Source organism: Colwellia sp. PAMC 21821 (assembly GCF_002077175.1).
Classification (GTDB): Bacteria; Pseudomonadota; Gammaproteobacteria; order Enterobacterales; family Alteromonadaceae; genus Cognaticolwellia.
The window spans coordinates 230686-346028 of the sequence record NZ_CP014943.1; the positions used below are offsets into that span (position 1 = coordinate 230686).

General features: G+C 38.2%; 85 protein-coding genes, 3 tRNA genes and 2 pseudogenes (2 of these 90 only partly in view). 43 read left to right on the forward strand and 47 right to left on the reverse strand.

What is annotated here, in order from left to right; genetic code table 11:
* The 6 genes from A3Q33_RS00920 to A3Q33_RS00945 all read right to left on the reverse strand — a co-directional run.
* A protein-coding gene (locus tag A3Q33_RS00920; protein ID WP_081178052.1) for a PaaI family thioesterase crosses the window boundary here: on the reverse strand, nt 1-333 show its 5' portion. Its footprint begins 66 nt before the window's first position; 333 of the gene's 399 nt are visible here — the first part of the coding sequence; it begins with the start codon at nt 331-333; its stop codon lies off the left edge, out of view.
* Nucleotides 334-342: 9 nt separating this feature from the next.
* Nucleotides 343-1077, reverse strand: coding sequence for an enoyl-CoA hydratase-related protein (locus tag A3Q33_RS00925; RefSeq protein ID WP_081178054.1), 735 nt, complete (start codon nt 1075-1077; stop codon nt 343-345).
* 10 nt (nt 1078-1087) lie between these two features.
* Nucleotides 1088-2065, reverse strand: a complete 978-nt coding sequence (locus A3Q33_RS00930; protein ID WP_081178056.1) for an NAD(P)H-dependent flavin oxidoreductase — start codon at nt 2063-2065, stop codon at nt 1088-1090.
* A gap of 81 nt (nt 2066-2146) precedes the next feature.
* Nucleotides 2147-4246 carry a 3-hydroxyacyl-CoA dehydrogenase NAD-binding domain-containing protein gene (locus A3Q33_RS00935; protein ID WP_081178058.1) on the reverse strand — a complete coding sequence of 700 codons (2100 nt, stop codon included), beginning with the start codon at nt 4244-4246 and terminating at the stop codon, nt 2147-2149.
* Between the two features lie 26 nt (nt 4247-4272).
* Nucleotides 4273-5472: a 3-oxoadipyl-CoA thiolase gene (locus A3Q33_RS00940; protein ID WP_081178060.1), complete on the reverse strand. Its 1200-nt coding sequence runs from the start codon at nt 5470-5472 to the stop codon at nt 4273-4275.
* 60 nt (nt 5473-5532) lie between these two features.
* Complete coding sequence (locus A3Q33_RS00945) at nt 5533-7386, reverse strand: acyl-CoA synthetase (protein ID WP_081178062.1); 1854 nt, start codon at nt 7384-7386, stop codon at nt 5533-5535.
* Nucleotides 7387-8004: 618 nt separating this feature from the next.
* Here A3Q33_RS00945 and A3Q33_RS00950 point away from each other — a divergent pair.
* Both A3Q33_RS00950 and A3Q33_RS00955 read left to right on the forward strand, forming a co-directional pair.
* The gene (locus tag A3Q33_RS00950; protein ID WP_231295751.1) at nt 8005-9300 is read left to right on the forward strand and encodes a hypothetical protein; all 1296 of its coding nucleotides are present in this window, start codon (nt 8005-8007) and stop codon (nt 9298-9300) included.
* Nucleotides 9301-9649: 349 nt separating this feature from the next.
* On the forward strand, nt 9650-10645 hold the full coding sequence (locus A3Q33_RS00955) for a catalase family peroxidase (protein WP_081178066.1): 996 nt from the start codon (nt 9650-9652) through the stop codon (nt 10643-10645).
* 191 nt (nt 10646-10836) lie between these two features.
* Here A3Q33_RS00955 and A3Q33_RS00960 read toward each other — a convergent pair whose 3' ends face one another.
* From A3Q33_RS00960 to A3Q33_RS00970, 3 genes and pseudogenes are all read right to left on the reverse strand, one after another.
* Nucleotides 10837-11439, reverse strand: a complete 603-nt coding sequence (locus A3Q33_RS00960; protein ID WP_081178068.1) for a flavin reductase family protein — start codon at nt 11437-11439, stop codon at nt 10837-10839.
* Nucleotides 11440-11577: 138 nt separating this feature from the next.
* Nucleotides 11578-12140, reverse strand: a pseudogene (locus A3Q33_RS00965) (YbhB/YbcL family Raf kinase inhibitor-like protein).
* A gap of 218 nt (nt 12141-12358) precedes the next feature.
* Nucleotides 12359-15172 carry a TonB-dependent receptor domain-containing protein gene (locus A3Q33_RS00970; RefSeq protein ID WP_081178070.1) on the reverse strand — a complete coding sequence of 938 codons (2814 nt, stop codon included), beginning with the start codon at nt 15170-15172 and terminating at the stop codon, nt 12359-12361.
* 396 nt (nt 15173-15568) lie between these two features.
* Here A3Q33_RS00970 and A3Q33_RS00975 point away from each other — a divergent pair, with 396 nt between their 5' ends.
* From A3Q33_RS00975 to A3Q33_RS00985, 3 genes are read left to right on the forward strand one after another with little or no spacing between them, the layout of a single operon-like run.
* Nucleotides 15569-16720 carry an acyl-CoA dehydrogenase family protein gene (locus tag A3Q33_RS00975; RefSeq protein ID WP_081178072.1) on the forward strand — a complete coding sequence of 384 codons (1152 nt, stop codon included), beginning with the start codon at nt 15569-15571 and terminating at the stop codon, nt 16718-16720.
* A 26-nt stretch (nt 16721-16746) separates the two neighbouring features.
* Complete coding sequence (locus A3Q33_RS00980) at nt 16747-17946, forward strand: acyl-CoA dehydrogenase family protein (protein WP_081178074.1); 1200 nt, start codon at nt 16747-16749, stop codon at nt 17944-17946.
* Nucleotides 17947-17966: 20 nt separating this feature from the next.
* Entirely contained in the window at nt 17967-19088 is a 1122-nt protein-coding gene (locus A3Q33_RS00985; RefSeq protein ID WP_081178076.1) for an acyl-CoA dehydrogenase family protein, read from the forward strand.
* A 216-nt stretch (nt 19089-19304) separates the two neighbouring features.
* Here the strand turns inward: A3Q33_RS00985 and A3Q33_RS00990 are convergent, their stop codons facing one another.
* Nucleotides 19305-20903, reverse strand: a complete 1599-nt coding sequence (locus A3Q33_RS00990; protein WP_081178078.1) for a cation:proton antiporter domain-containing protein — start codon at nt 20901-20903, stop codon at nt 19305-19307.
* 745 nt (nt 20904-21648) lie between these two features.
* On the opposite strand from A3Q33_RS00990, the gene A3Q33_RS00995 reads away from it, so the two are divergent.
* The 3 genes from A3Q33_RS00995 (at nt 21649) to A3Q33_RS01005 (ending at nt 26721) form a co-directional block, all read left to right on the forward strand.
* The gene (locus tag A3Q33_RS00995) at nt 21649-23049 is read left to right on the forward strand and encodes a polysaccharide lyase family 7 protein (protein ID WP_081178080.1); all 1401 of its coding nucleotides are present in this window, start codon (nt 21649-21651) and stop codon (nt 23047-23049) included.
* Nucleotides 23050-23450: 401 nt separating this feature from the next.
* The gene (locus A3Q33_RS01000) at nt 23451-25613 is read left to right on the forward strand and encodes a hypothetical protein (RefSeq protein WP_081178082.1); all 2163 of its coding nucleotides are present in this window, start codon (nt 23451-23453) and stop codon (nt 25611-25613) included.
* 157 nt (nt 25614-25770) lie between these two features.
* Complete coding sequence (locus A3Q33_RS01005; protein ID WP_081178083.1) at nt 25771-26721, forward strand: polysaccharide lyase family 7 protein; 951 nt, start codon at nt 25771-25773, stop codon at nt 26719-26721.
* A 201-nt stretch (nt 26722-26922) separates the two neighbouring features.
* On the opposite strand, the gene A3Q33_RS01010 is transcribed toward A3Q33_RS01005, so the two are convergent.
* The 5 genes from A3Q33_RS01010 to A3Q33_RS01030 all read right to left on the reverse strand — a co-directional run bounded on the left by A3Q33_RS01010 (nt 26923) and on the right by A3Q33_RS01030 (nt 33771).
* Nucleotides 26923-27582: a response regulator transcription factor gene (locus tag A3Q33_RS01010; protein WP_081178085.1), complete on the reverse strand. Its 660-nt coding sequence runs from the start codon at nt 27580-27582 to the stop codon at nt 26923-26925.
* A gap of 197 nt (nt 27583-27779) precedes the next feature.
* Nucleotides 27780-28940 (reverse strand): porin, encoded by a 1161-nt coding sequence (locus A3Q33_RS01015; protein ID WP_081178087.1) that lies wholly within the window; start codon nt 28938-28940, stop codon nt 27780-27782.
* Between the two features lie 236 nt (nt 28941-29176).
* Nucleotides 29177-30514: a DUF3422 family protein gene (locus A3Q33_RS01020; protein ID WP_231295754.1), complete on the reverse strand. Its 1338-nt coding sequence runs from the start codon at nt 30512-30514 to the stop codon at nt 29177-29179.
* Nucleotides 30515-30883: 369 nt separating this feature from the next.
* A complete protein-coding gene (locus A3Q33_RS01025) occupies nt 30884-33223 on the reverse strand; it encodes a TonB-dependent receptor (RefSeq protein WP_081178091.1) in 2340 nt (779 codons plus the stop codon).
* A gap of 236 nt (nt 33224-33459) precedes the next feature.
* A complete protein-coding gene (locus tag A3Q33_RS01030; protein ID WP_081178093.1) occupies nt 33460-33771 on the reverse strand; it encodes an EthD family reductase in 312 nt (103 codons plus the stop codon).
* 589 nt (nt 33772-34360) lie between these two features.
* On the opposite strand from A3Q33_RS01030, the gene A3Q33_RS01035 reads away from it, so the two are divergent.
* The 3 genes from A3Q33_RS01035 to A3Q33_RS01045 all read left to right on the forward strand — a co-directional run bounded on the left by A3Q33_RS01035 (nt 34361) and on the right by A3Q33_RS01045 (nt 37011).
* Nucleotides 34361-34732 carry a hypothetical protein gene (locus tag A3Q33_RS01035; RefSeq protein WP_081178095.1) on the forward strand — a complete coding sequence of 124 codons (372 nt, stop codon included), beginning with the start codon at nt 34361-34363 and terminating at the stop codon, nt 34730-34732.
* A 208-nt stretch (nt 34733-34940) separates the two neighbouring features.
* Nucleotides 34941-36179, forward strand: a complete 1239-nt coding sequence (locus tag A3Q33_RS01040) for an IS4 family transposase (protein WP_231295619.1) — start codon at nt 34941-34943, stop codon at nt 36177-36179.
* Between the two features lie 502 nt (nt 36180-36681).
* Entirely contained in the window at nt 36682-37011 is a 330-nt protein-coding gene (locus A3Q33_RS01045) for a hypothetical protein (protein ID WP_081178099.1), read from the forward strand.
* A gap of 583 nt (nt 37012-37594) precedes the next feature.
* Here the strand turns inward: A3Q33_RS01045 and A3Q33_RS01050 are convergent.
* The 4 genes from A3Q33_RS01050 to A3Q33_RS01065 are packed head-to-tail and all read right to left on the reverse strand — an operon-like array spanning nt 37595 to nt 41348.
* Nucleotides 37595-38377: a lanthanide ABC transporter permease protein PedC gene (locus tag A3Q33_RS01050; protein ID WP_081178101.1), complete on the reverse strand. Its 783-nt coding sequence runs from the start codon at nt 38375-38377 to the stop codon at nt 37595-37597.
* Nucleotides 38377-39105, reverse strand: a complete 729-nt coding sequence (locus A3Q33_RS01055; protein ID WP_081178103.1) for a lanthanide ABC transporter ATP-binding protein PedB/LutE — start codon at nt 39103-39105, stop codon at nt 38377-38379. Before A3Q33_RS01055 ends, A3Q33_RS01050 begins: the two co-directional genes overlap by 1 nt.
* The gene (locus A3Q33_RS01060; protein WP_081178105.1) at nt 39102-40082 is read right to left on the reverse strand and encodes a YVTN family beta-propeller repeat protein; all 981 of its coding nucleotides are present in this window, start codon (nt 40080-40082) and stop codon (nt 39102-39104) included. The genes A3Q33_RS01055 and A3Q33_RS01060 overlap by 4 nt, the downstream gene beginning before the upstream one ends.
* 15 nt (nt 40083-40097) lie before the next feature.
* Nucleotides 40098-41348, reverse strand: coding sequence for a lanthanide ABC transporter ABC transporter substrate-binding protein PedA1 (locus tag A3Q33_RS01065; RefSeq protein ID WP_231295755.1), 1251 nt, complete (start codon nt 41346-41348; stop codon nt 40098-40100).
* Nucleotides 41349-41657: 309 nt separating this feature from the next.
* Between A3Q33_RS01065 and pedF the strand changes: the two genes are divergently transcribed.
* From pedF to A3Q33_RS01100, 7 genes are all read left to right on the forward strand, one after another.
* Nucleotides 41658-42098, forward strand: a complete 441-nt coding sequence (gene pedF, locus A3Q33_RS01070) for a cytochrome c-550 PedF (RefSeq protein WP_081178107.1) — start codon at nt 41658-41660, stop codon at nt 42096-42098.
* The gene (locus A3Q33_RS01075; RefSeq protein WP_081178109.1) at nt 42085-42975 is read left to right on the forward strand and encodes a substrate-binding periplasmic protein; all 891 of its coding nucleotides are present in this window, start codon (nt 42085-42087) and stop codon (nt 42973-42975) included. Before pedF ends, A3Q33_RS01075 begins: the two co-directional genes overlap by 14 nt.
* A 283-nt stretch (nt 42976-43258) precedes the next feature.
* A complete protein-coding gene (locus A3Q33_RS01080; RefSeq protein ID WP_081178111.1) occupies nt 43259-45022 on the forward strand; it encodes a PQQ-dependent methanol/ethanol family dehydrogenase in 1764 nt (587 codons plus the stop codon).
* Nucleotides 45023-45329: 307 nt separating this feature from the next.
* Nucleotides 45330-46850: an acetaldehyde dehydrogenase ExaC gene (gene exaC, locus A3Q33_RS01085; RefSeq protein WP_081178113.1), complete on the forward strand. Its 1521-nt coding sequence runs from the start codon at nt 45330-45332 to the stop codon at nt 46848-46850.
* 159 nt (nt 46851-47009) lie between these two features.
* Entirely contained in the window at nt 47010-49091 is a 2082-nt protein-coding gene (locus tag A3Q33_RS01090; protein WP_502687236.1) for a 4Fe-4S binding protein, read from the forward strand.
* Between the two features lie 39 nt (nt 49092-49130).
* Nucleotides 49131-50279, forward strand: coding sequence for a nitric oxide-sensing protein NosP (nosP, locus tag A3Q33_RS01095; protein WP_081178115.1), 1149 nt, complete (start codon nt 49131-49133; stop codon nt 50277-50279).
* Entirely contained in the window at nt 50272-52836 is a 2565-nt protein-coding gene (locus tag A3Q33_RS01100; RefSeq protein WP_081178117.1) for a hybrid sensor histidine kinase/response regulator, read from the forward strand. Before nosP ends, A3Q33_RS01100 begins: the two co-directional genes overlap by 8 nt.
* A gap of 349 nt (nt 52837-53185) precedes the next feature.
* Here A3Q33_RS01100 and A3Q33_RS01105 read toward each other — a convergent pair whose 3' ends face one another.
* The 9 genes and pseudogenes from A3Q33_RS01105 to A3Q33_RS01145 form a co-directional block, all read right to left on the reverse strand.
* Nucleotides 53186-53722: a CHRD domain-containing protein gene (locus A3Q33_RS01105; RefSeq protein WP_081178119.1), complete on the reverse strand. Its 537-nt coding sequence runs from the start codon at nt 53720-53722 to the stop codon at nt 53186-53188.
* Nucleotides 53723-54011: 289 nt separating this feature from the next.
* The gene (locus tag A3Q33_RS01110; protein ID WP_081178121.1) at nt 54012-55763 is read right to left on the reverse strand and encodes an insulinase family protein; all 1752 of its coding nucleotides are present in this window, start codon (nt 55761-55763) and stop codon (nt 54012-54014) included.
* Complete coding sequence (gene pqqE / locus A3Q33_RS01115; RefSeq protein WP_081182150.1) at nt 55760-56914, reverse strand: pyrroloquinoline quinone biosynthesis protein PqqE; 1155 nt, start codon at nt 56912-56914, stop codon at nt 55760-55762. Before pqqE ends, A3Q33_RS01110 begins: the two co-directional genes overlap by 4 nt.
* Before the next feature lie 91 nt (nt 56915-57005).
* Nucleotides 57006-57290, reverse strand: a complete 285-nt coding sequence (gene pqqD / locus A3Q33_RS01120; protein ID WP_081178123.1) for a pyrroloquinoline quinone biosynthesis peptide chaperone PqqD — start codon at nt 57288-57290, stop codon at nt 57006-57008.
* Nucleotides 57287-58053: pseudogene (pqqC, locus tag A3Q33_RS01125) on the reverse strand (pyrroloquinoline-quinone synthase PqqC). Before pqqC ends, pqqD begins: the two are co-directional and overlap by 4 nt.
* Nucleotides 58054-58077: 24 nt before the next feature.
* The gene (pqqB, locus tag A3Q33_RS01130; protein ID WP_081178125.1) at nt 58078-58995 is read right to left on the reverse strand and encodes a pyrroloquinoline quinone biosynthesis protein PqqB; all 918 of its coding nucleotides are present in this window, start codon (nt 58993-58995) and stop codon (nt 58078-58080) included.
* 113 nt (nt 58996-59108) lie between these two features.
* The gene (pqqA, locus tag A3Q33_RS21015) at nt 59109-59180 is read right to left on the reverse strand and encodes a pyrroloquinoline quinone precursor peptide PqqA (RefSeq protein ID WP_081182153.1); all 72 of its coding nucleotides are present in this window, start codon (nt 59178-59180) and stop codon (nt 59109-59111) included.
* Nucleotides 59181-59389: 209 nt separating this feature from the next.
* The gene (gene pip / locus A3Q33_RS01140; RefSeq protein WP_081178127.1) at nt 59390-60367 is read right to left on the reverse strand and encodes a prolyl aminopeptidase; all 978 of its coding nucleotides are present in this window, start codon (nt 60365-60367) and stop codon (nt 59390-59392) included.
* 137 nt (nt 60368-60504) lie between these two features.
* The gene (locus A3Q33_RS01145; protein ID WP_081178129.1) at nt 60505-61356 is read right to left on the reverse strand and encodes a phosphate/phosphite/phosphonate ABC transporter substrate-binding protein; all 852 of its coding nucleotides are present in this window, start codon (nt 61354-61356) and stop codon (nt 60505-60507) included.
* A 621-nt stretch (nt 61357-61977) separates the two neighbouring features.
* Here A3Q33_RS01145 and A3Q33_RS01150 point away from each other — a divergent pair.
* Both A3Q33_RS01150 and A3Q33_RS01155 read left to right on the forward strand, forming a co-directional pair.
* Entirely contained in the window at nt 61978-62802 is an 825-nt protein-coding gene (locus A3Q33_RS01150) for an SGNH/GDSL hydrolase family protein (RefSeq protein WP_155866669.1), read from the forward strand.
* A 216-nt stretch (nt 62803-63018) separates the two neighbouring features.
* On the forward strand, nt 63019-66216 hold the full coding sequence (locus A3Q33_RS01155) for a DUF3427 domain-containing protein (protein WP_081178133.1): 3198 nt from the start codon (nt 63019-63021) through the stop codon (nt 66214-66216).
* A 69-nt stretch (nt 66217-66285) separates the two neighbouring features.
* Here A3Q33_RS01155 and A3Q33_RS01160 read toward each other — a convergent pair whose 3' ends face one another.
* Nucleotides 66286-68172, reverse strand: a complete 1887-nt coding sequence (locus A3Q33_RS01160) for a class I SAM-dependent methyltransferase (protein ID WP_081178135.1) — start codon at nt 68170-68172, stop codon at nt 66286-66288.
* Between the two features lie 508 nt (nt 68173-68680).
* On the opposite strand from A3Q33_RS01160, the gene A3Q33_RS01165 reads away from it, so the two are divergent.
* Complete coding sequence (locus A3Q33_RS01165; protein ID WP_081178136.1) at nt 68681-72880, forward strand: hypothetical protein; 4200 nt, start codon at nt 68681-68683, stop codon at nt 72878-72880.
* A gap of 128 nt (nt 72881-73008) precedes the next feature.
* Here A3Q33_RS01165 and A3Q33_RS01170 read toward each other — a convergent pair whose 3' ends face one another.
* Nucleotides 73009-73353 (reverse strand): hypothetical protein, encoded by a 345-nt coding sequence (locus tag A3Q33_RS01170; protein WP_081178137.1) that lies wholly within the window; start codon nt 73351-73353, stop codon nt 73009-73011.
* 264 nt (nt 73354-73617) lie between these two features.
* Here A3Q33_RS01170 and sbcB point away from each other — a divergent pair, with 264 nt between their 5' ends.
* Nucleotides 73618-75093: an exodeoxyribonuclease I gene (gene sbcB / locus A3Q33_RS01175; RefSeq protein ID WP_081178138.1), complete on the forward strand. Its 1476-nt coding sequence runs from the start codon at nt 73618-73620 to the stop codon at nt 75091-75093.
* Nucleotides 75094-75219: 126 nt separating this feature from the next.
* Here sbcB and A3Q33_RS01180 read toward each other — a convergent pair whose 3' ends face one another.
* Both A3Q33_RS01180 and A3Q33_RS01185 read right to left on the reverse strand, forming a co-directional pair.
* Nucleotides 75220-76083, reverse strand: a complete 864-nt coding sequence (locus A3Q33_RS01180) for an NAD(P)-dependent oxidoreductase (protein ID WP_081178139.1) — start codon at nt 76081-76083, stop codon at nt 75220-75222.
* Between the two features lie 69 nt (nt 76084-76152).
* A complete protein-coding gene (locus A3Q33_RS01185) occupies nt 76153-76518 on the reverse strand; it encodes a HopJ type III effector protein (RefSeq protein ID WP_081178140.1) in 366 nt (121 codons plus the stop codon).
* Nucleotides 76519-77139: 621 nt separating this feature from the next.
* Here A3Q33_RS01185 and A3Q33_RS01190 point away from each other — a divergent pair.
* Entirely contained in the window at nt 77140-77622 is a 483-nt protein-coding gene (locus A3Q33_RS01190) for a glutathione peroxidase (protein ID WP_081178141.1), read from the forward strand.
* Between the two features lie 469 nt (nt 77623-78091).
* Here A3Q33_RS01190 and uvrB read toward each other — a convergent pair whose 3' ends face one another.
* Nucleotides 78092-80092: an excinuclease ABC subunit UvrB gene (gene uvrB, locus A3Q33_RS01195; RefSeq protein ID WP_081178142.1), complete on the reverse strand. Its 2001-nt coding sequence runs from the start codon at nt 80090-80092 to the stop codon at nt 78092-78094.
* Nucleotides 80092-81465: an MATE family efflux transporter gene (locus A3Q33_RS01200; protein WP_081178143.1), complete on the reverse strand. Its 1374-nt coding sequence runs from the start codon at nt 81463-81465 to the stop codon at nt 80092-80094. Before A3Q33_RS01200 ends, uvrB begins: the two co-directional genes overlap by 1 nt.
* A gap of 558 nt (nt 81466-82023) precedes the next feature.
* On the opposite strand from A3Q33_RS01200, the gene A3Q33_RS01205 reads away from it, so the two are divergent.
* From A3Q33_RS01205 to A3Q33_RS01215, 3 genes are all read left to right on the forward strand, one after another.
* Nucleotides 82024-82099: transfer RNA gene (locus tag A3Q33_RS01205), tRNA-Asn, on the forward strand.
* A gap of 58 nt (nt 82100-82157) precedes the next feature.
* A tRNA-Asn gene (locus A3Q33_RS01210) sits at nt 82158-82233 on the forward strand.
* Between the two features lie 48 nt (nt 82234-82281).
* Nucleotides 82282-82357: transfer RNA gene (locus A3Q33_RS01215), tRNA-Asn, on the forward strand.
* A 357-nt stretch (nt 82358-82714) separates the two neighbouring features.
* Here the strand turns inward: A3Q33_RS01215 and A3Q33_RS01220 are convergent.
* Together A3Q33_RS01220 and A3Q33_RS01225 are read right to left on the reverse strand one after the other, a co-directional pair.
* Nucleotides 82715-83419, reverse strand: coding sequence for a transposase (locus tag A3Q33_RS01220; protein ID WP_081178145.1), 705 nt, complete (start codon nt 83417-83419; stop codon nt 82715-82717).
* A gap of 476 nt (nt 83420-83895) precedes the next feature.
* Complete coding sequence (locus A3Q33_RS01225; RefSeq protein WP_081178147.1) at nt 83896-85533, reverse strand: M28 family metallopeptidase; 1638 nt, start codon at nt 85531-85533, stop codon at nt 83896-83898.
* Nucleotides 85534-85790: 257 nt separating this feature from the next.
* Between A3Q33_RS01225 and A3Q33_RS01230 the strand changes: the two genes are divergently transcribed.
* The gene (locus tag A3Q33_RS01230; RefSeq protein ID WP_231295756.1) at nt 85791-86939 is read left to right on the forward strand and encodes a DUF3083 family protein; all 1149 of its coding nucleotides are present in this window, start codon (nt 85791-85793) and stop codon (nt 86937-86939) included.
* Nucleotides 86940-87106: 167 nt separating this feature from the next.
* Here the strand turns inward: A3Q33_RS01230 and A3Q33_RS01235 are convergent, their stop codons facing one another.
* The 3 genes from A3Q33_RS01235 to A3Q33_RS01245 are packed head-to-tail and all read right to left on the reverse strand — an operon-like array spanning nt 87107 to nt 89680.
* Complete coding sequence (locus tag A3Q33_RS01235; protein WP_081178154.1) at nt 87107-88003, reverse strand: FAD:protein FMN transferase; 897 nt, start codon at nt 88001-88003, stop codon at nt 87107-87109.
* Nucleotides 88004-88061: 58 nt separating this feature from the next.
* Nucleotides 88062-89405 (reverse strand): DUF3570 domain-containing protein, encoded by a 1344-nt coding sequence (locus A3Q33_RS01240; protein WP_081178155.1) that lies wholly within the window; start codon nt 89403-89405, stop codon nt 88062-88064.
* Complete coding sequence (locus A3Q33_RS01245) at nt 89396-89680, reverse strand: DUF4266 domain-containing protein (RefSeq protein ID WP_502687207.1); 285 nt, start codon at nt 89678-89680, stop codon at nt 89396-89398. Before A3Q33_RS01245 ends, A3Q33_RS01240 begins: the two co-directional genes overlap by 10 nt.
* Before the next feature lie 264 nt (nt 89681-89944).
* On the opposite strand from A3Q33_RS01245, the gene A3Q33_RS01250 reads away from it, so the two are divergent.
* Complete coding sequence (locus tag A3Q33_RS01250) at nt 89945-90565, forward strand: LysE family translocator (protein WP_081178156.1); 621 nt, start codon at nt 89945-89947, stop codon at nt 90563-90565.
* Between the two features lie 461 nt (nt 90566-91026).
* Nucleotides 91027-92043: an IS110 family RNA-guided transposase gene (locus A3Q33_RS01255; protein WP_081178157.1), complete on the forward strand. Its 1017-nt coding sequence runs from the start codon at nt 91027-91029 to the stop codon at nt 92041-92043.
* 491 nt (nt 92044-92534) lie between these two features.
* Here A3Q33_RS01255 and A3Q33_RS01265 read toward each other — a convergent pair whose 3' ends face one another.
* The gene (locus A3Q33_RS01265; protein ID WP_081178158.1) at nt 92535-93161 is read right to left on the reverse strand and encodes a hypothetical protein; all 627 of its coding nucleotides are present in this window, start codon (nt 93159-93161) and stop codon (nt 92535-92537) included.
* Between the two features lie 559 nt (nt 93162-93720).
* Here A3Q33_RS01265 and ccoN point away from each other — a divergent pair.
* From ccoN to A3Q33_RS01320, 11 genes are all read left to right on the forward strand, one after another.
* The gene (gene ccoN / locus A3Q33_RS01270; protein WP_081178159.1) at nt 93721-95142 is read left to right on the forward strand and encodes a cytochrome-c oxidase, cbb3-type subunit I; all 1422 of its coding nucleotides are present in this window, start codon (nt 93721-93723) and stop codon (nt 95140-95142) included.
* 10 nt (nt 95143-95152) lie between these two features.
* On the forward strand, nt 95153-95797 hold the full coding sequence (ccoO, locus tag A3Q33_RS01275) for a cytochrome-c oxidase, cbb3-type subunit II (protein WP_081149697.1): 645 nt from the start codon (nt 95153-95155) through the stop codon (nt 95795-95797).
* A gap of 1 nt (nt 95798) precedes the next feature.
* Complete coding sequence (locus tag A3Q33_RS01280; protein WP_502687208.1) at nt 95799-95996, forward strand: cbb3-type cytochrome oxidase subunit 3; 198 nt, start codon at nt 95799-95801, stop codon at nt 95994-95996.
* Complete coding sequence (ccoP, locus tag A3Q33_RS01285; RefSeq protein WP_081178160.1) at nt 95989-96969, forward strand: cytochrome-c oxidase, cbb3-type subunit III; 981 nt, start codon at nt 95989-95991, stop codon at nt 96967-96969. The genes A3Q33_RS01280 and ccoP overlap by 8 nt, the downstream gene beginning before the upstream one ends.
* 162 nt (nt 96970-97131) lie before the next feature.
* Entirely contained in the window at nt 97132-97632 is a 501-nt protein-coding gene (locus A3Q33_RS01290) for a FixH family protein (protein WP_081178161.1), read from the forward strand.
* 55 nt (nt 97633-97687) lie between these two features.
* Nucleotides 97688-100087, forward strand: a complete 2400-nt coding sequence (locus A3Q33_RS01295; protein WP_081178162.1) for a heavy metal translocating P-type ATPase — start codon at nt 97688-97690, stop codon at nt 100085-100087.
* Entirely contained in the window at nt 100084-100371 is a 288-nt protein-coding gene (gene ccoS / locus A3Q33_RS01300; RefSeq protein WP_081178163.1) for a cbb3-type cytochrome oxidase assembly protein CcoS, read from the forward strand. The genes A3Q33_RS01295 and ccoS overlap by 4 nt, the downstream gene beginning before the upstream one ends.
* 4 nt (nt 100372-100375) lie before the next feature.
* Entirely contained in the window at nt 100376-101038 is a 663-nt protein-coding gene (locus A3Q33_RS01305) for a sulfite exporter TauE/SafE family protein (protein ID WP_081178164.1), read from the forward strand.
* A 44-nt stretch (nt 101039-101082) separates the two neighbouring features.
* Complete coding sequence (gene fnr / locus A3Q33_RS01310) at nt 101083-101802, forward strand: fumarate/nitrate reduction transcriptional regulator Fnr (RefSeq protein WP_081178165.1); 720 nt, start codon at nt 101083-101085, stop codon at nt 101800-101802.
* 237 nt (nt 101803-102039) lie between these two features.
* The gene (uspE, locus tag A3Q33_RS01315) at nt 102040-102972 is read left to right on the forward strand and encodes a universal stress protein UspE (RefSeq protein ID WP_081178166.1); all 933 of its coding nucleotides are present in this window, start codon (nt 102040-102042) and stop codon (nt 102970-102972) included.
* Between the two features lie 666 nt (nt 102973-103638).
* Nucleotides 103639-104133 carry a hypothetical protein gene (locus A3Q33_RS01320; RefSeq protein ID WP_081178167.1) on the forward strand — a complete coding sequence of 165 codons (495 nt, stop codon included), beginning with the start codon at nt 103639-103641 and terminating at the stop codon, nt 104131-104133.
* 568 nt (nt 104134-104701) lie between these two features.
* Here A3Q33_RS01320 and A3Q33_RS20705 read toward each other — a convergent pair.
* The gene (locus A3Q33_RS20705) at nt 104702-107056 is read right to left on the reverse strand and encodes a putative bifunctional diguanylate cyclase/phosphodiesterase (protein WP_081178168.1); all 2355 of its coding nucleotides are present in this window, start codon (nt 107054-107056) and stop codon (nt 104702-104704) included.
* A 331-nt stretch (nt 107057-107387) separates the two neighbouring features.
* Here A3Q33_RS20705 and ttcA point away from each other — a divergent pair, with 331 nt between their 5' ends.
* The gene (gene ttcA / locus A3Q33_RS01330; RefSeq protein WP_081178170.1) at nt 107388-108320 is read left to right on the forward strand and encodes a tRNA 2-thiocytidine(32) synthetase TtcA; all 933 of its coding nucleotides are present in this window, start codon (nt 107388-107390) and stop codon (nt 108318-108320) included.
* Between the two features lie 239 nt (nt 108321-108559).
* Nucleotides 108560-109330, forward strand: a complete 771-nt coding sequence (locus A3Q33_RS01335) for an outer membrane protein OmpK (protein WP_081178172.1) — start codon at nt 108560-108562, stop codon at nt 109328-109330.
* A gap of 127 nt (nt 109331-109457) precedes the next feature.
* Here A3Q33_RS01335 and A3Q33_RS01340 read toward each other — a convergent pair whose 3' ends face one another.
* The 4 genes from A3Q33_RS01340 to A3Q33_RS01355 all read right to left on the reverse strand — a co-directional run bounded on the left by A3Q33_RS01340 (nt 109458) and on the right by A3Q33_RS01355 (nt 113674).
* A complete protein-coding gene (locus A3Q33_RS01340) occupies nt 109458-110306 on the reverse strand; it encodes a glucosaminidase domain-containing protein (protein ID WP_231295757.1) in 849 nt (282 codons plus the stop codon).
* Nucleotides 110307-110373: 67 nt separating this feature from the next.
* Entirely contained in the window at nt 110374-111162 is a 789-nt protein-coding gene (locus A3Q33_RS01345) for a hypothetical protein (protein ID WP_081178174.1), read from the reverse strand.
* A 121-nt stretch (nt 111163-111283) separates the two neighbouring features.
* Nucleotides 111284-111832, reverse strand: a complete 549-nt coding sequence (locus A3Q33_RS01350) for a DUF1415 domain-containing protein (RefSeq protein ID WP_081182164.1) — start codon at nt 111830-111832, stop codon at nt 111284-111286.
* Nucleotides 111833-111886: 54 nt separating this feature from the next.
* Nucleotides 111887-113674 carry an ABCB family ABC transporter ATP-binding protein/permease gene (locus A3Q33_RS01355; RefSeq protein WP_081178176.1) on the reverse strand — a complete coding sequence of 596 codons (1788 nt, stop codon included), beginning with the start codon at nt 113672-113674 and terminating at the stop codon, nt 111887-111889.
* Between the two features lie 448 nt (nt 113675-114122).
* On the opposite strand from A3Q33_RS01355, the gene A3Q33_RS01360 reads away from it, so the two are divergent.
* The gene (locus tag A3Q33_RS01360; protein WP_081178178.1) at nt 114123-114725 is read left to right on the forward strand and encodes a DUF2937 family protein; all 603 of its coding nucleotides are present in this window, start codon (nt 114123-114125) and stop codon (nt 114723-114725) included.
* A gap of 82 nt (nt 114726-114807) precedes the next feature.
* Here A3Q33_RS01360 and A3Q33_RS01365 read toward each other — a convergent pair whose 3' ends face one another.
* Together A3Q33_RS01365 and pheT are read right to left on the reverse strand one after the other, a co-directional pair.
* Entirely contained in the window at nt 114808-115101 is a 294-nt protein-coding gene (locus A3Q33_RS01365; RefSeq protein ID WP_081178180.1) for an integration host factor subunit alpha, read from the reverse strand.
* Nucleotides 115102-115104: 3 nt separating this feature from the next.
* On the reverse strand, nt 115105-115343 hold the 3' end of the coding sequence (gene pheT, locus A3Q33_RS01370; protein WP_081178182.1) for a phenylalanine--tRNA ligase subunit beta. Its footprint extends 2173 nt past the window's final position; 239 of the gene's 2412 nt are visible here — the last part of the coding sequence; its start codon lies off the right edge, out of view; the stop codon is at nt 115105-115107.

Here is a 115343-nt window from a genome sequence, read left to right on the forward strand (position 1 = left end):
ATCGGCAGCGCCATAATAGATATTTCGGCCAGAAGCTGTAACTCTACCAATAGCATAAATTTTGTTTGATTGAGCTTGGCCTAAATAGTTTATATTTAACGATAAAGTTAACGCTTTTCTATAGTTAAGAGGATCGTCACTGTAGGCACCAGTCAGTGCAGTTGCTGCATCTAATAAAGCTGAAATAAACCCTCCATGTGGGATGCCTGAACGATTTAAATGCTCAGGTTTAAGCTCAGCACTCATTTTAATATGATTTTCTCGCCATTCTTCAATCACAAAGCCCAAATGATCATTAAATGGCGGCATTTCTTTATTTGCCCAAGGTTTCATTTTAGCCCCTTATTTTCTGTTTCTTACTGCTTGAGATTCTTCACTTTGAAGTAACTGTGCAAAAATCACTAACTCCTTGTTAATAATATCGGTAAGTATTTTTTGCTGGGGTGCTTTAAGAAGTTTTTTAGTGGTACGTAAGGCATTTTGTGGTTTCAGCGCTAATGCTTTCGCTTTACTTAAAGCAAAGTCAAATACTTCGGTCTTGTCTATTTGCTGATTAACTATACCGATATTAATTGCCGTTTGGGTATTAAAAGCATCGCCTAACATTAATATTTCAGCCGCTTTTCGATGGCCGGCTAATTGAGGAATAAGCAAACTCGAACCGCCTTCGGGGCATACACCTAAATCGACGAAAGGCATTTTAAAATAAGTTTCTGATGCATACACAAAATCAAAATGTAGCAGCATGGTTGCGCCAATACCAACGGCAACACCCGATACGGCTCCAACTATCGGTTTAGGGTAATTATGTAGTTCATATAATAAAGTAGAAGCCGGCGAAGGTTTATTGACATCCCGATGATTAAAATCGTTTAAATCATTCCCTGCTGAAAACGCATCATCTGTACCGTGTATAAGTACGACATTAATACTGTCATCAGAAACACTATCTTTAAGTGCTTTAGCCATAGCCACATACATTAAGCTAGTTAAAGCATTTTTTTTCTCTGGACGATGAATACCTATGTGTAAAACACCACTATCTTTGTGTATTAATATATTTTCTTGAAATGTCATTTTGTTCTACCTATTGGTTGTTCAGTCGATTTAAACGAGATAGCGCTTGATCGTATTCTGTTTTGAAGCGTTCAACGATAGTAGACACCTTCGTGATCTCCCTAATACTGCCTAACCCTTGACCTGCACCCCAAATATCTTTCCAAGCTTTCGTTTTACTACCACCTGATGAGCCAAATTTCATTTTGTTTTTATCGCCCTCTTCCAAGTTATCAGGGTCTAAACCGGCATTAGAGATACTTGGCTTAAGATAATTCCCATGAACACCGGTAAATAGTGAGCTATAAACAATATCTTTCGCGCTATGTTCAACCAACATGTTTTTATATTCTGGTTCCGCATTAGCTTCTTCAGTGGCAATAAAGCACGTGCCTATATAGGCAAAGTCAGCACCTAAAGCTTGTGCTGATAGTATTGACGCGCCATTAGCAATCGAGCCAGACAACGCAATAGGCCCATCAAAAAATTGCTTAATTTCACTCACTAAAGCAAAAGGACTCAAGGTCCCAGCATGTCCACCTGCGCCAGCGCACACTAAAACTAAACCATCTACACCTGCTTCTATGGCTTTTTCGGCGTGACGAACATTGATAATATCGTGAAAAATAATGCCACCATAGGCATGAATACGCTCAACTAACTTAGGATCTAACGCACGTAAACTGGTGATAATGATCGGCACTTTATATTCAATACAAGTATCTACATCATCCTCTAATCGGTCATTACTCTTGTGAACAATTAAATTAACCGCATAGGGCGCAACAATAGCGTTCGGATTAGCTTCCTGATACTGCGCTAATTCAGTTTTAATGGTGGTCAACCATTCAGCAAGTAATGACTGTGGACGCGCATTAAGGGCAGGAAAAGAGCCAACAATACCGGCTTTACACTCTGCGATAACTAACTCTGGTCCCGATATGATGAACATGGGGGCACTGATGACAGGTAAAGATAATTTATTTTGTAAGGTTTTCGGAATTGACATTTTTATCCCCTAGAACATATTTGCTGTGATAAAAAATTAGCGATACCAAAAAAGGTATCGCTAATTTTGTCACTCTTTTAGCTATTGGCTGTTTGCCCATTGAGTTAAGGTCTTACCTTCCGCAACAAGTTGTTTTAATAATGCAGCAGGTTGCCAAAACTCTTCACCGTAAGTTTCGCCGAATTCACATATAGTTTGATAGATTTTTTCTAAACCTATGCTCTCAGCATAAAACATTGGGCCACCTCGATAAGCTGGAAATCCATAACCGAAGGCGTAAACCACATCAATATCACTTGGGCGTTGTGCAATACCTTCTTCAAGTATTTTGAAGCCCTCGTTGATCAAAGCAAAAGTTAAACGTTGTAAAATAGTTTCATCATCAATTGCTTTACGCACAACCCCTCTTTGCTTGGCTTGTGCTTCAATAACCTCAAGTACTAGCGGGTCTGACATACGCTGTCTTGTGTCGGGATCATATTGGTAATAGCCTGCACCGGTTTTTTGACCTAAACGGCCCATGTCATATAAAGCATCAGCAATGCAGTAGGTTCTAACATCCCCCTTTTCTTCATCAGTTAAACCCTCACGCGCTTTATAGCCAATGTCTATCCCAGCTAAATCACCAACAGCGAGCGGTCCCATTGCCATACCAAAGTTTTGCATTACGGTGTCTATACCTTGAGGTGTTGAGCCTTCAAGTAAACATAATTGGGCTTCACGCGCATATTGACGCAACATACGGTTACCAATAAAGCCATAACAAACGCGAGACAGTGCCGGCACTTTTTTAATGGTTTTAGCAATCGCCATCGATGTCGCTAGCACTTGATCAGAGGTTTTTTCACCACGTACAATTTCAAGTAATTTCATTACATTAGCAGGACTAAAGAAATGCAGACCAATAACATCTTGTGGACGAGAAGTTGACTCTGCGATTAAATTAACGTCTTGATAAGAAGTGTTACTGGCTAAAATAGCACCGGGTTTACACACGTTATCAAGCTTAGCGAATACTTGCTTTTTGATGTCTAGGTTTTCAAAAACGGCTTCAATCACCAAATCCATATCAGCTAAGTCGTTATAATCTGTGGTGCCTGTGATCAGCTCTTGGCGTTGTACGGCGAGCTCAGCAGTCAATTTACCTTTTTTAACTGTCATCGCGTAATTTTTAGCGATAATATCTTTACCACGCTGCAATGCTACATCGTTAATTTCCAGTAAAGTCACAGGGATACCCGCATTAACAAAATTCATTGCAATACCTCCTCCCATGGTACCGCCACCAATAATGCCCACGTGTTTAATATCTTTTAGCTGAGTATCTTTTGGTAAATCTTTAATTTTTGAGGACATTCTTTCGGCAAAAAACATATGACGTAATGCCGCAGACTGCGATGAGTTCATACACTCTATAAATAAACGCCTTTCAACTTTAAGACCTTCATCAAAAGGTTTATTCATAGCCGCTTCAATACATTCAACAATACGTTGAGGCCCTTCTTGATGCCGATATCGCTGACTTAATTTCGCTCTACAATCAGCAAAAAAATTATCTAATACACTTTCCTTATCAACCTCTATATCTCTTACTCTTCTAACTACAGCCCCTTGTTCAACAACTTCTTGGGCAAACTTAATCGCTGAAGTCAGTAAATCGCCTTCAACTACTTTATCAATTAAGCCGATACTCAGGGCTTTATCTGCCGAAATTGGTACACCGGTAGTAATTAAGTCCATTGCGGCTTTAACACCGACCAACCTAGGTGCTCTTTGTGTTCCACCAGCGCCAGGCAACAAACCTAATTTAACTTCAGGTAAACCAACATTCGCCGTGGCCAATGCACAACGATAGTGACAAGCCATGGCTGTTTCTAAACCACCACCAAGTGCTGTGCCATGAATGGCAGCAATAATAGGCTTAGTAAATGCTTCTACAACATTAAGCAGCTCAGGTAACGATGGCAACATAGGCGGTTTACCGAACTCTGAAATGTCTGCCCCTGCGATAAAAGTACGCCCTTCACACATCAAAACTAATGCTAATGATTCATCATCTTTTGCTTGCGCTAATACCGATTGAATTCCTAACCTTAAGGCATGAGAAAGCGCGTTAACTGGCGGGTTATTTAAACGAATAACACCAATATTACCTTCTAATTGATAACTAACAACTGACATAAACTTAATTCCTTACTTTTAGAAAGTTAAACACGCTCAATAACGACAGCGATACCTTGACCAATACCAATACACATGGTCGCTAATGCGTATCGACCACCCGTTTTTTCTAATTGGCGTAATGCCGTTAGCATAATTCGCGTACCGCTTGCCCCCAAAGGATGTCCAATCGCAATCGCGCCACCATTTTGATTAACACGGGGGTCGTCAAAAGCGATACCTAGTTGTTTCATGCAGCCTAGCGCTTGTACAGCAAACGCTTCATTGAATTCTAAAACATCCATATCAGCTAATGTTAAACCGGCTCTTGCTAAGGCTTTTTGTGAAGCAGGAACTGGCCCTAAGCCCATAACACGTGGAGGTACGCCGGCGATCGCGCCCGCTATAATTCTACCCCGAGGTTTTATACCTGCTTTTTCACCCACTTCTTTACTACCAATAATCATGGCAGAAGCCCCGTCGTTAATGCCTGATGCATTGCCGGCGGTTACTACGCCATCAAATAATGGCCTTAATTTACCAAGCGCTTCTACCGTTGAAGCTGGGCGTGGATGCTCATCAGTTACAACAGAAATTTTCGGCAACTTACGGCCTTGTGACACTTCGACAGGAATAATTTCACCAACAAAGTACCCTGCTACTTTTGCTGCTTCATACTTAGCTTGTGAGCTGGCAGCAAATACATCGCAGTCTTCTCTACTAATATTTAAATCACTAGCAATGTTGTCAGCGGTTTCAGGCATCGAGTGACCGCCATAGGCATTAATAATTTCGGGGTTAGTAAAACGAGCCCCCATGGTGGTATCAAAAATTTCTTGCTGGCGAGCAAAGGCTGAAGTGGCTTTAGCTAAAACAAATGGCGCGCGGCTCATCGACTCAACACCACAAGCGATAAATAGCTCACCTTCATTGGCTTTTACACATCGAGCAGCATCTAACGCCGCCGACAAGCTTGAACCACATAAACGGTTAACAGTTAAACCACCGGTTTCAATCGGTAAACCAGCTAATAGCCCCGCAAAACGAGCCACATTGCGGCTGTCTTCGCCAGCTTGATTGGTACTGCCAGCAATAACATCTTCATAAAGGCTCAAATCAAACTCGCTGCGTTGCACTAAAGTTTTTATAAGGTGTGCGAGCATATCATCTGGTCGAACAGAGGATAAAATTCCGCCATGACGTCCAAAGGCAGTTCTTGCGGCATCGTATATATATGCATCTTTCATAATTTTTCCTTATAACTTTGTATTAAACTTTATGGTGTACTAACGGTTAAAATAGCTCACCTAATTAATGAAACGGGTGTAATTAACTAAGACAGGAAAGGCAATTAGTAATTTAGCGACTTTTTGTTTGTCTTGTAGGTTTGATAACTTAATATGAACAATCTGACCTTTTTCCGGATCAAATTCTGATGTGATTTGCGCGGTAATGTCATTTTTTTTCAACAAAGCATTAACGCTATATTCAGTGGCTTTGTTACGTAATATCGGTTTAAAAACTTTACCAACAGCCGTTAATGGAAAACCATCAAGTATTTCGACTCGCTTAGGAATTGCCGCTCTTTCGCTAATGTGTGCTTGGCAATGTAGTAATAATTCAGCTTCAGTCGTTTGTTGCTTATCTTTTAACACCACATAGGCAACAGGTATTTCACCTGAATGAGCATCAGGCTGTCCAATAGCTACTGACTGAATGACATTAGCATGGGCTAACAATGCATCTTCAATAATTTGTGGATCAATGTTATGACCACCACGAATAATTAAATCTTTTGCTCGACCCGTGAGCTGAATATGCCCTAATGCATTGATCACACCTAAATCACCGGTATTAAACCAATCACCTTCTACCCAGGCGCCATCATTATCATTTTCGTCTAAATAGCCTTGAAAAACATTAGGTCCTTTCACCAAAATAATGCCAGGTTCGTTAGATGCGCATGTGCGGCTAATTTTATTATCAATTAATTCAGCAGCAATCACCCGGCTATAAGGTATAGCATTTCCGACAGCAACTCCTGCAACATCGTAGCCAGGGAGAACCCTAGCAACTACACAAGAAGACTCTGTCATACCGTAGCCATTAGTCACATTACAATTAAATCGTTGTTGAAAAGATAATTTTAGTTCAAGCGGTAAAGGTGCTGAACCGCAAGCCGCATGTTCAAAGCATTTTAAGTCGATGTTTTCATCAGGTTGCTGTAACAAAACAGAAATAATTGTCGGTACGGTAGGAAACCAACATACTTGATATTTATTAACAAAATACCACCAGTTTTTCACTGTATTAGGATTTCTAAAACCTTCAGGGGTCATAATAACAACGGTGCGGCCCACAAAGAACATCGCTAAACTTGCGGCAATAACACCAAAGACATGAAATAATGGTAATGCATTTAAAACCGCAGATTTACCATGATAAGCATTAAATCCTGCATAAACTTGCACAACAAAACTGATATTATCATGAGATAGTTTTGCTATTTTAGGACGGCCAGTTGTACCACCAGTATGAAAATACATCGCAATATCATCACCTTTGGGCCGTAGACTTTGCGCCAGTTTCTCACTCGATTGAGTAGATATTCCTTGATTAAAATCAGTGACGGTTAAATTTTTATTACTGATTTCACCATGGTTATTGTCGAGTACTATAATATGTTCAAGTGTAGGTACGCGTGCAATAATTTCATGCACTTTATTTCCTAATTCCGTTCCTTCATCAAGTGAAACAGTAACTAATACCTTAGTTTTTACCTCATTTAGTATTTCTATTATGTGATCAACTTGCAGCAGATAGTTAATCGGATTGGCAATTCCAACCGCTTGTGCAGCCCACATACTAAGATGAGTTTCAGTCAAATTGGGCAGCAAAATAGAGACAACATCAGTTCGACCAACGCCAAAATTTTTATATAGATTTGCTGTTTGATTAAGTTTATTGGTTAAAGTGGCAAACGTTATTTGTTTCGCGACTTCATCTCGGTCCGCAGTAATATGTTCAGCTATTGCGATATCAGCCGGATATTCATCTGCAGCATGGCAAAAAACATCATAAGTTGTTTTACAATGATATCGGTCTTGGTAACTTATTTTTTCTAAATCAGCAAGTAACTCTAATTCTGTTGGTTTGGACATTAAGTGCTCACTCTAATACAATTTTATTTTTTTATTCTTACTACAAGACTAATGACGCAGTAAAACAGCTTACGCATTCTGCAATGCGGAACTAGATTTTGCAAGTGTTTTTAAAAAGCTATTCTATGTACTTTATAAAGTCATTAAACAATAACAGTTCAGTTTGAAAAATAAATAGCCGATAAACGCGAGAAACTTGATTGAATACATCCAATTGATAAAAATTAAAAACAGCTACATTGCAAAATTAAATTCCGCAAAGCGGTACTTGATGGTATTATTAAGCACCTGAAGCCAGTAAGTTTGATGCTGCATTTAGTAAACCATGGATGAATAAAATTAAATTTCTCCTTCAGCCCCAGCGTTACTTAAACAAAAACTCTCATCAAAGGGATAAAATGGCAAAGTCTAAAAACGAATGCTTTGTCATACTATTTTTAACATCAATCATTCATGTAAAAGAAAAATACTGATGAACAACACTAGTGACATTAAGCACAATAACAACATAAATCCCCCGCTTTTTGGCTGTCGCCTTTATGCCTAGTGATTATTTTTTTAGCGACCTTGATAACAGAATGGACTGGCTACCAGCCAACAGCACTTTTGGCTGTATTTGTGCTGATAATATTTATTATTGTTGAGTGGAAATCTCTAGACTTATCAACAAAAATAATCGCATTGGTTGCTATTGGCTTAACAATTTCATTGTTATTATTGTCTCAAATATCATTACACCAGTTGGGCATGTTAAGTCGCAGTGTCGTTTTTTTTGCATTCTTTTTAATTGCCCTTGGCCTATTAAAAGAAGCTGCCTTAAGTTCAAATTCAGTTAACCTCACCGGTCATGTGCTTTTACAGCAACACCCCGTCAGACGTTATGCTCTGCTTAGCTTTGCCAGCCATATTTTGGGCATATTAATGAGTATTGGTGCCATTAATTTATTAGGCACGATGATCCAGCGAAGTTTACTTGAAAATAAAGAGACCGTTGACACACGAATCAGCAGTGCAAGGCAGCGGCGTATGATGTTGGCAGTATTGCGAGGGTTTTGTAGCATACCTTTGTGGGCACCTACCTCTATCACCATTACGCTTTTAGTAACTACCATTCCTAATTTACAATGGATAGATATTATTCCCTATGGCTTATACCTCACCCTAGCGTTACTTTTATTTGGTATTTGGCTCGACCATGTTCAGGCGCCCAAACATCTTAGACATCTTGTACCAACAATTTCCAACAATTTATCCGACTTGAAAGTGAGTTACCCCATTATTATTGTTGTCTTCACCTTAGCAACAATATCTGGGCTACTCATACTCTCCACACCATTACGCCCAATTTCTGCCGTGTTAGTCAGTGCGCCGATTGTCAGCATTGCTTGGATATTTGCTCAGTATCGTCGTTCGTATAATAAATTAAGCGCCGTGCGATTAACCATAAAGCGATTTAGAACCGACATATTTTTTAGATTACCGTTACAACGCTCAGAAATCGTCTTCTTTGCAGGATCGGTTCTTATTGGACGTTTGTTATTAGCGGTGTTTGATCTTGACTGGTTTGCACAGCAATTAGCCGATTTGAATATCTCAGCTGCGCTGATATTAATTGCGGCTTCATGGCTAATTTATTTAGCAGCACTGTTATTTGTCAGTCCGATGATTTCGGTCACTTTGATGGCAGGCGCCTTGTCTCAATTACCCAGTGTCGAACATATGCCTGTTACCATAGCGCTAGTAATGATGATGACTTGGGCTGTAGTAGCGGGCAGTTCTCCGTCTACTACCTCTGTTCGTATTAGCGCTAGAATAACTGAAATTTCTCCCTTTGAAATGGGGGTAAAGTGGAATGGTTTATATAGCATAATAGTGCTATTGGCATTGGATGTTTTTCTTATGCTATTGGTGTAATTAGCAAAGCGGTTAAAGCCATTTGCTAACAGTTTACAGCGAAGTTTATAATGATAATTAAACATTCTTAATTCATCATAACTATCAGAAATTAAATATATTAAACACCCGTTAATCTAAAAAATGACCGAGATGGAAAATGACCTAGGTGCCAATGACTTATGTGAGAAGTGACTGAGGGAAATATGCAATAATTTTACGTATGCAAGGAAAGCGCAGTCAACTCGGTCTCTATCAGTAATCTATTCAATAGCTATTGTTGTTTTTGTTGATAACATTATGATCTTAGCATTAAATTTTTTCGTATTTTTAACTAACATGTAACATCTAATAATACTAAGGAACACCAATGAAACATAACCTCATCACCACAAGTATCAGTGCTTTTTTTATAATCGCAAGTGCTGCTGCCACTTCAAATGCAGTAGCAAGTGAAAAAGAAATTCAAGCAAATGATTTAGTTGAAATGTTCGAAAAGCTCGGTGGTAAGCATCCAGGCTATAGAAAGGCACATGCCAGGGGTTTGTGTGCATCAGGCACTTTTGTGCCAGCGCCTAATAAGCACTTCACAGGTTCAGCCCTGCTATCGAACGGTGAACTGCCAGTATCTATGCGATTTTCTGTCGGTGGCGCTAACCCAAATAGTGATGAAAAAGCCCCCGGCACTCGTGGTATGGGCATGCAAATTAAGTTACCTAATGGCACTTTTCATACTTTTACAGGCAACAACTTCCCTGTGTTTGCTGGCAAAAGCCCAGAAGTCTTCTATGGTTTTTTGTCTACGCTACTGCCTGACGAAAATGGTAAAGCTGATCCAGCAAAAACAATGGCATTTATTGAGAATAATCCAAGCGTTCAAGCTAACGTAATGTGGAATAAAACGGCTAAAACACCAGCCTCATTTGCCAACACTGAGTTTTTTGGCCTACACACATTTTACTTTGAACAACCGGATGGCCAGAAAACTAAATTTCGCTGGAATATTGAGCCAAGTTTAGGCGTGAATACACTGGAGAAAGCAGAGGTTGCTAATATGCCAACTGAGTTTTTAGCAGATACTTTTGCCCAACAACTTAAAGATAACAAGGTTCGTTTTACCATTATGGCAAGTTTAGGTGAAGCAATAGATAGTGATATTGACCCGTCACAACAATGGCCGAATGAACGCCCTAAAGTAGCGCTTGGCACAGTCACTGTTAACATGAGTGGCGGTGATGCATGTAAAAACACTAACTTTGATCCTAATATAATGTCAGCAGGCTTTACGCCAAGCGAAGATCCAGTATTAAGAATGCGCTCACCCGCTTATGCTATTTCTTTTGGCAAAAGATTAAGTAATCAATAAATAACAACAAAAAGAACAATTGTTCGATGCACTATATAATAGCGATATGTTTTCATTTTTTGTAAAGCATATCGCCATTTTAAGTATCTAAAAACAGCGAAGTAAAGCTCAAATTATGCATTACACTTTTCACTGTAATGAATTACCTTTGATGCTTTATTAGTTTTAAGACAAAAGAAAAACTAACAATATTAAGGGCGTTTAAGCTCTACATTGTTAGTCGTAAAGCTGAAATAATCACCGCCCATTTTCCCGACCGATTCAATTAATTTTTGATCTATATTACCGTCGTTGTACAAGTCATCTCGCACATAAACAAACTTTACATCCAAAAGAATAACCGTGCCTCCTGTCGCTAAGTCACTCACTGGGATTACTTCTCTTAAGCTGCACTCGTAACGAATTGGAGCATCTTTAACTGAACGAGGTTGCACTTTATAACTTGCGCAACTTTCAACGTCTGCGAAATCGAATTCACTTTCATCATTCGTCAGGCTTGCACTGGTTTGGTTCATTTTTTCTAATAAAGCGGAGTTAACAATATTGACGACACATTCCCCCGTTTCAATTAAATTTTGTAAGGTATCTTTATCAATGCCACTTCTGGGTGTTACTTGTGTATAAAGCAACACAGGAGGATTACAACTTGCCACCGTGAAAAATGAATAAGGTGCTAAATTATCAATATCATCGTGTGAACGGGTACTGATCCATGCGATGGGCCTAGGAGTTACCCCTCCATTTAAGAGGCGATATTTTTCTTGGTTTTCTAGTATTGAAACATCAAAAATCATCTATTTTCATCTCTTCGTGCTAAGTTTTTACTGCAAATACGCAAGTATCATTTACAGCTAAAGAGCTGCCCATAGATTGAATATGCGAAGTAAGTCTAAAACCTGCAAACTTATGTAGTCACACTTTAAATATTCAGGCTAATCGCGCTTGTACAAAGACTCAATCGTACTTGATTCTATCGTGTGTAGATTTATCATGTATCCAGCTAATGCGCCAGAAGCGTTCTTGGGTAATTCAATCTTTTCAACTGACAACGCATGAATGGTAAAACGATAGTGATGCAAACCATCACCTTTAGGGGGCAAGCGCCACTAAAAGCTGGGATACTGAAATCATTTTCTATTTGAGTACTTCCGATTGGTGTACTACTATTTTTATTACTTCCCGCGCCGGTTGGTATTTCCATCACGGTTATTGGTATGTTTATTACCTGCCAATGCCACCAACCACTGCCTGAATACGTATCGGGATCATAAGCTGTAATGGCAAAGCTTTTGGTGCCTTTAGGTGCGTCGGACCATTTAAGGTGTGGCGACAAGTCTCCTCCTGAACAATTATAGCCATTGAATTCATGTACCTTTGACATAAATTCACCCTGTTTAATATCCTGACTGGTTAATGTTAGCGGTGCTGAAAATACCGATACACAAACGCTTAGAGATAGAGATAAAACTAAAAGTAATTTAAGTTTACTAAACATATTAACCCTTATTTATTTTTATATAATTTGCTGAACAACGCCATAAAAGGCCTATTTTTCTTCTACACGTTTCTGTGTCCGGGGCATTTCGTACTTCCCGTACATAAAAAATCCGATGATTTTAGCCATCGGATTTTGAACTCATCAGTCAACAAAACCAGCATTAATACCTTGTCAGCATTAGCGTATGACTTAACTTTGTTTTCTCATTTTAATGATTATTCACCAAATTTATGCACAACACTTATTTTAAATGTACGACCTAAAGGATTATGTGTAAATGGGTCATAGTTTAAATCTAAACGAGCAAAAGGAGGCTCTTCATCCGTTAAATTACTTACCGTTAAATTAACCTTAGTTTGGTCTTCATTAAAGATATAGTTATAGCTTAAATCAAGCTGTACTTGGCTATCAATGACTTGACCTCGAGTGTTAGTAGTAAATAACGAATCTCGCTCATCTTTATAATCACTCACATAATAAGCAGATAAGCTAATATTGTGATTATCGAAATCGAAGCTATTGATCATGGTCGCTTTATACTTGGGTATTGGACGATTAGAGTTAGTATTATTTAGGAAACCAGCTGCGTCAAACGCTTCTGATAAATCATCACCAGCCACTTTATATTCGGCGGTATACGTTCCATTCATGTCCAAGGTCCAATAATCGGTAACATTTAAGCGTAATTGAACATCAATACCACTTGTTTTAACATCAGCGCCATTGATTATTTTAGTTTCAATACGTTCAACTGTATTTGCGTTACCTGGCTCTGTCCATTGCACTTGATCAACATAAGGTTGTTTACCGGCAACTGCTGCAGCTAATACTGCATTATAGTTTTCAACAATGATTGGGTCACTGAGATCAAATGACCAAAAATCAACGGTTGCGAACAAGCGATCACCCCAAAATTCACCAATTACACCAAAGTTTAGTGCAACAGCAGACTCAGGTGCTAAGGCATCATTACCTTGGGTATCAACCGCTTTAAAAGCGGCAGGAGCCCCAACATAAGAAAGCGTTGTATTACTACCTTCTAGTTGGTTAAGTGTTGGTCCTCTAAAGGTCGTACTGGCAGAGCCTCGTAATGAGAAGTTATCATTAATGGTATATTGCGCTGATACTTTTGGATCTAAAGTATCACCAACTTCTCCGCCATAATCTTCATAGCGTAAAGCAATTTGCATTTTTAAATCATCTGTTACGGGTAAGGCTAATTCACTAAATAAAGCATAAATACTTTGTGATGAATCTTGATTTAGCTCACCACTACGAAAATGAAAAACACCCGTTGGGTTTGCACAATCGGTTGCTCCAAGGACTGGACATGGGTTTATCGCTAAATTCCCAAGGTCATTAACTTCATTTGAAAAAGACTCATAACGATATTGAGCGCCAACAGCAAACTCAACAATACCACCATCTAATTCAATATCTAAGTCACCTGACAGTAAGCCATCAAGCACAAGTAATTCAGTTTCTTTTTGTGAAGTTCTTGTTCCAGAAACATAATCTAACACCTCTTGCGTGTTAGCTAGTTCAGCTTTATAGTTTGGATTAGTCGCGCCATTAGAAGCCGATGTTTCAATGCCGTTCGAGAATGGATTAAAATACAAACAGCCGTTTGCACCTGGCACACCCGCTTCCATATCACAATTATCGCCACCATAACCAAGTAAGGCATTTTTCAATGGTACGATTAAGGTATCGGGATTGCTGCGATAATCAAGTTTGGAATTTGAATAAGCAAAACCTGTTTCCCAGTTATAGCCATTATCAAATTTGCCTTCAAGGTCAGCTGCAATTCTATAAGTTTTATAATCTAAACCACCTTCACTTGACGGCCCTGTAACACCTACAGTTCGACCAATATAAGCAACACGGTTTAACGACGGATGAGGCGCACTAGCAAATTCTGGATTGCTTGCGACTAAGTCTTGCCATGCCGGATGATAGGTTGGTACATAGCGGTCTGAAAAATCAACTAATTTTTGTGGTGGATAAGACGGAGAGCCATAAGTGGTTGGTACTTCAGTTTCTGAATACAACACTTCAACATGTAGATTAACGTCATTTTTAAAATCATGATTTAATTCACTAAAAACTTTTAAGTGAGTATCACCATCATTTAACGCTGAGAATGGCGTATATTGAAATCGACATAAACCCGCTTTCGTTCCGCCTAATAATTCACAACCCGGGTCTAATAAATATTTAGGTTGTGCATTATCACCCAGCCAAGCCGCATTAAATATCGATGGTGGATTACCAATTGATGACCAGCCACCTTGTGGATTAGTGGCAAAATCTTGTACCGCCCAATCTTTATCCGCTGTGCTTATGGTATTGGTTTTATCATAGCTTACAGAAGTTACCCAGTGAGTATCATCATTGCCCAGCCCATAGATTAAACCTAAACCATAGTCGCCATCACTATCTTGCAAATTTTTATAGTCAGCTTTTATCTCTAAACCTTCAAAATCACCTCGGGTTGTAAAGTTAACGACACCTGCAATGGCATCAGAACCATATATCGCCGCTGCACCTTCTTTTAACATGTCTACACGTTTAACTGCCATTGATGGTATGTCTTGAGTGTTAACATAAAGCATTTGTTGGTCAACAATAGAGTAGGGATTGAATGTATGTCTTTTACCATTAATTAACACTAATGTTCGACCTGCCCCTAATCCTCTCAAGTTGATGTTGGAAGTACCTTCTGTGCCGTTAGAGCCGTATTGATTGGAGTTACCTTGAATACCAGAGCTAATTGACAATTTTTGTGTCATTTCAACAATTGATGGAGAACCTATTTTTTCTAAATCAGCTCTGCTAATGGTTTGTACAGGTGCTGAAGTTTCAAGTGCTGAGCCTTTTAAATGAGAACCAATAATTTGAATTTTTTCAATATCTTTTGCATTTGTATTTTTTACTTCTTCGGCATATAAAGTACTGCTGCCCATCAACCCAAGCACTGCACTAATGGCGATTGTTATGGCGTTTTGTTTTAATCTGGTATTTTTCATCTGCTTCCCCGTTATTCACTTTGTTTTATTATGGTTTTAATATTTTCAATTAACGGCTATTTGATAACTGCCCAATAACCTTTAATTATTCTGTAAACTGCGATAAATCTCCGCCAGTATTTTGGTTGTAAAGTAACAATAAATTCGCACACTAATAAATAAATCCAACTGATACTAGTTCTGCCTAGCGGAATATGCAAGTACTTTATTTAACCAATCGTTCCACTAATTGAGTTTTAACTAAACATCAACAAAGTTTATTTGGAGTAAAAAATAAATCTGCGTTTATTCTTTATTCAGTGAGTATCGAGGTATTAGTTATAATTACATCTTGATATTATATTAACCATGTGTTCCACTGTGCGGAATATAAAGATTTTATGTAGGTGGTTATTAATGATTCGAGATAAAGAAATGTTGGATCAATTTCTCAACAGTATTTCAAAATTTGTTAGAGAGCGTTTAGTCCCTGCGGAAAATGAAGTAGCTGAAAATGACGCTATACCCGATGATATTGTGCAAGAAATGAAAGCTATGGGCTTGTTTGGTATGACCATTCCTGAAGAGTATGATGGCTTAGGTCTGACTATGGAGGAAGAAGCGCTTGTCGCCATTGAGTTAGGTAGAACTTCACCGGCTTTTCGCTCGCTCATTGGGACTAACAATGGCATTGGCTCTGCAGCGATTGTATTCGACGGAACAGACGAACAAAAGCGAACCTACTTGCCTAAATATGCTACTGGTGAACTAATCGGATCTTTTTGCTTAACAGAGCCAGACGTTGGCTCTGACGCCTCGGCAGTAAAAACCACGGCAATAAAACATGGTGATGAGTATATTATTAATGGCACCAAGCGTTTTATAACGAATGCACCACGAGCGGGCACTTTTACCGTAATGGCTCGAACTGATTTATCAATTAAAGGGGCTAAGGGTATATCTGCCTTTATTGTAGATGCATCTACGCCGGGCATTACACTGGGTGCTAAAGATAAAAAAATGGGTCAGCAAGGCTCACATACCTGTGACGTTATTTTTGAAAATTGTCATGTCCCGGCCAAAAATATTATTGGTGGTGTCGAAGGAAAAGGCTTTATAACGTCAATGAAAGTATTAGACAGAGGCAGATTACATATTTCAGCCTTAAGTGTCGGCATTGCTGAACGTTTAATTGACGATGCATTAAGGTATGCAATAGACAGAAAGCAATTTGGAAAACCCATTTCCGAGCACCAAATGATTCAAGTGATGTTAGCAGACAGTAAAGCAGAAGCTTATGCCGCTAAATGTATGGTACTTGATGCCGCAAGACAAAAAGATTTAGGCAAAAAAATTAGCACTGAAGCCTCTTGCTGTAAGTTATTTGCCACAGAAATGGTTGGACGAGTAGCAGACAAAGCCGTTCAAATTCATGGTGGTGCAGGCTATATTTCAGAATACGCAGTAGAAAGGCTTTATCGTGACGTTAGATTATTTAGGTTATACGAAGGCACAACACAGATTCAACAAATGATTATTGCCAAAAACATGATCAGAGACATCCAATAAATTAAGACCAACGAAGGATTTGCACAATGAATTTAAACTTTACCGACCAAGAAAAAGACTTTCAACAAGAAGTGCATCAATTTTTGCAAGAAAAATTGCCAAAAAATATCGCTCAAAAAACTAAAAATTCAATACATTTATCAAAAGAAGAATGTATTGAATGGCAACAAATACTGCATAAACAAGGTTGGTCAGCACTTAATTGGCCTGTTGAGCACGGCGGAACCGGTTGGACACCAACGCAAAAGTATATTTTTGCTAATGAATGCGCTAAAGCCGGTGGCCCAGATGTGATCCCTTTTGGATTAAAAATGGTTGCACCTGTTATTTATACCTTTGGTAATGAAGAACAAAAACAACGTTTTTTGCCTGATATATTAGCCAGTAATGTTTGGTGGTGTCAGGGGTATTCAGAACCTGGCGCAGGTTCTGATCTTGCGTCGGTTAGAACAACAGCGGTAAAAGATGGCGATGAATATGTTGTTAACGGCACTAAAACATGGACGACACTTGGGCAACATGCTGACTGGATATTCTGCTTAGTTAGAACAGGAGAGCCTAGCACGAAAAATCAAGAAGCGATCAGTTTCCTGTTAATCAACATGAACGACCCTAAAATTACTGTATCACCCATTATTACTATTGATGGTCGACATGAAGTTAATGAAGTTCATTTTGATAATGCGCGAGTACCTACTGAAAATCTTATCGGCGTGGAAGGCAAAGGTTGGACATACGCTAAAGTCCTATTAACACATGAACGAACAGGTATTGCTCGAGTCGCTATTTCCAAAGATCGCCTAGTGCAATTAAAAGCCTTGGCTCAAACATCTCCAGATGGAGATAACAAACTGATTGATGACGCTATTTTTGCGCAAAAAGTCGCGCAAGTAGAAATAGACTTATTAGCCTTGGAATATACTGAATTACGCACCCTTTCAGCTATCAGTACCGGCCAAGCACCGGGGCCAGAATCTTCAATATTAAAAATTGTTGGCACCCAAGTTATTCAGGCAATAGACGAGTTGTACGTGGAAGCTGCTGGGTACTACGCAATGCCATATGTTCCAGATCAATTCAATGATGACTTTGACGGGCAAAGCATTGGTCCTGATATGGCAACGAATAGTTCATTACGTTACTTTAATAATCGAAAAGCATCTATTTACGGTGGCAGTAACGAAATTCAAACTAACATTATCAGCAAAGCCGTTTTAGGCCTTTAAATTAGCATTAGGAGTTTACAATGGACTTTTCGTTAAATAGCGAACAACAAATGATTCAAGACAGTGTATCGAAATTTATTCTAAACGATTACGATTTTGAAACACGCAGAAAAATACTCGAAACTAACACAGGTTATAGTCAAGAAAATTGGCGCTTATTTGCCGAACTTGGCTGGTTAATGCTACCATTTACCGAAGAGGATGGCGGTTTAGGGGGTTCTATGGTCGACCTTATGCTGGTCATGGAAGAGTTTGGCAAAGGTATGGTCGTTGAACCATTTCTAGCAACTGCTGTTATGTCGGGTGGTTTAATTGCCTTGGCGGGTAATCAAGCACAAAAAGACGACTACTTACCAAGAATAATGGCAGGTGAACTGCAAATGGCTTTTGCCTATGCTGAGCCACAAAGCCGTTATCATTTAAATAACGTGAAATGTAGCGCTAGCGAAAGCAATGGTGAATTTGTTATTACAGGTCATAAGTCTGTGGTGTTAAACGGTAACCATGCCGATACTTTAATCGTTGCCGCGCGCACTTCAGGTGCCACAAATGACAACAATGGCATCAGTTTATTCCTTGTTGATGCCAATCACCCAAGTGTTAAACGTGAAGGTTATGCCAATGTTGACGGACACCAAGCCGCCGACATATGGTTTGATAAGACCCCGACCCTTAGCTTGTTAGGTGAACAAGACAATGCCTTGCCAGTCATTAACAATATTATCGACAAAGCCACACTCGCCATTTGCGCCGAAGCCGTTGGTGCCATGCAAATAGCCAATGAACGCACAGTTGAATATGCAAAAACACGTAAACAGTTTGGTCGTACTATTGGAACTTTCCAAGCACTGCAACATCGACTAGTTAATATGTTTATCGAGCACCAACAAGCTAAATCTATCCTGTTAATGGCTGTATTAATAATGGATAGCAATAATGGCCAAGATGCCAAAGCATTGTCGGCGGCGAAAAGTCGAATTGGTAAAGCGGCAAACTTAGTGGGCCGTGAAGCAGTACAATTGCATGGTGCTATAGGCATGACTGATGAACTTGATGTGGGTCATATATTTAAACGATTAACTACCATACAATTTTTGTTTGGTAGTACTGATATTCATACCAAACGTTTTGCATCTTTATAACCCATTAATTAGTAATACCTCATAAAAAATGCCTTGAATTGATTCAGTACAATTCAAGGCATTTTTATTTGCGATATAAAATAGCCAAAATTAGTTAACCTGTAAGAAATTAACGCTATCGATAGCTTCGAGAAGCCGCCTATTTCATTGTATTCAAATTAGTAAAATTGATATTAAAACCAAGTCATAGATGTAAAGATAATCTATCTTTATAATTTAATGCATGCTTTGCTTTACTAAAAGCACTGCTGTTTCTTGTTGTGCATGAACAAAAGAGCTTATTTTGATATCGGCTAATGCAGCTTTTTCTTCCAAAGTACTAACCTTTACGACTAATTTTGCACCCGGGTAATAACCTAGTACGGCTTCACAAATAATTTGTTTATTCATTAAAGAGTTAACTGTAATAATAACACTCGTGCTTTGTTCTACCCTTAATGCTTCTAATACCGGTGTTTTATCTAAGTGGCCAAAGTAAGCGTTATACCCACGTTTCCTTGCTAATAATACATGTTGTAAGTTATCAGAAATAATTAAAAAGCTAACACCTTCTTTGCTCAGTTCTTTAGCAACAATTCGCCCTAAAATAGCAAAACCACAAACAATGGTATGATTTTTTGCTTTCACGGGTGTTATTTTGTCTGATTCAAAAAACTCAACAACAAAAATGGCTGCTATTTTGTAAATATTGCTGACCATAAAAGGGGTTAATATCATCGACAAAACAGTGATCAATATTAGAAAACTGCCTAAACTTTCTGAGAGTAGCTTATGGTTCATTGCCATAGCAAAAATAGCGAATGAGAACTCCCCTACTTGGCATAGCGCTACAGCAGATTTTATCGACTCACTTTTGTTAGACTTCATGCTGATCAGAAAATAAATAATCACGGCCTTAATCAGCATAACCAGCGCTAAAACACCCAATACCCAGTGCAGGTTACTGATAAAGTATAAAACATCAATTTTTGTGCCTATAGCAAAGAAAAACGCACCTAATAATAAGTCTTTATAGGAAGCTATATCTGACTCAACTTTTATATGAAATTTAGTTTCGGCGATGATCATACCAGCGATAAAGGCCCCTAAAGAATAGGTAAAACCCATTTCATGGGCTATCAATGAAGCGCCCAATACAATAGTAAACACCGAGCTTAAAAATAGCTCTTCCATGCGTGCGTTTGCCGAAAAATGCAGTAACCAAGCGATAATTTTCTTGCCTATAGTAAACATGAATAGAATGATTAAGCCGGCATACAAAAAAGTTTTTAATAAAATATCTGCCATTGATAATTCATTATTCGATAAGAACCCCATGAGTAACAAAATAGGGATCACAGCCAAGTCTTGAAAAACCAGTATCGCGACAGACTTTTTACCATAAGGCGTAACAATATCTTTTGATTTTTTCAGATACGGTAAAACGATAGCTGTAGAAGACAAACTAAATGAAAGCGCAATAATTAAAGACGGAATAGGGTCGACATTAAAAAGATAAAATGCCATCACAAAAATAACGATGGAGCTAAAAGCGACCTGCACAAAACCATTAAAAAATATCAGTTCTTTCATTTTACCTAGTTTCGAGAAAGACATTTCTAAACCGATAGTAAACATAAGAAAAACAATACCAAACTCGCCGATAAGCTCGAGTGAGTGAGGTGTAGTACTGCCGTTAAAGTCGAAAAAATTACTGACGATAGTGCCAGTAATAATGTAGCCAATAATATGTGAAATTGAAAATTTGGTTAACACTATATTTATTACGCTAGCAAGCGCTAACGATATAGCAATAATAACAAGTATGGAGTCCATTTGATCCCTTAAAACTAACCTGATATTTACATCAGCAAAAAAATATATCTAGTTTATTGCATGCACATTACAGACCAGTTAACTCATGAAACACACATTTCAATAGAAACTAATAACCCTAATAATTCAATAACTTAAATAGCATCAATAACAACTATAAATATTAATTATAGATCTAATGCATCATATTGAAGCGCCCGCCCCACAATGGTGCAAAAAAATTATTTTTTATAATAAACTGTAAATTATCCTTTATATTCTCATCAGCCAGGCTGTTGAAAACACGACTAACCTAAAAAATTATTCATATTTCGAACTGTTGTACCTACAGCTGATTTAAAAATAAAAAATTAAACTATTATGCTAATTTTTTATTATATCTTAGCAGGGCCTTGCTCTTTTTTTTTGTCCGCTCAGCTTAAACCAACATAAATAATCGCTGCAGATTAACGAAAGAAATCATCATCAATAAGTAGCCATTTATTCGACGCAAATATGATTAACTGTAAAAGTTTATACTTCACTGCTAATGCGTTATGTAGAAGAAATCAACCACTCTACTGGCCATAATAGTCATCAAATAAATAGTGATAAAAAGCGCATATTTAAATAACGTTGACTTAACCATCACTTTACATCCTACCTCCTTGGTATTACATTCTACGATTCATAACTTGCATATTATCGATTATTGGTAATTTGAATTGGTAATAACCATTTGTTTTTTTAATGTTGAGGTGAGAAATTGTCTATATCTAATGCTCTAGTATGTTTATGTGTGCCTATTCTAATACTTGGTTGTAAATCTTCTACCAGCTCAGAAACTAAGCCAGAGGAAGTGGTTGTGATTGAACAACCTATCGAACAACCAATCGAAGTGCCTGTTCAAGATATTATCTGCTCAGGTTTAGCAAAACTTAATTTAAATGAGGCTATTGCCACAAATGAACTGACAGACTATGTAGCAAGTAATGCCATTGATAGTAATTTTATAGCTCAGTCGCGTTGGTCAACACTTGAAAGTGAACAACACCTCGTTTTAACATTAGATGAACCCGCCCTATTAAAAGGCGTATCGTTAACTTGGTTTAATAACGATCAAAGAAGTTATAACTATGATGTTGAAGTGTCTAAAGATAATGCATCATGGACACCAGTAATGTCTGATCAAATAACCAATGCGCAATCAACGCGTAGTCAATTTGTTGAAATTTCAGAACACACAGCTCGTTATATAAAAATAGTGCCAAAAGGCAATAATATCGATAGTGCTAGCCATCTGGTAGAAGTTGAAGCATTTGGTTGTCAACAAGATGTAAGCACAACAATTGAGTTGACTGATTGGTACTTAAGCATTCCTGTTAACGAAAGCACCAACACAAAAGCACAAAGTATTTATGAAGCTACGCTAAGTAATAATTACTTTAATGCAGAATTTTTCTTTTTAAATACCGATGGTGGTCTAGTTTTTAGAGCACCTATTAAGGGTGCAAAAACCTCTACCAATACTAAATATACCCGCACAGAGCTAAGAGAAATGCTAAGGCGTGGTAACACTAGCATTAAAGTTCAAGGGGTAAATAAAAACAACTGGGTGTTTTCAAGCGCTCCAGATAGTGACCTTGATGCTTCTGCTGGCGTTGATGGCGAATTAGTTGCAGAGTTAGCGGTAAATCATGTTACTGAAACTGGCGATAACTCGCAGGTTGGACGGGTCATTATTGGTCAAATACATGCAAACAATGATGAACCTATTCGTGTTTATTACCGCAAGCTACCGCAGAATAATAAAGGCTCAATTTATTTAGCACATGAAATTGAAGGGGGAGATGATATTTATCATGAGTTAATTGGTACACGTTCACAAAGTGCAACTAACCCAGAAAACGGCATTGAACTTAATGAACGTTTTGGTTATCGCATCAGTGTCGTTGGCAGACTATTGACCCTCACCGTGACAAGACCAGGTCAAGCAGATATCACTAAAACCGTTGATATGACCAACAGTGGTTATGACCAAAGCGGGCAATACATGTACTTTAAAGCGGGTGTGTACAATCAAAATAACACCGGCAATGTTAAAGATTATGTGCAGGCAACTTTTTATAAAATTGAAAACAGCCATATTGGCTACCAAGAAGAATAGTTAATATAACGACTCCTAAAACATTACCTTTGAAATTACTTAAACTAATGTTCAATCATTAAAGTTAAAGTTAAAGTTAAAGTTAAAGTTAAAGTTAAAGTTTTATTTATTATTAAGTAGTTAAAAATAAACCAAGCAAAATCACAACAGATAGAAGTGAGTTTTTTCACTAAAAACCACTAGTTTGTGCGGGTTTAAGGTAATTAACATGGCCTTAATGCTTTACCAAAACCAACAAAGCATTCAAAACAAATAGCAATAAAACCATTAATTGGTTGACAGATTGGTAAGTTATTGCAAGTATCAGTAACAGTAAAGCTTGTAGATTAAATATACTTTTAGGTATTTACTGTTTAAAGAGCTATTAAAAATATAATAATATTCGTTGGGGAATAACTAAGATGAAAAAGAAATTGGTAATAACTATAGCCAGTATATTAGCATTGAGTGGCTGTAACCATGAGAGCGTAACAGGTTCAACCGGAAACGCTATTGGCTATGTTGACCTATCTGGAGACGCAACAACTGGAGTAACGTTAACATCAACCATTAGCGATGGTAATGGATTTGACGCAGCAGACGTAACCTACACTTGGGTTGCTGATAACAAAGTGCTTTCAGGTTCTACTTCGAGTACATACCTCCTTACAGATGCTGATGTTGGCTCTATGATTTCACTTATCGTTAACTACACAGATAACGATGGCTATGCAGAAAAAGCGATTTCAGCTGAAACTGATGTGATTGAGATTCCAGCAGTACCAAGCGCTGGTAGTGTAGCTATAACAGGCGATGCCTATGTAGACTTTGAACTTACCGCTGTAATTACCGACGAAAATGGCGCTGGCGATACACCTATCGTTTATGTTTGGATGGCTGATGGTGTTGCAATCGCTGATGCTACAAGTGCAAGCTATACATTAACTGAGGCAGAATTAACTAAAACAATTACTGTTTCTGCAACCTATACCGATAATGATGACTTCCCAGAAGACACCCTATCTGACCCAACGGCACCAGTTATTGTAAAACCTGCTGATGTTGTAACCAGCCAAGTAGCCAAAATCACTGACACTATGGGTGTAGGTATTGGCGATGGCTCTAAAGATACCGGTGAACTTAGATTTAAGCTTAGCGATGAAAGTATTGACCCGCTAGTAGCTGGTAAGTTGAGCTTATCATTTAGAAAAGAAGCTAACGCAGTTAACAACAACCCTAATGACACTGATACCGACTTTAAAGATGCCTACATTGGTATATTCGGTAGTAAAGTGAGTACGGGTTATGAGCTTGTTGAGCTAAGAGTTAAAGAAGGTAATTATGTCATTCGTGGCCAAGAAGGTACGGTTGACACTGATGCCACTTTCACAGGTGAAGAATGGGTTGATATTGATATTACTTGGGACGCTACAAATGCCAGTGCTTCAGTTGCACCATTAATTACTCTTTCTATCAATGGCACACCTGTTTCAGCCGATGCCTTCCCAACCTACGATAGTGGAAAAACAGATGGCAGTTTAGGTACTCATTTTGAAACCATTATGGATGGTGTTCAATACATGACATTCAGATTAGGTGACAATGACGCAACCGTTGCTACAGCATTTTACCTCGACGATATTCAACTGTTTTCTGACGTTGCTGGCACGGTAGAAGTATTTACTGATAACTTTGAAAGCTTTGCAGTTGATGACTCACTTGATACAGACAACAGTGCATCGCCTTATAACAGCTCAACTAATGAAGCTATTGTTGCTGAAGTAACCAGAGAAGGCGCTGATGTTGACGAGCCTGCTAACCCACCTGTTGATCCGCCAACAGAACCATCTGAAGATAATTTACAAATAGCTAAAATTACAGACACCATGGGTGTAGGTATTGGCGATGGCTCTACCGATACAGGTGAGCTTAGATTTAAACTGAGCGATGAAAGTATTGCATCGTTAGATGTTGGTAAACTTAGCGTATCATTTAGAAAAGAAGCAAATGCCGTAAACAATAACCCTAACGATTCAGATACCGACTTTAAAGATGCTTATATTGGCATCTTTGGTAGTAAAGTTAGCACAGGTTATGAACTCGTCGAATTAAGAGTGAAAGAAGGTAACTATGTAATACGTGGCCAAGAAGGCACAGTTGATACCGATGCAACATTCACAGGTGACGAATGGGTTGATATAGATATTACCTGGGATGCTAGCAACGCAAGTGCTACTGTAGCACCACTCATTACCTTATCAATTAATGGTACGCCTGTTTCAACCGATGCTTTCCCAACTTATGACAGTGGAAAAACAGATGGCAGTTTAGGTACTCACTTTGAAACTATTATGGACGGTGTTCAGTACTTGGTTTTCAGAATTGGCGACAATGATGCAACCGTAGCCACAGCATTCTATATTGACGACATTAAACTATATTCTGACTTAGAAGGCACAACAGAAGTATTTTCAGACGATTTTGAAAGTACAAGTTATGCTGTAGGTGGCTCTCTTGATACTGACAACCCTGCTTCGCCTTACAACAGTTCTACAAACGAAGCCGTAGTTGCCGATAGATTATAAGTAACTTACAAGTTGAAATAGCAATATTCAAACTTAATGAAATAGCGCTAATTATAGCGCTATTTTTTTGTGATGATTATGTTAAACGTTTAAAGAAACTTGAGAATATAACGTTATTTCAAATGGTACTATCCCCAAAATTAAAAAGGTAAACACAATGCTATCTTCCATTAAAACACTATTGAGCATTACATTAATTTTAGCCGTAAGCGGACAAAATCACCTGCAAGCAGCAGAGATAAAAAACAGTCGAAACGAGATTATATCTCTCGATGCTGATGCCAGACCGGCTGATAATTTTGACTTAACTGATTGGAGCATTAGCTTACCAGTCGATACCAACAAAGATGATATTGCCGATAATGTACCGGAGTCATACCTTGCGAAAGGCTTGTCAATTAAACCTTATTTTTATACGGCAGACGATGGCGGCATGGTTTTTTACGCACCTATACAAGGCCCTAAAACCTCTAAAAACACTAAATATACCCGCAGTGAATTGCGAGAAATGCTCAGAAAAGGTGATCTAAGGGTCAAAACCAAAGGCATAACAGAAAACAACTGGGTGTTTAGTACCGCAAAACGAAAATCTAGAAAAAATGCCGGTGGTGTTGATGGCACATTAGAAGCTACATTAGCGGTTAATCATGTCACCACCACTGGAGATGAAAAACAAGTTGGCCGAGTGATAATAGGCCAAATTCATGCAACAAAAGACGAACCTGTTCGCTTGTATTATCGCAAGTTACCCAATAACAGCAAAGGTGTTATTTACATGGCTCATGAGCCATTAAAAGGTAATGGTAAAGAGCAGTGGTATAACCTTATTGGCTCTCGTGCGAGTAATGCCGATGACCATGAAGACGGAATAGCGTTAAACGAAGTGTTCAGTTACCAAATCAATGTTGTGGGTGACATGCTTAGCGTAACCATTATTCGCCAAGGTAAACCTAACGTAGTGCAAACAGTTGATATGAGTAACAGCGGATATGATAAAAGTGATCAGTATATGTATTTCAAAGCGGGAGTTTATAACCAAAACAACTCAGGCGCTCCCACTGACTTTGTGCAAGCCACTTTCTATCAGTTAGAAAATAGCCATAATTAGTCTGACTCAGCGACGAGAAAAACAGCTTAACCACAATACTGTGCAATACTAGATGCTGAGCAAGTCTTATAGCAAAGAACGATAGTTAAAACAGGTCGTAAAAAAGCCCGTTCAGCTTACAAAGCTAAACGGGCTTTTTTGTCAGTATTCATCGATAAAAATTTTCGTCTTTAGCCGTTAAATTATTCGTTAACGACTAATTTAACGTTTTAAATATTGATTAAAATCGACATCGCTACAGCCCAATACCACTTTAACGCGATTAGACGCCCCCAATTTTTTCAAAATAGAGGAAACATGCGACTTAACCGTGGTTTCAGAAATATGTAAATTAAAACCAATTTGCTTATTAGCTTCGCCTTTAGTTAAATGCTTTAACACAATTAATTCGCGACGAGTCAGTAAGGAAATATTCTCTGGAGCGACTTGAAATTCTTTTTTAGTGCTAGTGTCGTTGACTTGCGAGCGCATAATATCTGACGGTAAATATACGTTACCTTGAAACACACTTTCTATCGCTTCGCCAATAACATCTTTTGAAGACGACTTAGAAATAAAACCCACAGCACCATAAGAAATAGTTTGTAATATTTTCTGCTTTTCTTGTTCTGCCGATACTATTACAACTGGTGTTGTTGGGCATTCGTTACGAATATCTAACAAACCATTAAGACTCGACATGCCAGGCATATTCAAGTCTAAAAGTATTAAATCAATGTCATCATTTTCTTTAACAAACGCTAATGTCGAGTCAACATCTTCCGTTTCATAGGTAGTAGAACCAGGGAATTTTATGCCTATAATATTAACGATTGCATCTCGAAAAAGCGGATGATCATCTGCAACCAAAATTTTATACATAAAAAGAACTACCGTAAAATGAATGAGCTAACTAACCATAACAGGTTATGAGAAAGTATTTAACCCTCCTAAAGTTGGAGAAAGCTCATCTTTTAGGTTACACACCTGTAAAATGAAAAATACCAGTACATTTATAGCACTGGTATTCATATTTGCAAGCCTATTTATTTAGCTTAGCAGTAGAGCATAATTGAAAATTAAAAAGTGATCACTGAACCAATAGCGAAGGTATCGTTTTCTTCACCTACTAATGAATTAGACACATCAGCTTCAGTATTGTTATATTCGAAAACAAGCGTTAAGCCTGGGCGCAAGGTTCTAAAGTAGGCAACACCTGTATTGGTATGTGTCGCATCTAACACACTGCCGGTATTTTTCACTTCAGTTTCGCCGTAAGTTACCACAAAACGATTATCTTCCATCGTGTAAGACGCTTGCATTAGGTAACCATCAGATTCAATCGCATCGTCACCAACAATATTATCTAGGCCGGCAACATGCCCCAATCCTTCTGAGCTAAAGCCTGAGGCTGTAAATGATAAACCGCCAAACTTAACATTAGCACCATAACCTATACCTGACTGATCCTGTTCAGCGCCGCCAGCTTCACTCGACTGTGAAACACCGCTTACCCATGCTTTTAGTGTTGTTTCATCAAAGCTGGTTGTATACATTAGTTCAGCTTCAAAGCGAGGTAAATCTTCTGAAGAATCAGCACCGGTTTTATTGGGGTCCATAATACCAACAGCTAAATTAAAGCCATTCATATCTGGCGAACGGTAGGTAATTTGTGATTTTGGTGCTGGATAAGTATAACCGGTACTGATATTACCAAACGAGACATTACCACCATCAACTAAGCCAAAAAAATCTGACGTTTGGCCGTAACCTAACAACAATTCATCCCCTAAAATATTGGCTCGGTTAAAAAGGCCAAAGTCTTTACCTAATAACACTTCACCCCAATCACCGCTGACTGTGCCGTAGAACTGTCTTACGTCAATCAAAGAGCCCGTACCTAAATCTGTAGGTGATGCGTCGCGGCTTTGATCTGAGTCATTAATAGAAACCCAAAACGAAGAGCGCATGCCAATTTTTATATCGGACAATTGGTTAGAAAAATTAAAACCAATATTATTTGGCAGAAACCCCATGCGAACACGAGACTGGTCACGATCACTCACGTTACCGCTAGCATCTGTCGCTTCAACAGAGCTGTTTACATAGAATACATTTACTAACCCGTCAGCACTAAATGACATACCGTCATTTTCATAAATCTCAACAGCGGCGCTGCTGTTAAATGCGGTCATCGATAATGCGGCGGTGATCAAGCTTACTTTAAATAGTTTAGTCATTTCATGCTTCCGGTTTGTTATTATAAATGTGTAGTTATAATAAAAAAATCCCCAGTAAATAAAATGAGTCAACTTAACCAAATAAACTGCCCTTTAGTCGTAATCCAAAGGTGTACTGCTTTAGGAGGAGCAAGGAGGATAAAAGCGAGTTAACACCCTGATTTATCTTAATATCATCTTGTTTAAGGCAACATTAAACACCGTATTTTAACCACTAAATCAATACAAAATTCGCTTTATTGATCTTTACCTTTATTGATATAGCGAATAGCAAACCTGACTAATAACCATGTTGAAAGCAAAATAATGGGCACCGCAAAACCTTTCACCATCACTTTGTTGAGTGAAAACCCTGAAAGATTAACCGCATTCAGTACATAGTCTAATAAGCCCATTAAATAATACGCCATTGCCGCGACTGAAACCCCTTCAACCATTTGCTGTAAGCGCAATTGTACTTCGCCGCGTTTATTAATAGCCGACAATAATTGTTGGTTTTGCTGCTCAATAGTAAGGTCAACCCGCGTTCTTAGTAAACTGCTTGCACGTGCAATACGCCGAGTTAGGTCTTCTAGTCGAACAGACAGCGCCTGACACGTTCGAATACCAGGGCTTAGCCTACGGGTAACAAATTCATTAATACGTTCAGTACCGGCGATATCGGTTTCTTTAAGCTGCTTAAGTCGTGCACAAACCAATTCATAATAAGCATTTGTCGCGCTAAAACGGTAACTGATATCAGCAATAAGTTGCTCAGACTTTCCAGCTAGCTCTGACAGCTTATCCAGCATTTCGCCATCATTTTTTTTCTCGGTATCTGCCATTTGCTGATTAATTGCGACTAAATCATTTTCCATTTTTGCCACTTTGGGCGATAACGAACGAGCAATGGGTAAACTCAAAAGTGCCATCATTTGGTAAGTCTCTATCTCTAACATTCGCTGGATTAAACGCCCAGCTTGATAACTGTTGAGCAATTTACTCTGAATAATAATACGGCTAAAACCATCGCTGTGTAACTTGAATGAGGTATAAACGCTAGCACGATTACCCGCTACATTACTGCCAAGAACTTGGTGCCCTTCAAAAGCATGACAAAGCGCTTCTTCTGATATTTCAGCTTCGTTAATAACCAAGTTAACCGCGCTCACCAGTTCTCCCACGATATTATCAAACCACTCTTGCGGCACATACTCAGTGGCATAACCATCAAATAGCGACGGCCCTAGTCCTTTACGAATAAAGCTATAACTGGAAAACTCAAGATGGCGTTCCCACCTCAGCTCAAAACTGCCAAAGTCTTGATAGTAACAACTGGCTTCACGGGTAGGTGGGTTCACATTGTAGCGCTGACAAAATGTATATATTTGCTGATATTCTTGTTCGCGCTCATGCTCCGTCAAACGGACCGCCATGTGGGTGATAGATGTTGGCACATGAACTTGTGGCGACGGCCTATTATGTAACTCTTGCGATATTTGCTGTCGCAAAGGTGAAACAACAATACTTGCGCGCTCGAAGTTAAGCGGATTTATCGTTGCTGCTTTTGATGTTGCAGAAAAGTTAGGTATCACTGAATCTCTCCAAAATTTAATCAATGCTTCCAGCGAGCAAGTCAGAGAACTTCGCCATAAGTTTCGCTTGCCATGCAAGCTCCGTAACGCCAGATTCTTTACGGGTTTTAGATAAGTCGACATCACTTTGATGATTAATAGTGCAAGGCGATTAACTCATACTTATGCTCGTATAAATGGTTAAACCCTTAATAAAAACTTACCAGCGATGAGGCAGAAGTCAGCTAACATTCAACAACGAACTTGTTGAGGCCTCATTGGCTATTAAGCCTATAATGAAACCATCAACAATGCTTTCCTGCTTTAGAAGGACTTCACTCGTCTTTTAGTGATTAAACTCAAGTTTGAGCACTTAATTTACACCGTAAGCTAAAACTGATAATTGATACTGACACTGGCTGAACGCGGTCTAGATGGACCAACAAAGTATTCATCAAATTCAGTATCAGGATAAATTTCCTCTAACACTTCATCTGCCTCACCATAAGTGCCAAAAGTTTCAAATTTGCGATCAAAAAGGTTATCAACTTTCGCTGACAAGCGCAGTTGATCGGTTATCTGATAATTAAAATAGATATTAGTTACCGCATAAGATGGAATTTTTTTATTCTCATTCGCTTCATCGCCACGGTAATATGATGAAGACGCATACAACATCTCAGTACCAATATTTAGTGCATCATTAAACTGCCAATTTGCATGAAACTTTACTTGATGCTGTGGTTGGCCAGGAATATTGTCACCTACTTCAACTTGTCTGTTTGCACCTAAAGGATTAACAGGACTAAAAGAGACAAAAGGTGATTCAAAAGTGGCTTTTAAATAGTTATAGCTCGCGCCTAAATCAACCGAGTTAACTTGCGTAGTAGCTGACAATTCAACGCCTTGGCGTTGTGTTTTATCGAGGTTAATAAAATAGCCTTGGTTTGATTTATTCCCTGCTTGTTGAAATATAATATCTTCATAGCTCATGGTTGAAAACACCGTTGCTAACGCAGAAAAATTATCGTTTTCGAACTGTAATGCCGCTTCAACAGTTTTCGCCACCACTTGCTCAAGCGGCGGATCAGCAACAAACGCATTTGGTAATTTACAAGGGTCTTCTTCATCTGCACAACTTAACTCAGCCGGGCTAGGAGCACGTGATGATTCGCTATAACTTAGCTTAAAGGTATAGTCAGGTGTTAACAGGTAGTTAACTGAAACTGCAGGGTTAAAACGGTTAAAATAGTGTTCGCCATTAAGTGAACCTGGCCCGGTTTCAATTTGGTCTTGCATACTTATGTGAGTACGATTATATCGACCAGCAAGGTTAACGGTTAAATCGTCCCCAATGGCTAAAGTATTTAAGAAGTAAAAATAATGCTGTTTATTACTCACCTCTAACTGAACACGTGACTCCATATCGAATAAGCCAATACCCGTTACTGAACGATCATCATAGATCGTATCGTTGTGTAGCACTGCGAACTCGGTGTCACTTCTAAAGCTGATATCTGCTTTATCTATTCCTAGCCCAAAAATAAATTCGTTATTTAATGCTGCATGCGCATCGGTTGCATCAAATTGACTGGCTCGCACCCATTGCAAAGCCACACCGTAACTTTCGTTATCAGTAAAACCAGTATTATAAGTACCATCAACGTCGTCAGCATCAATATCGCTTAGCTCACTTAACCAAGTATCCTCATCAAAACCAACAAAGTGCACGCGCTCTAACTCATCGTTTTCATCTTCTTCACACAAACTATAAAGCGCACCAGACTCGCACTCTTCATAATCGCTGTCGTCACCATTTATACTGTTAATTTTGTTTTTACGATAATAAACATTACCCTGCCACGACATTTGCTCGTTAATTACACTGTCAGATTTAAGACTAAATTGTTGAAATCTTGTATGAGTTTTATCAGGTTGAGTGTAAATGGCACTTCTTCCTGCTAATTCGGCTAGTACTTCAGGTACAGCCCCATTTCCCAGTAATTGGTTATTATTCGCAGAGTAAGTAAAATCAATGGTACGGTCTGCATCTACATAACTTAGCGTTGCTAAAAATTGCTTTAATTCACTTTCAGAATAGTCTCGCCAACCATCTTCTTGGTAATGGTTAGCAATAATGTAATAACCCCAGTTACCACTATTACCGCCTGACTGCACGGTAAACTGCTGTTGTCCAAAACTACCAAAACGCGCTTCAAGTTCATGCTTGGTATAACTGAAACCATTTTTAGTGGTAAGTGCTAGCGCACCACCTAAGGTATTTTGACCAAAGGCAGGGTTTGAACCAGAAAATAACGCCACCTTATCAAGCGCGGCAAGCGGAATTAAATCCCAATTGACCGTATCACCAAAGGGTTCATTGAATCGTACGCCATTAAGATAAACAGAAATCCCCTGAGGTAAGCCTAATAAAGGCGAAGCAGTGAAGCCACGGTATTGCACATCAGGCTGAAAAGGATTGTTTTGTATGTCATTAATATGCAAGCTTGTTAGCTTGTTTTTCATGTGATCTGCTAACGAAATAGCTTGAGATTGTGCTAACGACTCTGCGTTAATTGTTTGTACACTGCCAAAGGAACTTTCTTCAGCTAAGTCATTGGTGGAAAGTGGTGTTTGCCCATATATACTAATATTTTCAACACCATTCATATCGTCCCCTAAAGAAGGGAGTGCAGCACATATAAATAAAAAAGTTAACGTCCGTTTCATAACAACTCTCAAAACAAAATGAAGAGCTGTTAATGTAACCTGATGACTAAATTAATCAATATCCCCCATAGGGAGAAGAATCAAAAAAAAACAAAATAAATAATATAAAATCAATTAGTTATACTTATTCCATTCAAGTTATACCCTGCTAAAGTATGACTAATTTACTCCCCTGTGTTTATTCGTAAATCGCAATTTAAAACGTCAACTTATGCTTTTTATTCAATTTCATACCACTAAATTCTAATTTCACTTATCTGAATGGTCGGCTCTACATTAGTAAAGTTAGCAAGATCAGCCATTATTACGTCGGCATTAGGACCAAAAGCCGCTTGAAAATCCTCTACCGAATCAAAGGTCATATGACCCATAGCAATAAATGCGGGTGTCTCACCAAGTGCACCACCAGCCAATCCAGAATCTACAGCACCAACTTTTAAAGCATCGCCTAACAACTCTACTACCATAGGAATATGAGTATTACAGTAATAATCAATATCAAATTTTGCATCCGCAGCATTTGGGTACATTACACTAACTTTTATCATTATTTGGATCCTTAATGTTTAGTTTTAATTCAATGTTAAATAAGCTTCAAAACGTTTATTAATATTATCTAGACACAATAGTAGGTTAAAGTTATGAATTAATTTGCCCTTAAATAATTAAACCGTCTTTTTATTTCACTTAATTGGAATTTTTTTAACTGCCATATAAGCTTCATAATAATTCCAACACTATCAGGATATGGGCATGTCTAATTAAAAAGTATGCCTCGTTAGTATGATTTACAAGATACTTAAGCACTTGTTTAATAAAGTAGGGTCAGATACACATTAATTGATTTTGGTGGTTTTGATAACAGTAAAAGCAGGAATGTTGAGCTCAGCGCTTGATAATCTTGTACATTGAGAGAACAACAGGTAACTTAAGTTTAATGTTTACCTAATAAACTAGAATAATAAAGTAGGGTCAGATACACATTAATTGATTTTGGTGGTTTTGATAACAGTAAAAGCGGGAGTGTTGAGCTCAGCGCTTGATAATCTTGTTCGTGCAGTGAACAACAGGCAACTTAAGTTTAATGTGTATCTGACCCTACTTTAATTTATGTTTTCCTACTTTTTGGAGTACCAAATGGAAAGTCATGGTTATCTTAGCTTTAAGTGGTCCAATAACATACTTTATGTTAATGCCTTTGGTCCATTTAACGACGAAGGCGCAAAAGAAGCCGCAGAAGCATATATTAAAGAAGTTATTAATAAAAAAAGTTTATCATTCTCTGTAGTCGAAATGTTAGACAATGAAAGTATAGGTTCTCCCAATACCATGAATGAAGTTTCTAAACTCTGGCGTTTTTTAGGTGAGCATGGCTGCACTTCTCTTGGAATCATTTATTCTAATGATATCCAACGCTCGCTTGCTGAAAAATACCTACCAATATTTGGTAAGCTCTTTAGTAAAGTTGAAGATGCTGAAAAATGGTTTATTAGTAGAGACACTTTATAAAGTAGGGTCAGATACACATTAATTTATTTCGGTGGCTTAGGTAATTATAAAAGAGGGTATATTGAGCTCAGAGCTTGACCATGTTGCTCGTTTTAGAGGATATCAGACAACTAAAATTTAATGTGTATCTGACCCTGACCTATCCCCACAAATAAACGATAAGAATCAATAAAATAATTTAAAAAGCAGGGAACATTCATGACGTTTAGTGATCAGATCTATCGCCAAACAAATACAACCAGGAAACGCCATGAATGTCCGCTCTATTTTGAAGAAAACAATTACGCTTGTCACCCCTAAAATGCACGCCCGTCGCAGAACTTCATTAATAAGTTCAGTTGATAGCTTATTAAATGGTGCCTCAGCCACGGTGACTAACCTTGGTAGAGGAATAAATTCTAAAGCAAAAGAAAAGCACCGGATAAAACGCGCTGATAGATTGTTATCTAACACCAATTTACAAAATGAGTCCTTTTCTATTTACCAAGAACTCGCCAAATACACGGTTGGCAAAGCCAAGCGGCCGATTATCTTAGTCGATTGGTCCGATTTAGATGAGTATAAAGGCCATTTCTTACTGCGCGCTACTTTAGCGTCACATGGAAGAGGTATATGTGTTTATGAAGAAGTGCACGACATTAGCACTAAAGAAAAACCCCAAACGCACATTAAATTTTTGAGCCATTTAGCAAAGGTTATCGATAAAGACTGCTGCCCTATTATTGTCAGTGATGCAGGATTTAAAACACCTTGGTTTCGATCGGTATCAGCTAGGGGCTGGGATTATGTAGGAAGAGCACGTTTGCCGAACTTCTATAGTTTAGATGATTCAAATTGGCAGAGCATTACCCATTTTTACAAACGGGCAACCACCTGTCCGACGTCTTATTCTGGGACCATTGCCAGAAGCAATCCTTTGAAATGTCGATTAGTACTTTATAAGCAGAAAAAGAAAGGAAGAAAAGATATGAATCAACTAGGTGCACCGAGGAAATCAAAAACCTCAAAGACTTATAGAAAGTCAGGAAACGACCCATGGCTATTGGCTACATCGTTGCCACAGGGGAAACAATTAGCAAAACGAGTCATGAAAATTTATCGTTTACGTATGCAAATTGAAGAAGGATTTCGAGATATGAAAAGTCATCAATTCGGGCAAGGATTTGAGTACAATAAAACAACTAAAACGAGTAGATTATCCATACTCATTCTATTATCAAGCATTGCGCACTGGTTATTAATGGCGATAGGATTAGCGACAAAAAATGAGAATAAACATAGGCAATACCAAGCTAACAGCTTGAAGAGTGACACAATACTATCGCTGCATTTTATTGGACTGCGCGTTGTTGCGGACAGGTATGCAAAGTTAACGATAAAGACGTTTTTAAAAGCGGTCAGGCAGCTCCACTTATTTGGTGGAGCTTATATCATTGAGAGACTCTGATATTTTGTGGGGATCGCTCAGTATCTGACCCTACTTTAATTTGGAGAAGGCATAGTAGGTCTTCCTTTTGTCCTGACACTATCAAAGCCCGGCAAGCCTTTTGTCAAGTAAGTATCTACGGGGTCAGGTTCGTTGAAATATCTGCTTACTAACAATAGACTTTAGTTATTAAAGCATCAACGTCTGTAATGAGCTGAAGGGAGTATAGATACCATTCTTGATTGACTATCCTCTCTGAAAATGGAAACGTCAACGGCAAATCTAGGCTCTTATTTTACGTTGAACATACAATAGCAACGCTAACTTTGAGCCTAAACCAACCCTACAAACAAGCATTAAATTTTCACTAGTTTCATGCTGCCTACCTTAACGTTAATAATTAGTTTGTCGATATAAAAGATAAAGAAATCATAGCTTGTTGTGTCAGGCGTGCTGGTGGTTTATGCTAGTTAAACTCAATTTTTTAACTTATAAATAACGCTCGATAGAGTAAGGAACCTTCATGAAAAAACTGATCTTTTGTAGTTTGGTCGTAATGCTGGCTGGATGTGTTGCCACTGAGAACGAAACAAAGTGGGTAAAGCAAACCACCAGTGAAAAAAGCAAACAAAAAGTAGCGCTAGATGATTGCAAGGTTTTGGCAAACACAAAAGCAGGTGAAACACCGATGAGTCAACCATTACTTAAATGTTCGACTAGATTCGATCCCTCATGTTCTTTTTCCCAAAAGAAAATTAAAGAACAAAATAAGAAAGCACAAGAAGATTGGCAACAAGTCTTTGACTCAACCATTCAAAGCTGTATGAGCGACAAAGGATATGATAAAGGCTAGTTTCTGAAGAATAGAATGTTCGCTTAGATAAGATCTCGTAAATGATAACTTTTTTAAGCCACCCATAATAACTTGCTAACGGAGAATTATCCGTTGTTAATGTTAGTTGGATATTGGCAAAGCGAACTTTGATTTAAAACAGTAACTTTAGGCTCATAGTTAGCATCTAAAAGTTGAACTTCACCGTCAGTTTTAAGCTTCAATTCGAAATAACGATTTTTGTCGTTTTATTCGACATTACGGTCGTTAGCATCAATTGATTTTTGTGATTTTTCAATATTCAGAAGACGAAGTTCTACCTTTGCTCTGATAATACCTGCGGGGTCAGATTCGTTGGAATGTCGGCAATATGCTCACAGTAATCGTTAACTATCAAAGAACTATCAAAGTACCAATGCGCGCAGGGTACTAGCAGCAATTATAGGTACCATTCTTAATTGATTACACTCCGACTCTCGAGTTAATCATCACTGCGGTCATTAAAATATTACATCAAAGCGGTTATTCACTTGATTACTGAACTCTCCTCGCCTGCTTAAACTTAAGGTCAAACTTAAGCTCAAAAAGTAATATGAGTTAACTCTTACTTACGCCCAAGCTGTGGTTTAAAACTCATCAGTGCAAAAAATGATGCGATGCTTGTGGCAATTAATACCGTCACCAGCGCTGAAGCATTCACTTGCCCATAAAGTGCAAACCGCAACAACTCTACACAGGCGGTAAAAGGATTAAACTCGCAAAGCCAATATAACCAAATGCTCGCTTCTTTCATCTTCCATAGTGGATACAAGGCGCTGGACAGAAAAAACATCGGGAAAATAACAAAGTTCATCACACCTGCAAAGTTTTCTAATTGTTTAATCAAGTTAGATAACATTAACCCTAGCGCACCTAAAAAGAACGCAATTAAGAAAATAGCGGGTATTGCACTTAAATAACCGAATAGTGGTATATCTACTTCGACTAACTGGGCAAAAAGTAAAAAAATAACTACTTGTAAAAGTGATAACAAGGCACTGGCAATTAATTTGCAGCACAATAAATAAGGCCGAGGTAATGGGCTCATTAATAGTACTTTCATACTGCCCATTTCGCGGTCATAAACCATTGAAAGCGAACTTTGCATGCCGTTAAATAAAATGATCATGCAGCAAAGGCCAGGAGTAATATATTGCTGATAAGTAATATACGTGCCGTAAGGTTCCATTATCGACACCCCTAAAGCCGCCCTAAACCCTGCTGCAAATACGACTAACCATAATAAAGGCCTTACCAGTGCGCTAAGTAAACGGGAACGTTGTTGAAAAAAACGTAAAACTTCACGTTTAACAATGCCATTAAAACAATACAGATATTGGCTGCTCATTAGATAAGCTCCGTACTAGTGGTTAATCGACGATACAGCTGATATATATCGTCAACGTTATGCGCCTTACATAATTCACGACTTACGCCCTGTGCGGTAATTTTTCCTTCGTTGATCAATATAAGTTGATCATTCTCTGCTATCTCGTCAATTAAATGTGTTGCCCATAACACGCAAATATTTAAATCTTTGCAGAGTTTACCCACATATTCAGTGATCATTTTTCTGCTATCAATATCTAAACCTACGGTAGCCTCATCAAGCAACAATACTTTGGGTTGATGAATTAATGCACGAGCAATTTCAACACGGCGACGATGCCCACCATTTAACGAACGCACTTTGTCATTCAGCCGCTGTGTTAATTGCAGTTGCGCTAATATATCGCTGATATTATTCAGTGCTTGTGAAGCAGAAATACCATGCAGCGCGGCATAATAAACTAAGTTTTGTTTTACAGATAAATCTAAATCTAGTGTACTTTGCTGAAAAACCACGCCCATCGAGCGCATGATTTTAGGGCGATTTTCTTTAAGGTCATAACCATTAATGTGAACGCTACCCGTAGCCGCTTGAGAAAGACCTGTTAACATTGAAAACAAGGTACTTTTTCCAGCCCCATTTGGCCCAAGCAACACGTTAAAACCGCTGCTAATTTTCAGGCTTAAATTATCAATTGCCGTTTTTTTGCCGTAGTGAAAACTCAGCTGATTAGTCACTATGCTCATGGTACGTTTCGTATCACTACGCCCCACGGGTAACGCCCTACTTTAATGGATTTAGTCACTTTCATTGCTTTAACATCAATCACCGAAACATCACCGCTGATGCCATTAGTTGTTAACAATTGGCTTTGATCATCGTTAAATGCCAATTGCCATACACGGCGACCTACTAACAAGTATTTATCGACTGCCATGGTTTTACGGTCAATAACCGCCACATGATTTGCCGGGCCAAGGGCTACAAAAGCGAAGCGACCATCACTTGATAATTCTATGCCGACCGGTTGTACACGATCACGGTGAATGCCGCGAATAGCAAAAGTAAACTCTTTAACAATTTCTTGTGTATTAACGTCAAGCACGACTACGGCTCCGCCAATTTCAGAGCTAACCCATAAAAACTTTCCATCGTCAGTAAATTTAGCCGAACGAGGTCTAGCGCCCACTAACGTGTTGGCAAAGTTGGTATTATTTTCGGTGTGTATCCAATGCACCATATTGGTGGTTTCTGACGTAACTACCACAATTTTTCCATCCGGGCTAACCGCTAACCCTTCAGGCTCAACACCAACATCAATTTGAGCAATAACCGTAGCGGTTTCAATATCAATCACCGTAAGGAGTGCATCGTCTTCATTCGAGGTATAAATAATTTTACCGTTTGGGTGTAATGCAATAGTTTCCGGGTCTTCACCAGAGGGTAACTCACCAACAATTTGCTCGGTATTTAGGTCTAATATTTGAATTCTGTCTGACTCACTGGCACAAATATAAGCGAGTGTATGTTGCTTATTAAAAATAATGCCACGTGGTCGCTCGCCAACCGGTATGGTTTTTATTACTGTATTTTGGTTTAAATCAATCACCGAAATATTGTCGTCTTTCTCATTCGTAACATAAGCGAATTCAGTGGCATAGCCTGAGGTAATATTGAGAGAAATCGCTAAGCATAATAATCTAACAAGCTTTATAATTTTCATAAGTAATAGTGAGCCTTATTTACAGAGAGATTCTTGAGCATCAAAGCCAAGCGTATCAAGTTCGGTTATCGGGTGAAGCATGCCAGGCTGAGGTGATTGCGACACCAAAGCATGTGGATGCACCAAAGCCAGTGGCATTCTTAATTGTTTATTCCAAGCGCGAAAACTAAGCTTGCGGCCTTTGTATGCGGCTAATTCAAATTTATCTGAGCTAATAAAGTCTTGAAGTTTTTTACTATCGTTTGAATGCAACTTATGTACTGACTGGGCAATACTGCGCACGGCTAAATAACCTGCAAAGTCCATTTCATTCATCGTTCTATCAGCTAATTCTGTAAAACGATTTTGCAATTGCGTTGCGCCCCACTGTTCAATTGCGCCATGCCAAGCTAAAGCTTCTAAGCCAGCGGAGCCTATAACTGGGCGAGGTAAATAAGTATTAAAAGGTAAAAACTCGGCAAAGTTTTTATGCATATCAGCGACATAAACTACGTCATAATCTCGCACGGTTTGGGTAAACAGCGGTATTTCTTGCTGGGTACTGCGCCTAAGATCAGTATTAAAATCCCATTGTTTTTCATCTATAAATTTTAAACCGAAACGTTTTGCTGAGCGTTTAAATGACGTTGCTAAATTAATATCTTCCGCTTCACTGCCATGTACCAATAAAACCTTGTTCATACGACGATATAATAACCACTGCGCCAGCGCGTCAGATTTCATGGCATGACTTGGAATAGTATGAAATACCTTGGCTAAACACTGACTCGAGCGCAGCTCATCAGCCGATTCGCTAACATTAAATAACAATACTGGCTTGTTTTTAGCCCATAGGTCGACCTTAACTAATGTTACGAATGGTGCATCAAGAATAAAAATACGTCGCCCTTGCTGATACTCGCTGTTTAAATATTTTAAAAAATCGTTGCTCTTCGCTGTACTAAAGTGGCTTAACGTAAAGTGTTGTTGTAAAAATTCCCCTGTGGTGTTTGAGTCATTAATAGCCAATTTAGCGCCCATAAAACCGCTATCTTTCGGTGTATTAAAAATATTCAGCGCATTGGTTGGTCGTTGTTGATCTAACTTAACATAGCTAATATCAAGCGTAATAAGCTGAGATTGTTGTGCCAGTGCAGTTAAACAAAACAACGACAAGCCGACAGCAAACAGGTGTTTTTTAGCACTTATATTGACCATCGCTGACATAGAATGGGTAAATACAAACACGGTAAATGTAACAACAATAAACATAGCGAACTCAAACATTAGCAAAGTCCTAAGACTATATAGTAGTCAAAATAGTAGTCAAAAAGCGGTCAAATCGAATTATCAATGCTTAGCATATAGAAAAACCTCATAAACTTAAAATTAGAAGTACCAGTCAAAAAACACAGTAAAACATTGATACTTAATGTTATTACTCCAAAATTCACTTTGAGTAGCCAATAAACTCATACTAAAGGAGGAGGCCTAACGCGCTAAAGTATAATTCTTGAACATAGCTCACATCCTTATGATGAGGCTATCAAAATAAAACTCCACGAATAATTTACGTAGAAAACGAGGTACTAAGCAATGATAAAACTTAATTCAGGCCGCAATTATTTAATTGCATTAATATTAATTTGTTCATTCGGCCTAGCGGCTCATGGCCCAGTAACACCGCAATCAATTGACACCTCAACACTGCCCGCTTTAGGCGAAGAATGGAGTGAAACCAACCCATATCGCGAATCAGAAGGTGACACTCGCGAAGAAATTTTACGTGTTGGCGCATCGGCGTATAACCAAAATTGTGCACGTTGTCATGGCTTAGAGGGTATCTCAGGTGGTATTGCTCCTGACTTACGTGAACTCGCAAGCGATTATGACGGTGATGAATGGTATGTGTATCGTGTACAAAACGGCGCAGTTCGCAACGGTGCGGTTTATATGCCAAAAATGACAGAACATTTAAATCAAGAAGCACTTTGGTCAATTCGTACTTGGTTAGAGTCAGTCAGTGAAAAAGAATAATTTCACCGCGTTAATTTTTTGGCTAAGTTGTTGTGGCATATTTTGCACAACAACTTTTGCGCGCTCGTATGATGACATTATCGAAAGTAATGAAATTACGGTTGCTGTTTATCGAGACTTTACCCCCTTCTCATATCAAGTAAATGGCGAAGCTAAAGGTATTGATATAGAGGTAGCAAAGCATATTGCCAAAAAATTAGGTGTCGAACTTCGCTTTAGGTGGGTAACCGCTGATGAAAATGTAGAAGGAGATTTACGTAATAACCTCTGGAAAGGACATTTCCTTAAACGCACGGTTGCCGACTTAATGCTACGCGTTCCCTACGATAAAAAATATTCTCAACTGCGTGATGACATTGGTGAATTGGTGCATGAACAAGTACATATGTTTGCGCCGTATCATACAGAGTCATGGAAAATAGTCTTCAATACTAAAAAAATTGAAGATGTAACCACTATGGCTATTTTTCAGTATCACGACATTGGCGTAGAAGTAGACTCCATTCCACAATTTTACCTTATCTCCGCTTTTAATGGCCGAATGAGCAAAAGAGCAAAACAGTTTAATTCATTGCCATTAGCGATATCAGCCATGCATGAACAACAGGTTGATGCGGTCATGGGTCTGAGAAGTCAAGTTAGTCATTACCAGCATCAGCTAGCCTCACCTGACTACCAGTTAGCCAATAATGCCTTTCCCAATATTGGTAAGCAACAATGGGATATCGGTATGGCCGTAAAAAGTGACTATAGACAATTAGGTTACGCCATAGCTGACATTGTCGAGGCAATGATTAGCGATAGCACAATGAAACAAATATTTGAAGATTACCATGCTATTTATCAACTCCCTGCGTTTTACTCGGTTGCAGAATAGTCAGTTGCTGAATAGCCGTTTGTAGAACAGTCAGTTACTGAGGGTCGATTGCAGAGCGTGGTTGCTGAGCGTCGGTTAAATAATCATCCCTTTAGTCATACTAAGTGATGAAAAAAATTCTACCGCTGAGTGATAGTCAGCAAAAAACCGAGCCTTTAACATGGCTATAGCCTGTAAAAATGTTTCGATTCAAATAACCAACATCTGAATCTAGCCCAGTTTAGCAGGAAGGTAAGTAGACAAAAATATCGTTAAGCATATTTAAACCCAAGAGGAAATAACAATGATAACAGCAGGTAAAAATAAAATATTGTCATTATCCATTGCCATGTCTTTAACGTTAACTGGCCTAGCAAATGCTGGTGTAACCGAAAAAGATATTGCCAATGATCAAATGACAACTAATGACGTAGTGACCTACGGACTTGGCCTAAAGGGTCAGCGTTACAGTCCACTTGATAAAATAAATACCGAAACAGTTAAGCAAATGCACCCGGTTTGGTCTTTTTCATTGGGCGGCGAAAAACAGCGTGGTCAAGAATCTCAGCCTATGGTTAAAGACGGCGTTATGTATATTACCGGTTCATACTCTCGTGTGTATGCTATCGACGTAAATACCGGTGACGAGCTTTGGCAATATGATGCAAGATTACCTGATGGCATTATGCCGTGTTGTGATGTTATAAACCGTGGTGTGGCATTATTCGATGACCTAGTTATTTTTGGTACGCTTGATGCAAAACTTGTTGCGCTGCATAAAGACACCGGTAAAGTTGTTTGGAAAAAGAAAGTAGAAGACTATAAAGCCGGTTACTCAATTACCGCAGCCCCTATTATTGTTAAAGGTAAAGTCATCACAGGTGTTGCCGGTGGTGAATTTGGCGTAGTTGGTAAAGTAAGAGCTTACGATGCTATCAATGGTAAATTAGTATGGGAACGCCCAACAGTTGAAGGCCATATGGGCTACATCTGGAAAAACGGCAAAAAAATGGAGAATGGTATTTCAGGTGGTAAACCTGGACAAACTTGGCCAGCAGAGCTTTGGAAATCAGGTGGCGCCGCGCCTTGGCTAGGTGGTACTTATGATGCTGACGTTGATCTTCTGTTTTTTGGTACTGGTAACCCTTCCCCATGGAACTCACATCTGCGCCCAGGCGATAACCTTTTCTCATCTTCACGTTTAGCTATCGACCCAGATACGGGTAAAATTGTATGGCACTTTCAAACAACGCCACATGACGGTTGGGATTTTGATGGTGTAAACGAGCTTATTTCATTCGATTACAAAGAAAAAGGTAAAACCATTAAAGCAGCAGCAACAGCTGACAGAAACGGCTTTTTCTACGTACTTAATCGTGAAAATGGTGACTTTATTCGTGGTTTCCCATTTGTAGACAAAATCACCTGGGCTTCAGGTCTTACTGATAAAGGTCGCCCAATTTATGTTGATAGCAACAGACCTAGCGATCCAAGAGAATCAAAAGATGGCAATAAAGGTAGTACAGTTGTTTCGGCCCCTGCATTCTTAGGTGCTAAAAACTGGATGCCAATGGCTTACAGTCAAGACACTGAATTATTCTATGTGCCTTCAAACGAATGGCAAATGGATATTTGGAATGAACCTGTCGCTTATAAAAAAGGCGCGGCATACTTAGGTGCTGGTTTTACCATTAAAGCCATTAATAAAGACTACATTGGTGTATTAAAAGCCATTGACCCTAAAACAGGTGAGGTAATTTGGCGCTACAACAACTATTCACCATTATGGGGTGGTGTATTAGCTACTGCGGGTAACTTAGTATTTACTGGCACGCCAGAGGGCTATTTACTTGGTCTTAATGCTAAAACAGGTGAAGTTAAATATAAATTTAATACTGGCTCAGGCATTGTCGGTTCACCTATTACTTGGGAAATGGGCGGCGAGCAATACCTGTCAGTTCTCTCTGGCTGGGGTGGCGCAGTACCATTATGGGGCGGTGACGTTGCAGAGCGTATTAAGCACTTCAACCAAGGTGGCAGTGTATGGACATTTAAACTACCTAAATAGTTGAATACTGAACTGTTATTGCTGTTCTACACACCTATGTGAGAACAGCATAGCGCACAACCTAAACATAAAAGCTTTTGAATTTTTCAAAAGCTTTTTTTATTGCCTAAATTAGTTTACAGCCCTATAAAAATCGACTAACTCGTCCCAAAGTATGATGTTTTTAAAGCCTATGGGTAATAGTTTCACTTGCTTGCACCGCACTACTATAGATACACGAACAAAACGTTTTAGTAATAACTAGAGCAAACATAAATAGGGCCATGGAAAGAGTATTACTCTGGCTGGTCTCGACACGAGGTGATATATGATCTATTCAAACCCAGGCAGTGAAGGTTCTGTTGTTTCTTTTAAACCTAAATATGAAAATTTTATCAATGGTCAGTGGGTAGCTCCTGTTAAGGGAAATTATTTTACCAACACTACACCTGTTACTGGTGAAGTTATTTGTGAAATTCCTCGTTCAAGCAGCGAAGATATTGAATTAGCACTTGACGCAGCTCATGGCGCTAAAGAAGCTTGGGGCAAAACATCAGTTCAAGACCGCTCTAGAGTCTTACTGAAAATTGCTGACCGTATTGAAGAAAACCTTGAAAAAATTGCCGTTGCTGAAACATGGGATAACGGCAAGCCAGTGCGCGAAACTCTTGCCGCTGATATTCCATTATGTGCTGATCACTTTCGCTACTTTGCCGGTTGTATTCGTTCACAAGAAGGTTCACTTTCACAAATAGATAACGACACAGTTGCTTATCATTTTCATGAACCAATTGGTGTTGTCGGTCAAATTATTCCTTGGAACTTCCCAATACTAATGGCGGCATGGAAACTTGCCCCTGCACTTGCTGCTGGTAACTGTGTAATTTTAAAACCTGCTGAGCAAACACCTGTCAGTATTTTAGTATTAATGGAAATTATTGCTGACTTACTACCACCGGGCGTTTTAAACATAGTCAATGGTTTTGGTAAAGAAGCCGGTGAAGCACTAGCTACAAGCACACGTATTGGTAAAATAGCATTTACTGGCTCTACAGCTATTGGTGGACACATTCTTAAATGTGCTGCTGAAAACCTAATTCCTTCAACGGTAGAGCTAGGTGGTAAATCACCAAACATTTTCTTTAAAGACATTACACAATTTGAAGACGACTATTTAGATAAATGTGCGGAAGGCTTTGTTTTAGGCTTCTTCAACCAAGGTGAAGTTTGTACTTGTCCGTCTCGTGCCTTAATTCAAGAAGATATTTTCGACGAATTTATGGAAAAAGTTATTGCTAAAGCCAATAAAATTATTCGTGGTAACCCATTAGATACTGAAACTATGGTCGGTGCTCAAGCCTCTCAAGAACAGTTTGAGAAGATCATGAGTTATTTAACTATCGGTAAAGATGAAGGTGCTGAGCTTTTAACCGGTGGTCATAAAGAAAGCTTAGGTGACTCTTTAGAAACAGGTTTTTACATTCAACCGACCATTCTAAAAGGTCATAACAAAATGCGCATCTTCCAAGAAGAAATTTTTGGACCGGTTGTCGCTGTAACTACCTTTAAAGATGAAGCCGAAGCACTAGCCATAGCCAACGATTCAGTTTACGGTTTAGGCGCTGGTTTATGGACACGTGACGCTAACCTTGCACACCGCATGGGTCGAGGTATTCAAGCGGGTCGAGTATGGACTAACTGTTACCATTTATACCCAGCTCACGCAGCATTTGGTGGCTATAAAAAATCAGGTATCGGTCGTGAAAACCATAAAATGATGCTTGATCATTACCAGCAAACTAAAAACTTATTAGTAAGCTATAGCACAAGTCCTTTAGGTTTCTTTTAACCTAACCCTCAATGTGTATAAGGGTGCCTTTCTTTAACGAGATTGGCACTTTTTTATTCAGCGAATACTGATCAGTTTGTAACGATTTATGGGGGTGTTAGCATGCATTTACAAATACTCAACTTCCTAATAACAAGGGTGATTTTCATTCTTGTTTTTATGCTTGCACCCTCTTTTTATTCTTTTTCTTTTTCTCCTGTTGAGGCTCAAAATACCACCTCAATTTCTGCCAATATTGCCGAAATTTTCCCCAGTGCTACACGTTTAGGTCCTGTTGATAAAAAAATTGCCGTAACGCCGGTTTATCAGTTAGGCGATTTACTCGGTTATGTTTTTGAATCAGACGACTTTACTAATTTCATTGGTTTTTCAGGACAAACCATCAATATTCTCATTGGTATTGACACTCAAGGCGTTATTACCGGATTAAAAATATTAAATCATCATGAACCGATATTTTTGCACGGCTTAGGCGAGCCCCCATTATTCAATTTTGTTAATCAGTATCAAAACCATTCAGTTAAAGAGCGTTTTATTATTAATGCGCGCGATAAATCGTCAAAAGATGCTACGTATTTCGATGGCATTACCCGCGCTACCATTTCAGTATTAGTCGTTAACGACACCATAATTGCTTCTGCACTTAAAGTGGCACGAGAAAAGTTATCGGGCTTTGTTGCACCTTCTAATTTCGTGGTTAATCCCGACTTTTTTGAAAAACTAAGTTTTGAGCAACTAATTAAGAAAAAATATATACAGCGCTGGCAATTAACTCGCGACCAAGCACTCGCTCTAACCCAAAACGAATCAAACACACTCACCAATACCATAAAAAAATTAAGCGATGATACCAACGACTTTATCGATTTATATTTCGGGTTTGCAAACATCCCTATTGTGGGTAAAAACTTATTAGGCGAAACAGAATACCAACGCTTACTCGAAAGTTTAATCCCCGGTGAACATGCCTTAATGGTATTAAATCGTGGTAACTATGCTTTTGTTAGTGAAGAGTTTATTCCACAAACCGTTCCTAGTCGTTTAAGCGCAACGCAAGCATCACTGCCGGTTGATATGCGCGATGTCGACTTTTATAGCTATTTCAATCCTAGGTTTGCAATTGAAATACCCGACTATAATGAAATTAAAGTGTTCCGCATTAAGTCTCAATCTGGCTTTGAACTGAACAAAGAGTTAACCCTGTCGTTAGCTGTTACCTACAACCAATCATTTTTATCTAAAAACCAGCACAACTTTAACTTCGCGAGTACATTGCCTGAAGCGTTGTTTCTTGATAAAACCCCTTTAGTTCAGCCTGAAAAAGCGCAACCATTATGGCTAAAACTTTGGCTACAACGTAGCACTGAAATTATCATACTTTGCATATATCTTATCGCCTTAACACTAATTTTTATTAAGCAAGAAACGTTGGCGAAAAATGAAAAGTTAACCCACCAAGTACGCTTTATCTCCTTGCTATTTGTTATCGGCTTTATCGGCTTTTATTCCCAAGGCCAGTTATCTGTTGTCAACATTTACACCTTGTTATTGTCAATCAAACAAGGCTTTAACATTGAAGTATTTTTGCTTGATCCGGTAATATTTATTTTATGGGTTTTTGTCTTTATTACGCTGTTTTTATGGGGCCGAGGTTTGTTTTGTGGTTGGTTATGCCCTTTTGGTGCACTACAAGAAATAATGACTTTGATAGCCACTAAGCTAAAAATAAAACAAATTAAAATTAAGCCTCAACACCATAAAGCGGGGCAAAAAGTAAAATATGTATTGCTGGTATTATTAGTCGCTTGTTCTTTTTACTCACTAACACTAGCAGAACAATTAGCTGAAATAGAGCCTTTTAAAACCAGCATAACACTTAATTTTGTGCGCTATTGGCCGTTTGTTTTGTATGCTGTTTTACTGCTACTTTTGAGCTTAAAAATTCATAAATTTTATTGCCGTTATTTGTGCCCGTTAGGCGCAGGGTTAGCTATTATTGGTCGATATCCCATATTTAAATGGTTAAGACGTCGTGATGAATGTGGCTCACCTTGTCAGCTTTGTCGTAATAAAAAATGTGGTATAGACGCCATTAAACCCACAGGTGCAATTGACTACAGTGAATGTATTCAATGTTTAGAATGTGTTGTAGTTATTGAAAGTCCTAAGCTATGCGTAGTTAATAAATATGCAAATAAAACAAAGCCTTCACCGATAAAGGTATTGAACTGTAACCAGTAAACGATATGATGGGTATCTACAGAATGATGAGCCAAATGTATGCATGAAATAAAAACAATTACGGCAGTTAGTAAAGCTACCGACCCTGCCATTGCAAGCCAAGAGCTTTATCAACAATTAAATAAAGCTAACATCAGTTTCGTGCTGTTTTATTGTTCTTCAACTTATTCGCTATACACCCTAGCACAAAATATGGAGCGCACCTTTACCGATATCGATATTGTTGGCTGTACTACCGCGGGCGAAGTCACGAACCAAGGTTACGAGCAGCATTCTATAGTCGCTATTGGTTTTTCTAGCCAATACTTTGCAATTTGCGCTACATTGATTGAGTCGATGGAAAAGTTCGACACGATTACTGCCCAGTCAACCATTAATGAGTTAGTAGAAAACTGCCAATCTAAAGAATTAACAGAGATAAAAAACAACAGTTTCTTACTCACTTTACTCGATGGTCTTTCTTCTAGCGAAGAACAGTTTTTAGTCACCCTAAACTCTGCAGCCAGAGCCATTCCTCACTTTGGTGGCTCTGCAGGCGACGATATAAATTTAACTAAAACCCATGTTTATTATCATGGCAATTTTTATCGAAATGCTGCCATTGTTATTATGGTTAACACCATTTTGCCATTTGAAGTTTTTACCTGTCATCACATAAAGCGCCCAATAGAAAAACTCGTGGTTACCGATGCTGACGCGGCCAACAGAACGGTGTACGAATTAAACGCCGAGCCCGCAGCATTAGAGTATGCAAAATTACTTAATGTTGACCTAAAAGATTTAAGCCCAGAAGTATTTTCGCTTAACCCATTAGCCGTTAAAGTGGGTGGTGACTACTATATTCGCTCTATTCAAAAAGTGAATGAAACCGACTTAAGCCTAACGTTTTACTGCGCAGTAGATGTTGGCATTGTGCTAACAGCAGTAGAAATGGGTGACATATTTTCCCCGGTAACAGACAAACTCGGTGAAATTTCAAAACGTTATGGTGCCCCTGAATTAGTACTTACCTGTGATTGCTTTTTAAGACGATTAGAAATCGAGCAAAAAGGCCTAGAAGCACGTGTAAAAACCTTAAATGCGCAATACAACATTGTTGGTTTTAATACCTATGGCGAGCACACTAATGGCATTCACTTAAATCAGACTTTTACCGGCGTTTATATCGCTGGAGGCTTAGATGAGTGAACAAGCATTAAAAGACGAACTAGCAGAATTAAAACATCAAAATTCCAAGTTAAAAAAAATTAACAATGCCTTAATGCAACGTGTTGAAGACAGTGGCGAAAACCAATATGCGCCCTACACTGCCTTCGAACATTCGGTTCATTTAGCCGAACAAGTGAGAGAAAAAACCCAGACATTAAATGAAACTCTGGCAAAACTTGAATCGACCAATCGCGCGCTTAAACAGGCAAGTGATAAAGCGAACCTATTTAAACAGCGTTTTATTGATGCCATTGAAAGCATTTCAGAAGCCTTTGTTTTACTCGATGGCGATGGCAGAATTATTCTTCAAAACAGTAATTTCGCCAGTTTTTGGAGCGACTCTGGCTTACCAATTGTTGAAGGCGCGAACCTTAAAGACTTAAAAGAGTTAGCAAAAACTCGCGGTATTATTCGCCGAGCATCACCAGGTGATAATTTTGCCAGCCCAGTTTATCAACTGTCAGATGATCGATGGTTTCAATTAAACGAGCATCGCACCAGCGAAGGCGGCTGGGTAATGCTTTATACCGATATAACCGCCATAAAAAATGCCGAAAGTGCCCGTTACGAGCGCGGTATGGCGCAAAAGTCGCTGTTACTACAAAACTTAATTGATAACCTTTCGCAAGGTGTTGTGTTGATCAGCAGCCAAAACAAAATTGAAGTGTGGAACATGCGATTTGCTCAAATAAGCCAGTTGTCGCCTAACCTTTTGCGCTCTATGCCCAATACCGCCAACGTGCAAAATTTAACCGAGCTTGATCTAGCGCCCAAATCTAGCACCGATAATTATTATTACACTCAAACGCTGATGAACGGCACGGTATTAGAAATACGCGATCATCGACTGAATAACGGCAAAATAATTAAAACTTACAGCGATATTACTGAACGCCATCGTTATGCAGAATCATTAAGAAAAAGTGAAAGTTGGCTGCGATTAATTACCGATAACGTGCCCGCTATGATCGCCTACATAGGTGAAGATCTAAAATATCAGTTTACTAATCAGGTGTATGTTGATTGGTACGGTTTGCCACAAGGCGGACTTAATGGTTTGGAATTAGAACAAAGTCGTGTGCATTCAAATTTCACCGAATTAAAGTCTTATGTTAATCGCGCCTTAAAAGGTGAAAGTGTCAGCTTTTCAATGGAAGAAAAAAACAAAAAAGGTGAGCCCTGCTATCTTTTAAAATCTTATGTACCTAATCGCGACAGTAAGGGGCATGTTCTTGGGTTTTTCGTGCTTATTCGCGACATTACCGCACGAAGAAAAGATGCCCTAGCGCTACAAAAAGCGCATGACGAACTTGAAGTAAGAGTGCAAGAAAGAACCGAGCAGTTACAAGGGTTAAACGACAAACTTATTGTAGAAGTAGCAGAGCGAAGCCAAGCACAAAGTAACTTACATAAAGCCAAAAGCGAAGCCGAGTTTGCCAACAGTACCAAAACTAAATTTTTAGCCGCGGTAAGCCATGATTTACTGCAACCATTAAATGCCGCACAGCTATTTACCAGCTCATTGATGGAAAAAACGTTAGAAACCCATACCAAAAAATTACTGGGCTCTGTGTCTAATTCATTGGACGATTTAGAGAATTTAATTTGCACATTGGTAGATATTTCTAAACTAGATGCGGGTGTTGTAAAAGCCGATAAAAGCTCATTTAAATTGTCAGAATTACTCAATAACCTCGCCAGTGAATACCAACAAACCAGTGACCAATTCAATGTAAAATTAGGCTATGTAAGTAGCGATTTAGTGGTAAATTCTGACAGTGTATTATTAGCGCGCATACTACGTAACTTTCTTTCTAACGCTTTTAGATATGCAGGCAATGGCAAGGTATTACTGGGTTGTAGACGACAAGGTGACCATGTATCAATTGAAGTATGGGACAACGGTATGGGTATCGCCCAAGACCAACTTCAAGAAATTTTCAAAGAGTTTAAACGCCTTAAATCTTCTCAATCAGCATTTAGAAATGGCCTAGGTTTAGGACTTGCCATTGTGGATAAAATTTCAAAAGTATTAGAGCAACCTATTATGGTTAGCTCTACCTTAGGAAAAGGCTCGGTATTTTCGGTAAAAGTGCCATTAGGCAGAATAAGCGAGTTACCTCAGTCCATTGACCCACAAAATTTCATCATGGACAACACAGTTTTAGCTAAACGTAAAATTTGGATTGTCGATAACGATGCCACCGTATGTGAAGGTATGGCTGAACTATTAGGTGGCTGGGACTTTATAGTAACCACCGCAACAAGCCTTAAGCATTTACAGCAACAAGTTGATATTGCAGCTGATCATGCGGATATATTAATTGTTGATTACCATCTTGATGACGGCGTAAATGGTTTAGACGTTGCTAATGAAATTAATAACTTACGCGATGATGTACTACCGGTCATTATGATCACAGCCAACTACAGTAAAGAGTTAAAGAACGAGGTAAAAGCCAACGATGTTTTATTGCTAAACAAGCCAGTTAAACCGATGAAGTTAAAAACGTCGATGCTTTACTTATTAAAATAATAGCTAATTGAAATAATAGCTATTTGAAGTGATAGTTTATTAAAGGTAATGGCTTGTTGAAGTAATAGCTTGTTGAAGTAATAGCTTGTTGAAGTAATAGCTTGTTGAAGTATTAGCTTGTTGAAGTAATGATCTATTGAAATAGGGACATGTTGAAGTATTAGCTGTTGAAATAACCATTTTTGATTAATTAAATGCCAAAAATTATGGCTAAGGGTATTACTAATTAATCCCCTTAGCCAATCAGCATTGCCTAATAAGCTACTTCCATGCAGCGATAATGATTAAATAACGCCGTAGTCGGCTATTTTAAGCAATAAAAATGTAAAGATAACGTGTAAGGTCCCTATTAAAGTTTAGAGTGTTTTTTACGAGAAAAGAATATACCAATCATCGAAAGTAGCAAGAGAGACATTGTTGCAGGTGCAGGTACACTAGCTACTTGCCCTCGGATTACTTGACCTCGAATTTCACCACCGCCAAACTGGGCTGTATGGATATTGATGTACCATAATCCAGCTAGTAGATCTGTTGCTTGAACTGCACTAATCAGAGCGCTGCCAGATGTTGGATTAATAGTATGATCTATAAATACTTGAACTCCTGAATTTTGGTTTAGTAAAGCTGGACCATGAAAGTGTGCAGCTAAAGCATTACTAATTAGCCCAGACCAGCTTATATCCCAAGAAAACTCATTACTCACGTCATCAAAGAGCATGTTTGCGATACCAGAACCCAAACTTCCAGTACCAATCCCAGCATTAGCTTGCGCGCCGTTAAGGTCAGCAGTTAGTATAATAAGAGAAGCTTGGCTGGACGATGAAATTGTGGCTATCCCAAAGGTAAATGCACAAAGCAGTAGGCGAAGATTTCTTGTAATTTTCATAATAATTCTCTTTTAAAAAGTAAGGGCAAAATTATTACTGCATAAGGAAATAGCCCGTTAGCCTCCAAAATGGCATTAAATATTATCAGTGATAAAAAGCATATTTTATGCCAATTTTATTAATGCATACTTATTAATAAGTTAAAAAAAGAGTAGCGTTCTTAACTTAGTAACTGTAAATAAACTTGACAGTTACCAGCAGAAATATAAATTAAACAAGCATTCCCACCATTAATAAAGTTCAACACATTGCTTAGCTAAGCCCTATTGTTTTGATTGGCATAGTATATTATTCAGAGTCTGAATAATCAGTGAGAGCTTTCAAGTAGTTCGATATATCTTCTGCGGTTAAATGCTCAACTTTACTGCAGTTTATTTGCTGAACTCGGCAGTATTTTGTTTTAGCTAGCGCTAGGCTAGCGTTAATAAAGTGCTTATCTTGGCTTAAACTCAATAAGCACTTTGGTATTTCTTTTAATCGTGCATCAGGGTCAACATCGAAAGCACTATAAATAGCGAAATAAGCCGAATTTTCAATTATTAACGCTTGCGTTGCATAACAAAAACCTTGGCAACGACGTGCTAAAAACGCTGGGTAGGCGCTAACGATATAGCTGGTAATATTGGCGATGACTTGTTCAGTGGCGATAATTTTTGTTAGCCATAAGACGTTGTTTTGATCACACACCCTAGCCGCCTGAACGCTCTGCTGTTTACTAACCCGCTCTTTACTAACCCGTGCATGGTCACTTAGTTCAGCTTTGGATAACTGCTCAGAAGTTAGCTGAGCTTTTGCTTGTTCGCAAAGCTTGCTGAACAATTTTGGTAGTAACGTCTGTTTGGCAGTTGTTGCTATTGCCTCACTATTTATATCAGCTGTTCGTGCGTTATTAGCCGTTTTTACAAACTTTTTAGATAATAATGCTAAAGGCGCAATTAAGCCGCATTTAAGTGTATCTGCTAGCGCCGCAGTATTATTTTTTAATATATTTGCATTGCTTGCATTGTTTGCATTGCTTGAACAGTTAACTTCTGTGTAGCTAGTTATGTTTTGATGCTTAGATGCTTGCAAACTAACATGGTAGGCATTAATCAGTGCGTTTATTGCTGGAGAATACTTTGCTTGATGTTGAACAGTTTCATCATTGTTAGCCGCTTCATTTATCTCAGGTTTACGCTCAGGTTTATTCTCGACCTTTAATGCTGGTTCTTGCTTAGGTGGTTCTTGCTTAGGTGGTTCTTGCTTAGTTGACGCTTGCTGTTTTTGCCCTTGATTCGTTAGCTTTTGGTTAGTTTGCTTTTTGTTAGTTGGCTTTTTTGTAGTTGGCACAGGTAAGAGCGAAATTAACGCTGAAATTTTTTCAACATCGGCATTAGCGGTAACTAAAGTCATATTACTTGCTTGATAAAAGCGTTGATGAAAAGCCGTTAAATCATTTAGGGTTAAGTTGCCAATAGTGCTGCTAACGCCACCATAGTTAAACTCTTCTTTTGTCTCGCTGCTTGCACTTATAACAGCACTTTCAACCGTACTTTTAGCCCTATTTTTAACCGCACTTTTTACATCGGTTTTAACATCAACTTCTGTTGCACTTTGTATTTCACTTTCTTTATCGGCTTGCTCTATGCCAATAAGTTCTCGATAGATAACACCTTTTTCATGCCCGTCATAAACTTCACAGCCTAAATCATCTTTATCGAATACTGGCGAAAACAAACCATTTAATAAATATTGAATACTTAAATCAAAGGTATCAAGACACTGGCTTTGGCAATGAAAATAAGTGCTTTGTGCAAACGTTGAGGCATTAATTTTTGCATCGGTGAGTGCGGTTAGTTGAAATAACGTTTCAGGCTGAGGAAAAGCAAAGCTGCGACGAAAAACACTATGTTCAACGCCATGCGCAACCCCGCTATTATCAAATATAGGGGTGTTAACAACAAACAATGCGCTAAAGCCCTCACTATTGACAATATTGACATGTTTTAAACCATTTTCATGGCGATATACTTTGTCTATCAACGGTGCAGCTAAGCTCATATTTTCACAGTAACAATGTTTAACTCAGCATTTTTAGCATGTTTCATTGCCGTACTTTGGTTAATGCGCTCAACAATAGCTTTAGAGGGCTTAGTTGCCTCTGCTATTGCCTGCTGAATTAAATGGTGATCTTCAGACTTACTGCAAACCGGGTCGGTTTTGTGCATATCGCCCGTCATCATAAAGGCCTGACAACGACAGCCGCCGAAGTCTTTTTCTTTCTCATCACAACCTTTGCAAGGCTGTGGCATCCAGTCGTCGCCACGAAAGTATTCAAATGAGAAGTCTTGCTGCCATATATCGGCAATCGACTTGTCTTTAACGTTGGGGAAAGTCAGTGGTAACATTTTTGCGCTATGACAAGGCAGCGCTGAACCATCAGGCGTAACCGTTAAAAAAGTAGTGCCCCAGCCATTCATGCAGGCTTTTGGACGGGTTTCAAAGTAGTCAGGCGTAACAAAAATAAAATGCGGCCCTTTACCTTGTTGTTTATCTCTAAATTCGTTAACAATACGCTCAGCTTCAACCAATTCGGCTTGCGTAGGGAGTAAATGATCACGGTTTTGATACGCCCAACCGTAATATTGCGCAGTGGCTAACTCAACATAATCAGCCTCTAACTCACAACTTAAACGCATAACTTCAGCAATTTGACTGATATTTTGTTTTGAAATAACAAAGTTAAGCACCATAGGATAACCTTGCGCTTTAACCGATTTAGCCATTTTAAATTTTTGCTTGTAGGCGTTACCTTTACCGGCAATAGCATCGTTAACTTCTGGGTCAGCCCCCTGAAAACTTATTTGAATATGGTCTAAGCCCGCTACTTTTAACTTCGCAATGCGTTTTTCAGTTAAGCCAATACCCGAGGTAATTAAGTTCGTATAAAAACCTAAATCTCTAGAATGTTTTACCAATACTTCTAAGTCTTTTCGTATTAGCGGTTCGCCACCTGAAAAACCTAGCTGCACCGCGCCCATGTCTCGGGCCTCGGTAAATACTTGGCACCATTGCTCGGTGGTTAGCTCATCTTTGGTTTCAGTTAACTGTGTGGGATTTGAACAATAAGGGCAATGTAATGGGCAGTCGTAAGTTAACTCGGCAAGCAACCATAGTGGTGGGCCAACTGTTGAAACGCTTTCAGTTAGCATTTCGCTTGAATTTTCACTTGAATTTGCACCCTGATTTTCGCTTATATTTACACTAGGAGTTTCGCCTACTGAATCAGATGTAGCGGTTTGATCATTCATAATATAGCCACTTTTTTTCAATCGCTGTACTAATAAACTCATTCACATCAGCGGATAAGTCGCCAGCATCAGGGAATTTGTCATTCAGGGTATCAGTAATTTCTTTAACGCTTTTTTTACCGTCAACTAGCTGCATAATCTCGCCAGCACCAGCGTTAAGTTTAACCATACCTTCAGGAAACAATAGCACAAAACAGTTTTGTGCTTTTTCCCACTGAAAACGAAACATGGTATTAAGTACGGGGACTTTGTTAGATGCTAATGCTGCTGTACTCACTTAAATATCCCCTTGTGGTAAATAGGATTGGCTATCGCTTCTTCACCTAAAATGGCTTGATAAGGCGCCTTGCCTTGCTGGTAAGCTAATGAAATTGAATCTAACATGCTCCAAAGAATATCGAGTTTAAATTGTAATATATTCAATGCCTCTTCTTGTTGGGCGCGACTAGTAAAGTGGTCTAAAGTTATTTGCAAACCATGATTAACATCACGACGCGCTTGCGACAAACGCATTTGAAAATAACTTAAGCCCTCAGGCTTTATCCACGGATAATTTGACGGCCAAGAATCAAGTCGGCTTTGGTGTATTTCAGGAGCAAACATTTCCGTTAATGACGAACATGCCGCTTGTTGCCAGTTAGCTCTGCGAGCAAAATTAACATAGGCGTCAACCGCAAAACGCACACCAGGCAGCACAAACTTTTCATCTAATAAATCTTGTCGATTTAAACCTACGGCTTCACCTAAACGCAACCAGGCTTCAATACCCCTAAGTTATCATCACCAACACTACCATCGTGATCAATAATACGTTGTATCCATAACCGCCGAGTTTCTATATCACGGCAATTGGCCATAATGGCTGCGTCTTTTATCGATATATTCGCTTGATAATAAAAACGATTAGCAACCCAGCCTCGTATTTCTTCTTTACTGCACTCGCCCTTATGCATGGCAATATGGAATGGATGATGAATATGGTAAAGCTGACCTTTATCTTTTAATTTTTTTTCAAACTGTGCTTTGGTCCAATCATGCATAAAAATGGATCCTATAAAGTAAGGTTAAATCGTTATTTCCATGCCATCGGTGGCAATTTCAACACCATTGTCTAAAACAAATTTATGCTGAGCAGATTCTTCATTCAAAATCGGGTTAGTGTTATTAATGTGAATAAGAATTTTTCGCTCTATCGGAAACTTATTCAATAGTGCAACAGTACCAAATTCACCATTTACCGGCATATGTCCCATTTCTGAGCCCAATTTTTTACCAACACCTAGCGCAATCATTTCATCATCTAGCCATAATGTGCCATCGATAAGCACGCAACTCGCTTTAGACAATATTTGCTCTACTTCAGCATTACTTTCAACAATACCGGGTAAATAAAATAAATATTTACCGCTGGTTTTATCAATAATCTTTAAGCCAATATTATTACCGTCGACAACTTTATCGCGATAGCGGGAATATGGCGGCGCGTTCGATTCAATAATCACCGGTTCAAATACTATATCTTCGACCCCCTTAACACTAAATGGTGGCCGTTTTTCGGTATCTATCGCATTAAAATTTAGTCCGCCATGCCAGTGTTCTAACAAATTAAACAATGGAAAAACGGTAGATAAATCTTCATAGACTACATCACTGCAATAAACTTCCAGTGGCAGTCCTTCGCGCAAGGTTAACAACCCAGTGGTGTGATCTATTTGGCTGTCGGTTAAAATTGCCGCACGAATGTTAGTACCACGACTGCCCTGCTCAGGCCAAAGTTGTGGTGATTGATTAATTTGTTGACGAATATCAGGAGATGCGTTGATCAACACCCAATCTTTGCCATTAGGGCTGACAGCGATTGACGATTGTGTACGCGCAGTAGCTTTAATACTGCCGTCACGTAAACCTTTACAGTTAGCGCAGTGACAATTCCATTGTGGAAATCCGCCACCTGCAGCTGAGCCTAGCACTAAAATTTGCATATGTGCCTCGAAATAAAACAAGTGGGAAGAGAGAAGTAACCGGTGATAATTAATTACCTCAGTTATTCATCAAATAGAGATAACTGAAGTAATTTATTAATGATGTAAAATAATTAACGATTATTGATGTAAAGAGTAACTTCAAATCCTAAACGCATTTCTTCAAAATTAGGCTTAATCCACATAATTTATTCCTCTTTGGTTGATGAAATTTAACTGTAACATTGCTTACCCAGTTACTGTATTTAATTTTCATTTAATAAAAAATCATACTTTAGATGGAAAAGTATAGGCGCATGTAGGGATAAAGGTAACGTGAGCAAAAAAATGGCTTTAAAAGTACTGTTTTATTGCTTAGCTCAACAAATATAAAGCATGCAACACTAACCATTATTTACTTTCGTTTTGCAAAATTATCAGTGGTTTTTACTAGCGCCGCAATAATTTTAGGCTCACTGGCAACATGCCCCGCCATTTCAATAATTGACAGTTGTGCTTCAGGCCAACGTTGCTTTAATAACCATGCTTGCTCAACGGGGCACACCATATCATTACGGCCATGTATTATTGTTGTTGGAATATGTCGAACTTTATCTACATGTTCAAGTATCGGGGTATGCTCAATAAAGCATTGATTCATTGAATAATAAAGCTGAATAATGGCCGGTACTTTGTCATCTTCGGTGGCTGAAACTTCATCTGGAGTAAGCCATTTTTGCCAATAAACTAGGTTAGCTTCCCAGTGTTGTATTTTATTTAGCATAGCGTTTGATACTTGGCTATTATCACTTAAAAGCTGTTGATATATGGCCGATAGCGGCTGAGCTTGTTGCGAAACAGGTAAGTGCTCAACTAAGTGTTGCCAAGCATCAGGATAAATTTTAGCTGCGCCCTTTTCACGATAAAACCAATCAATATCTTGTTGACGAGCCAGAAATACCCCGCGTAATATTAAGCCAGTTACCCTTTCAGCAAATTTTTGCGCATAGCATAAAGCTAAGGTAGCTCCCCAAGAGCCGCCAAACACTAACCATTTGTCGATAGCCAAGTGCTGACGAATTAATTCGATATCTTCAACAAGATGCGCTGTAGTATTTTCGGCTAACAAACCTTGAGGACGAGAGCGCCCACAACCGCGCTGATCAAACAAAATAATATGGTATAAAGCAGGATCAAAAAAACATCGATGCGAAGGCCGACACCCTGAACCCGGGCCACCATGCAAAAACACCACAGGAATACCTGCCGGATTTCCACATTGCTCAACATAAAGTTGATGTGTTTGTGTTGCATCTTCATTGGTTATTGCTGCATTAGCAACGCTGAGAAAGTAATGCTTAAAAGGCTCAATGGCAGGATAGAGTGATAACATTTATTAGACCTACGGTTCGCTACTGCTGAATGTTAAATAAACTGAGTAATTAATTTAACACAATGAATTTAAAACAATAAACTTAGCACAAAGTAGCTCACACAACGAACACAAAGAACTTAGCACAACGAAACTTATTAATGCTGTCCAAGCATCAACTGAATATTTAAACTACGCACATCATCCCAATCTTCATCTTCTGCCGCGGTAAAACCTTTCATAAGCAAAGGAGTAAGCAATTCACTACCCTTTTCAGACTTCGCAACCGCTAAAAAACCAGCAAGTAATTTTTCACGAATATCATTATTTACCCGCGGATGCGTAGCAATAGCATGTGGTGTATACCCTTGAGATGTCCAAATCACTTTTAATTGTTTACTAAAATAATCTGGTAAGGCATTAAAAGTACGCATAATGCCGCCACCTGCGACAAAGCGGCCCGCAACTATATTGCGATACACTTCGTCATGAGAGTTAACGTATTCACTTTTAAAACTAATATGCTGTTGTGCCAGGTTGGCCTTAGGAATAAGTGTTGCAGCAAAAGATGCAGGCGCCGGAAAAGCAATAGTTTGTGCAGACAAGTCTTCCAGTTTATCAATGCTACTATTTTTAATAGCGACAATAATGCCCTGAATTTTCTTATCTTGCTCGTGCACCAGCGCTTTAAAACCGACTTGCTTACTTAAAACAACGTAATGATAAGGGTTCATATAAGCAATATCATAATGCCCTTGGGCTAATCGCTTTTCAAAAGTTGGAATATCTGGCGCAGTAGAAAATTGCAGCTCAATGCCTGCTTGTTCACTAACAAATTTAAGCAGAGGTAACCACTTGCGAGCCAATTTAGACGGAGATTGCTGAGGAACCACACCAAAAACTAAATGCTTATTTTGTTCAACTTGCTTAGTATCAGCTGCATATACGTTGGTCGAGACAATAAAACACGCAATATAAGCTACTACTACGAATTGACTAAATGCTTTCATCAGTTACCTTTATTATGTTTTGTTTGGACTGAACGTAAGAGCTTTAAATTTTGATTTTAATTTAAAAAATTACGCCTGTTCAAACTAAGCAGCTGATCCTTGCCTTTATCAGTGAGACTTTCAGGGATTGTAAAACATTTTGATACAATTAAATATCACTGACTTATATCATTGTGTTTTGGTAATGGGTTTATTTTGATTATTTAGTTTTTTGGTTGGGATTTATAAGTTATTACGTTAGTAATTTACAGCAATAACAAACCACAACATGAGGATTTATTTTCTCTTTTTGGTATACAGTTTCGACGGTTGCATTGCTTAGCTCTGAATAAATTATTAACACATTTTTTATATGTACTCTAACCTATATTATAGGTGTTAGGCATCAATTAAGCCTATGGAATTTCAGCGACATTCATACCAAAGCATTATGATATAGATCAACTACAATAAACCTAATTGCTACACTCTTGCAATCGTTAACCGTCCATCACCCCATAGGTTAATAAACCGTTTAAGATACTCTTTATATAGAGAAGTCCGGCATAACAGCAATAATTATATACTAATAAACATAACGATAATTCAGCCTATTAACAGTCAAATACAACGGAGTTAACAATGAAAAACACTAGGACCAGAAGAAGAGGAAAAGGCAACCGTTATCGCTCTAGTATTTATTCTGTTCGCTTTTTGGAGGATTTAAGAGACTTTCCTAATGCTCCGTCAATGCTTAGTGAAGGTGACTCCTGGTTTGGTTACCCTGTTGGCCGTGACTTAAACGACCACATTTCTGAGCTTGGTGCCTTTAATGTTCGACATTTCGAAAAAGCAGGCGATGAACTTTTAGATGATATGATGGATGGCCGTCAAAAAAAACTCCTCACAAAAGTACTACACGAACATCAATTTGACGTGTTGATCTATTCTGGTGGCGGTAACGATATTGTTGAATCGAACCTCACCAACTACATCTTAGATAATACAACCGGCGTTGGCCCTCATAACCGTGTCAATCAACAGGCAACACTCCAGCGTTTAGATGAACTTAAACAAAAGTATATAGAGTTGATTGACTTGGTAGCTGCCACTCAAAGTAACTGCCCTATTATTGTTCATGGCTACGACAGAATTATCCCAAGTAATAAAGGCTTCAAAATCGCAGGATTTACCCTTGCAGGACCATGGGTAAAACCCACCATGGACAAAAAAGGTGTACCAGCTTCACAGCAAGCCGATGTTATAAATTACATTATGGACTTATTTAACAACCTGTTGCTAGAATTGCAAACTCAATACAGTAATTTTCATTATATTGATCTGAGAGGAACATTAACCAAAAGTGAATGGGCAAATGAAATACACCCAACCTCAAAAGGCTTTAGCAAACTTGCTCAGCTTTACGATGAGAAACTAAAGCAGTTAGTGCCTAGTGGGTTTGTATAGACGGTTCTGAATGATTAACAGGCGTATGTTATAAAGCGGCACGCGCCTCTTACTTTCGAGTGTTTCCGTCAACAATTAAAGTTTGTAGATCAACCAAAAATTTGTCAAATACCCTCCTGCCTATACTTGAACTAATTAAAATATCCTTTACCCATTAAATTTAAACTGTTTATACTAAGTAAAACGTATAAAAAACCAGTATTTAAAAGGATTTTCATGAATCAAACGGGTATTTATGAGCAATTAATTACTCAATTAGTTGAGCAAAATTTAGATCGACAATCCTTTCATGTCGGCGAACGATTACTCGAAGCTGGCGAAGCGGCAACTTGGCTATCTCGTTTTTTAACTCGACTTATTGAGATTGCTATGGACTCAGTTCCTAGTGGCGACACAAGAATTCATGATCAAATTAACCTAGCAAATACTATTATCCAATGGCTTAGTAAACACATAAAAGATGAACAATTAATCAGTGAAAATTTACTTGATAGCCAAGGTAAAATCCTGACAGCGTTATTCGACAAGTCGAATCCTATAGCCGCTGATCTACCTAAATATGCTGAAGCAATAATGCCACTAACAGGGCTAACGCAAAGTGAATTATTTTGTGGAAGCAATGTTGGCATTTCATTAGAAACCGAAATAAAAAGGGAAATTCAATCTTCTGATAAAATCTATTGGTTAGTTTCATTTATCAAGTGGACTGGTATTCGAATATTTAAAAAAGAGCTAGAGGCTTTCGCTCGCAGTGGCAAACAGTTAAAAATAATCACCACTTCTTACATGGGCGCTACCGATGCAAAAGCAGTCGAGTTTTTAGCTTCATTGCCAAATACGCAAGTAAAGCTAAGCTACAATACTCAAAGTGAAAGACTGCACGCCAAGTCCTACCTATTTATGCGAAATACAGGCTTTCATACCGGTTATATTGGCTCATCTAATTTATCTCATTCTGCATTAACTAATGGCTTAGAGTGGAACCTAAAAATTACTTCAAGAGAAATTCCGCATATTATCGAAAAGTCACTCAGTACCTTCGATACCTATTGGGAATCACCTGACTTTGAACACTTTGATGGTGAAATTGAAAGTCGTGATAAATTAAATAGCGCACTGCAAGAAGCTAAAGGCAGCTTTAATCCCACAACACCTAGCTTCTATTTTGATATAAAGCCGCATTCACACCAGCAAACCATATTAGAAAAATTACAGGTAGAACGTGAGCTCCATAACAGATACCGAAACTTAGTAGTGGCAGCTACGGGAACAGGTAAAACCATTATTTCTGCATTTGATTTTTCGCGTTTCTATACTAAAAATCCTGAGGCAAAATTTTTGTTCATCGCCCACAGAGAAGAGATCCTTAAACAAGCATTGGGTGCATATCGTGGTGTATTAAAAAATAGTACATTTGGTGAATTATGGGTTGGTAATAATAAACCTAGCAAATATCAGCATTTGTTCGCTTCAATTCAAAGCTTAAACAATCAAATTGATACTTTAGCGTTAAGTGAAGATTACTTTGATTACATTGTTATTGACGAAGTTCATCATATTGCAGCAAGCAGTTACCGTGCAGTGTTAAAGTATTTTACCCCTAAAATACTATTGGGGTTAACGGCAACTCCAGAACGACATGACGGCAGTGATATTCTAAGCGACTTTTGTCATGTTATTGCTGCAGAAATCAGATTACCTGAGGCTATCAACCAACGGCACCTTTCACCCTTTCAGTACTTTGGCATAGATGACGATACTGACTTAACTAAAATACCTTGGGCTAAAGGCCGTTACGATATTGCCGAACTAACAAATCTTTACACACATAACGATCAACGGGTTTTACGCATTCTACAAAGCCTTAGTGAAGTTGTTACCGATATACCTCAAATGCGAGCACTGGCGTTTTGTGTCAGTAAAGAACACGCAAAGTATATGGCTACAAAGTTCACCCTACATAATATTGCTTGCGGCGTGTTAACCAGTGACAACAGTAAAGACCGTGAAGTTTTGCAGCAACAGTTAAGATCAAAACAAATTAATGTCTTATTTGTTGTTGATATATTTAACGAAGGTGTCGATATTCCAGAGTTAGACACCTTACTATTTTTACGCCCGACCGAAAGCTTAACGATATTCCTACAGCAATTGGGTCGTGGCTTGCGATTAACTAACGATAAAGAATGCTGCACTATTTTAGATTTTGTTGGCAATTCACGTCCTGAATACGACTTTTCACACAAATTTAGAGCATTAGTCGGCAAAACTAATCAGGCGATTTCGAAGGAAGTTAAGCAAGGATTCCCTCACCTACCATTAGGCTGCCGCATTGAGTTACAAGAAAAAACTCAAGCCATGATCCTGAAAAACATTAGCCAAGCGACATTAAACAAAAACAAGCTAATTAGCTTAATCATTAACTACCCTCATGTTACAAACTTACCGTTAACGCTGACTAATTTTTTACAGTTCCACCCTAATATTACCTTAGAAGATATTTATAAAATTAAATATGGCACTTTTGGTGGTTGGTCTTTGTTACTTACGACCAGTAAAAACATGGAAATAGCGACAGAGAATAAAGCCTTATATGCGGCTTATTATCGTGCCATTAATAATCGTTTACTCAATTGCTCATCAATATCCTATTTACGCTTTATTAAAGCGCTTTGCGATAATAGCTTTGCTATCGCACCAATGAATTCTGATGATGATGCAACAAAAATTCAGCAACAATTTGCTTTAATGTGCCACTACGACTTTTGGGATAAATCAGGTAAGCAAGCTGGGTTTATTAATTTACCTGAAAGCTTGCTAGCACTTAAAGACTCTACACTAATGAGCGAACTATCTGAGGTTATGGCAATACTTATCGAACGACTTGAAGTAAGCGAATTTGATATGCCAAAGGTTCATAATCCAGTGGTCGATTCATCTCCCCTTAAAATGCATGTGCGTTACCCGAAAGAACATATTTTGGTCGCTTTTGCTGACAGCACTTTTACTAAAAAGTCATCAAGCCGTGAAGGTGTCTTAAATATCGCCAACGCTAATACTGAATTGTTATTCGTGACTCTGAATAAATGCGAAAAGCAATTTTCAGCCACAACCATGTACCATGACTACGCCATCAGTCCGACCTTGTTTCACTGGCAAACTCAAAATAGCGCGAGGCCAAATTCAGGCCGAGGCTTAGGTTACATTACGCAGAAAGAAACCAAAAAAACCTACCTGTTATTTGTGCGTGAGCAAGGTAAAGATGAAAACGGAAGAACTATGGGGTTTGTCAATTTTGGGCCTGTCGACTTTGTAAAACATGAAGGCAGCCAGCCGATGAATATTACTTGGAAATTGAAACACCCCATGCCAGCGTATTTGTGGCATGAGACGGCTAAATTGGCTATGGGGTGATGGAAGCTAACTATGTCACCCTTTAATTTTAAACAATACAAATAAAGGTGTTTAAATAAACTTTTAAGATCACCACTCGCGCAACTGCTGCATCTCTTTCAACCGCCCGCGCTGCATTACTAGTGCTTCAAACAAGTCATCTATTGAAGTATTATCTGAATTTAGTCCCGGTAAGGCAATATTCGCTTCAGCAAAAAACCGTTTACTTTCTGCTGGCATGTCTTCTGTTGTTTGTTCTAGCGTTGCTGTTGGCGTAAAAGATTTAGTACTTATTAGATAGCCTGCTGATACATCTTTTACTTTATTTTTTTCAAGTGGCAGTGCAGCACTGGCCGTGTTGTTATCTAGCCAAGCTACTTGCCACCAGTGTTGAATTCGGTCTTTTGCTTGTTTTAATTTATGTTCGGTTGGCAACCTATCACTTTTCTGATTATTTACTTGGCAATCGGTTGGCAGTAAATTCCATAAGTCGTTATTTGGCCAGCGCGCGAATGGCATGCTGTGGTCAATATCGTAACTTTGCATTAATGATTTTTCTGACCATACACAACGTATTTGCTCAGACTTTGGTAAATTTGTTTTAAGCTGTTCAAACCTTTCACGCACTTCGATTGTCGTGCGTTTTGGCTCTTCCCAGTTTAGGGCTTGATATAATGTGTGTTGATTTTCAGGGGCTTTATATTGGCTATTTCCTGCATAACTAGCCATGGTTTTAACCCATTCACTGACCAATACTGGTTCAATCCAGCAGGCATAACGATTGAACGCTAGCCAAGTAGATTCAGGCAGAGAAAATTCGCCCCATTGCTCAAGTGTTTGCAAATCAAGGAAGATACTACCTTTTGCTTTAACCGTTTTACTGGCAACTTCAAATACCGTTTGGGTACTATTCGGCTGGGTAATGTAGCGACAAGGCATAGTTTTAATATTGCTCACTGCCGCTGATAGGGTTTTATGCAACGCAATGGCGTCTTCCCCCCTGAGCATATTGCCAATACGATAGTCAGATGCTGCTTTATCAGTTAATTTATGCCAGCCATCTGCTTTCATAAAGCCCATATTGGGGTTTTTATTTGGTGTTTGGAAAAGGCCTTTTTTATCAATTAATGCTTTATATTGATGACACCAATAAAGCGCGACTAAGCCAACGGGTAAAATAACGCGATCGCCAAATGGCGATGATTCTCTGCGCAGCACGGCACCCGGATGACCGTCTGCAATGCGCAGTAAAACTCTTAATAAGGCTAATTTATGTGTGGCTGATTTTCCGTCATTAAGTGCTACATGACGGATAAAGGGGAATGCACCTGTGCCATCGTCTGGCATTTGCAATACAACAGTTTGCCAAGAAACGTGATTTCGACCTAATTTGTCTTCCTCTTTCGGAGTTTCTAGTTTTGTGAACAAACCAACATCAGTGGCTAAACGTTTTAATTCTTCTGCACAAACAATGTGCATTTTACGTTGTTTTTTCTCTTCATCGGTTTGCCCATGTCGAAGAGAAATAACTAACTTACCGCCTGGCTTTAGTAAATTGGCAAGTTTACGAATAGCGCGAGCACGTTCACTTGTTGGTATATGCATCCAAACAGCACTTAAAAGGATTAAATCAAAACTGACTTCTTGCTTAGTTATGTGACTTAATGCCGGCAGTGTATCTTCGAGCCACTTAACGTTAAGCCCAGCCGTTTGGCGTGCGCCAATTTCTGCCAGATTTTTTGCAGGTTCAACCGCAAATATTTGAATGTTGTTTTTATCACCATGGGTTTTAGCGGCTAACTCAGCAAGATGCTTAGCATCTCGACCAGCGCCGGCGCCTAAATCAAGAATACGGGCATTAGGATTTGCTATAACAACAGGTAAAAACTGCGACCAACTTTGATGTACCTCATCAAACGATTTAAAGAGGTATTGTTGAGCTAATTTATCAGCATTGTCGTTATAAAACTCTGTCATCGATTACAACATCCTATTTGCATGCTAATACATGCAACTTCATCCGTGCTGCGTTTGTCTGTTGATAAATGAAATAACAAAGCAGGGTTAAACCTAGATAACTGAATGTTATATATAAATAATATCAATTATGGCTAATTATATAATGCTTTATATATATTTTAATGTCTGTAACTATTTATAATATTATAAAAAAATCAACCTAACTCTGCTTGATTGAACTAGCAAATTGCGTTTCAGTTTACAACTGTTCTCAATCGTCAATATCAGGTTACTGGCTAGAAAGAGTTTGATTTCGTAATTTTATGTAAATATTTTTTCTAAGCATACACATTGAATTTAAACAGTATCAGTATCAATGTCAAAAACACACTATTTATAACGGTATTAAAATTTTGCTATGATTTTTATGATACCTCTCAGTGAACAAGTAAAAATAATTAAAGTGTAAACTTGATTTTTAAATTTTTTAGGTCCTTACTTTATAATACAAAGCAGGGATGTTTTTATGGACAGTCAAACAGTATTACAGCAAAAAACACCAGTACCCGCAAAAAAACGTAAATGGGGCTTTTTATTCCTGCTCGTTATTGTGGTTACTATTATCGGTTACTTTTCTTACACAAAATCACAAAACACTGATGTTAACCATGATTATTATCGTTTACTTTACGAAACCTCTAAGAAGTTTAATGATAATTTAATTAAACTCGAGCGCTTAATTGAAAGTAAGGAAAGTGGTACATCTATAAGATCCATACTACCAAGTTACAAATTAACTGGAGATTCTGTTAAAGAAGATAAAGACACTTTTAAATACTACATACAAGGTGATGAAATACATATAAAGAAAAGTAATGAGGATAAAACCCCATTTGTTCTTTATGCTAAATTAAGTATTAAAGATTTGTTACCAAAAGTTAGTAAAGGATTTAGTCAACTAATTTTTTCTGATAGTAATGCAAGAGTTATTCATTCCAGTGGTGGCGAGAAAAACATTTCTTTCTCAGATTTAACTAGTATCAGCCAAGAAATAAGGAAACAAAATAAACCTATTAGCTTTTCTACTAAAACTAATACTAAACAAGAGGAGCTAGAAGAAGAATTACCCAGCTATAGTAGCCATGTTGATATGAATTTGTCTTATGGTGAATTTCGGGTTTACATTTTTCCTTTCAAGTTAATTAAATCATTAACAATCAAGACAGAAGTGGAAGGTAAAGAATTGAAAGATGTGGAATTTTTCAGTCTTTACATAGTTGCCCTACTCCCTAAATACGAATTAAAAATGCATGGTACCGGTCAATGGAACATATCTTTATTAGTTGTTCTGTTAGTTAGTTTGCTGACTATTTTGGCAATGTTAAGGCTTTATTTATTACCCCTAAATCACCCAATCACTCGTTTTTATCGTTATTTTGTGTGTAGTTGTTGCTACCTTTTTTTCTTCGTTATCGTTGCAATGTTATTAGCCTATTTACAGATGTTGTCTTTACAAGAATATAAAGACTCTGAAGCAATTAAATTTACTACAGCAATATCATCAGATTTAAACAATGATTTGAATGAATCGTTCACTAGATTGAAAAAATATCAAAAATTTTATTCTGAAATACTTAAGGATGTAGTAGATAACAATGAAAACACCCCCTTAAACGAGGTACTACCTTTAACATTGAGTGAAATAGAATCAACGAAACTTAGCTTACTTAATATAACTACAGCCATCACACAAGATAAAGAATACCAGTTGTTCCCCGATGACAATATTGAAAATGCTTTAGATATTGAAAATTCTTTAGATATTGAAGCCCAAAACACCTTAGTTGATGCTTATCTAAGTAAACAAATTAAAACACCAACACTTGGCTTTCTTAGTGAGTATTTAAAGGTAAATGTAATAGAGAACAAAGAAGTTGAAGAAGTTGAAACTTATTTAGATATAGATTGGAATAATGGGAATTCAAATTTAGGTAAAGAGAATATTTTACCTAACAATATATTGAGCATATTTGCACTTGATGGCTTAGGTAATTCGTGGTTACCTGGAATTAATTACAATGAAGACAATAGTTTACCACAAACGCTTAATTTATCTTATCGTGATTATTTTAAAAAAGTTAGGGATAATAATGCATGGGAATTAAAATTTTCGTCTACTATTTTTCAAAATGTTTATATTCAACGATTGCAAAATATAGCTAATGGCTCTCGTGGCACGACTATTTCAATGCCATTATTCGATGAAAATAACAGATTCGCAAGCCATGATAAAGCAAAATCTTATATTTTAGGAGCCGATATATTATTACCCTCGGTAGAAATGCGTGAACCAGCAGGTATGGATTTCACATATATGATAGTCAATAGAAAGAGTGGTGAGATTCTATTTCATTCGAATGAAAGCAGAACTATGGTGGAAAACCTTTTTTATGCTGGCAATGACCAATCAATTTTAGCCCAATGGATTAAGGCTGGCCTAGAAGGGCAGGATAATATTGTTGATAAGAATAAAGCTATAAAAGGAAATTATCACGGTCAAATGGGACGGTTCTTTGTTAGAGCTAATGTGGTTGATAGTTGGGCAACCGTTGTTTTTTATCCTGATGATACTCTGAATGCTTTTATGACCAGTCAATTTATATATTTATTGCTCAGTCTTATTTTCTTTTTATCACTGATATTTTTAATGTTTTTTATAAGTAAAAGAATAACATTATACCTTTCACCCAACACAGAAAACTACTTTTTTTCTAAAAGTGATACACGTGTATTCCTATTTGGATCCTCACTATTTTGTACTATTACTTTTTCTATTTATATTATTTTATTAACTCTATCACCAAATTTAAATGATTTTTTCACGAGTACCGTGTTTGATTGGCCTTTTATTCATTTATCAGCCCTTATTTTATTCAGCTTGTTTATTTACCATCTGTATCAGTTATGGACAGTAAAAGTCGCAAAGAGTAAAACTATAAAACTAACAATGTTTAGCTACCATGGTGCTTTTACCCAGTTGGTATTACTCGCTACTATTATGGCTTTTGTTCAAATAAATTATTTGAACACTACAGCAAAAGTGTCATTTGGATTTTTACAAGAACACTATGAAAATCAATATTGTAATGAAACTAATTTAAAAAAGTTAGAGTTTAATAATATTGGTATAAGGCTTTTTCCTAATTCAATAATGTTACATAACTTTAAATCTATAGATATATTGCAGTCCCATAATAATTGGCTAGAGGAGCTAACTGCATGCGAAGGTTACTCTACTGTAGTTCACCCTGAGGATTTTCCATATTTATCTACTCTTGTAGGGACAAACTATTTTTGGGAATGGGTGGGAAATATTTTTACTGGACAAAAAAATACTGAACTATCGAATAAAAACACAAAGCTTAATCCAGCTAATTTTCAGATATTTGGGTTTGTTCTTTTAATTATTTTAACCTTAATAGCTTGGATTGTTTTTACTAAAAAAGTGCTGTGGACACGTTTATACTGTTCTGTTGAACTTTTAGAACATATTAGTCAACTTACGTCTGAAATACAGAAAATAAAGCCAGACACAGTAAATGAAAAACTTCGTATTAACTGTGGTAGCAGTAAAATTAACAGTGTAGGTTTAGATTACTTAATAGGTAGACAAACTATTAAAAATCAAATTATAGGACTGCCACCAGAAACTAAAGATAATGATGATGAACAAACAAATGAATTAATAAAATATTTCCCTTTGCTTTTTAGTGAAAGTGCGGTGTTACAAGATTTTTTACAAGAAAACAAGAAACTACCAAATGTTAAGCTAAACATCAGGGAAAGTGAAAATCTATTAGATGTTGAAATTGGTGATATTGAAATCTGCTTAGATGAGCCCAAGTGCCGTCATTCGCTTTTAAATCTAATTATGGAGTTAAAATCTTTAACTTTATTAGGTAAGTTTAATTGTTTTACTATTTACGCTAGCTTTCATAGCTTGCAACGAGTTGCAATGAAAAACTTACTTGCTTTGGATAATGATTTTCTTTTAAAGCATGCAGAATATTTGTCATGGGCTGAGTGTTTAATGGACTTTAAAATTAAATTGCCGGATAAGTTCAACATAGACTTTGATAAAAATTTTTTAAATCTAGAGGTTGCCAACTTTCCTGAATTAAGGACTATGTTTATTTGCAATGACCCATCAGAGCAGAACAAAGAAAAATTATGTGACAACCCGCCACCTTCTTTATCTGAAAAAAGTAAAGAATGGAGCACAATTCATTATATTTTAATGCATGCTGAACCTATATATCGTTTTAAATGGGAGTTATGCTCTAGCGCTGAAAAATTAGCTTTATATAACTTAGCTAATCAACGAAGATTAAATCCTCAAAATTACCAGATGATCGAACATTTAGCTTTAAATGGTTTAATTAAAGTGGAGAAAGATCATTTAACAATAATAAATAAAAGTTTTGCTCAATTTATACTTAATGCTGAGTCTAGTGAAACAATGAGCCATCTAGAGATTCAAGCAGAGGAAGGTGTTTGGAAAACTTATAGAGTACCTATTGCACTGTTAGTTATATTGATTATAGGGGCTGTTGCTCTGACGTCAGGGCAATCTATTGCTATTATTGGTGCTTCAATGTTAGGTATTTTAACTACAGTTGCCAGTGTAACCAATAGTGCTAACTTATTAAAAAGCCAAATAAAATAATGTTTCCTTTTAAGGTAATTACAGCATTAATAACTGCTAGCCACCAGTAGTTTACTGTCTCTTTTCTTGGCTGAATGTTTAGCTTATTTTTACTTTCAAAATTTACTTGATGACGAGAGAGTCTCAATTTATTTGTAAATATAATGTTTATCTTCAGTGGCTGGTTTTTCAAACTTAACATTTCTACTTTTTATTTCTTCAAAAATAGTACTTAATAGTTCGCTATTTTCATTAAAGTAGTTCGCGGATTTAGCATTTTTAACTTGAATGAATTCTTTAATCCTATCGTCATTTATTGCAGGGTGATCAGCATCACGAAGCCAACCAAATTCATCATGATATTCTTGCTCATGATAATTCAGTTTATTATATAGCGAAATTGCCTGCTCATTTTGGTTTTTATCAAAAGCAGTTACAGTTGCATTAGCTAATCCAATGCAAGAAAATAAAATAATAACCAATAAATAATACAAAACAACCTCCAAAATCTGAAGAGTTCAGTATAACAATTATGCTTTGTAAGCCTTTAACAAAAATAGACATTTTAACGATTGGCATATTGCGCTAATTTTATACCCACCAACGTATTACTGGGATATTATCTAATGCCTGTGCTAAAGTCATACCCATAAATCGACCTAGTGTTAAGTACTTACGAATAACTTTATATCTAAAGCGATAATAAAATACCAAAAAGTAAGATTACATAACTAATAAAACTCAACAAGTTGTTTTACATGGATAAAATGAATCAGAACTCTTCAGCCCAAAACACTCAAGACCAAGCTACTATCCTCTGGCACGATTATGAGACCTGGGGAATATCACCAAAATTCGACAAGCCTTCGCAGTTTGCCGGTATTCGTACCGATCTTGATTTAAATATTATTGGTGAGCCTGAGATGTTTTATTGTCAGCCGCCACAAGACTATCTGCCGCAACCTGAGGCTTGTTTAGTTACCGGTATTACGCCGCAAAAAGCTTTGCGTGAAGGGTTAACTGAAGCTGAGTTTGCTGACCGTATTCATGGGTTGTTTACCCAACCTAATACTTGTGTTGCTGGGTATAACAGTATTCGTTTTGATGATGAGGTAACTCGCTACCTGCTCTATCGTAACTTTTACGACCCTTATGCGCGCGAATGGCAAAATGGTAATAGTCGTTGGGATATTATTGATATGGTGCGCGCTTGCTATGCATTGCGCCCTGAAGGTATTGAATGGCCAACGGTTGAACGCGATGGCGAGCAAGTGGTTAGCTTTCGTTTAGAGTTGCTGACAGAAGCGAATGGCATTAGCCATGAAGCCGCGCATGACGCCATGAGTGATGTTTATGCCACTATTGCGATGGCAAAACTGATTAAAGAAAAACAGCCTAAGTTATATGAGTTTATTTTTAATTTGAAGAATAAAAAGCAAGTGGCTGAGCTAATTGACGTTTATAACATGACGCCTGTTGTGCATACCTCTAGCAAGGTATCTTCAGTGCATGGTTGCACGAGTTGGTTTGCGCCGGTTTGTTATCATCCGATTAATAAAAATGCGGTTATTGCTGTCGATTTAGCGCGTGATCCTACGCCGTTATTTGAGCTTTCAAGTGAAGAGATTAAAGCGCGTTTATATACCCGTTATGATGAGTTAGACGAAGGTGAATTACCAATTCCCATTAAGTTAATTCATTTAAATAAGTGCCCTATTGTCGCGCCTGCAAAAACCTTGTTGCCTGAAAATGCCGAGCGTTTGGCTATTCCTCGTGAGCTTTGTCTTGAGAATCTAAAAAGACTTAAACAATATACTGAGCTTAGAGATAAGTTAACCGATGTTTTTGCCGAAAGTGATTTTGGTGATGAACCGGTTGAAGCTGAGTTTGCACTTTATGGTGGCAAGTTTTTCTCGCATAGCGATAAAGCGCAAATGGATATTTTGCATCAATTAGCGCCAGAGCAATTAGGTACGCATCCGTTTCAGTTTCAAGATGAGCGTTTAAATATTTTGTTGTTTAGTTATCGTGCGCGTAATTTTCCTTATACCTTGGACGATGGCGAGCAACAAAAATGGCAAGCCCATTGTCAAAATAGACTACAGCACGGTAAAAAAGGTTTGTTAAGTGTTGATGAGTTTATGATAAAAATTGAAGACTTAGCGCATCAGCATGAGCAAAACCAACCAAAAATGGCCGTGCTTAAAGCGTTATACGAATACGTGCAAAGTTAACACAATACTGCCTATTTATGCCGACTTACTTAACTTAACTTAACTTAGCTTAGCTTAAGTAAGTCGGCTACTTTCTTGTATATAGAATAAAGCTATTCAGCTACAAAATATTTCTTCGATAACGTTTTACTTTTTAAAGCGACTAATTAAGCTTGAAGTATCCCAACGGTTGCCACCATTTTCTTGAATTTCTTTATAGTAGCCATCAAGCTGTTTAGTCACAGTTAAATCTGCACCTAGTTTTTCAGCCTCTTCAAACGCAATGGCTAGATCTTTTCTTACCCAGTCAACCGCGAATCCGAAGTCAAACTCTCGTGCACACATTGTTTTACCGCGGTTATCCATTTGCCAAGAGCCTGCAGCGCCTTTGCCGATAGTCGCTAGTAATTTATCAACATCTAAGCCCGCTTTTTGCGCGAAGTTTAAGCCTTCAGCTAAGCCTTGTACGGTATTAACGAAACAAATTTGGTTTACCATTTTAGCTAATTGCCCTGAGCCAACTGGCCCCATTAATTGACTAAATCTAGCGAATGCTGCCATAACAGGTTCAGCTTTATTAAAAATAGTTTCGTCACCACCAACCATTACGGTTAGCACACCATTTTCTGCTCCTGCTTGGCCGCCAGAAACAGGGGCGTCTAGAAAGTATTGTTCTTGGTTTGCGGCAATACCCGCAATTTCCACAGCGACTTCGGCCGATGCGGTGGTATGGTCAACTAAGATACTGCCCTTGGGCATGCCTGCTAATATGCCGTTTTCACCTAATGCTACTTGACGAAGATCGTCATCGTTACCTACGCAACAAAACACAATTTCACAGTTTTTAGCGGCAAGTGCCGGTGTTTTAGCCGTAGTACCTGAAAATTCAGCCTGCCATTTATCGGCTTTTGCTTGAGTACGATTAAAAACACAAACTTCGTGTCCGGCTTTTTGTAAATGCCCTGCCATGGGATATCCCATTACACCTAAACCAATAAATGCTACTTTCATCGAACGGATCCTTTTGTAATATCTGAAATTTAGTTGAAGTCAGTAAAGTCTAGCATGCGCTATTTTTACTTAATTTATTGGTGATAAAGCAACTGATTTAAATGCAATACCTTGCCAGCCAGTTTGCATGAAATTGCGAATATTTTGGTGATCACTGCCCGCAGGGTTAGCTAAAACATCTTCTCGATAATAACGTCCGAAACACGCGAGGGTTTGCTCTGGGCTTAAGTTATTTAATTGCGCAAAGTAAAATATTTTACACGAGCCTTCGTTAGTGCCGCTGTCATTAACAAGTTCGCCATTGGTAAACGTTGTGGGTTGGTACTGATAATTATCGGCAATAACTTGCATGACTTGGGAAAACTCTATCGGGTATTGTGCGTGTTTAATGCTTTCGATAAAGCTATCTAAATTGCTGGTTTCAATATTATTCATGGAAGTATTACACCTTGGTTAAATTTTATTTATACGATTTAAATTCTGAAAATTTATTTCTAACTCTGCATGCGAAAAAGTATTTATAAGCTCAGGGAGTCGCCTTGATTTTATGCGCTCTATGTTAATAAAGTTAGCCTTATTTTGAAAGAAGCTATTGTGGGAGTTTTTTTATACCGAAGCTATTAAGCTAGTTCCCAGTCAGAGTTTGTCAGCTTGGTTGAAAAGGGAATAACACAGAGCATTTGGGCTGAAATTTAGTGATAAAAATTTACTGCTGAACCTTTCCTTTAAATATCACTTTAAAATATCACTTTAAAACATCACTTTTTAAGCATCGCTTCTTAAACATCACTTCTTAAACATCACTTCTTAAACATAATCCCTTAAAGATAACTCTTCAATTTACCCTTAATTTAGCTTAATGATTTAACTGCTGAATTAACTTATAAAATACTGCTTTTTTCTAAACCTATTCAATATCATTAACAAAGTTAAATTTATTTTAAACACTAACTAGTTTTAATTTTTTGCTCTGAAATATAATGCTTTGCTGAATCTTGTTAAATATAACTATTTACTCTATTCTATTTTTAACATTGATCCGACCAGTTAAATAAAATGACTCAAGCTATTTACACCTTTGGTGCTAACAATTACAAAAATGAAGCCGTAAATTTTACTAAATATGAAGGTAAAACGCTGTTAATAGTGAACACTGCTAGTGCTTGTGGCTTTACACCGCAATATGCAGGTTTAGAAGATTTATACAAAAAGTACAAAGATAAAGGTTTAGAAGTATTAGCGTTTCCTTGTAATCAATTTGGTAAACAAGAAAAAGGCGATAACACTGAAATTAAACAGTTTTGTGATCTTAACTTTAATATTTCTTTCGAGCTGTTTAGTAAAATAGAGGTTAACGGCGAAAACACCCATCCATTATTTGAGCATTTAAAAAGCGAAGCGCCTGGCATTTTAGGGAGTAAAGGTATTAAGTGGAATTTCACTAAGTTCTTGGTAAACAACCAAGGCAAAGTGATTAAACGCTATAGTCCAACAACTAAGCCAGCCGATATTGATAGTGATATTGCCGCGATACTTTAGTGGATTGATTGGTTTGAATGGTTTGAATGGTTTGAATGGTTTGAATGGTTTGATAAAAATATCCCCCTCTATTTTCTGATTGTAATTATTTGGTTAGGGTTACATTTTAATGCGGGTTAAATTTCATTTAACTTGATGGACTGAAGTCCAACCTACAGGGGCATAGATCAACCTACATGGGCCTTGGGCGATTATTGAGCGCTGGAGAATGTTTTTTTGTAGGTCGGACTTTAGTCCGTCAATCGCTAAAAAGGCTAATAATCAGGTAGTTACACAATCATTTCCGGTATTTTTTCTGTTGGTATTAATTGGTTAGAGTCACATTTTAATGCGGGTTAAATTTCATTTAACTTGATGGACTGAAGTCCAACCTACAGGTGGTTACATTAACCTACAGGGGCTACGTTAATTTATATAGGCGTTGGTGATTTATTTGGGTTTTTCATCTATAAATCACTCTATACTCGCTTTAGGTTTCCAACTGTAAATCGCGTAATTGCTTAATTTTATCTCTTACTGATGCAGCTAATTCGAACTCTAGGTTTTGCGCATGATTAAACATTTGCGTTTCTAGCTCTTGTACTTTTACGTCAATTTGTTTGGTGGTTAATGTTTCATATTCTGACGCTGGCTCTGCGGCTTTTAATGCTGCTGCCGCGCGAGTTTTACCGCCGTCAAGGTCCATAACATCTGAAATATTACGTCTTACGCCACGTGGGGTAATATTGTTATCTAGATTGTATTGATGCTGTTTTGCACGGCGTCGGTCAGTTTCGTCAATCGCTTTTCGCATTGAACCGGTAATGCGTCCAGCGTAAAGAATTGCTCTTCCGTTTATGTTACGTGCTGCTCGGCCAATGGTTTGAATAAGTGAGCGTTCAGAGCGCAAGAAGCCCTCTTTATCGGCATCAAGAATTGCCACAAGTGACACTTCTGGCATGTCTAAGCCTTCGCGCAGTAAGTTAATACCGACTAGCACGTCAAACTTTCCTAAACGAAAATCTCGAATAATTTCTACGCGTTCAACCGTGTCTACATCGGAATGTAGGTAACGCGCTTTTATTTGATGTTCGTCTAAATAATCGGTTAAATCTTCTGCCATGCGTTTAGTTAATGTGGTGGCTAATACCCTTTCATCAATTTTTACGCGTTTACGAATTTCAGATAGTAGATCATCAACTTGCGTTTCAACAGGACGCACTTCTATTTGTGGATCAAGCAAGCCGGTTGGGCGAACAACTTGCTCAGCAATTTCACCAGCCGATTTTTCAAGTTCATAATTGCTTGGTGTTGCTGATACATAAATGGTTTGCGGCGATAAAGCTTCAAACTCTTCAAACTTCATTGGGCGGTTATCAAGTGCTGAAGGTAATCTAAAGCCATATTCAACCAGGTTTTCTTTACGTGAACGGTCACCTTTGTACATAGCGCCAATTTGCGGCACGGTGACGTGAGATTCATCAATAATTAACAAGCCATCGCTTGGCAGGTAATCGAACAATGTCGGTGGTGCTTCGCCTGGCCCACGGCCTGATAAGTAGCGAGAATAGTTTTCTATACCTGAGCAATAGCCAAGCTCTGTCATCATTTCAATATCGAATTGTGTACGTTGTACAATGCGTTGTTCTTCAATAAGTTTATTGTTTTCTTTTAGCTGCGCGGCTCTGTCTTTTAATTCAATTTTGATTTTATCAACGGCAGCCAATATTTTTTCACGAGGAGTCGCGTAATGGGTTTTAGGATAAACGGTTACGCGAGCGACTGTGCGTTCAACGGCCCCCGTTAGAGGGTCAAATACGCTAATGCGCTCAATTTCTTCATCAAATAACTCAATGCGCAGGGCCATGCGGTCTGATTCTGCTGGAAAAACATCTATTACATCACCGCGCACGCGATAAGTAGCACGTTGAAATGCCACGTCATTTCGGGTGTATTGCAACTCGGCTAGGCGTCTTAAAATATCGCGCTGATTAATAATATCGCCAACACTTATGTGCAACATCATTTTTAAATACGAGTCGGGATCACCCAAACCGTAAATAGCCGACACAGAAGCGATTATAATGACATCTTTTCGCTCTAACAGTGACTTGGTAGCCGATAAGCGCATTTGTTCAATGTGCTCATTTATAGAGGCATCTTTCTCGATAAAAGTGTCTGTGGTTGGAACATAGGCTTCTGGTTGATAGTAATCGTAATAAGAAACAAAATACTCGACGGCATTATCAGGAAAAAAATCTTTCATTTCACCGTATAGTTGCGCAGCCAGGGTTTTATTAGGCGCTAACATCATGGTCGGACGGTTAAGCTTTTCAATTACATTGGCGATGGTATACGTTTTACCTGAGCCAGTTACCCCTAACAAGGTTTGATGCGCTAAGCCTGATTCAATACCATCAAGCAATTTTGCGATTGCGGTGGGTTGATCGCCACTAGGAATATAATCTGAATGTATTTTTAACGCTTTCATTAAGCAATAACCTCAACTGTGACACGATCTTTTTCACATTGTTTACTAAACAAGTTATATGAAATTGCCGCCATCACTACATTGCCAAGTAATGCGCCAACAAAAAAGCCTTCTAAACCAAACCATACGCTGCCAAGATAAGATAAAGGCACATAACAAATAAACAGTCTAATAACACTTAATACCAAGGCAACCATCGGCTTATGCAATGCGTTAAATGATGAATTAGTGAGAATTATTACACCTTGTAAACCATATCCTAAAGGTAAAATCCAAATAAAGAGTTTAATAATATCGGCTACCGCTTGCTCTTTAGAAAATATATCGGCGATAAACGGCGCGGCTAACACTAGCACAACATAAATTAACACCTGCCATGCTATAACGAATTTTATTGAGGTTTTGTAACCCTCTTCAACACGCTTCATGTTACCCGCTCCAAAATTTTGGCTGATAAATGGCGGTAAAGTCATTGATAAAGCTAACACGACCAAGCAAGCGATTGATTCTATTCTTGAACCTACCCCAAATGCAGCAACAGCTGACACGCCGTATTCAGCAACAATAGCTGTTAATACAGCAGAAGCAACGGGGGTCAACATATTAGCGCCAGCAGCGGGTAAACCAATATGTAAAATATCGCGTGACGAGCAAATAAAGTCTTTAATCGACATTAAGTGAGTATGAATTAAGCCACGTTTAGCCGCTAAAATATATAAAACATAGCCTAAACCAAAGACCCAAGACACTAATGTCGCTATTGCGGCGCCTTGAATACCCATCGCGGGTACAGGGCCAAAACCGAAGATAAAAATAGGATCTAAAATGGCGTTTATTAAGCCTGCGCTGCCCATAATTAGGCTGGGGGTTTTTGTGTCGCCGTCAGCACGTAAAACAGCGTTACCTATCATCGGGCCAATTAATAAAATACAACCTAAAAACCAAAGGTCCATGTATTCATGAATTAAAGGCAGTAGCGCTTCGCTAGCGCCCAAAAGTAAAAAGGTTTCGTCGATAAGCAGGTAACCAATAACGGCAAGAATACCGACTATGATTGCCGCTAAATATAATGAACTGGTGGCTAAGTTTTTGGCTGACGCTTTGTCGCCTTTGCCGAGTGCTTTGGCAATAACGGCTGACGTTCCTATGCCTAAACCTATAGTTAAACTAATGACGGTAAACGTTATGGGGAAAGTAAAACTAATCGCAGCTAATGGCTGTGTTCCTAATAAACCGACAAAGAATGTATCCACTAAGTTAAAAGTCATCAATAAAATCATGCCGTAAATCATCGGAATGGTCATTGTTTTTAACGTTGGCGCTACGGGATCTTTAAGAAGATTAATTTGATGATTTTTTTTAGTTTTGATCATTAATTTTTCAGAAAAAGTTATAATTCGAATACATCTACCATTGTAAAAGATCGAGCTAGGACTCGCTACGTATATATTTTATTTCAGATAATAATATCGCAAGTTGAAGAAAAAATAATATAACAAGAGCAAATGCACTTAGCTTACTTATTTGTGTAAATGTGCACAAAATGAGTTAAATATCACTCTTGAACAAAAAACGCACGAGTATGAGTAAAAACCCAACATAACTAAAGTAACCTATTGTTAAAAAACATAAATAACAGATAGTACAATAAAGACTCGTTAAGCTGTAAGCCGCATTCTACCGTTTGGTTCACGAAAGCTTACACTTTAACTCACATAGTTATCCACAGATAATGTTGATAACTATGTTTTTTGATAACAACATTTCACCTTGAGCATTTATTCATCAAAAAATGAATAAATGCTGCCAACAATGCCTGCTATTTAAGCAAACAACCAATAAATTGATATTTTTCTAAATTTTGTATTGACAGTCTGACATGCGGCCTTTAATATCTCGCCCCGTTAGCCAATAGCGGCTTTCAAAACAATTCCTCAATAGCTCAGTTGGTAGAGCAACGGACTGTTAATCCGTTTGTCCCTGGTTCAAGTCCAGGTTGAGGAGCCAAATTTAGTAAATAATGGCTACCAATTATATTGTTAGCGGTTATGTTAAAAAGAACAATTCCTCAATAGCTCAGTTGGTAGAGCAACGGACTGTTAATCCGTTTGTCCCTGGTTCAAGTCCAGGTTGAGGAGCCACTTTAAGAGCACTGCTCCCTTCCCTAATAAAGGAAGTAAAAGTTTTATTCCTCAATAGCTCAGTTGGTAGAGCAACGGACTGTTAATCCGTTTGTCCCTGGTTCAAGTCCAGGTTGAGGAGCCACATTAAAGAAACCTGCTTATTTAGCAGGTTTTTTTTCGCCTAGAATAAAGTAGGGTCAGATACACATTAAATAGCTCAGTTAGTAGAACAACGGACTGTGCTGTTATAAAGTCCGCGTTTGTCCCTGGTTCAAGTCCAGGTTGAGATCCCGCTATAAAGAAACCTGCTTACTTAGCAGTTTTTTTTCGCCTAAAATAAAGTAGGGTCAGATACACATTAAATTTAGTTAGCTGATATTTTCGAAAAGTAGCAACATGGTCAATCTCTGAGATCAACATCCCCTCTTTTACAATTACCAAAGCCACCAAAATCAATTAATGTGTATCTGACCCTACTTTTTTATTATTACCCACTTTTTTAAATTTCTTGATTTTTACATGAGCCTAAAGGTCTGCCGATTTTAGCTTCTCTAACTCTTCGTCCAGTTGATTTCTCTATTTCAGACTTAAAACATTCACTTCCCAGTGCCAAGCCTTTATTTAATGACGCTCTGATATCTTCAATTAGTGAGGGGGCAATTTGATATCTAAATAAAGACTGATATGTCACTTGGCGATCTAGTGAATTAGCGCCTAGATCTTTGTATGCGGGATGAGGTGTACATAATGCAGATTGTTTTCCTAAGGCATTAATTTGATAACTGGACCAAAAATATTGCGATGGTTCATCTACCATGCTCGCCCTAACCGGATTTAATTCAATATATTTATATACTTGTAATAAATATGAAACATCTTCAATTATACAAGATTTAAACCTCCCTTCCCATAATGTGCCAGATCTTTGATATTTATGATTGAAATACTGCACATATCTTCGACCTAAGCTTTGCATCAATAAACTAATTGCATTGGGTATGCGCGGTGTGCAAAGTAAGTGCACATGATTAGTCATAAAAACCCACGCATGAATATCAACGCAATGTTTAACTGAATACTCAGTTAACCAATGAGCGTAAGCAGCAAAATCTTGTTCATCTGCGAAGCACAAACTGCGATTATTTCCTCGTTGAATGATATGTTGTGGTATATCGATTAGCTGAATTCTGGACAGGCGAGCCATAAATAATATCCTTATTATTTAATATTGTTTTCAGTATAGAATAAGAATCTTTAAAGTATAATTAGCGCTTAATAATAGAATTAACCAAGATCAATTTTAATGTGTATCTGACCCTACTTTATTTCTGGTATATCGATTAGCTGAATTCTGGACAGGCGAGCCATAAATAATATCCTTATTATTTAAATTGTTTTCAGTATAGAACAAGAATTTTTAAAGTATAATTAGCGCTTAATAATAGAATTAACAAAGATCAATTTTAATGTGTATCTGACCCTACTTTATTTCAGTTTTAATTAATGTGCGTCTGTGGGGGTAGGTGCGCTGAAATGTTGGTGCCTTTGTTTGTGTCTCTTTACATTCGTTCGATAACTTTGAGCACAAAAAAGCAGCAATTAAATAATTGCTGCTTTGGTTTTATATACTATGTGCTTAACAAGCACTGAAGTTATTGTGCTATAGCGGTAATCATTTGATTAGCGTTTAAACTCAGAAGTTTCGCTCCATTGTGGCCAAACATTTTGGTGTGATAATTCATAACCAACTTCGAAGAAGGCTTGCATATCTTCAACAGCACCTGAAAGGTCCCATTGCTCGCTGTATTCATCACAGGCATTGTGATAACACTTAGCTAGAATTGGGTCTAATATTACTCGTAGTGCTTTTGTTGCTTCATCAACTGGCGCTTTACCACTTTTAGCATAAAGTGCTGGAATACCAATGTTAGCGAATGCAAAGTGATCTGAGCGATAGTAAATACCCGCCGCTGGACGAGGATCGCCTGAAATAACACGCCCTTGTTTTTTAGCCGCTGCGGTTAAGTAGTCGTCTAACTGAGATTGGCCTAAGCCATAAACTGAAACATCTTTGCTGCGACCATTAACATTTAATGCGTCCATATTGATATTAGCCACGGTTTTAGCTGCAGGAATAACAGGGTTTGCCGCATAAAACTTAGAGCCAAGTAAGCCTTGCTCTTCAGCTGTTACTGCCATGATGGTAATTGAGCGCTCTGGTGTTACAGGCAATTTTGAAAACGCTTCAGCCACTTCAATAAGTGCTGCCGTACCTGAGGCATTATCTACAGCGCCATTATAAATTTGATCGCCGTCTTTACTGGTATCTTTACCTAAGTGATCCCAGTGTGCGGTATAAATAATGTGCTCATCTGGCGTTGTTCTGCCCGGTAAAGTAGCAATAAAGTTATACGATGTAGACTTTTTAACTGTATTTTTTACAGCAACAGAAGCGGTTAAATCACCCATATCTGCATGATAACTGCCCTTTGATGCTTTTGCTTTTTCTTGCTCAAAGCTTAAACCGGCATTAGCAAAAAGCTCTTTGGCAACATCACTATTAACCCAACCTTCAACCGCAACACGATCTTTATTTAGATCTTCACGAACAAAGCCAAATTGTGGACCTGTCCATGAGTGTTCAACTACTGACCAACCATATGACGCTGGTGCGGTTTCATGAATAATTATCGCGCCTTCAGCACCTTGACGGCTCGCTTCTTCATATTTATATGTCCAGCGACCGTAATACGTCATGGCATTACCATTAAATAATGCAGGGTCTTGGGTAGCGAAACCAGGGTCATTCACAAGAATAACCACTGTTTTACCTTCAACATCGAGCCCTTCGTAATCATTCCATTGGTATTCTGGTGCATTAACGCCGTAACCAACAAAAACTAATTCAGAGTCTTTAAGTTGTTCGAAATCACTAATGCGGCTAGAGCCCATAACCATATCGGGGCCATATTTATAATCTTTACCGCCTATCGTTAAGGCCATATCTGATGACGCTTCAATTGATACCATAGGCACCGGTTGTAAAAAGCTGTCGCCATTACCAGGTTTAAAACCTATAGCGGTGAGTTGCTTGGTTAAATAATCAAGCGTAAGTTCTTCACCTTTAGTTGATGGTGCTCGGCCTTCAAATTCATCTGAAGCAAGTGTTTTAATATGCTTGGTAAGTTGTTCTTTGTTAATACTGTTATAACTTGCGGTAACATCGGCAGCGTTATTAGTTTTTTTAGCAGTATCTTCTGCTCCACAACCCAACAATACGGCTGAAGTTAATAACGTAAAAGCTAAGGAATTTTTCATTTTTTTATACTTTATTTAAGAATGACAACGAGATTATATACAAATCTGCGTGCATTTAGGTAGCGGTAATCTGCAAAGGCGCATTAAAGCCAGCGTTATTTTTTATGTCTGCATTACTAACAGCGTTAATCCCATATAGGCTAAGACCACAAACATTAATATCACCATGCTTACTTATGGATAAAAGGTAACCCTCTGCAAAAGAATGATCACCCCGTTGATATGTATCATATTTGACCACATTTAATGATGAGACTATGATGAAATTTTTAATTAATAGGTTAATTGATATGCCAATCTCTCGTACAAGACGTGTTCAACACAAAGTGCACATTCCTTCCTCTGCACGTGAAAACCAATATTTGCTTGCCAAGTTTGCCATTACCGACAGTTTAATCGAGAGAATTTCAGGCCCAGTTGACCACAACAGTGAACAACCATTTTTGCCTTTTTATAAAAAGTTGTCTGAGCTATTCTTCAAAATAAACGAAGAATTAGACATTGAAAGCGGCCAGTTTGTTGCTAATGATAAGTTTACCCGTATTCGATTTAGCCCTGAAAAAATAACCGCACAAACAGACCAGCAAATTTTATTTTTATATAACTCTCGTTATCATTTCAGTCAAAAGGCTTATTTTGATACAACAAAACAAGCCAGCAAAATTCACTTAGTCTTTTTATCTAATGGCGATGAAATAAGACATGATTCAGCAATATTTCATCAAAAAGTTGTACAAGCAATCACCCAGTTTACTGAACAAAGTGGCATGGCAGCGGAAGAAGTTCGTATTTGTGACCATCAGCACTTAACTTATGATTTATTTGCCAAAGATAAGGGAGTACAAGGTAACCAAGTACATAAATTACGCAGTATTTCTAATCGTTATGCGCCAGATGAAATTTCTATTCCTGAGAGTACAGATGAATTAACTTATGCCGTTGTGGATATGCCTATTAACCGTCGCCTGCGAAAGCTCGTTAAGCTAGATCACAGCGAAGGTGAAAACTATAACCCGCTTTATAATTACATAGCCGATGCATTTATAAGTGCAGCTAAAAAGCACAATTTAAATAATGGTGCGCTTATTGCCAATGGATTAGTGCCAATTGTTCGCCGCAGTGATAATGAAAATACGCTAGCTAAAGGTGAGCTAATGATGATTGGTTATGCCCCTAAAAGCACGAATAGTGGCTATACCTGTAAGTGGGTTGCTGAAGAGTTAGTTGATAGTGCTCATTTTGTTTTTGTTGCCAGTGAGCAAGATAAAACTAGCCATGGTTACGGTAAGTTTTTAAATCAAATAGAATCTGTTTTACATAGCATTGCCCAAAAGCTTAAATATAAAAACGATAAAGAAGAATTGATTGTGCGCTTTCATCAGCATATTGGCTTTCATCGCGAATAAGCGCTTTATTTATTTAGCCTGGCGATTTTAAAAATGAGTTAAATATGCGTTTTTATAAAGGCCAGTATTTGCTGCGTTCGTATGGACGTGAACGAGTAGCAAGCGTATACCCTCCACCTAATGGCATATTTTAGTGCGAATTTATGCAATGGCTAAAAGTGAACTGATTAGCGAATAGCCCAAAACTTTATTTCTTGTTCTGTCAAAAAGCTTTCAGCTTGTTCGCCTTGCATTAACGCTAATGTCGCTAATATTCCTGCTTGAATACACTGCGGTGCCACAACGGTAATTGAGCGTGGCGCTTGTAAAATAGGCCAACCGGTTTTGGCATTTAAAATATGGCTATAGCGTACATTATCTTTTAGCAAGAACCTTTTGGCGTCACCACTGGTGGCTAGAGCACCTTGTAATAAACTGACCACCATAGGTTTGCGATCTATAAAACCTGGGTGCTCAATGCCTACTTGCCAAGGCACATTGGCTTTACGGGGTTTATTTGCCGCTAAGTCGCCACCTAAATTAACGAGTACCGGTAAATCAGTAAATTCATTCGCAATAATCATCGCCCTATCAACCGCGTATTCTTTACCAATACCACCAAAATCTACTTCCATGTTTTCTGGCATCACTAGTTGCTGCTCGTCGAAACTAACTTTATGCCAGCCCATATCAGCTATTATTTTTTTAACGGCATCAACGGAGGGAATATTATCACTGCCATCAAATTGCCAAACTTGTCGCAGCACACCCGATGTTATATCGAACACACCTTCACTGAGTTGATAACATGTATCAGCAAAGTTTAATAATAGGTAGGTTTCTTGATCGATAGCAATGGCTTTGCCACGGCTTTGGTTAATTGCTGAGCAAACACTGGTTGGTTTATAACGAGAATATTTATCTTCAATACGCCAAACTTCCTTGGCAATTAGTTCGCCTAACGCTAAAGCGAGTTTACTATCGCTATTTGCTACAAGCACTTCGCAAGGGCTGGCCATGGCCTCAAAATGTATACAATGACCGTCATTAGTTACTGTTAATTCAACATTACGCTCAGGCTGCATATTGACAAAACTTCCTTTCTCTCGCTTTTAATGACACTTCCCTGCGTAAATGCGCCTTTTAAAACGAATACGTTACTTGAGCAATAATCGCATTAACGCTTTCATATAGATCAACTTCAGACAGTGCACCAGGTGCTTTATGGCCAGCTTCAGTTGGGTCTTGTCGATAATATTCCAACCGAAATGATAAATCATTACCGCCGCTAAGTGTCGTACCATATTTTATTCCTAGCGTGTATGCGCTCATCTCACCTATACGGTAATCAGCACTGGCAAACTCAGGCAGGGTATGTGACTCAACTAAAAACGGTTGGTAAAACTGGGCCGCACTTTGTTTATAAAAGCGGAAATGAGGCTCTATATAGCTTTGACGAGATAAAGGGACGCGCAGTTTTGAATCAATTGTATGGGAGTCTAGCTCCCAATCGTCCCACATATAACGATAGGACACGTCAAAAATATTTTTCTCAAAATGATATTTTGTTTGTGCGTATAAACTCTGTTTAAGACGAGAGTCTGGGCGGTTTTCATAAACGTAGTCTTGCGCGATACCCGCACTATCGACCAAACTTAACACCTTAAAGGGGTCGTTTAAATAGCCGTCAACCTTCGAGTAAGAGTAATTAAACTGCATGATCATTCGGCGGTTAATAACTTGTGTGAAGCCAAACATAATATCAGCAGTACTCTTATCATCGCTATCTGTGCGACGGGTTGCATCAAAGTCAGCTTTATTAATACTATGATTAACATCATCGCTGCTGCCAAAAGCTACTGGCATTGATGCAAATGCTAATGGAATTCCACCTTCTGGTTCAAAAGTATCTTGAAAGTAACTCAATCCTACTGAAAACGTTGAGTTCTTCTGATTAAAGTCATACGCAAGGTTGCCATTAATGCCCAATGATAAGTAATCGTATTCTTTTGAAATATGAACACCCACGCTACCAGTATAGTTGTCCGCTAACGGCTGAGTCCATTGGGCGTTAAACTGTACGCGAGTGTCTTTAAATGTGTCGTCTAACGGCGTGTCATTTACTTGAGTTTGATAGCTCCCTTTACCTGATGGTCGGGTAAATGTTTGTACATTAGGTTGAGCCGCTGCGCCATTTGCTGATGCGCCGGTTAATACATCAACGGTAAGTTTAAGGTTTAATATTTCGTCGTTATCAAAGGTTTTTTTAGCATTTAAAATAGCTTCTGCTGCTGAAACACGATCGCTTTCGCTATAAAATAAAAGCGCACTTTCAAAATCCCAACTAGCGTCTTTTGTTGCTTTTTTAGATTTAGTTGTGTTATCAGCCGCGACAACCGTTTTAGGTATTGTGCCCAACAAGGCCGAAGCCGCAAGGGTTAAGGCTGCTTTAATGTTGACCGGAGGCTTTTTTTTCTTTAATTGCATCCGCAACCTCCACCACCAAAACTTTTGCCGCCACTGGAAGCTTCTTTACTGAAATATATGTGATCGTCTAAAGCGGAGTCGATTGGGGAAGACGTTAATGCCATTTCGTCTTTTGCTAACAAGTCACGTTCCCAAGGTTCAACACCTAATGAGGAACAACCTGTTGCTAAAAAAACGGCTGATAAAAATAATGCATATTTAACTATTGTCGCACGGTTTTTCGCGCAGCGCTGTGGCGCAAAAAAAGTATAACGATAAGTTTTTTGGGTTAGCATAATAACACTCCGACTCTATTAGATAACAGTGCTAGCTCTTTCAATTAAAGCTATTTATCCACGTCGTACATAGTTCTACTTTATAAAAGTTTGGCTGTTTGATGTTGCCGTATTTCTGCATACTTTTACTTTAAGCCTTCTTTCATTATGCGCTTATTCTGAAAAAAAACTAAGGTTTAATAAAAATTTTATATTTAGTTTTTAATCCTAAGCTAAGTTACGTTATTATCTTCGATTTATTCATTAACTTTGGAACCTACGACCTTGATTGATTTCACGCTGCTAAGTCTTTTTATTCCAACATTTTTTATGGTTAGCATAACACCAGGTATGTGCATGACTTTAGCGATGAGCTTGGGTATCACTATTGGAGTGAGAAAAACATTTTGGATGATGTATGGAGAGTTATTGGGTGTTGCTGCCGTCGCCGTTGCTTCTGTGCTCGGCGTAGCAACAATAATGACTACATGGCCACAACTGTTTCAAGGCTTTAAAATACTTGGCGCACTATATTTATTATACGTGGGTATTAACATGTGGCGGGCTAAAGGCAAGCTTGCTACTGATTCAAATCAACACTTACAGTCAATAAAGAAGCGCAGTTTATTCCAACAAGGTTTTTTTACCGCTATAGCCAATCCTAAAGGTTGGGCGTTTATGATTTCGTTATTACCGCCTTTTATTAGTCAAACGTTACCTCTGGCCCCACAATTGAGTATTTTAGTTGCAGTGATACTAATGTCAGAATTTATTTGCATGACCATTTATGCCACCGGTGGAAAAACTATCGGCAAGGTATTAACTAAACGTAATAATGTGCAATTGCTCAATAAAATTTCAGGAAGCTTGATGATCTTAGTCGCTATTTGGTTAGCAACCAGTTAATAAAGATCAGTTTAGTTGGTCAATTTTAAAAGTAACACTGAACGACTAGCCTGGTGGTTATTCACTAAGAGATAGCTATCTAAGAGAGCAGCTATCTAAGAGAGTGGTTATTCATATTAGGTAGGATTATTTACTTAGCTAAAGAAAAGTGTTTGATTGGTTTGAGGGGTGATAATTGCCGTTGGAGCGAGTAGTTAAATATATTATACCAATTGAAATAAATAATCGATCATTTTAAGGCGGTTTAAATCGTCAATAACTGCGTTTTTTTCAATCACACACGCCCGCTATTACTCGACAATTGCTCCTGCATTGTTCTACTTACGGGCATCCATGCCCTAATCAATCAAACGCCTTGCCTGCAGGGATAATGGTATGGACCCACTCCAACTTTATTTCCGGCCTCTTTAGGGCCAAAATGAAAGTGACAACAATCATTTATAAAAGCGGAGTGGATCAACATGAAGATTACTACAATCGGTTTAGACATTGCAAAATCAATTTTTCACATGTTCGCTGTGAATAAAAATGGGCGATTTGTAAAAAAGAAACAATTAAGAAGAAAACAAGTGTTGAGTTTCATGGCAACATTAGAGCCTTGCCTAATTGTAATGGAAGCTTGTGGCAGTGCGAACTACTGGGCTAGAAAATTTATTGAATTGGGGCACCAAGTAAAACTTATTGCGCCTCAATATGTAAAACCCTTCGTTAAAGGCAATAAAAATGATTATAACGATGCCGAAGGTATTGCAGAGGCAGCGCAACGCCCGACCATGAGGTTTGTGCCAATTAAATCGATAGAACAACAAGATATTCAAAACTTCCATCGACAACGTGAACGCATAAAGAAAGAACGTAAAGCATTAGCAAGTCAGATACGAGGCTTGTTAGGAGAATATGGCATTGTCATCAATAAAGGTATTTCTGCAATTCGCAATGAACTGCCGGATATTTTAGAGGATGCGACAAATGAGTTAACGTATTTAAGTCGGGAGATATTTAATGAGTTATGGCTTGAATTTCAAGTCACAGAAGTGAAGTTTAAAGCGTGTGAAGTTCGCTTAAACACGATGAATAAAGAAAATGAAATATGTGTTCGCTTAGATGAAATATTAGGTATTGGAGCAATCACAGCTAGCGCTACTTATGCAGCTGCAGGAGATGGAAAAGACTTTGTAAATGGTCGACATTTTTCGGCATGGCTTGGGCTTGTTCCTGGGCAGCATTCAACGGGTGGAAAGGCCACCTTACTCGGTATAAGTAAACGCGGTAATAGTTATTTAAGAACACTATACATCCACGGGGCCCGGGCAGTATTAAGGCACAGTGAAAACAAAACTGACCGATTTAGTTTGTGGGCACAAGCGTTAAAATCCCGACGAGGACACAACAAAGCATGCGTTGCTGTGGCGAATAAAATAGCAAGAATGGCTTGGGTAATAATGGCGAAGGGGGAAAGTTATCGCCCGGCTATATAAATAAAGCTCAAAACTGAAGCAAGTTAGATTGGTTTCAGTGATGAGATAACAGTAAAACCCTTTTACTTCAGTTGCAAAAGATAAATTAATCGGATGGTAAGATAGTCAGACTGGCTTGCACAAAACCTGGTACCTGCATTGGCTAATAAAAAAGCCGGAGGGATGATGAGGAGTGTGAGCGCAAACAACCATCGGGGCCAGAAGGTAAAAATCCTTCATAAACAGGCCGGATATATGAGAGCAATGATTTTCTCTTACATAACGATTAAATGTCTTGCAAACGGAGTGGGTCCATATATGCAGGTACTTATGTTTAGTCTGGAACAATAAACATGTATTCTTGAACAATTTATCCTCGCTTAAAATTGGTCAATAACTTATTACATTTGGTATTACTCGCTCGTGAAAATCTACAGACTTTAGTTGACGGGTTTGGTTAGTTGAGTACCCCCCACGCTTTCTTAAATATGCTTGAGTAATCTTGAGTAATCTTAAATACGGTAACTCGCCACTGTAAACATTTTAGTAAATTTTTTGTTTGTCTCAGTGGTGAAGGTTAACCAAATACGCCATGTCATTTGCTCTGATGAACAACTGCCCACTAATACTTCGGTTTGAAATACTTGGCTAATTGCTTGGCTAACATCTTGGTTAATATTTTGGCTGGTATTTTGTCTGGTATCGGATTTAATCGCTTGTGCTTGTAACTTGCTTATATCTTTAGCTGATGCCTTTAAACCCGCCTTTGCGCTTTCAATACTTAAACGGTCAGTTGTCTGCGCTTCAATAAATAACGGTATTTTCCCCATGAACATGTCAACACCTTCAAGGTAACCGCTAATATTTTTTAGTGTCTCGCTACCTTGGTAATTCAGCACCATATTAAACGATTGCTCTGCCACTATTTTTTCAACATCAAATAACACTTGAACTTGTCCGCCCGCTAAGTCGAATTGACATTGGCTTTGCTCGGCAATGCACTGGGCAGTACGTGGGGTAATATCACCGACTACGTTAGTGCTTGTATCCTGCGGACTGCAAGCAACGAGCATTATTGTTAGCACAGCGACTAACAGTGCGAACAACATACCTTGAGTTAGTTTTTCGGTAATATTCATTGAATGGGGATAAAAGAAAGATATTTGTTGGTTATGATACACAACCCAAGATGATAATTTATTATTTTTTATGTGATTTCATGCGATTTTAGCAATAAAAAAAGTTATCTTGATTATCCTTGTTATAATTTTTTACAACAATAATCTCAAATAGTTCTATAAATAAGCAATCCCAGACAGCTAAAGCGCTAAAAAGTATAAACCTCATAATTTATCCAAAATATTTCGGGTGAATGCAAAATACATTCTAGCTCACTATTTATCACACTTTACTCATAGGAACAGGCTGTTTTTAAAGCTAACCTTTTATAGTTACAACAATTAATTTACCCGTGTAAATTAATTCATTTAACAAAATTATGACCACAAATATTTTTTTGTTGATTTAAATCAAGCTTTGCGGTTGATTTATGGCATGGGCGAAAGGTAAAATCACATAGATTCTGAAACAACTCGTTTGCGGGTGTAACATTTATCACGGCTTCTCAGCATTTTTTCATGAAAAAGTCTCTTTTTTATACAAAATTGCAAAACCTAACCTAGTAACGGAACAATTAAAATGACAACAACGCTTGATCATCCGTCCTATAACTACAATGTGGTGCGTCAATTCACCGTAATGACAGTTATTTGGGGGATCGTTGGTACTCTTGTAGGTGTTCTTATTGCGGCGCAATTAATTTGGCCAGCACTAAACTTTGAAACACCTTGGTTAACCTATTCTCGTCTTCGCCCGCTTCATACCAATGCGGTAATTTTTGCTTTTGGTACCAGTGCACTATTTGCAACTTCGTATTATGTTGTGCAGCGCACCTGTAAAGTAGCGCTCTTTGGTGGCAAATTAGCGGCCTTTACCTTTTGGGGTTGGCAAGCCGTTATTGTGCTTGCAGTAATCACTTTACCTATGGGTTACACATCAAGCAAAGAATACGCTGAGTTAGAATGGCCAATTGATATTTTAATCGCCGTTGTTTGGATTAGTTACGCCATTGTATTTTTTGGTACTTTGATTAACCGTAAAACATCTCATATTTATGTTGCCAACTGGTTCTTTGGTGGCTTCATTCTCACCGTTGCGGTATTGCATATTGGCAACAGTATGGTGATTCCAGTTTCAATGATGAAGTCTTACTCCATATATCCTGGTGCAATTGATGCCATGATGCAGTGGTGGTATGGACATAATGCCGTAGGCTTTCTATTAACCGCAGGTTTCTTAGGTATGATGTACTATTTCGTACCAAAACAAGCTGAGCGCCCTGTTTACTCTTACCGTTTATCAATTGTTCATTTTTGGGCATTGATTTCATTATACATTTGGGCAGGCCCGCATCATCTACATTACACTGCACTTCCTGATTGGGCACAATCAGTTGGTATGGTTATGTCAATCGTACTATTCTTGCCTTCTTGGGGCGGGATGATCAACGGTATAATGACACTTTCTGGCGCATGGCATAAGCTGCGTTATGACCCTATTCTACGCTTCTTAATTGTTTCGTTGTCTTTCTACGGTATGTCGACATTTGAAGGCCCTATGATGGCAATCAAGTCGGTAAATGCCCTTTCGCATTATACTGACTGGACTATTGGTCACGTTCATTCTGGTGCGCTAGGCTGGGTTGCTATGGTATCTATTGGTGCTATGTACCACTTAATTCCTGTGTTATTTAACCAAGGCCGTATGTTCAGCGTACGTTTAATCAACGTGCATTTCTGGCTACATACGTCGGGTGTTGTTTTATATATTGTCGCCATGTGGATTTCTGGTGTAATGCAAGGGTTAATGTGGCGTGCGGTTAACACTGACGGTACCTTAACTTATAGCTTTGTTGAAAGTTTAACAGCCTCGTATCCTTTCTACTTCATCCGTTTTGTTGGTGGTGTATTGATTGTTTCTGGCTTTATTTTAATGGCTTATAACATGTTCAAAACAATTTATGCTAAAGACAATAGTCTTGAAGCAGTTAAAGCAGCTTAAGGAGCCAACGATGAAAAATAAACATGAAAAGTTTGAAAAAAATGTTGGCTTGTTTGCTATTTTTACCATTCTAGCGATAAGCGTGGGTGGTTTAGTTGAAATTACGCCACTTTTCTTTCAAAAAGCGACAAATACGCCAGTAGATAATCTACGCCCTTATACGCCACTAGAAATGGAAGGTCGTGATATTTATATCCGTGAAAGTTGTAATGTTTGCCATAGCCAAATGATCCGTCCTTTTCGTGCGGAAACTGAACGCTATGGTCATTACTCTGTGGCCGGCGAACAAGTTTGGGAACATCCATTTTTATGGGGTTCTAAACGTACGGGTCCTGATTTAGCCCGTGTTGGTGGTCGTTATAGTGACGATTGGCATCGTGCACATTTACTCGACCCTCGTTCAGTTGTTCCTGAGTCGAATATGCCTTCATTTAAGTGGTTAGCGGAAAATACGCTTGACGGCGAATTAACCGCTAAAAAGTTATCTACATTTAACTTTTTAACGCGTAATCGTAGCCACAAAGACGAGCAAGGTAATGCTATTCCGCTTTACTCTGAAACTGATATTGCAGGTGCAAAAAAAGCAGTTAAAGGTAAAACAGAAATGGATGCATTAATTGCATATCTTCAGTCTCTTGGTCATGCGTTGAAATAATATGATGGATTACGGCACGCTTAGAGGGCTTATTGCCCTATTAATATTGGCATTATTTATTGTTATTGTGGTTTGGTCATATTCAAAAAAACGCAAGTCTGCGTTTGATGAAGCGGCAAATTCAATTTTTGAAGAAAAAACTGAAACCGAAATAAAGCACTCTGACAAAAATAACAAACAGGAGACTAATAATGTCTAGTTTCTGGACTATATGGGTATCAGTTCTATCCCTTGGCACATTGATAGGTTGCTACCTATTGTTACGTATGTGTTTGAAGAACTTTGCAGGCGTACCTGAAGGTGAAGCTACGGGCCACGTTTTTGATGGTATTGAAGAGTTAAATAACCCACTACCGAAATGGTGGAGTAATTTCTTTTTATTGACCATTCTTTGGGGCTTTTTCTATATTGCGGTTTATGGCTTAGGTGGTTGGAAAGGTTTTTCTGGCTGGGAAAGTTCTAACCAAGGTATTTTAAATTTAGCCGAGTCTAAAGAAAAAGCGGCTTTGGCAAAAGAAACCGGCAAGTTAGTACAATATGATCGTGAAGTTGCTGCTGCAGATGCTAAATACGGACCAATTTTTGAAGCGTATGCAAAACGTGAAATTATCGATTTAGCCACAGCTAACGATGAAGAAGCAACGGCGGCTCGTAAAGTAGGTCAACGGTTATTTTTACAAAACTGTTCGCAATGTCACGGCTCTGATGCACGTGGTGCAACTGGCTTTCCTAATTTAGCTGACCAAGACTGGTTATATGGTGGTTCACCTGAAGCGATTAAAGCCACGCTTATGCATGGTCGTAAAGCTAATGGCATGATGGCTTGGAGCGCAGCTTTAGGCGGCGAGCAAGGCGTTAAAGAAGTCGCGGCATTCGTGCTGAGCTTAAGTGGTCGTGAAGTTGCCCCTAAAGCAGCAGAAGCAGGTAAAGTTAAATTTGCCATGTGTGCAGCTTGTCATGGTAGTGAAGGCAAAGGTAGTGATGCTATGGGCATTGCTTTAGGCGCACCAAACTTAACCGATAACATTTGGCTATATGGTGGTTCTCAGCGTGCTGTAGAATCTTCAATCGCTAATGGTCGTGCCGGTGTTATGCCAGCGTGGGATAAAATCCTAGGTGAACAAAAAATTCACGTGATCAGTGCTTATGTATATAGCTTGTCGCAAGAATAAAGTTAAAAATACACATTAAAAACAAGGCCTTGGTATATCAATATACCAGGGCTTTTTTTTAACTGATGGTTTGGTTAAAGTTTGTAATATTACCGTTTTTTAATAGTTCCTACCTCAGAAAAGTCGTATAATGCCTGCTATCTCAGCAAAGTAGAAATTTTCATGAAAACATCTTGGTATCAAGAGCCTTGGGCTTGGCTTGTGTTTATATTACCTTTTACGGCGGTCGTTGCCGGTATTGCCACGTTTATTATTGCCAATACTGATCCTGACCCTCTTGTTGTTGGCGATTACTATAAAAAAGGTAAAGCTATTAACTTGGAATTAGGCAAAATTAAACAAGCACAAAAACTCGGCATGAGTTTTGGTTTGAAGCTTGTTGATGATCAGCTTGTCATTCGACCAACAGGTATCGAAAAAGAGTTTCCAATATTGAATGTTAACTTTTATCACCCTACATTAGCGCAGCGAGACTTTTATTTAGCGTTAACGGCTGATGGTAATGGCAACTTTACTCATTACTTTGAAGCGGACCAAAATGTTTCAGGCAAATGGCGTGTGACCATTAGTTCTTTTGAAAATGACTGGAAGATTCAAACGGAGATGACCTTGCCTCAGTCTGAATTTGTTATCATGAAACCGAATCCATCTACAGCAAATTAATTAGCCTGTATTAATGAGCATAGTTAAATCAGTAAAGCTAAATGAGCAAAGATAAATGAGCAAAGCTTGTTTTCATTGTGGCGAGCCAGTCCCCAATGGTATTAATTTAATAACAAATATTGAAAGTATGAGTCAACCTATGTGCTGCATAGGTTGCCAAGCCGTCGCACAGACTATCGTCGACAATGGCTTAACTGACTATTACCGTTTTCGCAGTGCGCCAGCACAAAAAGGTGAAGTGTTAATACCAGAGCAACTCCAGCGTAATAAAATACTTGATGATGAAAGCTTACAAAATGAGTTTACCTATTATCATGATGGCTTCAAAGAAACAATTTTAACCATTGACGGTATAAGCTGCTCAGCATGTGCATGGCTAATAGAGATGCAAGTTAGCAAACTCGATGGTGTTAATAAGATCACGGTGAATGCGACAACACAAAGAGCGACCGTGCAGTGGCAAGAAAGCCAAGTAAGACTGAGTGAAATACTGAGTTTAATCGATAAAATTGGCTATCACGGTCTGCCATTTAAGGCCAGTAGCGCCGAAAAAGTTAATAAAAAACAAGCAAAAAGCTTTATTAAACGCCTTGGCATTTCTGGTATTTTAATGATGCAAGTTATGATGATCGCCTTTGGTTTGTACTTTGGCGCTTTCTCAGATATGGCAGAACACAATGTTATTTATTTACGCTGGGCGAGCTTTTTCTTAACCTTACCTATTGTTACCTATGGCGCTTATCCTTTTTATAAAGGCGCATTTTATGCCCTAAAAGCCCGCCAACTTTCGATGGATGTACCGGTATCTATTGCGATTATTTTGGCATTTTTAGCGAGTTGCTGGGCAACATTCACCCAACAAGGTGAAGTGTATTTCGAATCTGTTTCCATGTTTACTTTCCTCATTCTTATCGGTAAATTCCTGGAATTTAGAGCCCGTAGTCGTGCCGCGGATGTTTCAGCAAATTTATTAAAACTTATACCGATGACAGCGACTAAAATAGAACAAGGTGTTGAGCGCTTTATTTCAGCCAATAATTTAAAAGCTGACGATATTATTTTAATAAAGCCAGGCGAAACCATTCCAGCTGACAGTGAAATAATCACCGGCACGAGTCAAATAAATGAAGCTATGCTGTCGGGTGAACAACTGCCCTTAATGAAAACAACGTTAGACAACATATTTGCCGGCACCATAAATGGTGATGGTAATTTAACAGCAAAAGTTAAACACAACAATCAAGAGTCATTTTTAAGCCAATTGATTCGCCTAAGTGAAAATGCGCAAAGCCATAAACCTAAGTTAGCGAAGTTGTCAGATAAAATTGCCCAATACTTTGTTGCGCTAATTTTAATTGTTTCTATTATTACGTCAATATATTGGATACAACATGCACCGTCAGAGGCATTTTGGATCACCCTGTCTGTTTTGGTGGTTACTTGCCCCTGTGCTTTGTCGTTAGCAACACCTACTGCACTCACCTGTGCAACTACACGCCTTAATCGTGAAGGTATTATGATTAAGTCAGCACACGTACTGGAAACTATGCCTGAAGTCGATGCCGTAGCATTTGATAAAACCGGCACCTTAACCACCGGTGAATTTGCCCTTGTCAAAGTAAAAACTTATGGTGATTTTTCAGATGATATTACCTCAGAAGGTCAAGAACAAGTACTCGCTATTGCAGCAGCATTAGAGGCACATTCTGCACACCCGTTGGCAAAAGCGTTTAGCCCTTTTCGTGATTTTAACCAAACAACCACACAGGTTGTCGTTGCTCCCGGCGCTGGTATTTCTGGTGAAGTTAACGGCCAACACTATCGCATTGGCAAAAGTTCGTGGCTACTTAGCGATAATAACAATTCAGCTTACAGCGCGCAGTGTGTATTAATGCAAGGTGAAACATTAGTCGCTGAATTTTATTTAAATGATGGTTTACGTGATGACGCTAAACCCTTAATAGCGTTTCTTCATCAACAAGACATTGAAACCACCATGTTATCGGGCGATAACCTGCAAGGCTGCAATAAATTGCAATCAACACTGCAAATTAACAGTGTACAAGCTAACTTATCAGCTCAAGACAAGGTAAATGCCATAAAACAGCAACAAGCCACACACACGGTCGCTATGATAGGAGATGGTGTAAACGATAGTCCTGTGCTCGGCGCAGCGCATTTATCGATTGCCATGGGTAGTGGTACCGATATTGCTAAAAACGGTGCCGATGTGATATTACTGAACAACAAGCTTAAAGGCGTGCAAACATTACGACAGGTTTCGGTGCGAACGGCGCGCATTATAAAGCAAAACTATCTTTGGGCTTTTGGTTATAATGCCATTGTATTACCGTTAGCGGTTACGGGTCATATTGCACCCTATATGGCCGTAATTGGTATGTCGGCCAGTTCAATTTTAGTAGTAAGTAATTCATTAAGGCTTTTAAAAAAATGAGCATAATTTACGTATTAATTCCCATTGCAGTATTACTGACCACTATCGGTATTTATCTCTTTTTTTGGGCGGTAAAAACCGAACAATTTGATGACTTAGAAAAACAAGGTATGAGCATTTTATTTGATGATGAACATGACAAAGTCAGTCACAATAAAAGTACCAGTGCTTCACTTAACGTTACTCAGGTGAAAGAGACTGAGTTCAAAGACAATCAAACAAATGAAACAAATAAAGCTAAGAATCAAGTAGATAATCAGAACGATAATCAGGTCGATAAATAACGCCATGAATCTTGATTTTTTTTCAGCTTTTGTTATCGGATTACTTGGCTCTGGCCATTGTGTGGTAATGTGTGGCGGTATTAGCACCATGTTAACCACCGCGATATCGGATACCGCTCGTCATAAAAAATATGCCATTATATTTGCCTATAACTTTGGTCGCATAGCCTCTTATAGTTTGATAGGCGCCTTAGTCGCATTCACCAGTTCAATGGCCGCAAAAAATATAGGTTTTCCCGTTGCGATATTAAAAACTATCGCGGGCGTTTTTCTTATCTTGTTGGGTTTATACCTTGGTCAGTGGTTAATGTGGTTGAGCCGAGTCGAGCATTTAGGCAAAAATGTATGGCGTCATATATCACCACACACCAAAAAATTTATACCGATTAAAAACATAAAAAGTGCATTCGCGTTAGGCGCGCTTTGGGGTTGGTTACCTTGTGGTTTAGTTTATTCTACTTTAACTTGGTCATTAGCAAGTGCCGACGTACTTAATGGTGCCTTGATCATGTTTTTCTTTGGCCTTGGCACTTTGCCCGCTCTACTTTCAGTATCATTAGGGACTTTCAGCGTTAAGTCGCTATTAAGTCATGCTCTATTTAGAAAAATAGCGGCTATGTTAGTCGTTATATATGGCATTTATACTATACTGATTGCATATCTTTAACGTATCTACTATGGTGATCTTCATGGAAATATTTATAGGCTTTTATGAATAATAAATCGTGTGTAGACCAGCAACATATTCACTGCCAAAACTGTAGTATCAGTGAGTTGTGCTTACCCTTTTCTCTTAATGATCATGAGCTAGAAACCTTAGATAATATTATTGATCGTAAGCTTCCGATCCAAAAAGGTGAGCAAATATTTAACGATGGTCAGCCAATGAAAGCGCTTTACGCTATTAGATCTGGCACCTTCAAAACCTACACCATTAATAAACTAGGCGAAGAACAAATTACTGGCTTTCATTTAGCGGGTGATTTACTTGGCTTTGATGCTATAGCCAATGCTAAACACCCAAGCTTTGCAAAGGCATTAGAAACCTCAATGATTTGTGAGATCCCCTATAATACGCTCGATAATTTATCTAACAGTATGCCAAAGTTAAAAAAACAGATTTTGCGTATGATGAGCACTGAAATTCGTGAAGATCATGAAATGCTAACATTACTTAACCGTAAAAATGCAGAGCAGCGCTTAGCAACCTTTATTAGTACCTTAAGTATTCGATATCATGCCCGTGGTTTATCCGCTTCTGAGTTTCGCTTATCAATGACACGCAGTGACATTGGCAATTATATTGGCTTAACGGTTGAAACCATAAGCCGATTACTAAATCGCTTCCATAAAAATGGCTTAATAACCGTTAATGGTAAATTAATTACCATTCTAAATAGCGAAAAATTAAACCTCTGTGCTGGGCTTTAAACCAGCGTTTTCCCACATTTTTTCGTCTACTTTTTATTTACTTTCCATCTACTTATCTAGGCTTCCTTATTCGGCTATTTCAGGCTATGCTAAGCGTGAAATAATTAAATAAAAACAATAATAATTTGATTTAAAACAACTATTATTTTTTTAAAATAAGCTATTGTTATAGTATCAAACATATTATTTATTTCTCAGTTTGGTAATACCAGCAGGCAATTGACAAAGGAATTAGCTATGGAAAAGTATCAAAAAATACTCGCTATTGTTGACCCAACAACAGAAGATCAAAAAGCGCTAAATCGTGCAATAGAATTAGCACGTAAAACAGGTGCTAGCATTACAGCATTTTTGACCATATATGATTTTTCTTATGAAATGACTACTATGCTGTCAGGTGATGAACGTGAAGCTATGTGCAAATCTGTTATCAATGATCGCACACAATGGTTGGAGTCTTTACTTGCTGAACTTGATGTAACCGGTATTACAATTGATTGTCAGGTTATCTGGCATAACCGTCCTTTTGAGCAAATTATTGCCAAAGTTATCGATAACGGTTACGACATTGTTATAAAAGGGACACACCAACACGACAAATTTAAATCAGTGATATTTACCCCTACTGATTGGCATATTTTGAGAAAATGTCCTTGCCCTGTTTTACTCGTGAAAGAGCATTTATGGCCTGAAAATGGCAACATTATAGCCGCGTTAAATATTGGCAGCGAAGAAGAAGAGCATAAAGCGCTTAACGATAAAATTACCGCTGAAGCTAAACAACTCGCCAAGGTCATGAAAGCAAATTTGCACCTCGTTAATTCATTCCCAGGTACACCGGTAAATATCGCGATAGAAATTCCAGAGTTTAATGCCAGTGATTATAACCTCGCCATGTTAAAGCATCATAAGAAGGCAATGCTAGAGCATGCAACTGCCTTTAATATAACTGAGGAATGCACTCATATCCAAGAAGGCTTACCTGAAGATATTATTCAAAGCATAGCGGCCGAATTAGATGCCGAATTAGTTATTCTTGGCACGATTGGTCGCACGGGGTTATCAGCAGCATTAATTGGCAATACCGCAGAGCATGTTATCGATAGGCTCAATTGTGATGTATTGGCATTAAAGCCAGATGGTTACGTTTCCCCCCTCGATGTAGAATAAGGCATATTGAATAAGAGCATATTAAATAAGGGCATATTGTATAAAGATATGTAGATTTCAGAAATAGTGCGCTGCGCGTCACCTAATGAGAAAGTTATACATTTTGGTGACGCTTTATTTCGTCATCTACAGTTTGAGCTCTAAAATTTCCCCTCTAAAATTTCCCCTCTAAAATTTGCCCTCTAAAACTTGCCCTCTAATTCAATCACCATAACCACAAATTAGTCTGTTCAACAACAATTTTCACTATCAATAAGTTACCAAAGCGAATGTGTGCTAAGGCTTACTATACCTCTTATCCGGAATGACTAAAGTCACTATTCTATGGCCTTTAAGTCGGACTATAAAGGGAGGGTGTGTCGGTTGTTCACTCACTAAAGTACCTTAGTAGGATTTTTCCGTCGCTAAAAAAGATCACTTTTAAAATCAATTAATCAACTTGGTATAGCCGTGATATTGCAATAAAAAAAGTTTTTATAAGCTGTAAAGCGCAGTATAATAGCCCCACGGTGAAAATCTCCTTATTGTTGCTCGTTCTGATCTTCGAAAAGAGTCCTCTTTACCCCTCAATTATTGTCTTTTTAGGCGGGCCTACGAGCCTTTAAACGCTTATTTAGACAAGCTATTTATCTCATTATCGGTTTACCCTCTATAAGGAAAAGCACTATGACTAATCAAGACGCTTCGGCTGAGCGATGCTCGACGAGCAAGTTTTCGACTATTTTGATGATACTGTTTGCGGGAGCGCTCGCCACGATTATCTTTGATTTTTGGGGGCCTTCACTGTCTCCCATTCTAGGTTTTACCGCGCTCTCCACAATTAAACTGCCTACAACGATGATTGAAGTCCTATTCGGTTCAGCGCCGACAGGTGTACCCGAATTAGTTCACTACATTACAGGATTGATACTTTACCCGTTAGGCTGGCTACTTGTTGTACGACCAATGTGGAAGGCAATTATGCCATCGCTACACTGGACAATTACTGCTTTTGTTTACGGTGTAGTGCTTTGGGTGTTCGCGCTTTACGTTGTCGCACATCTTATCATCGGGCTGCCGCCGTTTATTGGTTTCACAGAAACCACTTGGGTCGCTCTTGTCGGCCACGTACTTTATGCATTGGTTTTTGCATGGGGTGCAGAAACCCGTAAGTTTAGTTAGTTAGTTAAAATTTTTTATATTTAATACAACGAAGTAGAAGTTTATGCTTGTTATTAACAATTGCTATTATAGAGATAATCGTATTCTTTTACATTCTACAAATAGAGTATCAAGCAACATTTCGTATGTTTAACCCTATAGATTTTTTATAGCTTATAAGCCAAAATAGTTGATAACAAGTAATGCGTCACCGAATGAGGTAATTTAATATTTTGGTGACGCTTTATATCTGTTTCTAATATTTGGCATAAATAGTTCAAGTACAATAACCATTACTTCAGAGTAAGCTTTTCCTGTTCAACTTATAATCACTTAACTTTCATTATTTACCAAAGCGAACGCTTGAGACGTATTCACTTACCTCTAAGCGATATTATTGAAATACCTATTCTATGATCTTTAATAATGGACAATGAATGTGGTTCGCGTGCCCTATCGCCCAGCTAAAACCTTAGGATACATTGCTTCAGCTCTAGTCCCGCAAATTTAGATTTGAAAGAGCATTAGATCTAAATTAGCAAGTAAGCGCTTTAAATGGTTGTCATCCAAAAAGTCGCCCTTTATTCTTCTACCATTTCACATCAGGTTTCCATTCTCTGATCCACCCAGGAATATCACTAGCAGGCATAGGTCTGGCAATGCCATAACCTTGTGCCAATTCACAGCCCAGTTGCAATAAAGTACTACCATGTTCAATCGTTTCTACACCTTCAGCAATCACATTACGTTTGAATGATTTAGCTAGCGCTATCACGCCTTCAACGATAGCTAGATCATCCGCATCATGTAACATGTCTCTTACAAAACTCTGATCTATTTTAATTAAGCTGGCGGGTAAACGCCTAAGATAAGTAAGTGAGGAGTAGCCAGTGCCAAAATCATCTAACGCAAATTTCACCCCTAGCGCAATGCACTTATTCATAATTTTTGAGACGTTGTTTACATCATCTAAAGCACTTGTTTCTAAAACCTCTAGCTCTAAATAGCGTGGTTCAACATCTGGATGTGCCGCTAGCAGCGCTGTTAAACGGTCGGTAAAGTCAGGCTGTTGTAATTGTACTGCTGAAATATTTACGCTGGTACAATCAGGGAAACTAAGTCCCATTGCCTGCCATTCTCCAATTTGTTTCAATGCCGTTTCGATCACCCATTCACCCATCTCGATATTCATCGGGCTATTTTCAATCGCGGGTAAGAACTCTATTGGATTTAATAGCCCTCGTTCAGGATGCTGCCAACGAATTAACGCCTCAACCCCTGTCACCGTCCCTGTCCTCATATTCACCTTAGGCTGATAATGAAGCAAAAATTGTTGATTATCTAGCGCACCACGAATAGCTTCTAAGCTTTCCAGTTGCACTTTTACAGCATCATCTTGCGCCGTATCAAACATGTGATAACGATTTTTACCCGACTCTTTTGCCACATACATGGCTTGGTCAGCATGACGTATGAGTTGGTCGGTATCTACATTATCTTGCGGGTAAATGGTAAAGCCTACACTCGCCGATACATTTAATACCTTATCACCGATAGTCACAGGCTCTGATGCAGCCGATAGCAATCGATCTAAAATCGGCAGACAATCATTTTCTGTGGTTAAGTCTGTTAATACCGCCACGAATTCATCCCCACCAATACGAGCTAAGCTGTCACCTTCACGTAATGCTTCTTTCATACTACTGGATAACGAAATAAGTAATTTATCGCCCACATTGTGCCCATAGGCATCATTCACCGATTTAAAACCATCGAGATCAAGAAATACCACAGCCAGTGATTTCTTATGACGACTGCAATGCAACATAGCTTGAGATAATCTGTCGGCTAGTAATACACGATTTGGTAAGTTAGTCAGTACATCGAAATGCGCGATACGCTCTAATTTTTCTACCGATTGTTTACGCTCAGTAATATCTTGGTGTGTCCCACAAAGCCGGATTGGCTCATGTGTATCTTTGTCGTACTCTACAACAGAACCTGAACCCTGAATCCATATCCACCTGCCATCAGCATGCTTCATTCTAAATTCTGCAACATAATTGCTTCCAGACTGAATATGAGTATGCACCGTATGTTGTGTTATCTCTTTGTCGTCAGGGTGAATAAGCTCGTCCCAGTCACTAATGGTATTGGTAATATCATCTTGTGTAAGACCTAATATTGCCAACCACTCATCATTAACCTTATGAACACCTGTTTTATAAAACCAATCCCAATAACCCAACTTCGCGCCATTAATTATATTTAAAAGTTGATTTTGAGATAGACGAACATCTTCTTGGCTCAGTTTTAGGGCGTTTATATTTCTTCTTCGCCTAATATTGTTACTTATTAGCGCGCCGCCAATGGTAGTCCCCAATATAAATATAAGGATAAGCAATAGTCGTTGGGTAAATTTAAACGCGTCTAAGTCTTCAGATATTATTTTTTTTAAGGCGGTTTCAACATCATCAGCAGAATGACTAAACTCTAAAAATGACAGATCGAATTGTTGATCTAGGTTTGATCCTATACCTGAGGTGGTTTGCGATGCCCATCGCTTTTCTGCAATTTGGCGAAAATGATGAATGCCGACAATCGTTGTATCAATTTTGTGCCGTAAACGGGGGTCGTTTAAGGCAAGAATAGTGCCTTCTTCGTTGGTGCCACCATCAAGCATTGCCTGAGCATACCATTCAGCCAAGTCAAGGTGAGCCCATATGTCTTCGATATTAAGCGTTCGATCGCCACTAATCGCTTCTTCAAACCACAAATGTGCAATGGTCGCTTCAAGCTTAACTTCTTTAACTGCGTCGACTAAAGGTGTGAAACGCTCTACTATATTTCGCCCAGTGTAGAACGAATAGTAAACAATTGCCATGATGAACAACGTTGCTGATATAGACAAAACAATTATTTTACGAGAGCCAGCTTTAATCATGTATATCCAATATTTAATATAGGTTATTAATTTGCACGAAGGGAGTCATTATTTTTATTTAAACTTCAATTAGCACATCCCCTTACTATTGAGAGTGTATTAAAACATCATACATGTAACTTTCTGATATACCAAAATTAAGTTAACACCATCATGATGTCCGCCATAGTTGCAATATCGTCATTCAAGTTAGCTATCTAATTTGTGCAATAAATCCTTCAAAACTATTTTTCAAGTATCTATTAATGAGTTAAATAAATTCTCAAAGTTCAACTTTGTTCATTAAGTTACTTCGGCTATACTACGCGCGCATATTTACTAGGAATATATTATGAGCGCAGTTTTAAAATCGGCCTTAACTCCAAGCCAAAACACACAGTTAGAAAAGCTTGAAAAACGCTTACGACGTCATGTTGGCCAAGCAATTGCCCAATACAATATGATTGAAGACGGCGATAAAATTATGGTGTGTGTCTCAGGCGGCAAAGACAGTTATGCCATGCTTGAAATATTAATGCGTTTAAAAGAGTCTGCTCCTATTCACTTTGACTTAATTGCCGTTAACCTTGATCAAAAGCAACCCGGTTTTCCAGAGCATATATTACCGAATTATCTTGAATCAATTGGTGTCGCATACCAAATCGTTGAAGAAGACACTTATGCGATCGTTAAAGAGAAAATTCCTGAAGGGAAAACCACTTGTAGCTTATGCTCGCGTTTACGTCGTGCATTGCTGTACAAAGCCGCTAAAGCGTTAGGTGCCACTAAAGTTGCCTTAGGCCATCATCGTGACGATATGGTTGAGACATTAATGCTTAATATGTTTTATGGTGGCAAGCTTAAATCAATGCCAGCAAAGCTTGTGTCTGACAACGGCGAACACGTGGTTATTCGCCCACTAGCATTTTGTAAAGAACAAGAACTCATTCAGTATGCTGCGCTAAAACAGTTTCCTATTATTCCTTGTAACTTATGTGGTTCGCAGCCTAACTTACAACGTCAAAACATTAAGGCTATGTTACAAGATTGGGATAAAAATCATCCTGGGCGTATTGAGTCTATGTTTACAGCGATTAAAAATGTAGTGCCTTCACATTTATGTGACAGCGAACTCTTTGACTTTAAAAACATCAACTCAAGTTCAGGGGTTATTGCTGGTGGCGATACCGCTTTTGATCAAGAAACCTTTAGCCAAGCGGCACCGGAAGTTAATCCCCTTAAGCTTAATAGTGCTGATTTTTTACAAGTTAAAGAAATAACATAAGTTAACGCTGTTTACTTACGGTTATTTATAAAAACCGTGCAAAACACATGAGACATAGTTTCAGTGCCACAACATAATTTCAAAGTAACCTGCGAAACTTATGTTGTTGCCGCATTTTTAGTTATCAATATTCAATCAAAAATCGAATCAAAAATCGAATCAAATCTACCTTGTATTTAACGGTAAAAGTGTGCATTTAACTATCTTTACTATCATATTAACTCATCGGAAAATAACCAATGTCTATCACCTCAACAATCTGTAAATCTATTATTTTTACAAGCTTAGCCATAGCAAACGCTGCCAGTGCTGAAACACTTTGGAGTGACAACTCCATTAGCTATTTAAAGAATGTTAACGAATTTCAGCTTTTAGAAAATGACAATATTAATGTTATAACGTTTGAACATGCCTCAGGGCATAACTGGGGAGACGTATTCTTTTTCGTAGATCGCATCACCGCAAGTCAAGACCAGAACAACGGTCATTATGAAGAAACCTACGGCGAATTATCAGCACGACTTAGCTTAAGTTATTTAACGGGAGAGAAATTAGCCTTTGGTGCTATTTCTGATCTATACATTGCAGGCATTTACGAGCATGACACTGGTAATAGCAATAACTTTGGTTTTGGCTTTAATAATTACTTATTAGGTGTTGGTGCATCATGGGATGTTAAAGGCTTTAGCTACCTAAGCAGCAATGTTTACTTGGCTGATAATGACGATACAGATAATGACTATCAACTGACCCTTGCATGGGGCTATCCTATTGCGCTGGGCAACCATGACATTATTATTGATGGTTATATAGATTGGTCATCTGCGGCTGACGATCATAGTGCTGACTTCCACTTTAATCCACAAGTTCGTTTAGATGTTGGCAAATATTTTGGTAAGCCTAAGTTTTTTGAAGTCGGTATTGAATATTCATATTGGCATAACAAATTTGGTATTAATGGCTTAGATAACGAAAATACCGTTAGTGCTATGGTAAAAGTACATTTATAAGACGTTAGAAAACGGTAGTTTATAGTTTGAGCCTATAACTACCGTTGTTTAGTCAAGTACGAGATACTGGACAATATCTCTTGTGTCTAAAAATCAAAACTACTTAATCAAAACTACATAATCAAAACTACTTGGTATTTATAGCGAAATACTGCCGATTATGTCGGATCATCTCGGTAAGTTCTAACACATAGTCAGCACCGCGTTCAGAGTAAGCGGTTAAACCGGTCGCAAGAATTTCTGGCGCTAATGGCTGCTCTTGCTCTCGTAACTGACCGCGAATAAGTCTAAAAACCTTATATGCGCTATGAGTATTAATGTTGTGTAAATACCGTCCAACGCCTTGCCTTACAGAACTATAAGCCGCTACTTCGTGTTTTGCGCCAGTATTACGACTACCAGGTACCATGCCACACCCTTCGCTATAGCACCAAACTCCAAAAAAATTCAAACCAATTCTAGCGAAACGAGAAGTGCCCCAAGCAGATTCATTCGCTGCTTGTACTAAAACCAGTGCAGGTGGAATTACATCAATTTTAAGTTGTAACTCATATAATTGTTTTAAAAGAGAGAACTTTTTACTGACTTTATATTTTGTGATTAAGCTAGCCACTATCGCGTCATCTTCTGCGCTAAACGGTTGCTCTAAGGTTAACTGTTCAATTAAACGTTCAACTTGTGCACGCGACGCCAATATTTTTTTATTTTCTGCATATACCGCTGGCTTTATAAAAGAAAAAAAGCGACGTTTTTTCTCTTTTACGTCTCGAATTTTTGCAAAGTCAGGTAAATTAACATCATGTAGTGGTTTTTCAACAATTTTAATGACCTTTTTAGGCGTTTTTTTCACCACTACTTTTTCGACTGGTTGTGTCTCTTGTTCTACCTTTAAAAAAGTAAAAGGGGCAATTAAGCCTAATCCTAGCAAGGTTATACATATCAATCCTAAAAAGCTTTGCTGATTAATTTTTATCAAACTAATAACTCCTTATGCAATTTTATTAAGTATGATCTACTGTGCATATTCTGCAAAGTATTAACCATTAGGCAGAAAAAGTGTCACTTATTGTGCTGCTTTGATCTGCAGATGTTTGCATCTGTAAACCAAATATTTCACGGTATAAAATTCCTTTAACGTTATAAAATAGTGGTGCTAAATAAGCTAAACAAAAAAGAAAAAATGCGATAGCAATAAAACCAAGTTCAGAAGCCCCTGCAGCAGCTACAGGCAAGGCTGATATTAATACCGCCAACGCCAATATCAGATAAATAGAGAAAATTTTAAACCATTGAAAACGCGTAGCTTGAATACTCACAGAAATTGCTTTTATCGGTGACATTTTCTTTTCTACCACTAAAGGCAACACTAATGACAAAGCGACAGCTAAAAATATTCCAGGTAAATAAAATAACGTTAAACCTATTGTCACTAAAGTCGAAGTCAGTAACGCACTAACCGCAACCCAGCTACCACGTTTTAAAAAGGCAAAAATCAATTTAGGGCGAGTTTTTAAACCAACAGAGTGAAAAACCCCCATCATTTCAACACCCACAATAAATGGATAAACGACCAAGGTAACAATAATATTGAGTAACGTAGCCGATTGTTGGTCTTGAATGGCGACTTCAATTCCCCCTAGTTGGCTGCTTACGATCATTGAAACTAGCATGCCAATGATTAAACAAGTTAATAGCCCCAAATTAATCGCCATGCGCGACTTTAACGTAATTTGCCATGCTTCTTTCAATATAGCAGCCACATCAAGCGAGTATTCGCCTTTCACCGCTTCTTCAACACTACCACCAACTTTTACAACAGGAAGTTTTTCCACAAAAATATACCTAATGAGTAAGCGTATTAACAACGCTTATTTAATCTGAATTGCCGCCAGTATATCGTAATTCAAAGCGGTGTGTGAATAAGCAGAGAGAAGTTATTAACATTATGAGGAACTAAGGGCTGTTTTTAATCTGCTTCAATAAGGTTTGAAAATAGTTAGCGCCTTTCTTTTCGGCCAAAGCGATATTATTTTCGGGAATAGTTTCAGGATTTTTATATACGCTTAGCACTCTCTCCATGCTTTGTTCACGAATTAAATGTAACGTAGGATATGGCGAGCGGTTGGTAAAATTACTGGCATCATCATAATCAGCGTCAGCAAAGCAATATTCAGGATGAAAAGTTGCGACTTGAAAGATACCTTCAAAGCCATATTGCACGATAATTTCGTTAGCTTCATCGACCAAGTCTAAAAAACGATTAAAATCTCTAAAGCCTTGTTCATAAATGAGCAAACTGGTTTCGACTTCAGGCTGGTCTTGTAAGTAATGACATTGTGCTAAAAATTCAACTAAAGCTGACTTTAATTGTGTTTTATCACTGGCATGATAATAAATAGTTTGGTTAACAAACTCTTTTTTTGCGAACGGACAAAAGTTTAGCCCAATAATAATTTGTTCTAGCCATTGCTTGGTTTGTTCAATTTCATGTTTTGTAGTCATAACCATTTACTCAATATTGTTCTAATTCACTGCGGATATTTATGCCCAATGCTATTAACTGTTATCACTTTGTTGCAGTTGCCACATTTTATAATAATGGCCTTTTTCAGCTAATAAGCCCTGATGTGTGCCCTGCTCAATAATCTCACCTTGTTGCATAACAATAATATTATCCGCGTCTACAATGGTCGATAAGCGATGCGCAATCACTAAACTGGTTCTATGCTGAGCAACTTCTTTAATTGCGCTTAAAATTGCTTGCTCTGATTGGCTGTCGAGTGAGGAAGTTGCTTCATCAAACACCAAAATACGCGGATTTTTCAAAATAGTACGAGCAATAGCGACACGTTGTTTTTCACCACCTGAGAGCTTTAAGCCACGCTCTCCAACAATTGTTTCTACGCCTTCAGGTAACCTGGTAATAAAATCTGATAAATGCGCAAGTTTAAACGCGTTGTTAACCATTTCCACATTAGCTTCAGGTGCGCCATAATTAACGTTGGCAAAAAGGGTATCGTTAAACAACACAGTGTCTTGCGGCACAATACCTATGTTTTTTCGTAACGAGTGCTGTGTCACTTCACGTATATTTTGCCCATCAACGGTTATTCGGCCACTGTCACAATCATAAAACCTAAATAACAACTTAACTAAGGTCGACTTTCCTGAGCCGCTTTCACCAACTACCGCCACTTTTTGCCCAGGTTTAATGGTAAATGAGATGTTTTGGATGATCGGCCTTTTTACGTCATACGCGAACGATACACTTTCAAATTTAATTTCAGCTTCAGTTAAGGTCAAAGTAGTGGCGTCTTCACTGTCTTCTACTTTTGGTTTCTTTAGCATCAAGTCAAACATATGTTCGATATTAGCCAGCGAACCTTTGATTTCACGGTAAACAAATCCTAAAAAGTTCAACGGAATAAAAAGCTGCATCATAAAAGCGTTAATCAGTACAAAGTCGCCTAAGGTCATTTTTTCATAGGTAACTTGATATGCTGCTAAGGCTAACATTGCCGTCATTGAACACGATATAATAAGCGCCTGGCCGCCATTTAAAGCAAATAAAGATAATCGATTCTTCATTTTCGCCTGCTCCCAAGTCGCCAATTGGCTATCGTAAGCTTTTGACTCAAACTCTTCGTTAGTAAAGTACTTTACTGTTTCATAATTAAGTAAACTGTCGATAGCTCGGGTATTACTTGAAGAGTCAGCCTTGTTCGCCTCGCGTATAAAACGTGTGCGCCAATCAGTAGCATAAACAGAATATCCGACATATAGCACAATTGATGAAAGCGTAATTATCGCAAACCAAATGCCATAATTAAAAAATAAAATCCCGACCACCATAATAATTTCTATTAAGGTTGGGATGATATTAAAGATCATAAAGCGCATCAAAAAATTAATGCCAGAGGTGCCGCGATCGATGTCACGTGATAAACCACCTGTTTGGCGATTTAAATGAAAGTCTAAATCCAATTTATGTAGGTGCTGAAAAACTTTTAAGCCAATTCTGCGAATCGCCCGTTCTGTAACTCGGCCAAATAAGGTATCGCGAATTTCAGCAAATATAACAATGGTGAGCCGAACTAAACCATAAGCGCCAACGAGTGCAAATGGTACTAAATAAACCCGGTTCTCTTGTTGTGTATCTAATACATCAACAATGTCTTTCAGAATAAAGGGCAAATAAACACTCGCAATTTTAGTCAGGACTAAACACGCTAATGCAAAAAATATCCGTGTTTTAAATTCGAATAAGTAGGGCAGCAAAAGTTTAACAACACGCCAATTAAAGGTCGTTACTTCATGTTCACTCTGGTGGGAAGATCTGCGCATAATAGCTGGTTATTTCCGCTTAAATTGTGATTGTTATATTGATAAGTATATTAACATCGATACTTTACGAGTTCTGAAAAATTATCTTTAAAGCTATAAGTTAAGTTATTTATTAAGTTATCTTTTAAGTTATCTTTTTAAATTATACTCGTGAGTTATAACAGTTTATACAAGAGATATTGACTAAGTGATTAGCTTATAAAAACTTTACGTGTAAATAATCCTACGACTGCATGATTGATTAACTCAATACTGTTACATAAAGACTATTTACTCGACAAGGCAGGAACATATTGTTCTAAAGTCTTTTAAATAAACAGCTTATATTTACCGTTTTAATTAGCACATAATAGATCGCCTAATTACTGAAGTTGACATTATTGGCAATGAACTTTTCCAGTAGTTGTGCTAACGTGATGCTACTCTATTCACAAGGTAACTAGCAATTATGTTTGCGTTAATTAACAATGTTATTGATCGTTGTTTTTTCACGGTTACTTTTATATTAGGCGTGCAGCTGCCTGAATTTATGCAGCAATATCAGCAGCGCTTAGCCGGCCATCTAGCGGAAGCTACATCGCAATTAGGGCAATTTGAGGTAATCGCACAACAACACTTCGAAGGCAGCCTTACCGCCATGATCACCCGCTATAAAGACAATACTGAATCGTCTATTATCAATACAGGTGAGCTTATTGAACGTTTGTCATTTCGTGTTGATTACTTAGCAAATCATTTAGCACAGATAAACCAATCTGATTACCTAGAGAGTGTTTATCAATTAATTTGGCATTTAGATAAACAAATTGCTACTGGCACCGCTGAGCATTTTGCCATGGCGATACCCCTTGAATTAAACGCTATTGCCACGGGTGGCACACTTGCGATTGGTGCACTGCTGTTAAAAGAGTTAACGGTTTTTGCTGTTAAGCGCCCTTTTAAAGCAAAAAAAGTTAAGAAAGATAAAGTTATTGAAATTACTACGAGTGCTGAAGATACTGAAAGACCTGAGAGTGCAGAGAGTGCAGAGAGTCCTGAGAGTAAACCTTAAATTTTAGTCATAAAAAAGGTTGCCGAAGCAACCTTTTTTTATATCTTAACAATGCAATATTGGGCAATGTTGGCTTGCTAACTTATTCGCCGTTACCGTCTTCAACGCGACTTTTAAGTTTTTGACCTGGACGGAATGTCACCACTTTACGTGCTGAAATTGGAATATCTTCACCCGTTTTAGGATTACGTCCTGGACGTTCGCTTTTAACACGAAGGTCAAAGTTACCAAAACCAGACAATTTAACTTGCTCGCCTGCTTCTAAGGTTTCACGAACTTCTTCGAAAAACACTTCAACCATATCTTTAGCGTCGCGCTTACTTAGCCCAACTTTTTCAAATAAATGTTCTGCTACTTCTGCTTTTGTTAGCGCCATTATTTAATCCCTCAAGGATGCATTTAGTTCAGTTTTCAATGTATCAACCACTCGGTTAACTACGTCAGTGATATCCTTTTCTTCTAAGGTTTTATTATTATCTTGCAATGTCATTGCTATTGCTAAGCTTTTAAAACCACTTTCTATACCATTACCTCGGTATACATCGAACAAGTTTAGATCAACTAAATAATTTCCGCCAACCTTTTCAATAAGTTGTAGTACTTTATTTGCACTAACTT

Coding starts and splice junctions, on each gene's coding strand:
- A3Q33_RS01230 (WP_231295756.1), top strand. CDS start 85,791: ATGATGAAATTTTTAATTAATAGGTTAATTGATATGCCAATCTCTCGT.
- A3Q33_RS01350 (WP_081182164.1), bottom strand. CDS start 111,832: ATGACTACAAAACATGAAATTGAACAAACCAAGCAATGGCTAGAACAA.
- A3Q33_RS01160 (WP_081178135.1), bottom strand. CDS start 68,172: ATGACAGAGTTTTATAACGACAATGCTGATAAATTAGCTCAACAATAC.
- pqqB (WP_081178125.1), bottom strand. CDS start 58,995: ATGCAAATTTTAGTGCTAGGCTCAGCTGCAGGTGGCGGATTTCCACAA.
- A3Q33_RS01240 (WP_081178155.1), bottom strand. CDS start 89,405: ATGCAATTAAAGAAAAAAAAGCCTCCGGTCAACATTAAAGCAGCCTTA.
- A3Q33_RS01245 (WP_502687207.1), bottom strand. CDS start 89,680: ATGCTAACCCAAAAAACTTATCGTTATACTTTTTTTGCGCCACAGCGC.
- A3Q33_RS01305 (WP_081178164.1), top strand. CDS start 100,376: ATGAATCTTGATTTTTTTTCAGCTTTTGTTATCGGATTACTTGGCTCT.
- A3Q33_RS00940 (WP_081178060.1), bottom strand. CDS start 5,472: ATGAAAGATGCATATATATACGATGCCGCAAGAACTGCCTTTGGACGT.
- A3Q33_RS01065 (WP_231295755.1), bottom strand. CDS start 41,348: ATGTTTGAGTTCGCTATGTTTATTGTTGTTACATTTACCGTGTTTGTA.
- A3Q33_RS01045 (WP_081178099.1), top strand. CDS start 36,682: ATGAAAAAACTGATCTTTTGTAGTTTGGTCGTAATGCTGGCTGGATGT.
- A3Q33_RS01280 (WP_502687208.1), top strand. CDS start 95,799: ATGATGGATTACGGCACGCTTAGAGGGCTTATTGCCCTATTAATATTG.
- A3Q33_RS01010 (WP_081178085.1), bottom strand. CDS start 27,582: ATGTATAAAATTTTGGTTGCAGATGATCATCCGCTTTTTCGAGATGCA.
- uvrB (WP_081178142.1), bottom strand. CDS start 80,092: ATGAAAGCGTTAAAAATACATTCAGATTATATTCCTAGTGGCGATCAA.
- exaC (WP_081178113.1), top strand. CDS start 45,330: ATGATCTATTCAAACCCAGGCAGTGAAGGTTCTGTTGTTTCTTTTAAA.
- A3Q33_RS01060 (WP_081178105.1), bottom strand. CDS start 40,082: ATGAAAATTATAAAGCTTGTTAGATTATTATGCTTAGCGATTTCTCTC.
- A3Q33_RS01265 (WP_081178158.1), bottom strand. CDS start 93,161: ATGAATATTACCGAAAAACTAACTCAAGGTATGTTGTTCGCACTGTTA.
- A3Q33_RS01295 (WP_081178162.1), top strand. CDS start 97,688: ATGAGCAAAGCTTGTTTTCATTGTGGCGAGCCAGTCCCCAATGGTATT.
- A3Q33_RS00955 (WP_081178066.1), top strand. CDS start 9,650: ATGAAACATAACCTCATCACCACAAGTATCAGTGCTTTTTTTATAATC.
- pqqE (WP_081182150.1), bottom strand. CDS start 56,914: ATGCTAACTGAAAGCGTTTCAACAGTTGGCCCACCACTATGGTTGCTT.
- A3Q33_RS00990 (WP_081178078.1), bottom strand. CDS start 20,903: ATGGACTCCATACTTGTTATTATTGCTATATCGTTAGCGCTTGCTAGC.
- A3Q33_RS00980 (WP_081178074.1), top strand. CDS start 16,747: ATGAATTTAAACTTTACCGACCAAGAAAAAGACTTTCAACAAGAAGTG.
- A3Q33_RS20705 (WP_081178168.1), bottom strand. CDS start 107,056: ATGATTAAAGCTGGCTCTCGTAAAATAATTGTTTTGTCTATATCAGCA.
- A3Q33_RS01290 (WP_081178161.1), top strand. CDS start 97,132: ATGAAAACATCTTGGTATCAAGAGCCTTGGGCTTGGCTTGTGTTTATA.
- A3Q33_RS01320 (WP_081178167.1), top strand. CDS start 103,639: ATGACTAATCAAGACGCTTCGGCTGAGCGATGCTCGACGAGCAAGTTT.
- A3Q33_RS01110 (WP_081178121.1), bottom strand. CDS start 55,763: ATGAGCTTAGCTGCACCGTTGATAGACAAAGTATATCGCCATGAAAAT.
- A3Q33_RS01185 (WP_081178140.1), bottom strand. CDS start 76,518: ATGAATAATATTGAAACCAGCAATTTAGATAGCTTTATCGAAAGCATT.
- A3Q33_RS01105 (WP_081178119.1), bottom strand. CDS start 53,722: ATGAAAATTACAAGAAATCTTCGCCTACTGCTTTGTGCATTTACCTTT.
- A3Q33_RS01190 (WP_081178141.1), top strand. CDS start 77,140: ATGACTCAAGCTATTTACACCTTTGGTGCTAACAATTACAAAAATGAA.
- A3Q33_RS01255 (WP_081178157.1), top strand. CDS start 91,027: ATGAAGATTACTACAATCGGTTTAGACATTGCAAAATCAATTTTTCAC.
- A3Q33_RS01360 (WP_081178178.1), top strand. CDS start 114,123: ATGTTTGCGTTAATTAACAATGTTATTGATCGTTGTTTTTTCACGGTT.
- A3Q33_RS00935 (WP_081178058.1), bottom strand. CDS start 4,246: ATGTCAGTTGTTAGTTATCAATTAGAAGGTAATATTGGTGTTATTCGT.
- A3Q33_RS01035 (WP_081178095.1), top strand. CDS start 34,361: ATGGAAAGTCATGGTTATCTTAGCTTTAAGTGGTCCAATAACATACTT.
- A3Q33_RS01365 (WP_081178180.1), bottom strand. CDS start 115,101: ATGGCGCTAACAAAAGCAGAAGTAGCAGAACATTTATTTGAAAAAGTT.
- A3Q33_RS01000 (WP_081178082.1), top strand. CDS start 23,451: ATGAAAAAGAAATTGGTAATAACTATAGCCAGTATATTAGCATTGAGT.
- A3Q33_RS01005 (WP_081178083.1), top strand. CDS start 25,771: ATGCTATCTTCCATTAAAACACTATTGAGCATTACATTAATTTTAGCC.
- A3Q33_RS01145 (WP_081178129.1), bottom strand. CDS start 61,356: ATGAAAGCATTTAGTCAATTCGTAGTAGTAGCTTATATTGCGTGTTTT.
- A3Q33_RS01055 (WP_081178103.1), bottom strand. CDS start 39,105: ATGAGCATAGTGACTAATCAGCTGAGTTTTCACTACGGCAAAAAAACG.
- A3Q33_RS01030 (WP_081178093.1), bottom strand. CDS start 33,771: ATGATAAAAGTTAGTGTAATGTACCCAAATGCTGCGGATGCAAAATTT.
- A3Q33_RS00960 (WP_081178068.1), bottom strand. CDS start 11,439: ATGATTTTTGATGTTTCAATACTAGAAAACCAAGAAAAATATCGCCTC.
- A3Q33_RS00925 (WP_081178054.1), bottom strand. CDS start 1,077: ATGACATTTCAAGAAAATATATTAATACACAAAGATAGTGGTGTTTTA.
- A3Q33_RS01080 (WP_081178111.1), top strand. CDS start 43,259: ATGATAACAGCAGGTAAAAATAAAATATTGTCATTATCCATTGCCATG.
- A3Q33_RS01015 (WP_081178087.1), bottom strand. CDS start 28,940: ATGACTAAACTATTTAAAGTAAGCTTGATCACCGCCGCATTATCGATG.
- A3Q33_RS01100 (WP_081178117.1), top strand. CDS start 50,272: ATGAGTGAACAAGCATTAAAAGACGAACTAGCAGAATTAAAACATCAA.
- A3Q33_RS01220 (WP_081178145.1), bottom strand. CDS start 83,419: ATGGCTCGCCTGTCCAGAATTCAGCTAATCGATATACCACAACATATC.
- ccoN (WP_081178159.1), top strand. CDS start 93,721: ATGACAACAACGCTTGATCATCCGTCCTATAACTACAATGTGGTGCGT.
- ccoO (WP_081149697.1), top strand. CDS start 95,153: ATGAAAAATAAACATGAAAAGTTTGAAAAAAATGTTGGCTTGTTTGCT.
- A3Q33_RS00945 (WP_081178062.1), bottom strand. CDS start 7,386: ATGTCCAAACCAACAGAATTAGAGTTACTTGCTGATTTAGAAAAAATA.
- A3Q33_RS01025 (WP_081178091.1), bottom strand. CDS start 33,223: ATGAAACGGACGTTAACTTTTTTATTTATATGTGCTGCACTCCCTTCT.
- A3Q33_RS01335 (WP_081178172.1), top strand. CDS start 108,560: ATGTCTATCACCTCAACAATCTGTAAATCTATTATTTTTACAAGCTTA.
- A3Q33_RS00930 (WP_081178056.1), bottom strand. CDS start 2,065: ATGTCAATTCCGAAAACCTTACAAAATAAATTATCTTTACCTGTCATC.
- A3Q33_RS00985 (WP_081178076.1), top strand. CDS start 17,967: ATGGACTTTTCGTTAAATAGCGAACAACAAATGATTCAAGACAGTGTA.
- A3Q33_RS00970 (WP_081178070.1), bottom strand. CDS start 15,172: ATGAAAAATACCAGATTAAAACAAAACGCCATAACAATCGCCATTAGT.
- pedF (WP_081178107.1), top strand. CDS start 41,658: ATGATAAAACTTAATTCAGGCCGCAATTATTTAATTGCATTAATATTA.
- A3Q33_RS01090 (WP_502687236.1), top strand. CDS start 47,010: ATGCTTGCACCCTCTTTTTATTCTTTTTCTTTTTCTCCTGTTGAGGCT.
- nosP (WP_081178115.1), top strand. CDS start 49,131: ATGCATGAAATAAAAACAATTACGGCAGTTAGTAAAGCTACCGACCCT.
- A3Q33_RS01200 (WP_081178143.1), bottom strand. CDS start 81,465: ATGATCAAAACTAAAAAAAATCATCAAATTAATCTTCTTAAAGATCCC.
- A3Q33_RS01225 (WP_081178147.1), bottom strand. CDS start 85,533: ATGAAAAATTCCTTAGCTTTTACGTTATTAACTTCAGCCGTATTGTTG.
- ttcA (WP_081178170.1), top strand. CDS start 107,388: ATGAGCGCAGTTTTAAAATCGGCCTTAACTCCAAGCCAAAACACACAG.
- A3Q33_RS01355 (WP_081178176.1), bottom strand. CDS start 113,674: ATGCGCAGATCTTCCCACCAGAGTGAACATGAAGTAACGACCTTTAAT.
- A3Q33_RS00975 (WP_081178072.1), top strand. CDS start 15,569: ATGATTCGAGATAAAGAAATGTTGGATCAATTTCTCAACAGTATTTCA.
- A3Q33_RS01235 (WP_081178154.1), bottom strand. CDS start 88,003: ATGCAGCCTGAGCGTAATGTTGAATTAACAGTAACTAATGACGGTCAT.
- A3Q33_RS01050 (WP_081178101.1), bottom strand. CDS start 38,377: ATGAGCAGCCAATATCTGTATTGTTTTAATGGCATTGTTAAACGTGAA.
- ccoS (WP_081178163.1), top strand. CDS start 100,084: ATGAGCATAATTTACGTATTAATTCCCATTGCAGTATTACTGACCACT.
- fnr (WP_081178165.1), top strand. CDS start 101,083: ATGAATAATAAATCGTGTGTAGACCAGCAACATATTCACTGCCAAAAC.
- A3Q33_RS01165 (WP_081178136.1), top strand. CDS start 68,681: ATGGACAGTCAAACAGTATTACAGCAAAAAACACCAGTACCCGCAAAA.
- A3Q33_RS01155 (WP_081178133.1), top strand. CDS start 63,019: ATGAATCAAACGGGTATTTATGAGCAATTAATTACTCAATTAGTTGAG.
- A3Q33_RS01180 (WP_081178139.1), bottom strand. CDS start 76,083: ATGAAAGTAGCATTTATTGGTTTAGGTGTAATGGGATATCCCATGGCA.
- ccoP (WP_081178160.1), top strand. CDS start 95,989: ATGTCTAGTTTCTGGACTATATGGGTATCAGTTCTATCCCTTGGCACA.
- pip (WP_081178127.1), bottom strand. CDS start 60,367: ATGTTATCACTCTATCCTGCCATTGAGCCTTTTAAGCATTACTTTCTC.
- sbcB (WP_081178138.1), top strand. CDS start 73,618: ATGGATAAAATGAATCAGAACTCTTCAGCCCAAAACACTCAAGACCAA.
- uspE (WP_081178166.1), top strand. CDS start 102,040: ATGGAAAAGTATCAAAAAATACTCGCTATTGTTGACCCAACAACAGAA.
- A3Q33_RS01150 (WP_155866669.1), top strand. CDS start 61,978: ATGAAAAACACTAGGACCAGAAGAAGAGGAAAAGGCAACCGTTATCGC.